Here is an 82,797-nt window from a genome sequence, read left to right as displayed (position 1 = left end):
ACCACGATGGCGTCGATGAACACGGCGGCGTAGATCTCATCCAGGGGCCGGTGGGACCAGTCGGTCATCTCCTCGATCACCTTGTCGGTGATCCGCGAGATCGTCTCCTTCGACACCGAAGCCCCGTAGATCTCCGCAAAGTGCGCCGAAATCTCGCCCGTGGTCAACCCCTTGGCATACAGCGACAACACGACCTCGTCGACTCCCGACAACCGGCGCTGCCGCTTACGCACGATCTGCGGCTCGAACGTGCCCGCCCGGTCCCGCGGCACGTCGATCTGCACCGGCCCGGACGCGTCGGTCAGGACCGTCTTCGACCGGGTCCCGTTGCGGATGTTGCCCGCCCCGGCGCCGGCCTGGTCGTGTTTCTCGTAGCCGAGGTGATCGGTCATCTCCTCGTTCAGCGCGGTCTCCAGGACCGTCTTGGTCAACTGCTTCAGCAGCCCGTCCGGGCCCGTCAACGACAGCCCTTGCTCCTTCGCGGCCCGGACAAGCTCAACGGCGGCCTTCGCCTCCGCCGACGGCTCGGGCCGCTTCCTACGTCCGGTCTGATCGTTCAGTGTCGCGGTCATCACGGCACCCTCCTCACCAGGCACAACGCCCGGCAGGTCAGGCCGGAAACACCTTTAGATCCACAGACCCCACCTCGGTTGCCGGTTCGCGCTCCCGCTGATTGGGCGCGCCGGGAGCCGGAGGTGGACGGGGACGTCGCGACAACGAGCCATGAAGACGGATTGGCTACGTCCGCCGGTGGTAGTGGTTGCGGCGGGGGATCTGCGTGGGGTCGAGCCAGGCCGGTGGGATGAAGTCCGGGTGGCCGTCGCCGCCGAGCCGCACGGTCCAGTCGCTGTGGTGAAGGTGTCGATGGTGGTGGCCGCAGAGCAGCACCGCATTGTCGAGGCTGGTCGGGCCGCCATCAGCCCAGTGCCGGATGTGGTGGGCGTCGCACCAACGCGGTGGCCGGTCGCAGCCGGGAAAAGCACATCCCCGATCCCGTAGGACCAGCGCGCGGCGCAGTGGGCCGGTGATGAGACGGCGCTGCCGACCGACATCCAATGGCTGACCGGCACCACCAAGCACGGCCGGCAGCACAGCCGCGTCACACGCGAGCCGACGCGCCGTGTCAGCGCTAACCCGCAGGCCAGTGTCCAGAACACCAGCGCCCAACTCCCGGGTCAGACTGTCGTAGCCGATGGTCACGACGACCTGCGCCGGATCACCGCCGCTCTCCGGCAACTCGCCGGAACGCAGGGCCAGGCGGCACACGTCAGCGAGCGCGTCATGCCGACGCTGCCCAGGACTACGGGTGTCATCAGGCCCGGCAGGTGCGGTGAGCGGGTCGATCGCGGCCCGCACCACCGCCGCCGCTTCGGTATCGAGGATCCCCGACAGCCGCAGCCGCCCATCAGCCTGCTCGCTGACGGTGACGTGCCGGTCCCGGGCAGCCCGCGCGTCCTGCGCCTGCAACGCCGCCTCGGCAGCAGCATCAGCCACCTCCGGAGCAACATGATCAAGAATCCGGGCACCCATCCTGCGCAACAGAAACGGATCGAACTGCCCCGCCCAGTCGAGCAACACACCAACGGCCTTGTCAGCCACCTCCACACCAGCGGCGGCCCGCACCGTCTCGACCGTCTCGGCGATAACCCGCGCCTGCTCGACCGTGACCGCCCCGCCGGCCACCGCATCACGCACCCCACACGGCACGGCATCAAGCGACGCGGCAAGACCCACCAACCGGCGAGCCGCACCGACGTCGAGCCGCAACCGCTCACGCAGCCACACCGCCGTCGACGACGCGCCCTGCGTGGTCGCGACGCCGCGACCGTCCACCTCACGCACCAGGGCCAACTTGACCGCCCCCACGCGTTGCTCAAGACGGTGCGCTACCTCCAACGCAGCGACCAGATCACCCTCAGACAGACCCCAAGCGGCCACGTCAAAGCACGCCGCCACCGCAGCCTCAGCCTGCTCCAACGCATCGATCACACAGAAAGACTAGGACATATGTACGACAACTTTCGGGGCAGTCAACCCGCCGCCCACGTCAATGAACACCTATGAACGCAACACACCCCCGGGCCACCAAACGGGCCGAGCCGACGAATCGACCGATCCCGCCAAGCTGGTGCGGGGTCCACGAACGTTGCCAGTGTCGCGGCGAGGTCCACGGCGATTCGGCACGCCTCCAACGCCGCCGGTCGTGGTCTGGAGTTGGCGCGACAAACATCCCTGGACACGGCATTAGCATTGATGCGGCGCGGGCGGGGCACTGCCCGACCGGAACGGGGGGCTAGTGGGCGCGGCGATACGGACATCGCTCCGGCGGTGGGCCGGCGTGCCCCGGTGGGTTCGGGTCGTCGTGATCGCCACCGTCTGCGTCTTTGCGTACGGCGGGATCGTCCACCTGGGCGACTTGCTCGGCGTCCGGCCGGGTGGTCCAGGCCCGTCCACCCCCACCTGGCTGATGCTGTACTTCACCTCGCTGACGGTGTTCGACCCGCTCGCGGCGCTGTTGCTAGCGGTGCGCCGGATCGAAGGGCTGCTGCTCGGCTGCGCCGTGCTCGGCAGCGACGCGGCGGCGAACGGGTACGCCAACTACGTGCTGGACACCGCGCCGGGGATCACGCCCGGCCGGATCGGGCAAGCGGTGATCACGGCACTCGCGATCGCCCTGATCGCGGCGGCGCCCAGAGTCGCGCCCTGGCTGCACCGGCCGTGACGTGCTGGCGAGTGCGCTATCCATGAACGTTCATCGGGTCTGATCGGTCAGGCGGCTTTGGTACCTCCTCGATGCGGTCCAGCTTGGCGTCGAAGTCCGGGTCGGTCGACTCCTTCCAGGTCCGGGTCCGTTGCCAGCTGACCTCGTGGCGCGCAGCAGTTGCCGGAGCCGTTCCCGGCCCACCACCACCTGTCGGTCACCGTTGGTAGCGAGGTAGTCGGCGAGTTTGCGCAGGCTCCAGCGGGTGAACGGGCGGCCGAGCTTGCTCGGACGCGTTGTGGCCGTCGCGACGATGAACGCCTCACTAGCGAGCAGCCAATCTGGGCTCGATGGGCCGACGGGCCCGACTGGGCCGACGGAGCCGGCGAACTGGGTCAGCGCGGCGGGGCCGACGGAACCAGCGAACTCGGCAGGCTCTGTGATTCGGCCGCTCCGTGGCTCGGCCATTTTGGGTGGGCCCGGCAGGCGAGGTCCAGCGGCGCGGCAGGCCAGCGGCGCGGCAGGCCAGCGGCGCGGCAGGCCAGCGGCGCGGCAGGCCAGCGGCGCGGCAGGCCGGCCGCACGGCCGCCTGTACGCGGCGCGGCAGCTCAGGCGGTGTCGTCGTCGGGGGTGCGTTTGGCGCGGCTGGGTTGGACCCGCTTGGGTTCGCCGGGCATCTTGGGGTGGTCCGGAGGGTACGGCAGGTCGCCCTGGCCGGCGGCGGCGTCCCGCTCGGCCCACTCCAGGAGCGGCGTGATGTCCCACGGTGCGTCGTCGATGCCGGCGTGTGGGTCACCCCGCTCGGCGAGTCGGGCGGGGACGCTGCGGAGGTCGAAGTCGTCGGGGTCGACGTCGGGTAGTTCGTCCCAGGTGACCGGGGTGGAGACAGTGGCTCGCGCGGTGGCCCGCAACGAGTAGGCGCAGGCGATCGTCCGGTCCCGTGCCATCTGGTTGTAGTCGACGAAGACGCGGCTGCCGCGCTCCTCCTTCCACCAGGCGGTGGTGACCAGGTCCGGCTGGCGGCGCTCCACCTCGCGGGCCAGCGCGATGGTGGCCCGGCGCACCTCCGTGAACGTCCACCGGGGTTGGATGCGCAGGTAGACATGCACGCCCCGCCCACCGGAGGTCTTCGGCCAACCGGTCACGCCCAGCTCGTCGAGGAGCGCGCGGACCTCCCCGGCGGCGCGGGCCGCGTCGGCGAAGTCGGTGCCGGGCTGCGGATCCAGGTCGATGCGCAGCTCGTCGGGGCGGTCCACGTCGGCGGCGCGCACCGGCCACGGGTGGAACACGATGGTGCCCATCTGCGCCGCCCAGGCCACGTGCGCCAGGTCGACCGGGCGGAGTTCCGCCGCGCTCCGGCCGCTCGGGAAGGTGATCTGCGCGGTCGTCACCCAGGGCGGGACGCCACGGGTCGGCACCCGCTTCTGGAAGAACGCCTCACCCTCGACGCCCTCGGGGAAACGTTGCAGCGTGGTGGGCCGGTCGCGCAGGGCACGCATGATGCCGTCGCCGACTGCTAGGTAGTAGTGGAAGACGTCCGCCTTGGTGAAGCCCCGCTGCGGGAAGATCACCCGGTCGGGACTGCTCAGCCGTACGCTGTGCCCGGCCACCTCGACCTCGGTGACCGCTGCCTTGGTGCCAGCCATCTCGCGACCTTATGTCACACCCCCGACGTTCGACGTACCGTTGACGGGTGAGTCTTGACGACAACGAGCTGCCCCAGACCGAGGACGAGTGGCGCGTCCGGTTGTCCCCCGAGGAGTTCCACGTCCTGCGGGAGGCCGGCACCGAGCGCCCGTGGACAGGCGAGTACGTGGACACGAAGACCCAGGGCGTCTACCACTGCCGCGCCTGCGGGTTGGAGCTCTTCTCCAGCGACACGAAGTTCGACTCGCACTGCGGGTGGCCGAGCTTCGACGACGCCATCCCCGGCCGGGTCAAGGAGATCGAGGACCGCAGCCTCGGCATGGCCCGCACCGAGATCCGTTGCGCTCGCTGCGACAGCCACCTCGGGCACGTCTTCCACGGCGAGGGCTTCACCCCGAAGGACACCCGACACTGCGTCAACTCGATCTCGGTCCGGTTGGAGCCGAGCTGATCTGAGCCGCGTACCCCTGGAGCATCTCGACCTCGGCGGTCCGGGACCGTTCGATCCGCCGGGCCAGGTCGCGGACCCGCTCGTCGCGGCCGACGTCGACCTGGGCTCGGGCCAGGTCGGCCGCCGCTCGCTGGTGGTCGGCGAGCACCTCGCGCAGCACTTGGTCGACGTCGGCGTCCGTCGCGGTCCGCAGCCGGTCGAGCGCGGCGTCGTCGCCGTGCCCGGCGTGGTCGTGCCCGGCGGCGCCGGCGCCCGGCCCGGCCGTGGGCAGCCAGCTACGCATGGTCGACAACTCGTCGGTCTCGGTCACCTCGATCGCGGCGGTCAGGGTGCGCAGCGCGTCGTCGCGCAGCCGGCCGCCCGCCAGCCGGACGATCTGCAGGGTGCGTTCGTTGTGCCCGACCATTGTGTTCAGGAAGACCACGTCGATGCCGCTCAGCGGGCCTTCGGCGGCCGCGCCGGCCGTCGGCGGCGCGCCTGCCGCCGACCTGGCCGGGGCCGCGGGAGCCGGCGCGGCCGGCGGGGTGGACGCGGACGGCCCGGCGCAGGCCGCGGCCAGCAGCAGCGCGGCGACCAGGGGCGCCAGCGGGGTCGCGCGAGGCATGGCGGGTGCTCCGATCACGCGTGGGCGGCGACACGGGCGCGGCCGGGACCGCGCCCGTGCGGTCAGACCTGAAGCCAGAGCGCGGGTACGTTCGGCGGCTCCCAGCCGGAGATCGCGGTGTGCGCCTGCCGGCAGCGGTACGTGAGACCGCCGTAGGTGACCTGGTCGCCGACCTGGTAGGCCCGGCCTGCCGTCCAACTGCCGCCGGGTGCGGGCGGAGTCGTCGGCGCGGCGGTCGGGGTTGGTCGCGGCGTGGGCGAGGGGGTCGGCGAAGGGGTGGGTGTGGACCCGCCGCCGCCGCCGATCTGCACGTCGATGCAGGAGTAGAACGCGTTTGCGGTGTCGGAGATGTTCCACACCGCGAGGATCTTCTGCCGTCCCGAGAATCCGCCGAGGTTGACGGTGTGCGAGACGGTGGCGCCCGGCTGCTGGCCGTTGCCGTTGACCACACCGACCCGGGTGTTGCCGATCCAGTACTCCCAGTTGCTCGTGGCGTGCCGGGCGGTGTTGACCCAGGTGAAGGTCAGCGAGCTGCCGACCGAGGTGGCCGGCCAGCCCCTGTTGTCGTCGTTGAGGACGGCGAACTGGGCGATCCCGGCGTTGCAGCTGCGCAGGCCCTTGGGCCCCTCCACGCTCTGCGGCTCGTACTTGATCTGCCCGCAGTCGGGCACCCGGCCCTGCGCGCAGAGTGCCTGCCGGCTCGGCGGGGCGGAGACGTAGCCGTGGGCCTGGGCGGGGGCGGCGACGGTGAGGGTGGCGGCGACAGCGCCCGCCGCCACAAGCGGGACGGTGATTCTTCGACGCATCGGGGCAGCTCCTTCTGTGACGCGCGGTGAGGTGCCCCTCAACGTAATTTAAACTTTGTTAACAGTAAAGAGCCTGGTCAATAAATCCATCGATGGCGGCGAGTTTCCTGTCAGAGTCGGAGCAGGCCGCCGTTGTCGTCGATCTGATCTGCCGACTCGTCGTCGAGCCAGACTCCGCCGCTGGCGAGGTAGCGGAACCGATACTCCCCCGGCGCGAGCTTCACGGTCACCGTCCGGGTGCCGTCGCGGCGGGCGACCAACTCGTGCCGACCGGGCTGCCAATCGTTGAAGCAGCCCACCACGCTCACCGGGCCGGGTGGGAGGTCCCGGGGCAGGCAGAAGGTCACCCGGGTCAGGCTGCCGAAGAGCTTGTTGCGCTTGATCATTGCGGTCCTCCGAGCGTCGCGGCGGGTCACGGCGGTCCCATCCGGCCTAACGGACGACGCGCCAGAGCCGACACGCCGCCCAGACCGGTCAAGCGGTGGCGTTTCACCACATGCCGCCGCATGTCGGGGCACGCTCATGACACATGTCCTGATACGGGGGGTTTCCATGGCAACGTGCGAGGTCTGCGGCAACGACTACTGGATGGCGTTCGAGGTGCGGACCGTCAGCGGCGACGTGCACACCTTCGACTCGTTCGAATGCGCGATCCACCGCATGGCACCCATCTGCGAGCACTGCGAAATCAAGATCGTCGGGCACGGTGTCGAGGTAAACGGTCGGTTCTTCTGCTGCGGGCACTGCGCCCGCTCGGTTGAACGCACGGAGGGCGCCGAGATCCGGGACGCCGTCGGCGCCCGCCCGGCCTGACAGGCCCGCACCCGCCCGCCTGACACGGCCCGCTGCGGTACGGTCGTCGTCATGCGGCCTTTCCTGGGCGTCCTTCCCCCGCCGCGCTCCTGATCGGAGCGCCGCGCCTCACGCCGACCGGGTGACCCACCCGCTCGGCCATCTCGCCGTACGCGCTCCGTCGACGTCGTCCCCGTCAACGGCTCACCCTTCGGAGCGCATCCGTGTCCACGTCCCGTACCGCGTCGCCGGCCACCCTCGCCCCGGCCGTCCGCAAGGCCCGCACCGGCCTGATCCAGATCACCGTCACCGGAGTGCTGTGGGGCACCACAGGCGTGGCGGTGCAACTCCTGCGCGACAGCACCGGGCTCAGCCCGGTGAGCATCGGCTTCCATCGCCTGGCCATCGCCGCGCTCGTCCTGCTGGCGTGCACCGCCGGCCGGCTCGGCGCGCTCCTTGGCGCCCTGCGTGCGGCGCCTCTGCCGTTGGTGATCACCGGCGTCGGCCTCGGCCTCTACCAGGCGCTCTACTTCGTCGCCGCGGCGCTGGCCGGGGTCAGCGTGGCCACAGTGGTCAGCCTGGGCCTCGCCCCGGTGCTCGCCGCGGCCTGGGAGTCGGCGCGCGCCCGCCGGATCCCCGGCCCGCTGCGCCTCGGCACGCTTGTCGCCGCCGTCGCCGGCCTTGCGCTGATCACCATGGCCACCGCGCAGCCCACGACTGCGGCGCCGGCCCCACTGCTCGGCCTGCTCGCGGCCGCCGGCTCCGGCCTCGGGTACGCGGTGACGACCCTGATCAGCCGGCAGGTGTCGCAGCGCACCGCACCGATGACGCTGACCACCATCTCCACCACAGTCGGCGCGCTGACCCTCGCGCCGTTCGCACTTGTCGCCGGTGTCGGCGTCCCGGTCCGCGTCGACACCGTGGCGCTGCTGCTGCACCTCGGTGTCGTCACCACCGCCGTGGCGTACGCGCTGTTCTACGCCGGGCTGCGCACCACCCCCGGCAGTGTGGCCGCCGTGCTGACCCTGCTCGAACCGTTGACCGCGGCGGCGCTTGCCGTGGCGCTGCTGCACGAGCCGCTGCCGCTTCCGGTGCTCGTCGGCGGCGTGCTGCTGCTCACCGCCGTGGCCGCCACCTACCTGCGCCCCGGCCACCCGGAGACACCCTGACGACCCCGGCACGGGCGGCGGCCTACCATCGGTGGGTGCCACAGCAGACCACCGAGCTTCGGACCGCCGCCTTCGCCGACCTGGACGCCCGCACCTTCCACGACCTGCTCAAGCTTCGCGTCGACGTGTTCGTGGTGGAGCAGAACTGTCCGTACCCCGAACTCGACGGGCGGGACGTGGAACCGGGCACCCGACACCTCTGGTTGACCGACGGCGGGGCACCCCTGGCGTACCTGCGGATTCTCGCCGACCCGGACGGCCTGGCGCGGATCGGTCGAGTGGTGGTGGCCCCGGCGGCCCGCGGCGGCGGACACGCCGGGCGGCTGATGGCCTCGGCGCTGGAGGTGGTGGGCAACCGACCGTCCGTGCTGGAGGCCCAGTCGCACCTGGTCGGGTTCTACGCCCGGCACGGCTTCGAGGTCAGCGGCCCGGAGTACGTCGAGGACGGCATCCCACACACCCCGATGCGGCGCGAACCCATTGACGGCTGACGATTTGCCTGGCATTGTGCCGGGTAGCGCCGTCGCAGGAGCCAGCGAATAGGCACGGGAGTGGGCACTCCCGGCAGTCCGGGTGTCGTCATCCGACCTCATCCCCCCGGGGGCTCCATGTCCACTCTCACCCGATCACGACGCGTGTTCTGGTTGTTCGCCATCGCGACAGCCGCCATGCTCCTGTTGACCGCCGCGCTGACCACCATCCAGGCGCAGCCCGCCTCGGCGCACGGCTCGGTCGTCGACCCGCCCTCGCGCAACTACAGCTGCTGGCAACGCTGGGGCGGCGACTTCCAGAACCCTCGGATGGCCACCGAGGACCCGATGTGCTGGCAGGCCTGGCAGGCCGAACCGGCGGCCATGTGGAACTGGAACGGCCTGTTCCGCGAGGGTGTGGCCGGGAACCACCAGGGCGCCATCCCCAACGGTCAACTGTGCAGCGGCGGACGCACCCAGAGCCCCCGCTACAACGCGCTGGACACCGTCGGCGCCTGGAAGACCACACCGGTGTCGAACAACTTCCGGCTCCGCTTCTTTGACCAGGCCAGCCACGGCGCCGACTACATACGGGTGTACGTGACCAAACAGGGCTTCAACTCCGCCACCCAGCCACTCGGCTGGAGTGACCTGGAGTTGGCCGGCCAGATCGGCAACACACCGGCCTCGCAGTGGAACCCGGACACCGGTGGCGTCTCCATCCAGATCCCGGTAAGCGCACCGGGGCGCAGCGGCCGGCACATCGTCTACACGATCTGGCAGGCCAGCCACCTGGACCAGTCGTACTACCTGTGCAGCGACGTCGACTTCGGCGGATCGTCGACCCCGCCCCCCACCACGCCGCCGCCGACCACCCCGCCGCCCACCACTCCCCCGCCGACCACTCCTCCGCCCACCACTCCCCCGCCCACGACGCCGCCGCCGGCCGGAGCCTGCACGGCGTCGTACCAGGTCACCGGCCAGTGGGCCGGCGGCTTCCAGGCTGAGGTGAAGGTGACCGCAGGCGGCTCGGCCGTCGGCGGCTGGTCGGTGAACTGGAACTACGGCAACGGCCAGCAGGTCGCGTCGTCGTGGAACGCCACAGTCACCACAAACGGCACGCAGGTCACCGCGCGCAACGTCAACTACAACGGCACCCTCGCCGCCGGAGCGAGCACCACCTTCGGGCTGCTCGGCTCCTGGAACGGCAGCAACCCGGCTCCGCTGGTCTCCTGCACGTCGACCAGCTGATCCCCGGCCGGCGCCGCACCCGGGCGGGGGTGCGGCGCCGGCCGGCGGGTTGCGCCGATCAGACCAGGCAGTTGACGATCTCCGCCACCGAGCGGCGGCGGCCCGTGTAGAACGGGACCTCCTCGCGGACGTGCCGGCGGGCGCTGGAGGCGCGCAGGTCACGCATCAGGTCGACGATTCGGTGCAGCTCGTCGGCCTCGAAGGCGAGCATCCACTCGTAGTCGCCAAGCGCGAACGACGCGACAGTGTTGGCCCGGACGTCCGGGTAGCCACGCGCCATCTTGCCGTGCTCGGCCAGCATCTCGCGCCGCTCCGCGTCGGGCAGCAGATACCACTCGTAGGAGCGGATGAACGGGTAGACGCAGATGTAGGGGCGGGCCTCCTCGCCGGCCAGGAACGCCGGGATGTGGCTCTTGTTGAACTCCGCCGGCCGGTGCAGCGCCATCTGCGACCAGACCGGGGTCAGCGCCCGACCCAGCGTGGTGCGGCGGAACCGCAGGTACGCGTCCTGCAACGCGTCGCTGGACGCCGAGTGCCACCAGATCATCACGTCCGCGTCGGCGCGCAGCCCGGCGACGTCGTACACGCCCCGGATCACCACGTCCTTGCCGGCCAGCTCGTCGAAGAGGGCCTCGACCTCACCTGTGACGTTGTCCCGCAGCGACGGCAGCGGGGCGCTGGCCCGAAACACCGACCACATGGTGTAGCGGATGCTGTCGTTGAGCTCCCGCAGGCGTGCTGCGTTGGTCTGCTCGCTCATCTCGCCGATCCTCCCAGTGCTGTGATGATCTCGTCGGCCGCCGTCTCGCCGGAGCGGACGCAGACCGGGATACCGACGCCGTCGTAGCCAGCGCCGGCGAGGACCAGAGTGGGGTGCGCGGCCCGCAGCGCCGTACGCGCGGCGGCGACCCGGTCGGCGTGCCCAGGGGTGTACTGCGGCAGCGCACCACCCCACCGCTGCACGTGCCCGTCGACAGGGGCGGGCAGCGGTTCGCCGAGCACCGCCGACAACTCACGGTGCACGGTGGCCGCCAGGTCCTCGTCGGGGCGTTGGAGTTGCTCCTCCTCGCCGTACCGGCCGACCGAGGCACGGACCAGCGCCAGCCCGTCCGGCCGGCGCAGGTGCCCCCACTTCGTGGTGAAGAACGTCGACGCCTTGATCAGCAGCCCTTCGGTGCTCGGCACCAGGAAGCCCGACAGCTCGGGCAGGCGCGGCTGCGGCAGCGCCAGCGTGACAAGCGCGACGCTCGCGTAGTCCAGCTCACCGACGGCCGTGGCGGCCGCCGGGGCCGGGCCGCTGAGCAGGCGGGCCGCCGGCCGGGCCGGCACCGCCAGCACCACGGCGTCCACGTCGACACGTTCCGGGGCACGGGTCGGGCCGACGGTGAGCCGCCAACCCGTGACTGTGGGCACCACCTCGCGGACCGCGGCGTCGCGGCGGACCGTCGCGCCACTTGCCGTCACCGCCGCCTCGACAAGTGTGCTCAGCCCGCCGGCCAGGGTGCCGAAGACCGGGGCGCCGGGGGCGCGCGGCGCGGCGGCCTGCGCCGCCCGGACCGCACCCACAAGCGTGTGTTCGACCCGCGCCGTGCGGGCCAGCGCCGGCATCGTGGTGACAAGGGAGAGATCGTCGGCGCGGCCCGCGTACACGCCGCCCAGCATCGGGTCGACGAGCCGGTCGACCACCTCGTCACCGAAGCGCGACCGGACCAGCGCGCCCACCGACACGTCCTCGTCGGGCGCGACAAGCGGCCGGCCGCCGTCGGTGTCGGCGTCCGCGGCCGGGCGCGCGACAGTCGTCACCCGATCCAGATCCCCGGGTACGCCGACAAGCGTGCCGCCCGGGATGGGGCGCAGCCCTCCGTCGACAACCAGTGCCGCCTGCCCGACGGTGGGGTGCACGATCTGCTCAGCCAGCCCGAGCCGGCGGGCCAACGTCACCGCCGCGCTCTCGGCCCCGGTCGGGTCGCGCATCAGGAACGACTCGGCCCCGAACTCCACAGGCTGACCGGCCAGCTCCCCGGTACGCAGCTTTCCGCCCAGCGCACCGGACTGCTCGTACACAGTGATCTCGGTGCCGGCCGGGGCGCGGTCGCGCAACCGGACGGCGGCGGCCAACCCGGCGATCCCGCCGCCGACCACCGCCACCCGCCAGGGCTGCCGCATTGCCGCCTCAGCCCTGGTCGGCCCGGCGGCTGGACAGCTCGTGCACGAGCGCGACCACCCGGGTCAACACCTCCGGGTCGGTCTCCGGCAGCACGCCGTGACCGAGGTTGAACACGTGCCCGGGGGCGGCCCGGCCCTGCTCCAGGATGCGGCGGACCTCGGCCTCCACCACCGGCCACGGCGCGAGCAGCACGCACGGGTCCAGGTTGCCCTGCACCGCCTTGTCCGGGCCGATGCGGCCGGTGGCCACGTCCAGCGGGGTACGCCAGTCGACGCCCACCACGTCCGCGCCGGCCTCGCCCATCGCGCCGAGCAACTCGGTGGTGCCCACCCCGAAGTGGATCCGCGGAACCCCGGCGTGCGACCGCTCCGGCTCGGCGCGTCTGTCGCCGCGCCCCGACCCGGAGCAGTCGTCGGCCAGCCCGCTCAACACCTCGGTCGAGTGCGGCAGCACATAGCGGCGGTAGTCGGCCTCGGAGAGGGTGCCCGCCCACGAGTCGAACAGCTGCACGGCGGACACGCCGGCCTCGATCTGCACCCGCAGGAAGGCAAGCGTCACCTCTGCCAGCCGGCCGCAGAGCGCGTGCCACAGCTCCGGATCGCCGTACATCAGCGCCTTGGTCTTCGCGTGGGTCCGCGACGGGCCACCCTCGACCAGGTAGCTGGCCAGGGTGAACGGCGCTCCGGCGAAACCGATGAGCGGGGTGTCACCCAGCTCGACCACCAACTGCCGGACGGCCTCGTCCACGTACGGGACGTCGTCGCGGGTGATCGGGCGAATGCGCTCGACATCAGCGGCGGTACGGATCGGCTCGGCGACCACCGGGCCCGTGCCCGGCACGATGTCCAGGTCGACCCCGGCCGCGGCGACCGGCACCACGATGTCGCTGAACAGGATGGCCGCGTCGACCCCGTGCCGGCGCACCGGCTGGAGGGTGATCTCGGTTACCAGGTCCGCGCGGCGGCAGGATTCCAACATCGGCACGCTCGCTCTGATCTCCCGGTATTCCGGTAGCGAGCGGCCAGCCTGGCGCATGAACCAGATCGGGGTGTGCGAGCCAGGGCGACGCCGGCAGGCCCGGATGAAGGGCGAGTCGGCGGGGCCGCCGGGGCGCGGGTCTCCGTCTCGGGCGGCAGTGCCCGTGGTTTCCGTGGTCATCGCCGCAATCGTGCCACGCCCACCACCCCCACCCCACCTGGGGTTAAAGGAAGGGCACCTTCTTGACGCCTCCGGTAGAGCAGGGACCCCTTGTTACCACCGGAGCCGTGCACGTCGCGCGGTACGGCGTCGGCGTCGGACTGGGCGTCGGCGCGCCGTCGAAGCAGGTGCGCCGACGGCGGCATAGGCTGCCGGCATGGCCCCCCCGATCGCGCTCCCGGAGACCTTCGTCCGCGCGGTCGCCGGGTTGCGGTCGCCGGCACCCCGGCCGGAGATCACGCTGGAGGAGGTCGGCGCCCCCCAGCGGCTGGCGCCGTACACGTTCGCGCTCTCCGCGGCGGTGCTGCGCGACGGCGACGAGGTGGCCACCGGCCGGCTGATCCTGCTGCACGACCCGGCCGGCCACGAGGCGTGGCAGGGCACGCTGCGGCTGGTCACCTACGTGACCGCCGAACTGGAGGCCGACCTCGCCGCCGACCCGCTGCTGCCCGGGGTCGGCTGGACGTGGCTGACCGACGCCCTGGACGCCGAGGACGCGGCTCACCGGGCGATCGGCGGAACGGTCACCCAGACCATGTCGACCCGGTTCGGTGACCTGGCCGGCCCGCCGACCGCCGGTGACATCGAGATCCGCGCCTCCTGGACGCCCGTCGACGACAACCTCGCACCCCACCTGCTCGGCTGGTGCGCGCTGCTCGCCTCCACGGCCGGCCTTCCGCCGCCCGGGGTCACCGCCCTCTCCGACCGCCGTCCCGCCGGCACCGCCTGACGCCGCCCCGCCCGAGTTCCGGGCGGGGGCGGACGTCCGTCGGGTTTACAGGTAGTTCTCCGCCTCGTCGCAGACCTTGTCGAGGCCCTTCATCGCCGCGTCGTACGCGCTCTTGTTACCGGCCGCCGCCGCGCCGAGCGCGGTGGTCAGCTTGTCCAGGCAACTGGCGATTACCTTCTTCTGCCGGGCCTGCTCGTCCCGGTCGTTGCGGGTGCCGGTCAGGTCCTGCTGGGTGTTGTCGAGCTTGGTCTGCATGGTCTGCAGGTCGGTCTTGAGTTTCGCGATCTCGGTGGTGTTGGCCGCGATGGTGCCGTCCCGCTCGCTCACCTGGTTGGTGAGGCGCTTCTCGGTGCGGTTCAGTTCGTTGTTCTTCGTCACGAACAGCCCGGTCATCACCCCGCTGAGGACGAAGAGCAGCCCGGCCACCAGGGCCAGCACCAGCACCGCCCGACCCCGACGGGCCGGCGGCGTGACGGGAGGCCCGTACGGCGGCGCACCGGGCGGGGCAGACATCGGCTGCCCGTACGCCGGACCGGAGACGGGCGGCACGGACATCGGCTGCCCGTACGCCGGACCGGAGACCGGCGGCGCGGACATCGGCTGCCCGTACGCCGGACCGGAGACGGGCGGCGCGGAGACCTGTCCGCCGTACGGCGGCGCGCTGGCCGGGTAGCCCGGCGACCCCTGCGGGGTGCCGTACTGCGGCGGCACGGGCTGGGCTGCCCCCTGCTGCGGAGCCGCCTGACCGGACGCGTACTGCTGCGGTGCCGCCTGGCCCGACGCGTACTGCTGCGGCGTGGCCTGGCCCGGGGCGTACTGCGGCGTGGCCTGACCCGGCGTGAACTGCTGCGGCGGGGTGGGCAAGCCGGCCGGTGGGCCGGCGGCGTACGGCACGGTCTGGTCGGCGGCGGACGGCGGTTGACCCGCGCTGGCCGGCGGCGTCGGGGTGGCCGACGGAGCGCCCTCCGGCCCGGTTGGGGGTTGAGACATGACGTTCCTCCAGGTGAGCAGGTCCTCCGCCGGTAGGCGTGACGGACCGGGTGCGGCGAGGTCAGCCGGGTCCGAGGACCCGGTCGGAACGGGATATGGCCGGGGTGGCGTGGGAGGCCGGGGACGCCCGCTCAGCAGATCTTGAAACCGTCGCAGGCGACCTTGATCGGTACGGCCAGTCCGATGCCCTCGGCGTCACGAGCCTTGGCGGTGGCGATGCCGACCACCTGCTTGCTGCCGTTGATCACTGGCCCGCCGGAGTTGCCGGGGTTGATCGGGGCGTCGAACTGGATTGTCGGCCCGGAGGACCCCTGGGCGGAGCGCAGCGCGCTCACCACACCTGTGGTCACGCTGTCCTCCAGGCCGAGTGGAGCGCCGACCACGATGATCTGCTGGCCGGATTTCACGGCGCTGGGTGCGGTGACCAGGCCGGTGAACTTGCCGCTTGTGCGCAGTTGCGCCACGTCGTTGGTCTTGTCGACCTTGACGATGGTGGCTGGGAAGCGCTGGTCGGTGCGTTCCAGGAAGACCTGGCGTCCCCCGCCCTCCCAGACCGACTCGATCACGTGGAAGTTGGTGAACAGGTTCGTCCCGCCGCCGTCCGCCGGCTTGCCCACCGCGAACGCGCTGCCGGTGAACTGACCGGCCCGGACCCGGAACACGCTGGGCAGCACGGCGCTGGCCACCGCCTCCGGGTTGAACGCGGCGCCGGCCTGCTTCTCGAGCTCGTCCGCGCGGGTTTCCAGGCCGTCGAGGCGGGTGCCGTCGCTCTCCTGGGCCTGCGCCAGCCGCCGGTCGGTGTCGGCGAGCCGGTCGCCCAGCCGGTCGAGTTGGAACGCCTGCACGCCGGCCACGGCGGCCAGCACGACGACCAGCAGCGTGGCGAGCATGACCGGCCAGCGACGCCGGCCGGGCCGCGCGGGTGGCGGCGGGGCCTGGCTCGGCCAGCCGGGCTGACCACCGCCGGGCTGGCCACCTGTGAACATCTGTGGCGCGCTGGCCAGGTCACCGGGCGACGGGTGGCCGCCGGCGCCGTAGGGGGTGGGGGCGCCCGGGCCGTACGGCGTCGTGCCGTACCCCATCGATGCGGCGCCCTGCGGCGCTGCCGTGCCGTACGTCGTCGGCGCGCTGCCGTGGGGTGCCTGAGCGCCGCCGTGGGGTCCGGACGTGCCGTGGGCTGCCGACGGCGCGGTGCCCGGAGGCGCCGCGTTCCACTGGCCGGCGTTGGGCGGGGCCGCCCAGCCGGAGCGGGGTGCCGGAACGCCCTGCGGCTGCTCGGTCCCGCCGGGCGGCATTCCGGGCCAGGCAGCGCCGGCGGAGGGCGGTTCGATGCGTGGTGGCAGTGGCCCCGGTCGCCCGGATGTGCCCCCAATCATGTCGTCAGGCTTGGCGCCCTCCGGTCGTCGGTCCTGCGCGCCGAAGCCAGCCGTCATGATCGCCTTGCCCTTCCCATGGTCTTCCTGTGCCGCACATCGACCCGGACGTCACCCAATCGGTCGTCGCGGCTCGATGGACCGTACCTGCGTCAACGGGCTTTGTCTCCCCCGATGTCCGGCATCCGAAATGACACCTTGTGGACAGCTGATCGACACACGCCGGACCGGCTGCACGCGCAATATCGGTGCGCGCACTAGGGTTGGCAGGTGACCGACGAACCACCCCTGCGCCGTCGGCCCACCGAAGAACTCCCGGGACACGAACCCCACCACCCGCCGCTGGCTCAGCCGCAGCCGGCCGGCGAGGGGCCCGACCCGACCGACGGTGGGCCCGTTCCGCTGATCGCCCCGCGTGACGGCACCCCGGATCCGGTGGCCGCCCCGGCGGAGCTTGCCGAGGTCGTGGCCCGCTTCGCCGCGGGCACCGGCCCGGTTGCGCTGGACGCCGAACGCGCCTCCGGATACCGCTACAGCCAGCGCGCCTATCTCGTGCAGCTCCGCCGCGCGGGTGCCGGCACGGCGCTTATCGATCCGCTGCCGCTGCCCGACCTCAGCGCGCTGGACGCGGTGATCGGCGAGGCCGAGTGGGTGTTGCACGCCGCGAGCCAGGATCTGCCCTGTTTGGCCGAGGTTGGGTTGCGTCCGCGCCGACTCTTCGACACAGAACTGGCCGCTCGGCTGGCTGGGTTCGAGCGAGTCGGTCTGGCCGCGCTGACCGAGCAGCTACTCGGGTTCACCCTTGAGAAGCACCACTCGGCGGCCGACTGGTCAAGTCGTCCGCTGCCCGAGTCGTGGCTTACCTACGCGGCCCTCGATGTGGAGCTGCTCACCGATCTGCGTGACGCGCTCGATGCCGAGCTGGCTCGGCAGGGCAAGTCGGCCTGGGCCGCGGAGGAGTTCGCGGCGCTGGTGCGTACCGGCGCCCGGCCGCCGCGGGTCCGCGCGGAGCCGTGGCGGCGCACGTCCGGCATCCACCGGGTGCGGGGAGCGCGGGCGCAGGCCCGGGTGCGTTCGTTGTGGTACGCCCGGGACCAGATCGCGTCGCGGCGGGACGCCGCGCCGGGGCGGGTGCTGCCCGACTCGGCGATCGTTGCCGCCGCCGAGCTGGACCCGCAGGACGAGAAGACGCTGTTGACGTTGCCGGGCTTCGGTGGCCGGTCGGTCCGCCGGTTGGCGCGCACCTGGCTGGCCGCGCTCGACGACGCCCGGCAACTGCCGGACGACGCGCTTCCGGTCACCCCGGCCGTGGAGGGTCCGCCTCCGCCGCACCGGTGGGCCGAGCGGGATCCGGTGGCGGCGGGTCGGCTGGCCCGCTGCCGGGAGGTGGTGGTCCGCATCGCCGGCGAGCACAACCTGCCTCCGGAGAATCTGATCACGCCGGATTCGATACGTCGGCTGGCCTGGAGCCCACCGGAGGAGCTCACCGAGGAGACGGTGGCGGAAACCCTGCGCGGCTTCGGCGCCCGCGAGTGGCAGATCGCCCTGCTCACTCCCCATCTGACCCCCGCTCTGTCGCTCCCGGCCTGATCCCGCGTGCCGCGCCGGGGCCGGGTGGTGTGGGGTGGGCCACAGCAGGCGGTGCGGACGGGTTGGTTACTGGCGAGTAGCATTCGGGGGAAACGTGCCCGTGTCGGCGACCCTCATTCGGTTCTGAGTGCCGCCCGCCTGCGCAAAGGCCGAATTGTGGTCGAATAGGAGGCTCAAGTGCCCCGTGAAGTTCGAGATGTCGTCTTTGTCGACGGCGTCCGTACCCCGTTCGGCAAGGCGGGTGGCATGTACGCCAACACCCGCGCCGACGACCTGGTGATCCGCTGCATCCGGGAACTGCTGCGCCGCAACCCGCAGCTGCCGCCGGAGCGGGTCGAGGAGGTCGCCATCGCGGCCACCACCCAGATCGGCGACCAGGGCCTCACCATCGGCCGCACCGCCGCACTGCTGTCCGGTCTGCCCAAGACCGTTCCCGGCTTCGCCATCGACCGGATGTGCGCAGGCGCGATGACCGCGGTGACCACCGTCGCCGGTGGCATCGCCATGGGCGCGTACGACATCGCCATCGCCGGCGGCGTCGAGCACATGGGCCGCCACCCGATGGGTGAGGGCGTCGACCCCAACCCGCGCATCGTCGCGGAGAAGCTTGTCGACCCGTCCGCCCTGGTCATGGGCGCCACCGCGGAGAACCTGCACGACCTGGTCCCGCACATCACCAAGGCCCGCACCGACGCGTTCGCGCTCGCCTCCCAGCAGAAGACCGCCAAGGCGTACGCCAACGGCAAGCTCCAGGACGACCTGGTGCCGGTTGCCACCCGCGACGCCGAGAACGGCTGGGGCCTGGCCACCGCCGACGAGGCTCCCCGGGACACGTCGCTGGAGAAGCTCGCCACCCTGAAGACCCCGTTCCGCCCGCACGGCAAGGTCACCGCGGGCAACGCGGCAGGCCTGAACGACGGCGCCACCGCGAGCCTGATCGCCGACGAGGCCACCGCCCGCGAGCTGGGCCTGCCGGTCGCCATGCGACTGGTGTCGTTCGGTTACGTCGGCGTGGAACCGGAGGTGATGGGCATCGGCCCGATCCCGTCGACGGAGAAGGCGCTGCGCATCGCCGGCCTGACCATCGACGACATCGGCCTGTTCGAGCTGAACGAGGCCTTCGCCGTGCAGGTGCTCGCCTTCCTCGACCACTTCGGCATCGCCGACGACGACCCCCGGGTCAACCCGTGGGGCGGCGCCATCGCCATCGGCCACCCGCTCGCCTCCTCCGGCGTACGGCTGATGACCCAGCTGGCCCGCCAGTTCGCCGAGCACCCCGAGGTCCGCTACGGCGTGACCGCCATGTGCATCGGCATCGGCATGGGCGGCACCGTGATCTGGGAGAACCCGCACTGGGAGGGCGACAAGTGAAGGCACCTAACGAGGTCGTCACCAAGGCGCTGCTGCGTCAGGTGACCGTACCGGGGCTGGACCGTCCGGCCGCCCTGATCACGCTCGACAACGGCTTCGACCACACCAAGCCGAACACGTTCGGTCCGGCCGGCCTGGCCAGCCTGGACGAGGCGATCACCGCCGCGCTGGCCGCCGACCCGGCGTTCATCGCGGTCACCGGCAAGCCGTACATCTTCTGCGTGGGCGCGGACATCGTCGGCCTGCCGCAGCTCGCCGACCGCGCGCAGGCCCTGGAGATCGGCCGGCTCGGCCACCGGGTCTTCGCCCGGCTCAAGGACAGCACCGTCCCCACCTTCGCGTTCGTCAACGGCGCGGCGATGGGCGGCGGCCTGGAGTTGGCGCTGCACTGCCACTACCGGACGCTCTCCGGCGGCGCTGCGGCCCTGGCCCTGCCCGAGGTCTCCCTCGGTCTGGTGCCCGGCTGGGGCGGCACCCAGCTGCTGCCGAACCTGATCGGCATCCCCGCCGCCACCCAGGTGATCATCCAGAACCCGCTGATGCAGAACAAGATGCTCAAGCCGAAGCAGGCCGCCGAGCTGGGCATCGCGGACGTGCTGCTGGAGCCTGCCGACTTCCTGGAGCGGTCCCTGGAATGGGCCGCCGACGTCGTCCGGGGCCAGGTCACCGTGACCCGGCCCGAGGTCGACAAGGACATGTGGGCGGGCGTGCTCTACTTCGCCCGGGAAACGCTCAACCAGCGGCTGCACGGCGCGGTTCCGGCCGCGTACAAGGCCCTCGATCTGTTGGAGACGGCGAAGGACGGCGACTTCGCCGCCGGCACCGCCGCCGAGGACGAGGCCCTCGCGGACCTGGTCTTCTCCGAGGAGCTGCGCAGCGGCCTGTACGCCTTCGACCTGGTGCAGCGGCGGGCCAAGCGGCCGGCCGGCGCACCGGACAAGGGCTTGGCCCGCACGATCACCAAGGTCGGCATCGTCGGCGCGGGCCTGATGGCCAGCCAGTTGGCGCTGCTGTTCGCCCGCCGCCTCCAGGTGCCTGTGGTGATGAGCGACCTGGACCAGTCCCGTGTGGACAAGGGCGTCGGCTACGTGCACACCCAGATCGAGAAGGCCGTCACCAAGGGCCGGATGGACAAGGGCACCGCCGCCAAGCTGTACGGCCTGGTCAGCGGCACCGTCGACAAGAGCGCCTTCGCCGACGCCGACTTCGTCATCGAGGCGGTCTTCGAGGACCTGGGCGTCAAGAAGCAGGTCTGGGCCGAGCTGGAGAAGATCGTCTCCCCGGAGGCGGTGCTCGCCACCAACACCAGCTCGCTGTCGATCACCGAGATGGCCGCGGAGTTGGAGCACCCGGAGCGGGTGGTCGGCTTCCACTTCTTCAACCCGGTGGCGGTGCTGCCGCTGCTGGAGATCGTTCGCGGTGAGCGGACCGACGACGCCACCCTGGCGACGGCGTTCGCGGTGAGCAAGCAGCTCAAGAAGTCCTCCGTGCTGGTCAAGGACGCCCCGGCGTTCGTGGTCAACCGGCTGCTGACCCGCTTCCTGGGCACCGTCTTCGCCGCTGTCGACCAGGGCACTCCGCTGGACGTCGCCAACAGCGCCCTGGACCCGCTGGGCCTGCCGATGCGCCCGCTCGCCCTGCTACAGCTCGTCGGGCCGGCAGTCGCGTACCACGTGGGCGGCACGCTGCACACGGCGTTCCCGGACCGGTTCGGTGTCAGCGAGAACCTCAAGCGGATCGCCGACTCGGGCCAGCCGATCGTGGTCGACGACCAGATCAACGACGAGGTCGCGAAGCTGCTCGTGGTCGGCGACGAGCCGCTCACCGAGGAGCAGGTACGCCAGAACGCGCTCGACGCGCTCGCGCAGGAGATCCGGCTGATGCTGGACGAGGGCGTGGTCGCCGAGGCGCAGGACATCGACCTGTGCATGATCCTTGGCGCCGGCTGGCCGTTCCACCTGGGCGGCGTGACACCGTACCTGGACCGGACCGGCACCTCCGAGCGGGTCACCGGCCAGCGGTTCCTGCCGCGCGGGGCGGCGAGCCTGCCCGCCTGATCCACACACATCGCACCCTGCGTTCGCGGTGGTTGCCCCGTCCAGCTTGGATGGAGGCAGCCACCGCGAATGTCGTTGTGCCCGGTTCCCGTCGGGTCGGGACAGTGGAACCCTGGGGTGGCTGGCCACGATCACCCGTTCGCCCCCTCGCCTGGAGCTGATCAATGTCCTCACCGCCGGTCGACCCCTGGTCCGGGCAGACGGAGCCCGACGCGCGCTACGACTTCCAGCCGCCGCGCGCCGACAGCTACCCGCAGCCGCCCGCCGAGGGTTGGGCGCCCCAGCCGGCCGGGCAGCCGCCGTACGACGGCCGCTGGCACGCCGGGCAGCAGCCCGCTCCGCCACCTGCGGCCCAGCAGCCGTACCCCGCACAGCCGTACCCCGCACAGCCATATCCCACACAGCCCTACTCCACGCCGCCGTACCCCACACAGCCGCACTCCGCGCCACCGCACTCCGCGCCACCGCACGGCGGATATCCCGGCACGCCGCAGGCCGGCTATCCGGCCGGCCAGTACGCCGGCTACCCGCCGCCCCATCCCGGCGGCGGCGGACAGGGACAGTCACGTCAGTTGATCCTGGTCCTGGGCATCGTCGGGCTGCTGGTGCTCTGCCTCGGCGGGGGCGCAGTCGCCTACGTGGCCTACGACCGGAATCAAGAGGCCGACCCGAAACCCACCCCGACCGCTGCCGCCACCGCCACGCCGAGCGCCACCACCTCCTCGGTGGCCACTCCGTCGCAGGGGCCCAGTCCCGCCGCCCAGATTCGGGTCGTCGCACCGGGGGCCCTCGCGGGGCGGGCGAAGAGCACCGACCCGACGCTGAAGAAGGCGTCGGAGGAGATGGTCCGGGGGTTGAGAACCTCGGTGAGCGGCGACGCCGACGTCGCCGGCGCCTTCTACGGCAGCGCCAACGAGCGGAACATGCTCATGGTGATCGCTGCCTCCACGTTCGTGCTCAATCCCGCGAAAGAGCTCGACGACGCGGTGCGGGGGTTGGCCAAGGGCATGGCCGTGACGGAGATGACCACCATCGCCCCAGGTCCATTGGGCGGGGTGGCCAAGTGCGGCGACGGCAAGTCCGCGGATGTGACGCTGGGTGTCTGCGCCTGGGCCGACCACGGCAGCGTCGGGATCATCGTGATGTTCTTCTCGTCCGCGGCCGCCGCAGCGGCGGAGTTCGTCGACATCCGGGGGCAAATCGAACAGCAGTACTGACCGACACGGCGACGAACTGGCCCGAAACGCGGCCCTGCGCCTGCGGCAGTCGAGTCGTCATTGGACGGACCGCGCTCGCCAACCGATCCTGGAGTGGACTGATGTCCCAGCCGCCGGCCAACCCCTACGGACCGCCGCAGCAGGGCGGATGGCCGCCGCCGCAGCAGGGTTTCGGGCCCGCGCAGCCCGGTCAGCCGTACGGCTACCCGTACCCGGTTGTCGGCCCGCCGCCGAAGAAGTCGAACGTCGGCACGATCGTGTTTGTCGCGCTGGCGGCGGTGCTGGTGCTCTGCCTCGGCGGAGGGGCCACCGATATCGTCGACAGGATCAGGCCCGCGGCGCTGAACGAGACAAGCGCGGTCGGTGCCTACTACGGCGACCCGGTCAAGAAGGAATTCCTCGTGGTCGCCGCCGTCTCCGGGCCGCTCTCTGACCCGCGGAAGGAACTGGACGCGGCGGTGAACCGGCTGTCCGACAAGCTGAACATGACAAACATGACGGCCGTCGAGCCCGGCCCGCTCGGCGGCGAGGCTCGCTGCGGCGACGGCAGGGGCGAGGGCGTGCCGCTCGCTGCGTGCTTCTGGGCAGACCGGGGCAGCATGGGTGTGGTGGTCATGTACTACAGGTCCGCCGAACAGGTGGCCGCCGAGTTCGTCGGCATGCGTGGTCAGATCGAGCAGCGTTCCTAAAGCGGTGGACGACCGCGGCCCGGCCACCGTCGGGTGGCCGGGCCGCGTGCCTCATGCCGTTCAGGCCACCGGGAAGTACGCGTTCAGCTTGCTGCGCAGGTGGGCCGCGTAGATGATGCCGAGCACCGGGTTGCCCCGGTACGCGCTTGCCGTGCCGGTGCTGACGTCCACCGCCACCGGTCGGGCCACCGCCGCGAACTTCACCTGCTGCCCCTGCGTGGCCCATGCCGAGGCCGCCGGGTCGATCTGGGTGCCGACCAGTGCGGGGAACAGCGCGACGCCGTTCTGGAAGCCGCGCAGTTGCCCCTTGCGGGCCAGTACGTAGTCCGTCGCCGTGGCGGTGAACGTCTGCAGGGCGGCGGCCGTGACCAGGGTCGCCGGCGCGGCGATGGTGAACAGGTGCAGCTTGGTCGCCATCCACCGCATCTTGAAGTCGCCCCGGTAGCCGATAAGCACCGGTACGCCGCCCCAGTCCTCGGTTCGCACCTCGCAGCCGTCGGCCCTAAGCCGCTCACCGGCCCCGGTGAGGTACGCCTGCACCGGCTCCGTCGCCGTCACGTCCATCTGCCACACATCCTTTATCTGACCGCTGTGGCCGCTCATCTAACACCACCGCGGCCGGCCCCGCCGCCCCTGCCGCCACCCGCTCGGCCGGGTTGCCGAGCCCGGAGGACGTCCGAGCCCTCGCCTCCGGCAGCGCGCCGACCGGTCACCGTCGTCACGGCCGGGCACTCCCGAGGGCCGCCAATACTTTGCCCTTGCGCTAAGTGTCAGCTCACGCAACACTTAGCCGTATGGCACAGCATTCGCCACAGCTCGACGGAGTGTTCGTCGCCCTCGCTGACCCGACCCGGCGCTGGGTCATCCGACGCCTTGGCCACGGTCCGACGAGCGTCGGCGATCTCGCCCGCGAGGTTCCGATGACCCTTCCCTCGTTCATGAAGCACGTGCGGACGCTCGAGTCGAACGGACTGATCCGCACGACCAAGTCCGGCCGGGTACGCACCTGCGTGCTCAACCGCGAGCGCCTCGCCGTCATCGACGACTGGCTCGCGGAGCAGCGCCGAATCTGGGAAGAGCGCACGGACCGCCTCGAACGCTTCGTCACCGATCAGCAGGAGAACCAGCAATGAATCCCGACCTGGACCTGACCTTGGCGCGGGTCATCCGCGCCCCTCGCGCTGCCGTGTGGAGCGCCTGGACCGACCCGTCTCGCTTCGAGAAGTGGTGGATCCCGGCGCCGACGCTGTGCCGCGTCGATCGCTTGGACGTCCGGCCCGGTGGCGCGCTCGTGACCCGACTGAGCGACGACGGGCTGGAGTTCGTCCCGCACCTCGATGCGTGCTTCCTCGTCGTCGACGATTTCGAGCGGATCGTGTTCACGAATGTGATTGACAGCGCCTGGCGGCCCGCGAACCCTACCCCGGTCCCCATGACCGCGGAGATCACCATGAAAGATCATCCGGACGGCACGGACTACCGGATCATCGTCCGCCACGGTGATCCCGCCGCTCGCGTCCGTCACGAGAATCTCGGCTTCGCGGAGGGCTGGGGCTCGGTCACCGAGCAACTCGCCGGGGTCGCCGAAAGCCAGGGTGCGCTATGAAGATCGCCCTTACCGGGTTCGTCACTCTCGACGGGGTCAGCCAGGGTCCCGGCTCGCCGACCGAGGATACGAGCGACGACTTCACCCGGGGCGGCTGGCTCGTGCCCTACCTGGACGAACTCTTCGTTCGGCGCACCTCTGACTGGCTGGGTCTCGCCGACGGTCTGCTGCTCGGGCGGCGAACCTACGAGGCGTTCGCTCGCGACTGGCCGCGGATCACCGACCCCAACGATCCGTTCACCGAACGGATGAACTCCCTACCAAAGTACGTCGTCACCAACACCCTGACGGAGGGTAGCTGGCACCCGACGTGGGTGCTCCACGGCGACCCGATCCACACCGTCGGGAAGCTCAAGGCGCAGCCAGGACGCGAGCTCCAGATCCATGGGAGCGCGCGACTTGGCAGGGCCCTGTTGTCGGCCGGTCTCGTCGACACACTCCGACTCGTCGTCGCCCCCACCGTGGCCGGTTCCGGGCGGCGGCTGCTCGACCACCCGAGCGCACCCGTCGGCCTCCGACCCGTTCACCACGAAGTGACGCCGAACGGCCTGCTCCTGCTCGAGTACGAGCATGTCGGCGCCGCCCCGGTCGCGGAATACGAGGGCGTCACCGCCTTCGTCTAGTCACCACGTCCACGGTGCGGCCCGGCTACGGCATCTCGGCGGCCATGGTCCCCGCCGCCGACGTGGCCGCCCGCTCCGCCGCGCTGCGCAGCACGCAGAACTCGTTGCCCTCCGGGTCGGCGAGCACCACCCAGCCGGTGCCGTCCGGCCGGGTTTGGTCGTCGACGAGCGTCGCGCCGATGCCGAGCAGCCGCTCGACCTCCTCGGCCCGGGTCCGGTCGGCGGGTTGCAGGTCCAGGTGCAGACGGTTCTTCACCGTCTTGCCCTCCGGCACCTCGATGAACAGCACCTCCGGACCACCCGGCGGCAGGAGCATCGCCTCCGGGTCACCGGGGAAGTCGTCCGGCTGCCGGGGGCAGTCGAAGACCTGCGACCAGAAGCCGGCCAGGGCGTACGTGTCGCGACAGTCGATGCTGATGTTGTGGATCGTCGAACTCACAGTGGTCCTCCACAGTGGCGAGGTGGTGCAGCGCCCGTTTCCGGGCGCGGCAGAGCACGCAGAAACCGGATCGCCCTCGGATGGGCGGTTCGCGCCCGACCCACGCGGGGCGCGGCGCCTGCGGGCCTCAGCCGACGCGGTCCCGGGGCGCGGAGTCAACATTGATGGACATCGACGCACCCCCTCCGCTTACGAGCTGACCGGGGCATCTTGCCACCGGCCGCGCGACGCACGCAACCCCGCTCAGCCGGCCGTGGGCACCGGGCCGGTCACCGCCGGGGCGTCCGCCGTCGGCAGGGTGACCGTCACCTCCAGGCCACCGCCGGGTTGGGCGACCACCCGCACGCTGCCGCCGTGCGCCTGGCAGACCGCCCGGACGATGGACAGCCCCAGGCCGGAGCCGCGCGCACCGGTGCGTTCCCGGCCGCCGCGCCGGAACGGCTCGAACAGGCCCGGCACGTCGGCCTGGTCCACCTCGAACCCGGTGTTGCCCACCACCAGCCAGGAGCGCACGCCATCGGTGCCGGTACGCACCCAGAGCCTGCCGTGCAGGTGGTTGTAGCGGACCGCGTTCTCGATCAGGTTGCCGGCCAGCCGGTCGAGCAGCCCCGGGTCCCCGATGACCGGCGCGGACTCCAACGACGTCTGCACGCGCAGGCCGATCCGATCCACCTCGCGGCGCATCGCCGACAACGCGTTGGCGGTGCCGGTGGCGAGATCGCATTCGGTGCGACGGCCGAGCCGCCGCCCCGCCTGGGCCTCGCTACGGGCCAGCACCAGCAGCGCGTCCACAAGGCCGTTTGCCCGCTCGGAGGCGTCGCGCACCACTGTCGCCATCCGGCGGTACTCGGCGGCGTCCGCGTCGTCGTCGCTGAGCGTCACGTCGATCTCGGTCCGCATCACCGCGAGCGGGGTACGCAGCTCGTGGGAGGCGTTCGCCACGAAACGCTTCTGGGCGTCGAACGCGGACGCTATCCGGTCGAGCATGGCGTCGAAGGTCTTGGCCAGCTCAGCCACCTCGTCGTCGGCGCCCGAGTAGCCGATCCGCTGGTCCAGCGTCGCCTCGCCGAGCCGCTGCGCGGTCGCGGTGACCTGGTGCAGTGGGCGCAGCGCCCGGCCGGCCACCCCGTACGCGCCAGCCACCCCGACCACGCTGATCGCCAGCAGCGCGACAAGACCCTTGGCCAGCAGCTCCCCCGAGGCGGCGTCGACGAGTTGACGCTGCCACTGCGCGGCGTCCATCGACCGGCCGTCGGAGAGCAGCACAGTCGTGCCGGGCAGCAACTCGTCGGTGGGTCGCAGCGCGTCACGGACCAGCAGCCAGGCCAGCAGCACCAGGATCGCGCCCGCGCCGACGAGCAGCACGCCGTTGAGCAGTGTCAGTCGCAACCGCAGGGTGGGCCGCAACCGGCGGCTCATCGTGCAGCCTCGGCCGTGCGGTAACCCGCGCCGACCACCGTCTCGATGAGCGGCGGATCGCCGAGCTTCTTGCGCAGCGTCATCACCGTCACCCGGACGATCGTGGTGAACGGATCGGTGTTGGCGTCCCACACCCGTTCCAGCAGCTCCTCGCTGGAGACCACCGCGCCGCGCGCCTTGAGCAACTCGCTGAGCACCCCGAACTCCTTGTTGGTCAGGTCGACCGGCACGCCGGCGCGGGTGGCGACCCGGCGGGCCGGGTCGAGCACCAGGTCGGCCAGTTCGAGCACCGGCGGTGCGGGCGGGGTGGCCCGCCGGCCCAGCGCCTGCACCCGGGCCACCAACTCGTCGAAGGCGAACGGTTTGGGCAGGTAGTCGTCCGCGCCGAGTTGCAACCCCTCCACCCGGTCGGCCACCGTGCCACTCGCGGTCAGCATCAGCACCCGGGTCAGCGCGCCGGACGCGGCGAGGTCGGCGCAGATCTGGTCGCCGTGCACTCCGGGCAGGTCGCGGTCGAGCACTACCACGTCGTACCGGGTGACGAACGCCGCCTCGTGGCCGGCGTCACCGTCGTAGGTCACGTCGACAGCCATGCCCCGCTTGCGCAACCCTCGCGCGATCGCGTCGGCGAGGTTGCGCTCGTCCTCCACCACCAGTACCCGCATCCCGGCCTCCTCGCTGCTGACCACCGCCAACCTAGTGCCGGTCGGCAAACCATCCTCCCTCGCCGCCTGTCCAGGCCAGTCGGTGCTCAGGTGGGCAACTGCCACAACCCGAAGGAGGCGTCCTGCCGCCGGCAGAGCAGCCGGCCGGTGTCGACCGCCTGACACTCCCGGGCCGCGTCCCGCAGGACGTCCAGCAGGCGCACCGTGCCCCCGCCGATGTCGAGTTCGGCGACGAGCAGACCGCCGTCGGGATGCGGGCGTACGCCGATCATCGGGCCGCCGAAGGGGAACTGGGCCAACTCCCACCGGCCCAGTTCGGCAAGCACCCGACCGGTCTGCGGTTCGAGCACGACGATCTGCTCCGCACCCGGCCCGGCGCTGCTCAACGTGGTGGCCACCAGCCGGCCGGCGTACGGCCACACCCACGCCCAGCGGTCGTTACCCCAGAGCAGTCGACCGGTCGCGGCGTCGACCACCCGCAGCCCACCGGAGCGGTTCTGCAGGCAGACGACGACGCCGCAGTCCGACGCGTACAGCGCCTCGTCGGCGGGCGTTCGCCAGCGCTGCTCCAGCCCGTCCAGCCCGTACGCGGTGATCATGGTCGGAGATCCGCCGAAGGTGAGCAGCATGTCTTCCACGATCTGCACACCCGTGTTGGGCCCACCGCCGGGCGGGGCCAGGTCGGCACGGACCAGCACGGCTCCGCTGACCGCGTCGAGGACCTCGACCGGCCCGTTGGCGTGGCTGAGCACCACCCGGTCCACTCCGTGCTCGCCCTCGCGGAAGCTGAACTCGCCACCCGGGACGACGGGCACCTGCCAGCGCACCGTGCCGCAGCACGGATCGACCGCGCGCAGGGTGCCCCCCTGGTCGTCGTCGACTGAGTGCAGCAGCAGGTTGCCGTCGCCGAGCCTGCTGGGGCTGCCGGGCTGCTGCCAGTGGTACGCGCCGGTCGCGCGGTCCAGCGCCACCGTGAGCGTGCCCTGCCGGTCCGGGCCGAGCTCGTGCCCGGTGGCCAGCAGCAGCTCGCCCTGCTGGGCGATCCCCCAGTATCGGCCCTCCGCCGGCAACGGCACCTGCCACGCCGGCTCGCCGCCGGGCAGGTGGAGGGCGGTCAGCCGTCGCTGCCCCGTCAGCCCGCTGAGCGGCTCGACGAGCACGAAGAGGTCGCCGGCGACAAGGGCGTCGGCACCGAGCCGACCCGGCAGCGTCACCGCCTCCCGCCGGGTCGGTGGCCCTGCGGCGGCCAGGCTGATCAGCACCAGCAGCAGGACCACTGCGCTGCGCAGGGGCCGCCCCTTGGCCAGCGGCGGGCGGGGCAGCGGGTCGGTGTCCGGCCCGTGCCGCAGCTCGCCGAGGTCGATCACCGGACCGCTCATCGCGGCAACCTCCACAGCGCCGTCGAGCCGTCGAGGCGACGACAGAGCAGGACGGGCGGCGCCGCCTGGCACCCACCGACCACCCCGGGAAGGACGTCCAGGATCCGCGCCCTACCGGCTGCCAGGTCCAGTTCGGCGACCACGAGCCGACCGCCGGCCGCCGGCCGTACGCCGATCAGGTCGTCGTCCCGCCGCAGCCGGCTCACCAGCCCCCACTGGCCCAGATCCGTCCGCTCCCGCCCGGTCTTCGCGTCGCGTACCGCGTACCGCTGGTCGGGTCCGGTCACCAGCAGCTTGTCCTGCCGGACGTCGGCCAGCGTGTCCGGGCCGGCGTCCGACCACCGAACGGCACCGGTGGCGGGGTCGATGGCCTGGATCTCGCCGGTCTGCTGGACCGTGCAGAGCAGGTCGGCGCACACGGTCACCCAGGCCACAAGCGGCACCGGGGCCGTCCACAGCGGATCCATCCCGGGCAGTCCGTAGGCGACCAGCCGCGTGCTGCCGGGCGGGACGAGCAGCACCAGGTCGCCGACGACCTGCACGCGCTGGAACGCCGACCGGTCCCCGGGCAGCGTGTCGACACTGCGCAGCAGGTCACCCGTGCCGGCGTCGTACACCTGCACCTCGCCTGTGGGCTGGACGAACACCACCTGGTCGACCCCACCGGCACGGTTGTGGTAATCGGGGCTGCCGGGTGGGATGGGCAACGACCAGAGCACCCGACCGGTGTCAGGTGCCACCCGGCGCACCGTGCCCGGCCCGTCGCCCGAGTCGTTCGCGAGGAGCAGGCCTCCGTCGGTCGTCCACTGGACGAGCCCCCGGTGCTGCCAGCGCCGCTGACCCGTCTCGGCGTCGAAGGCGGTGGTCTCCAACACCCCGTCGGCGGCGTTGGCCGCCGCGGCCAGCAGCAGACCACGCTCGGCCCACACCGCCAGGTAGTCGCCGCTTCGTGCCAACGGCACCTGCCACCGGCGCCGCACGCTCCGGTCGCCGGTCGACGCGGGCCGGGTGTACGAGGTCAGGTACCGGTCGCCGTCGGGCGTCGACGGGTCGACCACGACGATGCCGTCCTCGACGAGGTACGCCGAGGCCCCTGGCGCGGTCGGCACCGACGTGACCGTCCGCCGCGGCACCGGTGCCGCGGCGGTCAGCACGGCCAGGGTCAGCAGCAGCACGGCCGTGCTGCGCAGCGGCCGGCCGGCGGCGCGCGGCCGGCGGGGCGGCGGTGTCGACGCCGGCTCGTCCCGGACCTCACCCAACTCGATGATCGACAACGACCGTCCCTCCGTGGCGGGGTACGACCGACCGGGGATCTCCCCGGCAAACCGGCCGTGGCAGCACCGGCCCGGCAAATGCGACGCACGCCCGCCTGTACGATGGCGCGTCGTGGCTGTGCCGGTGGTAGACCCCTCGTTGAATCCCGTTACCGACGCCGACGCCGACGCGGCCGAGGTCGAGCCGACACGGCGACCTCGACGCCGTCCGGCCCGCACCGACCTGTTGGCCCTCGGAGCCTATGTGGTGCTGGGCGTGTTCGTGTGCCTCAACTACTGGGGTGACGTGACCGGCCGGGTCTCCTCGCACCTGCCGACCGACCACAGTTGGTTCGAGTGGCTGTTCGCGCACGGCGCGTACTCGGTGCGGCACCTGGAGAACCCGCTGTTCACGGCCCAGCAGAACGCCCCGGACGGGGTGAACATGATGGCCAACACCTCGCTGCTCGGGGTGACCCTGCCACTGTCGCCGCTGACCATGCTGCTCGGTCCGCAGGTCACGTACGCGCTCTACCTGGGTGGCGCGCTGGCGGCCACCGCCGGCACCGGGTACTGGATGCTCTCGCGGCACCTGGTGCGCTCCCGGGCGGCGGCGTTCGTCGGTGGCGCGTTCCTCGGCTTCGCGCCGGGGGTCATCCACCACGCCAACGGTCAGCCCAACTTCGTCTCCAACTTCCTGTTGCCGCTGATCGTGGTGCGGGTGCTGCGGCTGGCCGAGCCGGGCCGGTGGCTGCGCAACGGGCTCGTGCTCGGGGCGCTGGTGACGTACCAGATCTTCATCAACGAGGAGATGCTGCTGCTCACCGCGCTTGCCTGCCTGGTCATCGTGCTGGCGTACGCCGTGCAGCGGCCGGCGGCCACGCGGGCCGTCGCCCGCACGTTCCTGGCCGGGCTCGGCGTCGCCGGTGGGCTGGCCCTGCTGCTGGCGGCGTACCCGATCTGGTTCCAGTTCAACGGCCCGCAGTCCTACCGCGGCCTACAGGGCGGGGTCTTCCACAACTGGGGCGAGGACCTGGTCGCGTTCGTCACCTTCGCCCGGGACACCTGGGCCGGCGACCCGGCGGTGGAGAAGACGATCGGCGTGACCGAACAGAACACCTGGTTCGGCTGGCCGCTCGTGCTGCTCTCGCTTGTGGCGCTCGTGCTGCTGGTGCGCCGGTCGCTGACCGCCCGGATCCTCGCGGTGCTTGTCGTGGTCTTCACGGTGGCCTCGATCGGGCCGTGGGTGCGCTTCGACGGCGTGGAGACCGGGGTGCGCGGCCCGTGGTCGTACGTGTCGGACGATCTGCCGCTTGTCGAGATGATGATGCCGACCCGGATGGCCCTCGTGGTGGCCGCCGCGCTGGGCGTACTGCTGGCGCTGACCTGGGACGCCGCGCACCGGCAGGGGCGCCCGGCGGCCGACCGGCCGCGGGTGCCGGCCCAGCGCGGCGGCGAGCCGGCGGCGTCCGACGAGCCGTCCGTGCCGGCCGCGCCGCGCCGTCGGTGGCTGCGCCCGCTGGGGTACGCGGCTGTCGCGCTCGCCGTGCTTCCGCTCTTCCCCCGACCGCTGCCGGCACAGCAGGTGGAGCCGCCGCCGCACTTCATCACCGCCGGCGGTTGGCGCCCGTACGTGCCGGACGGCCGGACTCTCGTGCCGGTGCCGATCCCGAGCAACGTGCACGGCCTGCCGACACTGCGGTGGAGCGCTCTGACCGGGCAGGAGTTCCCCGTCCCGGGTGGCTACTTCATCGGCCCGAACGAGCTGGGCGAGGGCGTCTTCGGCGCGCCGAACCGGCCCACCAGCAGCCTCATCTACTCCACGATGGACGCCGGAGCGGTCCCGGCGCTCACCGACGAGAACCGCCGCCAGGCCGTCGAGGATCTGCGCTTCTGGCGGGCGTCGGTGGTGGTGCTCGGGGCGCACCCGCGCGAGGCGGTGCTGCGCGAGCTGGTCACCGGCCTCATCGGGCCGCCGCAGCGGGTCGACGACGTCTGGATCTGGGACGTCCGCGCGCTCGTGGACTGAGCGCCGCGGGGCTGAGCGACACGCGTGGGCTGAGCCCAGGCGAACCGGCGGTCAGCCGACCCGGTCGCGGACGTCCCACACCCACCCGCCGTCGACCTGGCGGCCGGGGCCGAGCAGGTCCTCGACGGTCCGGCGCACCGATTCGTCGTGCGTGAGCCGGCCGAGCACGACGAGCGCGGCCCGCCAGTGCCGCAGGTCCTCGACGGCCTGGCGGCGGTCGGCGTCGGTGAGCACCGGCACCACGCCGGTCTGCGCGACACGCCGCAGCAGCACGGCGGTGGGCCGGTCCGGGGCGCCCCAACGCGCCGTCGGGTCGTCCGGGCCACTCGGGCCGATGAAATACCCGCCCGGCGCGTCGAACGCCAGCCCCGTGCGGGCCGACCAGAGCATCACCGGGCTCAGCGCGGCGCCGGTGATCGGGGGCAGCGCCACCACTGTCCGGCCCGGGGGCACCAGCGGCCGCCACCGGCCGTCGGCGACGAACGCCGGCACCGGCGCGACCGGGATCGCCCGGATCGGCGTCGGCACGAGCGGGAGCAGCGCGGCGGCCACCGCACCTCCCCACAGGAGTCGTACCGGCAGCCCCGGCACTGTCGATGCCCGGCCGACCGTCCGGACCCGGTCCACCGACAGCGCCACAAGCACGCCCAGCACCGGCACGCAGACAAGCGCGAACCGGGCCGGCACCGCGAGGTCGAGCAGCGGCAGCCCGGCGACCAGCCGGTACGGCCCGGGAATGCCGGTGGCGGTGCCGTCCACCCGCAGTTCGGTGCCCAGTGAGAGCAGGGCGAAGACAACTCCGCAGCCGGCCAGCGCGCGGACCAGCGGCAGCCGCCACAGCCAGATCACGATGACCACGGCGAGCACCAGCAGCCCGGGCCCGAAGAACGAGTTCTCCTCGGTGGGGTTCGGTGACAGCAGTCCGGGCAGCCAGTCGTCGCCGAGCACTGTCTGCCGGGCCGACGCGGTGAACGACGCCGCGTCGAGCTGAAAGCCGTGCGCGGCGAAGGCCATCCCGGTGTAGTGCTGCGGGCCGTGGAACTGGAACCACAGCGGGTACGCCAGCGCCACCGCCGCCACCACTGCCGCCACCGCGAGCCGGCCGAGCAGGGCCGGCGCGTGTCGCCGGGCCGCCGCCCGGTCGGCGAGCGCGTAGCCGAGCGCGAACACTCCGGCGGCGAGGGCCAGGAAGGCCAGGACCTCCTCGCCGATGAACACCTGCCAGACGAGCAGCAGCCCCAGGCCGACACCGGGCCGCCACACGCTGCGCCGCCACACGCCGGGTTCCAGCTCCTGGCCGGCTCGTGGGCCCGGGCGGAAGACCAGTGCGAGGATCGCCGGGACCAGGAACTGGGCGGCCATGTGCAGGTGCGCCCCGCCCTGGGCGATCATGCCGGGGGCGAAGCCGCAGATCAGCCCGCCGACCGCCGCCGCGGACCGGGCGGTGACCAGCCGGCGGCGCAGCAGCGCGTACCAGGCCGTGGCCGTGCCGGCGAGGCAGCAGACCACCGCCACACAGAACGCCACCTGCGAGCCGAACAGCAGCGTCACCGGGGTCAACGGCACACCCAGGCCGAGCACCGACGTGTTCGCCATCAGGTTGACGCCGTCCGGAGCGTTGAGCGCCGTGCTGTAGAGCGGGTTCTCCCCCTCGACGACGGCGTGCGCCGCGCGGGCCAGCATCCACTCGAAGAGGACCTGGTCGCCGGCCTGGCGGAACAGCCGCCCGGGGTGGCCCCACTGACCGCTTGTCAGCACCAGCGCGAGGCCGACGTAGCCGGTGATCACCAACGCGTCCGGCAGCCACGAGGGCCGGCTCCGGCGCGCGGGCACTGGGCTGTCCGTCGCCGTCGTCACCGACGACGACGTTCTCGTGGTCATCAGACCGAACGGTCGGTAAGCGTCCGGACATCCCACACCCAGACGTCCAGTTCCTGCCGGCCCGGGCCGACCAACTCCTCGACGGTACGCCGCAGCGGCTCGACGTTCTGCTGGCGCGTCGGGAGCACCAGGATCGCCGCCCGCCAGTGCCGCAGCTCGTCAAGGAAGCGTCGGCGCTGCCGGTCGTCGAGCTTCGGTGTCCGGCCGGTGGTCGCCACCTCCTCCAGCAGTTGACCCACTCCGCTGGGCCGGCCGCCGAACCTCCCCGGATCACCTGTGTTGCCGTTGCGGGGGGCGAGGAAGTAGCCGCCCGGGATCTTGAAGTCGAGGTTGGTGGCCGCGGCCCAGCGCATGCCGTGCGTGTTGCCCATGCTCGGCACCGGGATCGGCACGAGGGTCTGGTCCGGGCCGACGTACGTCCGCCAGCGGTCGGCGGTGATGAAGTCCGGCACCGGCGGTCGGGACACCATCCGCAGCGGCATCGGGGCGATCGGCAGCAGCGCGAACGCCAGGCCGGCGGCGGTGAGCGTCCGCACCGTACGCCTGTCGGCCGGGCGCAGCACCCAGGCCCGATCGACTGCCAGCGCGAGCAGCAGGCCGATCGCCACAGTCGTGATCAGGCCGAACCGGGTCGGCACCACCGCGTCCAACAGGGGCAGGTGCACGAGCAACTGCCACGGCCCCGTGACCAGTTCCCGGTCCCACCAGGAGATCCGCTCGCCGAGGGAGAGCACGGCGAAGAGGCCGCCGGTCACCGCGAGCGCCCGGACGATCACCTCCCGGCGCAGCCAGACCACGACGGCGACGGCGAGCAGCGACAGGCTCCACCCGAAGAAGGCGTTCTCCTCGGAGTAGTTCGGTGCCAGGTTGATGTTGGCCCGTGGGTTGCCGCCGAGGGTGGTGGAGCCGGGGGCGAAGAACGCAGCGATGTCGTTGCCGTAGTCCTGGACCGCGTCGCTGAGACCGTGGTACGCCATCGGCCCGGCGAACTGCACATACAGGGGGTACGCCAGCAGCGCCCCGGCCAGCACCGTGCACGCCGCGACGCCGATGCCCAGCGGTCGCCACGCCGCAGACCAGCGGGCCGGCTCCTGGGCGAGCACCGCGAGCAGGAAGACCCCGCAGGCCATCGCTGTGAAGAGCAGGATCTCCTCGTTGATGAACGCCTGCGCGGTGACAAGCAGGGCGAGCAGCAACCCGTCCCGCACCGGCCGGCGGGACCGGGTGAGCACAAGCACCCGCCAGACGATGAACGGCAGCAGGAACTGGCTGATGATGTTCGGGTGCCAACTGGCGTGCGAGAGCATCGCCGGAGAGAAACCGCAGAACCAGCCGCCGGCCGCCGCCGCGAGCGGGGCACGCACGAAGTGGCGGGACAGCACGAGGTACCAGGCCATTGCCGTACCGGCGAGGCCGAGCGTCACCAGCACCACAAAGGACACCGCCGGCCCGAACAGCAGGGTCACCGGCACCATCGGGATACCCAGCGCCAGCACTGCCGTGTTGGCCATCAGGTTGACGCCGTCGGGGTAGTTGAACTGCTCGGTGAAGAACGGATACTCACCGTGCAGCACGACACGCACCGAGTGGGCGAGGAAGAACTGCACCTGGGCCGGGTCGCCGGTGTAGAGCGATGCCACCCGGCCGGCGGGGTCCAGCCAGATTCGGCTGGTCACCCAGAGCGCGGCGAGCAGGAACAGCCCGCCCACCGCCAGGTGCTGTCGTCGGCGGGTCCAGCCGGTCCACCACCGTCGGCGCGGGCCGGCCGGCGCCGAGACGGCATCGTCGTCGTCGGCGTCGACGACCAGTACGGCAGCCGAGGGCACGTCGACCGGCGCGGCCGTCACGGTCTCGACCGGCGCGACCGGCGCGGCTTCGGCCGGCACGGCCGTCACGGTCTCGACCGGCGCGACCGGCGCGGTCTCGACCGGCGCGGCCGTCACGGCTTCGGCTGGCGCGGCCGGCACGGTTTCGGCCGGCGCGGCCGGCGCCTTGTCGGCCGGGGCGGCGTCGGCCGGGGCGTCGACGGTGCTCGCGTGAGATCGGTCATCGACCGGAGTGGAAGCACCGGCCACACTGGCCGCGTTGGCCAGCGGTGCCGAGGCACGGCGAGTGTGGTGGCTCACAGTCTCGTCGGCGCCCACTGCCGCCTCCGGGCGAGGCGCGGACAGGGCGCGGGACTCGGCAGGCGTCACAGTCGGCGGAGTCTACCGGAGTGACGAAACGGCACTAAAAGCCCCGGTGCGTCCAATGTGGTGGGTGAGACGTCGGCCAACTGAGTCGCTGCGTCGGACATCTCGTACTATGGCGCTTTCCGGAAGCGACGGCGCGGCGATCGGGGGCGGACCAGGTGACTCCAGGCCGCCGGCACGGCACGATGCTCACCGTCCTGCTGACCGCGCTGTTGACCGCCACCGCCTGCGGCCCCGTGTCCGACCGCGCACCGCGCGACCTGCGGGTGGGGTACGACAGCGTCGACGGCACGCTTACGGTGTGGCCGCCGCGGGGCGACCTGGCCGGTGACGCCGCGGCGACGGCGAAGGTCACCGACGCGGTCCGCGACTGGCGTTCACCCGTCGACGACCGGGCGCACCTGCCCTCGTCCGGCATCCTGTTCTCCGGCCGGGTCGACGGCACCCCGGTAGCCCTGGTGGCGGCCGACGTGCCCGGCGAGAGCGCGTCCTGGCTGTTGCAGCTCAGCGGCGACGGCGACCGATACGCGGTGACCCGCGCCACCGAGTACACCGACCCCGGCTACCTGGTCTACTCCGACGTGCTGCCTGTGCACACGGCCGGCGGCAGGCGTTACCTGGTCTCCGCCCGGGTGGAGAAGCTTCTCGGGCCACAGGGCCGGGCGCTGACCCTGACCGATGGCCTCAGCGCCCCGGCCGACGTGCCAGCCTGCGCGGCCGTGGCGGTGACCGCGACCCTGCGGGCCACCGAGTCCCTGCCGCAGGGGCGAGCCGCCGACCGGCTGCTCGACCTGGGCACCGGCACGACCGACCCGCGCTATCCGCTGGTACGCGACGAGTCCGGCGCCGGCCGGCGGGCGCTGACCGGCCTGGACACCTGCGTGCTGGCCGGCGAGCGGGGCCCGTTCGGCAGCATCCCGCGTCGGATCGGCGACCGGGACGCGCCGCAGTCGGTGCCGACGTCCTGGCCGATGGCGAAGCTCACGGTCCGCTCGCTCGGTGAGGTCGCTCTCGGCGGCGGCGAGCCGGCCGAGTTGCAGCAGCTCAGTTGGGACACCGACGCCGGCGCGATGACCTCGGTCGTCTACCGTCCGGCGGACGGGAGCGCGCCGGTGGTCTCACCGGCCGACCGGGCCACCCCGTTGCAGACGTACCACCTGCCGGTGCCCGGCCAGCCTCTGGTGGTGCTCAGCTGGCGGCCCACCCGGGACAGCAGCCTCTCCGTGCCGCCCGGAACTCCCCTGCTGGCGGAACGCCCCGGCCTCGTGGTCGTCCCCGAGCCGCCCCGCACCCAGACCTACAGCCTCGCCAACACCGACAAAACCCACTACCGCTCAATAACCCCCCACCCCCGCTAACCCCAACCCCCACCCCACCCCACCCCACCCCACCCCGCGATCTTGCACTTTCTGCCCGGTCATATAGGGCAACCCACGCGTAACGGCGACCGAAAGTGCAAGATCGCGGGAGGAGCCGGGGGGCCGGGGGGCCGGGGGGCCGGGGGGCCGGGGGGCCGGGGGAACGGGGGGAACGGGGGGAACGGGGGAACGGGGGGAACGGGGGAACGGGGGAACGGGGGAACGGGGGAACGGGGGAACGGGGGAACGGGGGGAACGGGGGGAACGGGGGGAACGGGGGGAGACCGCGTAACGAACGGCGGGCACCCCCTCGCTGGGGTGCCCGCCGTTCGTTACGCGGTTTTAGTTTTGGGCTGAGGTTTCCGTGGGGGTTAGACGGACCGGGGTGTTGTCTAGGCCGGAGATCCAGCCGGTGACGTTGCGGGCCACGTCCTGCGCGGTCAGGCCGAGGTCGGCGAGGATCTGCGCGCGGGTGCCGTGCGGGTGCCAGTCGGCCGGTACGCCCAGGTCCTTGAGCGGCACCCGGACGTCGGCGTCGCGCATCGCCTGGCCGAGCGCGTCGCCCACCCCGCCGACCCGGACACCGTCCTCGACGCTGACCACGAGCCGGTGGCTGGCGGCCAGCTCGACCAGTTCGGCCGGCACCGGGCGGACCCAGCGGGGGTCGACGACTGTGACCCCGTAGCCCTGCTCGGCGACCCGGGCGGCGACCTCCATGCCGAGTTGGCCGAAGGAGCCGACGGCGACAAGCAGCACGTCGGTACGCGCCGACTCGGCAAGCACGTCGACCGGGCCGACCCGACGCAGGGCCGGTAGGTCGGCGGCGACGGTGCCGGTCGGGAAGCGCACGACTGTCGGGCCGTCGTCGACGGCCAGCGCCTCGCGCAGCTCCTCGCGCAGCGTGACGGCGTCGCGGGGAGCGGCGATCCGCAGCCCCGGCACCACACCGAAGACCGACATGTCCCAGATGCCGTAGTGGCTGGGGCCGTCCGGGCCGGTGATGCCCGCCCGGTCCAGCACGAAGGTCACCGGCAGCTTGTGCATCGCCACGTCCAGCAGGACCTGGTCGAAGGCGCGGTTGAGGAATGTGGCGTAGACCGCCACCACCGGGTGCAGCCCGCCGAGCGCCAGCCCGGCCGCCGAGGTGGCGGCGTGCTGCTCGGCGATGCCCACGTCGTACACCCGCTCGGGGTACTTGCGGGCCAGCTTGGCGATGCCTGTCGGCTCGGCCATCGCGGCGGTGATGCCCACCACGTCGGGCCGCTCGTCGGCGATGGCCAGCAGCTCGTCGGCGAAGACGTGCGTCCACTTCACCGCAGGGGCGGCCAGCAGCGCGCCGGTCTCCACGTCGAACGCGCCGCCGGGGCCGTGCAGGCAGTCGGCCTCGTCCTCCTCGGCGGGGCGGTAGCCGTAGCCCTTGCGGGTGACCGCGTGCACGATCACCGGGCCGCCGAAGTTCTTCGCCGCGCGTAGCGCCGACTCGACAGCCGCCACGTCGTGCCCATCGACCGGGCCGACGTACTTGATGCCGAGGTCCTCGAACATGGCCTGCGGGGCGACGGCGTCCTTGATGCCCTTCTTGACGGCGTGCAGCACCTCGTACATCGGCTTGCCGACGAGCGGGGTGGAGCCGAGGGCGTCCTTGACCGTGTCGAGGACCTTCTCGTAGCCCGGGTTGAGCCGCAGCGAGGAGAGGTGGTCGGCCAGCCCGCCGATGGTGGGCGAGTAGGACCGGCCGTTGTCGTTGACCACGATGACAAGCGAGTTGCCGGCGGTGGCGATGTTGTTGAGCGCCTCCCAGCACATGCCGCCGGTGAGCGCGCCGTCGCCGACCACTGCCACGACGCTGCGCGCCTCGCCCCGCAGGGCGTACGCCTTGGCCAGGCCGTCGGCGTAGGAGAGCGCGGTGGAGGCGTGCGAGTTCTCGATCAGGTCGTGCTCGCTCTCGGCCTGGCTGGGGTAGCCGGAGAGGCCACCGCGCTGGCGGAGCTTGTCGAAGCCAGCCTGGCGGCCGGTGAGGATCTTGTGCACGTACGCCTGGTGGCCGGTGTCGAACAGGAGCCGGTCACGGGGGGAGTCGAAGACGCGGTGCATGGCGAGCGTCAGCTCGACCACACCGAGGTTGGGCCCGACGTGCCCGCCGGTGCGGGAGACCTTGGCGATCAGGAAGTCGCGGATCTCCGCGGCGAGCACGCCCAGCTCCTCGCCCGACATCCGCTTGACGTCCTGCGGACCGCGAACCGTCCCCAGCAGCCGGCCGTGGTTAGCCGTGTCCTCTTCAACACTCATGACCGGAGAGTCTATCGGCCGGGCGGTACTTCGCAGCCCGGCCGGAGCCGCCCGTACCCTGCTCCGGTCGCCGGGTGAGGGCTGCGCCCCTGGTCAGGCGTCCGGCGGCCGGGCGCCCGGTGACCGGCCGCACGCCGGGTCAGGTCCGGATCCGCAGCCGGCGCGGTGGGCTGACCGGTGCGCCAGCGAACGCCGGCCCGGCCGGGGTCCACGAGCCGAGCACCGCACCCCGGGCGGCACCGGTCACCGACGGGATGGATCCGGGCAGGCCGTGCCAGGACAGCCAGCCGAGCAGGGCGAAGGCGTACGCCTCCTTGGCCTGCGCGGGCACGCCCAGCTCGTCGGTGCCGCGCAGCCGCCACCGACCGGCGCCCAGGTCGGCGAGCCGGCCCAGCAGGGTCAGATTGCGCACACCGCCCCCGGCGGCGATCACCTCGACCACGCCGTGCCTGTCGCACTCGGCCGCCACCACCCGCGCGGTCAGCTCGGTGAGCGTGGCCAGCAGGTCGTCGACCGGCACGGGCTCGCCGAGCGCGGTGAGGTGGCGGTCCAGGTAGCCGGCGTGGAACAGCTCCTTGCCCGTGGACTTGGGCGGCGACGCCGCGTAGTAGGGCTCGGCCAGCAGGTCGGCGAGCAGCCCCGGGTGGACCCGGCCGGCCGCCGCCCGCTCCCCGTCGATGTCGCACGGCTGGTCCAGGAAGCGCCGGGCCGCCGCGTCCAGCAGGGCGTTGGCCGGGCCGACGTCGTACCCGAGGACCGGGGCTCGCGGCGCGACCACCGTGAGGTTGGCGATGCCGCCCAGGTTGAGCGCCGCGCGCGGCCCGGCGGCGTCGTCGAGCAGCAGCGCGTCGAAGGCCGGCACCAGCGGCGCGCCCTGACCGCCCAGGGCGATGTCCGCCGAGCGCAGGTCACTGAGCACGGGTACGCCGACGCGGGCCGCCACCCGCGCCACGGCGCCCAGTTGCAGGGTGCCCCGGGCCACTCCCGCCTCCACCCAGTGGAAGACGGTCTGTCCCGGCGAGACCACGGCGTCGGCCGTGCCGCCGGCCAACTCCAGGCCGATGGCAGCCGCCTCGGCGAACACCTCACCGAGGCGGTTGTCGAGCTGGCAGACCGCCTCGATGGTGGTGGCAGCTGGCGGCAGCAGAGCGGCGATCTCGGCGCGCAGGGCCTCGTCGTAGCCCAACTCGCGGTGCCCCAGCGGCCGCAACCAGAGGGTGTCCCCCTCGACGGTGAACTCCGCCGCGACGACGTCCACCCCGTCGTACGACGTCCCCGACATCAACCCGACGATCTTCACGGCGTCAGGCTAGCGGCGGTGTCGTGCCCGCGCCCGCGCTCGCCCGAGCCGGAGCGAGGACGGCCTGCCGTCCTGCCGTAGCGTTGGGGGGTGACTGAGCCTGAACGGCTGAACGATCGTGAGCAGCGGGCCTGGTTCGGCTTCCTGACGATGCAGGAGGACGTCCGGCGGCACCTGAACCGCCAGTTGCTCCGCGACGCGGGGATCTCGCTCGCGGATTTCGCCGTTCTGAGCGGTCTGCGGCTACACCGGGACGGACCGATGCGGGTCTTCGAGCTGCGGGAGGTCCTGCGGTGGGAGAAAACGCGCCTCACCCACCAGCTATCCCGCATGATCCGCAGGGGCCTGCTGGAGCGCCGCAGCTCCGACGGTGATGCTCGGGGGACCTACATCGCGCTCACCGAGGAAGGGCGCACGGTGATCGACCGGGCGACTCCGTTGCACCTGCGGTACGTGCGGGAGGTCTTCCTCGACGTGCTGAGCCCTCGGCAGATCGACACCTTGGCCGTGATGTCCGAGGCGGTGCTGGACAACCTCAAGGACGACCCCTTCGAGGAATGAAAGCCGACGTCTCTGCGGTGACTCATCACCCCTGACGCCCTCCTGATTGGTGATGCATCGTCACCCCGGTTCAGTGCGGGAAAGTCGAGCTCCGACGCAAAAAGCTGCTCCACCTGGGTGATGTGTCACCTGTCACCAAGGGGTGACGAGTCACCCCCTGCTGGCTACCGTTGGCCCCACAGCCGCCGGCCGCATCGAGCGGCCCGGTTCCCAGCGAAAGGAACTCATCATGGGACGAGTAGCAGGAAAGACGGCAGTGGTCACCGGCGGCGCGATGGGGATGGGGGCGGCCACCGTACGCCGGCTCGTCGCCGAGGGCGCCAACGTGGTCATCGCCGACGTGAACGTCGCCGAGGCCGAGGCCCTCGCCGCCGAACTCGGGCCGACGGCAGTTGTCGAGAAGCTCGACGTCCGCATCGCAGAGCAGTGGACCGACCTCGTTCAGCGGACCGAGGAGCGGTTCGGCAGCGTCGACATCCTCGTCAACAACGCAGGCATCGCCGATCCCGCTCCCCTGGAGCAGTGGGACGTGGCGCGGCTACAGCACACCCTCGACGTGAACCTCATCGGCGTCTTCAACGGCATCCAGGCCGTGACCCCGGCGATGAAGCGAGCCGGCGGCGGCTCGATCGTCAACATGGGCTCCGTGGTGGCCTTTACCGGACTCCCCCGGATGCCCGCGTACGTCGTGTCCAAGTGGGCCGTACGCGGTCTCACGAAGACCGCCGCCCTGGAGTTGGGCGCGTACGGGATCCGAGTGAACGCGGTTCACCCCGGTCAGATCAACACCCCGATGACGAGGGGCGCCACATTCGACACCAGCAACGTCGCGCTGGGGCGTGTCGGGCAACCCGACGACATCGCAGGTGCGGTGCTCTTCCTCGCAAGCGACGACGCGCGGTTCGTCACCGGCAGCGACCTGACCGCCGACGGCGGGCAGACCGCCGGACAGGCCGACTACCAGGGCGTACCCAAGTAGGCAGCGCAGGCGGGCCACCCCGAGCAGCGGGAGGCCAGCGCTGAGCACACCGCCGACCCTGTCAGCTGATCGCCTCCGGCGCGGGGACCAGCAGCCCGACCATCTCGACGTGCTGGGTCATCGGGAACAGGTCGAATCCGCGCAGCGCCGCCAACCGCCAGCCCAGCCCGGCGAAGGTGCGCACGTCCCTGGCGAAGGCCGCCGGGTCGCAGGCCACGTACGCGATCGCGCGCGGGCCGGCGGCGGCCAGCGCGCGGACCACCGGGGCGCCGGCCCCGGAGCGCGGCGGGTCGAGCACCACGACGTCGACCGGGCCGGTGATCCGCCGGCGGGCCAGCGCGGTCTCCACCCGGGCCGACACGACTTCGACGCGGGGCAGGTCGGCCAGGTTCTGTCGGGCGGCGGCGACGCCCTGCGGCGCCGCCTCGACCACTGTCACCCGGCCGGTCGCGCCGACCCGGGTGGCCAGCCCGGCGGCGAAAAGCCCGGCGCCGCCGTAGAGGTCCCAGGCCACCTCGCCCGGTCGCGGGTCGAGCAACTCCAGGACGGCCGTGGACAGCGTGTCGGCTGCCGCCGGGTGCACCTGCCAGAAGGCGGACGCGGGAAGCGTCCAGTCCCGCCCGGCCGCCACCTCGCGGACCTCTGTCGGCCCGCTCACCGGCGTGGAGATCCCGTCGCTGACCTGGGCGACGGTCACGTCCCCGCCGGTGCTGGCGACGGTCTCCACGGCGTCGGCGGCCGGCCAGGACGCGCCGGTCGGGGTGAGCACCGGCAGCTGCTGGATGGCCGGGTGGGCGATTCGGCAGCGGTCGATCGGCACGACCTCGTGTGAGCGGTGCTTGAGCAGGCCGGCACGGTCGCCGGCGTCCACCGCGTAGCGGACCCGGGAGCGCCAGCCCAGCAGCCCGCCGGGCAGCGCCTCGACCTCGACGCCGAGCCGGTCCAGGTCGGCGTCGGTCAGCCCGCCCAGGCGGACCAACTGCTCGCGCACCACTGCGGCCTTCCAGGCCAACTGCGCCTCCGGGGCGACATGTTGCAGGTCGCAGCCGCCGCAGGCACCCGGCTTCGCGTACGGGCAGGGTGGCTCGACCCGGTCCGGCGAGGCGTCCAGCACGGTCACCGCGTCGGCCCGCACGAACCCCTTGTGCACCTCGGTCACCTCGGCGATCACCCGCTCGCCGGGCAGGGCGTGCCGGACGAAGACCACCTGCCCGTCCACCCGGGCCACGCAGTGGCCGCCGGGGGCGACCGCGTCGACGGTCAGCTCGACCCGCTCCGCCTCGGCCAGGCCACGCTCATATTCCACGGGTACGGCGGTCTGCTCAGTCACGGCTGTTCCCGACCGTTTCGTCGTCCGCCGGGCCGCCGTCGCCGGGTGGCGCGGCTACGACGGTCGACGGCACGCCGCCGCGTGGTCCGCGGGCCGGAGTCCGGGACAGGGTGGCGTCCAGCCGGTCCAGGTTCTTGTTCGCGGTCGAGGCGAGTTGCCACGGAACGCTCACCACCATCACCCCCGGTTCGAAGAGCAGCCGGCCCTTGAGGCGCAGCGCGCTCTGGTTGTGCAGCAGGTTCTCCCACCAGCGTCCCACCACGTACTCGGGGATGAAGACGGTGACCACGTCGCGCGGTGACTTGCGGCGGGCGGAGGCGACGAAGTCCAGGATCGGCCGGGTGATCTCCCGGTACGGCGAGTCGATCACGGTGAGTGGGATCGCCATGTCCCGGCGATCCCACTCGACCTGTAGGTCCCGGGTGTCCGCGTCGTCGACGTTCACAGTCACCGCGGTCAGCGTGTCCGGCCGGGTGGCCCGCGCGTACGCGATGGCCCGCAGCGTCGGCTGGTGCAACTTGCTGACAAGCACGATCGCGTGGTTACGGGCGGGCAGCACGGCCCGGCCCTCGTCCGGTGGGGTCAGCTCGGCGGCGACCCGGTCGTAGTGCCGGTGGATGGCCAGCATCAGCACGTAGATCAGCGCCATCGCGACGATCGCGATCCACGCACCGAGCAGGAACTTGGTGATCAGCACGATCACCAGCACGGCGCCGGTCAGGCCCATGCCGAACGTGTTGATGGCCCGGGACCGGTGCATCCGGCGGCGCGCTTCCGGATCCCGCTCGATCCGCAGGTGCCGGTTCCAGTGCCGGATCATGCCAGCCTGGGAGACGGTGAACGAGACGAAGACGCCGACGATGTAGAGCTGGATGAGCCGGGTCACCTCGGCCTGGAAGCCGACGATCAGCACGATCGCGAAGAGGGCGAGGAACACGATGCCGTTGGAGAACGCGAGCCGGTCGCCTCGGGTGTGGAACTGCCGGGGCAGGTAGCGGTCCTGGGCGAGGATCGAGGCGAGCACCGGGAAACCGTTGAACGCGGTGTTCGCGGCCAGGAACAGGATCAGGGCGGTCACCCCGGCCACCACGTAGAGCAGGATCGAGCCGGAGCCGAAGACCGTCTCGCCGAGCTGGGTGGTGACGGTCTTCTGCACGTACCCCTCAGGGCCGGAGACGATCTGTAGGCCCGGGTCCTCGACGAACTGCAGGTGGGTGAGCCGGGCCAGCCAGATGATCCCGACCAGCATGCTCACCGAGATGCCACCGAGCAGCAGCAGGGTCGTGGCGGCATTGCGGCTCTTCGGCGCCTTGAACGCCGGCACCCCGTTGGAGATCGCCTCGACTCCGGTGAGCGCGGCGGCGCCCGAGCTGAACGTCCGCAGCAGCAGGAAGATCAGCGCGAAACCGGTAACGCTGTGCTCGGCCTGGATCACCAGGTCGGCACTTGGCGCGCGGAGCTCGTCGCCGAGGATGAAGACCCGGACCAGGCCGGTGAGCAGCATCCCGCCCATCACGATCACGAAGCCGTAGGTGGGGATGGCGAACGCCGTGCCCGACTCGCGCAGCCCGCGCAGGTTCACCGCGGTCAGGAGGGTCACCGCGATCACCGCGATCAGGACCTTGTGGGTGGCCACGAACGGCACCACCGAGCCGAGGTTTGCCACGCCGGAGGAGACCGACACGGCCACCGTGAGCACGTAGTCGACGAGCAGGGCGCTGGCCACCCCGACCCCGAACTTCGGGCCCAGGTTGACAGTGGCCACCTCGTAGTCACCGCCCCCGGAGGGGTAGGCGTGCACGTTCTGCCGGTAGCTGGCCACCACCGTGAGCATCACGACGACGACGGCCAGCGCGATCCACGGGGAGAACACGTACGCGGAGGCACCGGCGATGGAGAGGGTCAGAAGGATCTCGTCGGGCGCGTACGCGACGCTTGACAGCGCGTCGGAGGCGAACACGGGGAGCGCGATGCGCTTCGGCAGGAGGGTGTGCTGCAGGCGGTCGGACCGGAACGGTCGACCGAGGAGCAGCCGCTTCAGCAGCGAGGTGGGACTGGCCACGAACGCCAAGGGTACGACCATCACGGCGAGAACGCGGGGGTGGGCGATCACGGCCGCCGAGCGCGACGGGGTACGGTCGGTCCCCGCTGCCGACTGGCACGTGGCAGGCTCGCAGTCGACGGCAACGGGCCGCGCGTGCGGAGAAGGCAAGCGGCAGCGGTACCCACCTTGGGAGGGACAGCGTGCACGTCGTGATCATGGGATGTGGCCGGGTCGGGTCGACCCTCGCCCACAGCCTGGAGTCCCGGGGGCACTCGGTGGCGGTGATCGACCAGGATGCCGACGCCTTCCGTCGGCTCGGCCCCGACTTCGCCGGGATCACGGTGACCGGGGCGGGCTTCGACGGTGACGTGCTGCGCCAGGCCGGCATCGAGCGGGCGGACGCCTTCGCGGCCGTCTCCAGCGGCGACAATTCCAACATCATCTCGGCCCGGCTGGCCCGTGAGACGTTCGGGGTGTCCCGGGTCGCGGCACGGGTCTACGACCAACGCCGGGCGCAGGTCTACGAACGGCTGGGCATCCCGACCGTGGCGACCGTGCGCTGGACGGCCGACCGGATGCTGCGGCACCTGGTGCCGGAGGGCAACGTGGAGATCTTCCGCGACCCCACGAGCACCGTGTCGATCGTCGAGGTCCCGGTGCACAAGGACTGGATCGGCCGTCCGGTGCGAAAGCTGGAGGCGGCGGCCGGGGCGCGGGTGGCCTACCTGATCCGCTTCGGCATCGGCACGCTACCTACCGCCTCCACAGTCCTCCAGGAGGGCGACCAGGCCTTCATGCTGGTCAGCGACGACATCGTGCAGACGGCCACGTCGGTGGCGGCGGCGCCGCCGGAAGGGGGGCACTGAGCCATGCGTATCGCCATCGCGGGTGCCGGTAACGTGGGCCGTTCGATAGCCCAGGAGCTGATCGACAACGGCCACCAGGTGATGCTGATCGAGCGTCAGCCCAAGATGCTGCGCCCCGAGCGGGTGCCGTCCGCCGAGTGGGTGCTCGCCGACGCGTGCGAGGTGGCAAGCCTGGAGGAGGCCAACGTCGCCGGATGCGACGTGGTGGTCGCCGCCACCGGCGACGACAAGACCAACCTGGTGCTGTCGCTGTTGGCCAAGACCGAGTTCGCCGTGCCGCGCGTGGTGGCCCGGGTCAACAGGGCCGAGAACGAGTGGCTCTTCACCGAGCAGTGGGGCGTGGACGTCGCGGTGAGCAAGCCGCGGGTCATGGCCGCGCTTGTCGAGGAGGCAGTCACCGTCGGCGACCTGGTCCGACTCATGACGTTCCGGCAGGGCGAGGCGAACCTCGTCGAGATCACCCTGCCGCCGACCGCGCCGTACGTCGGTCAGCCGATCCACGCCGTGCCGCTGCCCCGCGACGCCGCGCTTGTGGCGATCCTGCGCGGCAAGCGGGTCCTGGTGCCCAGCCCGGACGACCCCATCGAGGCCGGCGACGAGCTGGTGTTCGTCTGCACCGCCGAGGTGGAGGACGACGTCCGCGCGGTGATCCTCGGCCCAGACAGCGTCGAGCGGACCCGCAACTCGCGCTGAGCCGCAGGCGCGGGGTTGCCCGGCCCGGTCAGGCGCCGGGCAGCGGGGACGGTTGCGGCGCCCGGGTGACCCGGCGCACCGTCCAGACCGTGATGAGCAGCAGCAGCGCGTACGGCGGGTAGCCAAGCGCCAGCCGGGCCACGCCCAGCGCGGTGTCCTGGTGGGCCAGGTAGAGCCCGGCCTGCACACCCACCTTGGCCAGCCAGACCACGCCCCAGAGCACGGTCAGCTGGGTGAAGGTGCGCACCAGCTTCGGGTCGTCCCGCCACTCGGAGCGCCCCTTGGCCACCAGCACCGACCAGATCCAGCCGACGAGGGGCTGCCGGATGGCCGCCGAGATCAGCAGCGCGATGCCGTAGCCGATGCCGTAGAGGATGCCGGGGAGGTAGAAATCCCGCTCGTCGCCGGTGCGCCAGGCGATGGCGGCGCCGATGCCGACGCCGAACAGCCCGTTCATCGCGTGTCGGATCGGCCGGCGCTGAGCCAGCCGCAGCCCGGCGATCAACAGCGCGACGGCCACCGAGGCGATCACCGCGGGCCGCAGCTCACCGATGATGTTGGCGACGACGAAGACCACCACCGGGATGCTGGACTCCACAAGCCCCCGCCAGCCGCCAAGCTGGTCGGCCATCTGCTCGGCGACCGTCGGCAGTCGCTCGTCGTCCTGGGGCCCGGTCTCCGGCTGTGCCGCCCGGTCCTGTCCCGTCGTCATGGCCGGCCTTCCGTCCGCAGCGCCGTCACTTCGGCGAGTCCAGCTCGTAGTACGGGTTGTAGATGACCTTGCGGTCGTCGCGCATCGCCACACGGCCACGCGCGGTCAGGTGTCGCCCCGGCTCGATCCCGGAGATGTGCCGCCGGCCCAGCCAGACCAGGGTCACCACGTCGCTGCCGTCGTACAGGTCGGCCTCGAGGGTGGGCAGGTTGGTGCGCGGCGTGTAGACCACCGTGCGCAGCCGCCCTGCGATCGAGACCACCTGGCCCCGGGAGCACTGCTGGGCCAGGACGCCGCCGCACTCGGCGCTCTCCTGCCGCAGCTCCTGCGCGTCGATCTCGGCCTCGCTGGCGGTGAGCCGTTGCAGGATGCGCCGCAGCGACACCCTGCTCTCGTCGGTCATCATGACCTCCGCGTCACCCTCTCCACGCTCGCCGGCCCGCAGTGGGCACCGCCCCGGCACCGGCAACGCCGGAACCGTTCCGCCAGCGTACGCCGACGGGGCCGGTTCCGGCGCTCCGGTGCTCGGTGGTCAGACCTGGCGGGACTCGGAGGCGGCGGACGCGCTGCCAGCCTCGGCGTCGGCCTGGTCGGCCATCTCCCGGGGCAGGCGCAGCGGCAGCGGCTCGCGGACCGGCTTCGCCTCCTGCCCTCGGTCGACCACCAGGCCGTCCAGGCACTCGGCGAGCGGCCCGGCCTTGGCCGGGTCGACTGCCACCGGGCCCTGGAAAACGCCGCGGACCATCCAGCGCGGCCCGTCGACGCCGACGAACCGCAGGTGCGTGGGGCCGTCCGGGGTGCTCACCTGGGCGTGCAGCTCCGGGCCGTACTCGCCGTCGACCTCCTGGGCGGTGGCACCGTCGCGCAGCAGCGACTGGCGGATCTCCTCGCGCACCTCGTCCCAGATCCCCTCGGAGCGGGGCGCGGCGAAGACACCGAGCTGTAGCGCGTTGTCACCGTTGACGAGCACCACCTGCTGGATCACGCCCTGCGGGTCGGCCTGCACCCGCACCTCCACCTCGGCGACCGCCGGGATGCGCAGGCTGCCCAGGTCGAGGCGCTGCACCTCGTCGTCGATCTCGGAGATGTCGTACGGCCCGCGCACAAGCGCCGGCGTCGACTCGCCGGTGCCCTCGTCGAGGACCTCGGTGGTCCGCTCGTCACGGGAGTGCCGCCCGGCACCGGCCCGCTTTCGGGAGAAGATCACTGCGCCCGCCCTCCGCTGTTCGCACTCACCCTGCCACCTCTTCCGTCCGGCCACGGCCCGGCTCGTCGACCCGATCCCGCGCGACCCGATCTTGCCCGGCCGGAGCCGGCACCAGCCCGGCGTGCCCGCCGGTCGACCCGTGCCCGCCGGTCCCACGCTGGGACTCGGGCAGCTCGGCCACCGGCTCGAACCGCGCCCGTGCGACCCGCTGGATCACGAGTTGCGCGATCCGGTCACCGCGGGAGATCTTCGCTGGCGTGTCCCGATCATGGTTGATCAGGTTGACCAGGATCTCACCCCGGTAGCCGGCGTCGACCGTACCGGGCGCGTTGAGCACCGTCACGCCGAGCCTGGCTGCCAGACCGGATCGCGGATGGACCAGGCCCACGTACCCCTGCGGCAGGGCGATGGCCACCCCGGTGGGCACCAGGGCACGGCCCCCGGGCGGCAGCTCCACGTCCGTGGCGGCCACCAGGTCGGCCCCGGCGTCGCCCGGATGGGCGTACGCGGGTAGCGGCAACTCGGCATCGAGCAGCCGCACGGGCACGGGTACGACGTCGGTCACGGGACCCTCTTCCGTCCGGTTGTCGGGCTGACCCTGCCATCCTGCCGGTTACCCGGGCCGCCGTGCGCCGTACCCTCGCAGGAGTGAGCATGTCGCCCTCCCCGTCCTCCGGTCGGCCACCGGTCGCGGCCCGTCCGACCCACGCCGAACGGCTGGATCTGCCCTGGTGGCTCTGGCTGGTCGGGTTGCTGACCGCCGCGCTGTTGGCCGTCGAGCTCTGGATGGGCGGCACCGGCGCGCGTGCCTGGGTGCCGTTCGCGGTGTTGCTGCCGGTCACCGCGGCCGGGCTGTGGTGGCTGGGCCGGATCCGCGTCGCGGTCACCGACTCCGAGCTGCAGGTGGACGACGCCCGGCTGCCGGTGCGCTTCGTCGCCGACGTGGTCCCGTTGGACGCTGCCGGCCGCCGTGAGGTGCTCGGGGTCGGCGCGGACCCGCTCGCCTTCGTGGTGCAGCGGCCGTGGGTCAGCGGTGCCGTGCAGGTGGTGCTCGACGATCCGGACGACCCGACGCCGTTCTGGGTGGTGAGCAGCAGACATCCGGTAGAGCTGGCCGAGGCGCTGCTCGCCGCCCGGGACGCTCGGACGCCCGCCGACCGGAGTGCCGGCGGGCCGGGCTGACCCCCGACGGCGACCTGACGGCGGCGCACGGCGCAGGGCTCGGCTGAGGCCCGCGCGGCCCTACCGAGCCCACGTGTCCTGCTTCGCCGTGCGGCCCCGCTCAGGTGCCTGTCGGCGGGCCGGGTAGGGCTGCTGGCGGCGCCGGCCGGGCGATACCGCGACGGCGCAGGTCCACCTGGAGCTGCTCGGCCATCTGTCGGGTGGCCCGGCGGTTGAGGAAGCTGGCTACCGCCGCACCGGTGAGGAACGGCCCGAGTGTGGTGAGGTTGCGCCCGAAGCGCCGCAGCAGCGTGTCCCGCAGCTCCTTGCGGGCGGCGCTGCCGAGCACCGCGCCTATGCCGACGCCGGGCACCATGGGGTTGACTCCGCGCTGGGTGGCCCACGAGTGCACCAGGGCGACAGTCCGTTGGCTGCCGCTGTCGGCCAGCGGCACGCCGTAGACCTCGTGCAGCTCACCGACCAGCTTCAGCTCCACCGCCACCACGGCGACGGTCTCGGCGGCAAGCAGCACCGGCGCGGAGAGCAGGGTCGGTGCGACAGTCCACTCGACGGCGGCGACTCCCCCGCCGGCCGCGCCGATCCCGGCGGTCGTCCGGGCCGCGTTGCGGATCAACCGGTCGGCCAGGGCGGTGTCATCGAGGCCGGGGAAGTGCTGGCGCAGGGTGGCCAGGTCGCGCACCGGGAGGTGTGGGGCGATCTCGGTAACCGTGTCGACCATCCATCGCACGGCCGCACGGGGCTTGAACAGGTCGGAGATGCCTCGGCTGCGGGCCTGCCCGACCATCCGGGTGAGAAGTTGACGCCGCCGCGCCGGCTCGATGTCGTCGGCGGTCAGTGCCGCGACGGTGGCGCCGAGTTCGTCCGCGCCGCCGTCGGTGGTGTCAGGTCGATCGCTCATGGCTCGGACCTCCCGGTGCTGTGGCATCCGCTACGAGTCAAGCAGGTACCCACCGCGGTCGCATGCCCACACCGATAGCGGCGGCCCCGATCGGGGGGCCGCCGCTGGTGTCGTGCGTGTCAGACGCACTCGCGGCAGATCAGCTCGCCGTTCCGTTCGACCGCAAGCTGGCTGCGGTGGTGGACCAGGAAGCAGCGGGCGCACCGGAACTCGTCCTGCTGCATCGGTAGCACCTTGACGGTGAGCTCCTCGTCGGCCAGATCGGCACCGGGCAGCTCAAAACTCTCGGCGACCTCGGCCTCGTCGACGTCCACTGCGCCCGACTGTGAGTCGACGCGCCGTGCCTTGAGCTCTTCCAGGCTGTCCTCGCCGAGGTCGACCTCGTCGCGACGCGGGGCGTCGTAGTCGGTGGCCATCGGTTTCACTCTCCCATATCGATGTTGTCGCTTCCGGTTGTAACGCCGGACGACGCTGTTTCGGTTCCGCTGGTCGGCCACCACTTGTGTCGGGCTCCCGACCCGTGGACCGCACGAATCGAGATCACCGGGGCAACACCCCTGCGAGCGCGGAACCTTACCCCCCCGAGGGCGAGGCATGTATACCGCCCTTGTGGCTGTGATGTACGCCCCCGCACGCCAGGATGTTCCCAATGTGACTCAGGCGACACGAAGATAGGGGTAGTAGTACCCGGTTCGCGGTCGGCGCGCCGGCATGTCGGGCTGTTTCCACGCGACGGCCGGACAACCGTTAACCTCAGCGGCGTATTCGACGGCCGACGGTCTGTGCGATCGATGACGGCCGCCGCCGCCCCACCTGAGCTCCCGGGAGCGCCCAGATGAGTTTTGCGCGAGTGCGAGCACTCGTCGTGGTCGGCCTGCTGGGGGTCCTGGCCCTCGCCTTCGTGATCACCGCGGTCCTCCGCGACAGCCAGAGCGGTGCGGGCGTCAAGGGCTGCCCGGAGGGTTGGCCGCTTGCCGACGTCACGCTGCACGAGACCAAAGACGTCAAGATCAATGTGTTGAACGCGACCGACGAGCCGGGCCGGGCCGGCGCCGTCGCGGACGACTTCCGCAACCGCAAGTTCCAGGTCCAGAAGGTCGGCAACGCGCCGAAGGGCATCGACGAGGTGGCCGTGCTGCGGTACGGCCCCAAGGGCGTCGGCTCGGCGCACCTGCTGCGGGCGTACTTCCTGAACAACGCCGACTACCAGTACGACGACAAGCGTACGGACGACGTCGTCGACGTCGTCCTGGGCAACGGCTTCCAGCAGCTCGCCACGACCACCGAGGTGAACCAGTCCCTCGGTGACCTGGGCGCCCCGCAGGCGCCCCCGGGCTCCTGCCCGTCCCCCGCCGCCGACAAGTGACCCGGTAGCCGGCCGGGCCCACCATCCGCCGGACGTCCGGGGCGTCCCGGGCGCTCCGGCGTGGCAGCCGGTGGCGTCGGACGCGCCCCGGCCGGCGCCGGCTGCCGGTCAGGGGCCGCCGGAGGCGTCCAGGGCTGCCAGCCGGTCGTGTAGCGGCTGCAGGAGCGCGGGCGGCGCCGCGATCACCAGGTCGGGGCCGGGCGGGCGACCGGCCAGGCCGGTGACCCGCACGCCGGCCTCCGCGGCCACGAGTCCGCCGGCGGCCAGGTCCCAGGCCTCCAGGCCCTTCTCGAAGTACGCGTCCAGCCGCCCCTCCGCCACCAGGCAGAGGTCCAGCGCGGCGGCGCCCAGCCGGCGGATGTCCCGCACGTGCGCGATAAGCCCGGCCACCACCGACGCCTGGTGCGCCCGCCGCCCGGCGTCGTAGCCGAAGCCGGTGCCGACAAGCGCCTGCCCCAGGTCCGTCTCGCCGGAGCAGCGCAGCCGGACACCGTCGCGCCAGGCGCCACCGCCGGCCGTGGCGGTCCACTCCTCGCCGGTGCTCACGTTGCGCACTACGCCGGCGACCACCACCCCGTCCACCTCGGCGGCCAGCGACACCGCGCTGTACGGCAACCCGTAGAGGTAGTTCACCGTGCCGTCGATCGGGTCGATGATCCACCGCACGCCGCCCGGCTCGGCCGGACCGGTGCCCTCCGTGCCGTACTCCTCGCCCAGGACGGCGTCGCCCGGCCGCAGCCGGCGCAGCGCGTCGAGCACCTGCCGCTCGACGGCCCGGTCCGCGGCCGTGACCACGTCGGTGACCGTGCTCTTGGTCGCCGCGACCGAGACACCCTCGACCCGCATCCGGTGTGCGGTGGCCGCGGCGTCCCGTGCCACGTCGAGCGCGATCGCGAGCAGTTCCCGCGCTGACGGCGCCGAATCGTGCATCCCAAGGTCCCCTTCCCGTACGACCGGGGTGTTCCGGGCCGTCCGCGAGTATCATCCTTACAAAGTCCACATCTGCGCCGAATCGGCGGTCCCGCCGCTGTTACACCGTGCGGCGCAGGATGATCGCCGCAGACGGCGTTACAATTCACCCTGCCCACGCGCCGCGGACCGCCGACCACCGGCCGGCCCGGGACACGGGGGCCCCTCAACCACATCGTCTGGCTCGGTTGCCCCATGCTGTGTCGGACGACCCGGCCGTGCCCGCTCTTCGCCTCCGGAAGGTCATTCGTGACAGAACCCCGCCAACCCGGCGCAGACGTTCGCTCGCTCACCGACACGCTGATCGCGCACGCGCAGAGCGCCGGTGGTCAGCTCACGTCGGCTCAGCTCGCGCGCACCGTCGAGTCCGCCGAGGTGACTCCGGCCCAGGCCAAGAAGATCCTGCGGGCGCTCTCCGAGGCGGGAGTGACTGTGGTGGTGGACGGCTCGGCGAGCACCCGCCGCCGCGTCGCCGCCGCCCGCTCGACCACGCCGGCGTCTCGGGCCACCACCGCCAAGACCACCAAGAAGGCCGCAGCCCCCGCCCCGAAGCAGGCCCCCGCCTCCGACGAGTCGACGCCGACGGCGCCGGCCCCCCGGAAGGTGGCCGCGCGCAAGGCCACCGGCAGCACCGCCGAGGTCGGCGCCGCCGCGGCCACTCCGGCGAAGGCCACCAAGTCGACCCGGGCCACCAAGGCGACGGTGGCCGCGGCCGCCGGCGCCAAGCCGGTCAAGGCCGGCGGCAAGGCCAAGGGCGAGGGCGGCGAGGGTGAGATCGACCCCGAGGAGCTCGCCGCCGCCATCGAGGACGTCGTGGTGGAGGAGCCGGCCGAGCTGGCCCAGGCCGCCGAGACCGACGCCGCCGCGTCGGCCACCGACAACGACTTCGAGTGGGACGACGAGGAGTCCGAGGCGCTCAAGCAGGCACGGCGTGACGCCGAGCTCACCGCCTCCGCCGACTCCGTCCGGGCGTACCTGAAGCAGATCGGCAAGGTCCCGCTGCTCAACGCCGAGCAGGAGGTCGAGCTGGCCAAGCGGATCGAGGCGGGGCTCTACGCCGCCGAGCAGCTGCGCGCCGCCGACGAGGGCGAAGACAAGCTCCCCCGGGAGATGGTCCGCGACCTGGGCTGGATCTCCCGTGACGGCGAGCGCGCCAAGAACCACCTGCTGGAGGCGAACCTCCGTCTGGTGGTGTCGCTGGCCAAGCGGTACACGGGGCGCGGGATGGCCTTCCTCGACCTGATCCAGGAGGGCAACCTCGGCCTCATCCGCGCGGTCGAGAAGTTCGACTACACCAAGGGCTACAAGTTCTCCACGTACGCCACCTGGTGGATCCGGCAGGCGATCACCCGGGCGATGGCCGACCAGGCCCGCACCATCCGCATCCCGGTGCACATGGTCGAGGTCATCAACAAGCTCGGCCGCATACAGCGCGAGCTGCTCCAGGATCTGGGCCGTGAGCCCACGCCGGAGGAGCTGGCCAAGGAGATGGACATCACACCCGAGAAGGTGCTGGAGATCCAGCAGTACGCTCGGGAGCCCATCTCGTTGGATCAGACCATCGGTGACGAGGGCGACAGCCAGCTCGGTGACTTCATCGAGGATTCCGAGGCTGTTGTCGCGGTCGACGCGGTGTCGTTCTCGCTCCTGCAGGACCAGCTCCAGCAGGTGTTGCAGACGCTGTCCGAGCGTGAGGCGGGTGTCGTACGCCTCCGGTTCGGCCTGACCGACGGTCAGCCGCGGACGTTGGACGAGATCGGTCAGGTCTACGGGGTGACCCGGGAGCGGATCCGGCAGATCGAGTCCAAGACGATGTCGAAGTTGCGGCACCCGTCCCGGTCGCAGGTCCTTCGGGATTACCTGGACTGAGCCGATTTCGTCAACAGAACGTGTCGTTTTGACCACCTGGTGTGCAACACCAGATGGTGATCGTCCGGATGCGGGAATGTGATCGTTGACGTGGCACCCTGGGTGCACGGCACACTGTTGCCAGCCAGGTGTGACCTCGGTCCCCCGCGGGCACACAGGGAAGGCAAGGCCCGGCATGGGTGTTGCACGATAGGTGAGCAACGACCGAAGAGATTGTTCATCGGTGACGACCAGAGGAGGAAGGCGATGAACTCGACCCTCACGCCGCCGCCCGAGACGGTGGCGCCCCCAGCCGCCGATGAACGGTGCGACCGCTGCAACGCTGCCGGGAAACTCCGGATCACCCTGGCGGGTGGGAGCGAACTGGTGTTCTGCGGACACCACGCGAACAAGTACGCGGAGGATCTCGTGAAGATCACCGAGCGGTTCGCGACGGAGCCCGATTTCACCTGGCGTGGCGCCGATTTGATGGCGAACTAACCGCAAACGACATAGCCGGCCGGAGGCACCCCGAGGGTGCCTCCGGCCGGCTTTTCGCTATCCAACTCAAACCCACCCGCGCGCCGCCCCGCGCCGCCCCGCGCCGCCCCGCACCGCCCCGCACCGCCCCGCACCGCCCCGCACCGCCCCGCACCGCACCGCACCGCACCGCGCCGCACCGCACCGCGCCGCGCCGCGCCGCGCCAAGATCGTGCTCGATCCAGGATCGAGGGCGACCCTCGAAGCGGCCCCCGGGCCGCGCCGGTCCCCCAGGGCCGCGCGAGCCCCGGCATCTCTGCGAGGGTCGGGACAGGTCGCCTGGATTCGGGGCCGGATCCGCGAGTCCCGGCAGGTTCGGGCAGGTCCCGCAGGTCCGTGCCGGGTCGGGACAAAGCCGGCAGGCCCGGGCCAGACCACACAGTGGCTCGCGGCGCCGGAAGCGCCACCTGCCCGCGCGGCAATTGAGGCCGGCGCAACCCTCGCCGGGACTCCATCAGACAGCGACGGGCGCCCGTCGGATCGAGATCAACACGAGATCGGCGATATCGGGGTATCCCGCCCACCAGAACACCCCGATATCAGCGATCTCGTGTTGATCACCGCTGTGGTCCCGACACGCGAGAGGCCCGACCGGATGTTGGGAAGCCGACCAGCCCGGCAACCCGGCAATACCGGCATACCCGATCAGGTCGGGCGGACAGCCGTCCGTCAGGACACCGTCCGTCAGGACACCGCCCGTCAGGACACCGCCCGTCAGGACAGCCGGTCAGGCGGCATCGTTGAGCGGTGAACGGGCCCCGGCCAGCGGCAGGTCTGGGCCAGACCCAGCAGGTCTGCGTGGTCGTCCCGGGTGGTCAGGGCAGGTCTGAGCCAAACCCAGCCGGTCCGCATGATCGTCCCGGGTGGGTCAGGGCAGGTCTGAGCCAAACCCAGCAGGTCCGCATGATCTGTCCCGGGTGGTCAGGGCAGGTCTGGGCCAGACCCAGCAGGTCCGCATGATCGGTCCCGGGTGGTTAGGGCAGGTCTGGGCCAAACCCAGCAGGTCCGCATGGTCAAGGCAGGTCCGCATGGTCAGGGGCGGGGTCCGGATAGTCAAGGCGGGGTCCGGATGGTCAAGGCAGGTCCGCGCTGTTCGGGCCGGTCTCGGCGGCCGCCCGGATCCCCGCCAGACCCGGGCGCTTACGCACGCTGGGGCACGCATGCCCGGACGGGCTCTGCGGGCGGAGTGTCGCCGGTGGTGCCCAGGTGGGCGGGTTAGAGGGTTTGCACGGTAGCGATGCGTTCCTCTAGCTGCTCGATTGTGGCTTGGGCGCTCGGCGGGCCGCCGCAGAGCCGCCGCAACTCAGCGTGGATCTTGCCGTGGGGCTGGCCGGTGCGGTGGTGGCGAGCGGCCACCAGAGCGTTCAGTTGGCGCCGGAGGGCCACGCGACGCTGGGCGGCGCTCATGGGTGCTGGCGGGGCCGTGGAGGGCGCAGCGGCCGGCTGAGCGGCCCCGTCGGCCGTACGGCGGCGCTGGGCGGCGAGTTGTGAGGCCTGCCGCTTGGTCAGCAGCAGGGAGACCTGGTCGGCGGTGAGCAGACCGGGCAGGCCGAGGTATTCCTCTTCCTCGGGGGTTCCGGCCTGGGCGGCGGTGCCGAAGGACGCCCCATCGAAGATCACCTGATCCAGCTCGGCGGTTGCCGAGAGCGCGGCGAACCGCTTCTCCAGCTCCCCGCTGGCCTGCTCGTCGCGCTGTGCCCGCTCCAGCAGGTCGTCGTCGAGGCCGTCGCCTTCCTTGGGTTTGCCGAGCACGTGGTCGCGCTCGGTCTCCATCTCGCTTGCCAGCCCGAGCAGGTGGGGCACGCTGGGCAGGAAGACCGACGCGGTCTCCCCCGGGCGGCGGGCCCGGACGAACCGGCCGATCGCCTGGGCGAAGTAGAGCGGGGTGCTGGCGCTTGTGGCGTAGACACCGACCGCGAGCCGGGGGATGTCGACCCCCTCGGACACCATCCGCACCGCGACGAGCCACCGCTGCTCTGACGCCGCGAACGTCGCGATCCGCGCGGACGCGCCCTGGTCGTCGGAGAGCACCACGGCGGCCTTCTCGCCGGTCACCTGCTCGATCAGCTTGGCGTACGAGCGGGCGGTCTGCTGGTCGGTGGCGATGATCAGGCCGCCGGCGTCGGGCATGCCGGCGTTGCGCAGCACGGTGAGTCGGGCGTCGGCGGCGCGCAGCACCTGCGGCATCCAGTCGCCGGCTGGGTCCAGCGCGGTACGCCACGCCTGCGCCACCAGGTCCTGCGTCATCGGCTCACCGAGGCGGGCGGCCAACTCCTCCCCCGCGTTGGTGCGCCAACGGGTCTCCCCGGAGTACGCCAGGAAGAGCACCGGCCGGACCACGCCGTCGCGCAGTGCGTCGGAGTAGCCGTACACCGAGTCGGCACGGGAGCGCAGCAGCCCGTCGCCGCCCCGCTCGTAGCTGACGAACGGGATGGGGTTGTCGTCGGACCGGAACGGCGTGCCGGTGAGCATCAGCCGGCGTACGGCGGGCTCGAAGGCGTTCTTCACCCCGTCGCCCCAGGATCGGGAGTCGCCGGCGTGGTGGATCTCGTCGAGGATGACCAGGGTGCGCCGGGTCATGGTGCGCCGCCGGTGCACCTGCGGGGCCATCCCCACCTGGGCGTAGGTGACCACCGCGCCGTGGAAGTCGGCCGCGGAGTGCACGTCGGCGTTGCGGAACGCGGCGTCGAGTTGGATGCCCACCCGGGCGGCGGCGTCCGCCCACTGGTTCTTCAGGTGCTCGGTCGGCGCGACAACGGTGACCGCCTCGACGGTGCCGTCACCGAGCAGTTCGGCGGCGATCCGCAGGGCGAAGGTGGTCTTGCCGGCGCCGGGCGTGGCGACGGCTGTGAAGTCCTCGGTCCGCCGGCGCAGGTACTCCACCAGGGCCTTGCGCTGCCAGGCGCGTAGCGCCGGGAACGTCTCGAGCACCGGCGTCCGGGCTGCCACGCGAAGCTCCTCTCCGACCGCACGACGGCGGACCCCGGGCGAGGGCCACGAGTTCCGCCGCCCATGAAAACGCCTCCGCGCAGAAGCTGCCGCGAAGGCCGACTCAGCATAACCAGCGCGGGCCCCGGGGCCCAGGCGACGCCACGCTGGTCACATCTGCCACCCCGATCCGGGTGGCCTCACCACTCCCGGTCGGTGCGCGGATCGGCGGCACCGCTGCGGGGTGCCCGCAGTGTCGCCACCGGGGCGGACCAGCGTCGGCGCAGCGCGACCAGGCGCAGGCCGAAGACGAGCACGGCGGCCGCGGTGAGCGGCGCGGGCCCGGTCTGCCCGGTGACGTAGAGCAGCACCACCGCCACCGATCCGGCAAGGGCGGCGAGCGCGTAGATCTCCCGGCGCAGCACCACGGGGATCTCGGCGGTGAGCAGGTCCCGGGCGAGCCCGCCGCCGATCGCGGTGAGCATGCCGATCAGGCAGGCGCCGACCGCCGGCACCTGGGCGTCGAGCGCCTTGAGTGTGCCGGTCACGGTGAACAGCGCGAGGCCCGCCGCGTCCAGCACCAGCACTGTGGTGCGCAGTCGGGCGAGCTGGGGGTGCAGCCAGAAGACGGCGAGGGCGGTGACTGCGGCGGTGGCCGCGTACCGCCAGTCGGCGAAGGCCAGCGGCGGGACCTCGTCGATGACCAGGTCGCGGAGGATTCCGCCGCCGAGGGCGGCCACGAAGCCGACGAAAGCGACACCAAACAGGTCGAGTCGCTTGGCGACCGCCGCCGACGCCCCGGAGGCCGCGAACACGGCCACCCCGGTCAGGTCGGCAAGGAGCAGGGCGGTGGAGGTGGTCACCGCCGCAGGCTACGTCGCCGGCCAGGACACCGGCCCGGGTTCACTCGCGGTACGAGTCGTAGATCTCCTTGCACTTGGGGCAGACCGGCGAGCCGGGCTTTGCCGCCTTGGTGACCGGGAAGGTCTCTCCGCAGAGCGCGACCACGTAGGTGCCCATGACGGCACTCTCGGCGATCTTCTCCTTGCGGACGTAGTGGAACATCTCAGGACCGGTGTCGGCGTCCTTCAGCTCCGGACGCTCGAGAACCTCTGTGCTCACGTCTGCACCTCCAACAGTCAAGTTTGGCAGGTCGTCACGGCCGGGTCCACTTGAGGCCTGCCGAAGCCCGACCCCGTACCGTGGCCCAACGTGACTGACTTTCGCATCAGCCTCGGCCCCGAGGTGGCCGAGGCCCAGCGCGACGGCCGTCCCGTCGTCGCCCTGGAAAGCACCATCGTGTCGCACGGCCTACCTCGGCCGGACAACCTGCGCGTGGCTCGGGAGATCGAGCAGGCGGTCCGGGACGCCGGGGCCGTCCCGGCGACGATCGGCATGATCGCCGGCGAGCTGGTGGTCGGCCTGAACGACGCACAGCTGACCCGGCTCGCCACCGTCGACGGAGTGACCAAGCTCTCCGTCCGTGACCTCGCGCTGGCCGCGGCGACCGGCGCGGACGGCGCGACCACCGTGGCCGCGACAAGCGCCGTGGCCGCCGCCGCCGGGATCGGCGTGTTCGCCACGGGCGGGCTGGGCGGGGTGCACCGGGAGGCCGCGCACACCTTCGACGAGTCGGCGGACCTGGTCACCCTGGCCCAGACCCCAATCGCGGTGGTCTGCGCCGGGGTCAAGTCGATCCTCGACGTGGGCGCGACCCTGGAGCGGCTGGAGACCCTCGGGGTCGCCGTGCTCGGTTACCGCACCCGCCGGTTCCCCGGCTTTTATCTCACCGACGCCGGCTTCGACCTGGACTGGTCGGTGGACTCGCCGGAGCAGGTCGCCGCCGTGCTCGCCGCCCGCGACGAGCACGCCGTGCACACGGGCGGGCTGCTGGTGGCCAACCCGCTGCCGGTGGACGAGCAGCTCGATCCGGAGCTGCACGACCGGACGCTCGCCGACGGTCTGGCCCTGCTGGAGCGCGACGGCATCACCGGCAAGGCCGTCACCCCGTACCTGCTTGCGCACTTCCACTCGGCCACCGAGGGCGCGAGCTTGGCGGTGAACGTCCGGATCATCCTGCGCAACGCCGACCTGGCCGCGCGGATCGCGGTCGCCATGGCGGCCCGCACCGCCGCAGCCCCGGCATGACCCGACCGGCCCGGGTGGTAGTCGTCGGTGACGTGATCACCGATGTGCTCGCGGTGCTGTCCGGACCGCTCGCGATCGGCTCGGACACCGGGGCCGAGATCAGCCTCGGCGGCGGCGGTCAGGCGGCCAACACCGCAGCCTGGATCGCCGCGCAACGGGTGGACGTCACGCTCATCAGCGCCGTCGGTGACGACGACGCGGGGCGGGTCCGGGTCGCCGAACTCGAACGGGCGGGTGTCGACTGCGCGGTCGAGCGGGTCGAGGGCGTACCGACCGGCACGGTGATCGTGCTCGCCGCCGACGGTGAGCGGACCATGGTCAGTCAGCGGGGCGCGAACCTGCGGCTGAGCGCCGCGCACGTCGAGCAGGCCCTCGCGGCGGTGCCCGACGCTGGGCACCTGCACCTGTCCGCGTACACCTTGCTGGACGCCTCGTCGCGCGGGGCGGGGCTGCGGGCGTTGGCCGCCGCCCGCGAGCGCGGGCTCACCACAAGCGTCGACGCGGCCTCCGCGGCGCCGCTGCGGCGGGTGGGCGCGCGGGCTTTTCTGGGTTGGGTACGCGATGTCGACCTGCTCCTGGTCAACGCGGACGAGGCGACGGTGCTGGCCGGCGGGCTGGACCCGGCGGCGCAGGGGCGGGCGCTGTCGGCGACGGCCCGGCGGGTGGTGGTCAAGGGTGGAGCGGCGGGCGCGGTCTGGGTCGACCGGGCGGCGACGGTGAGCGTGGCGACGGCCCGGCGGGTGACGGTGGTGGACGTCACCGGGGCCGGCGACGCCTTCGCGGCCGGCCTGCTCACCGCGTGGCTGAACGGTGCCACCTCGACCGCGGCCCTGGACCGCGCCACCGAGTTGGGCGCGCTTGCCGTCTCCAGCGTCGGCGCCCGACCTCGGTCGTGATCTCCCGGACCCTGGCCCGCGCGACGCGGGTCAGGGTTCGGCGTCGATGATCTTGTGCGGATGCTCCTCGGCGGTGAGAGTCATCGGCGGGATGTCGTCCCGCTGGCGGGGGCGGAACTTGTTGGCCAGCCGGTGTTCTTCCTTGGGCGGCCGGTCATTGGCAAGCAGCACCGCCAGCCACGGGATGATCACCATGCCGAGCGCGCACAGCGGCAGCCAGAGCCACAGCAGCGGGGCCTTCACGCCAACCAGGATCGCGCCGGCCACGATGCAAGCCACCCGGATGCCCATCATCAGGACATAGCGGCGCTGTCGGCTGGTGAGCTGATCGTTCTGGCTGCGCGAGGCGTCGGTGATCAGAATCGGCTGGTACGCCTGACGCTTCACCATGGACCTCCTCGAGGGGGTTACGCCTCATCCTGTCACTGCAGGCCCGTGATCAGCGAAATTTGCCGCATACCGTCCGTGTTACGTACGTGGTACGCTCCGCGTCGTGGGCAGCAAGTTCAGCTTCACCGACGAGGCGTTGGCCAACCTGAGGGTCTACGACGTCACACCCGGGGAAGTCTGGGAGGCGCTGCACAGCGCTCGACGGGTCATCCGCCACCTGGGCGACGACGTGATGGTGGTCTACGCCGCCGCCCGACGGGGTCGTCGACTGGCGGTGCTGCTCGCCGAGGCCGATGGCACCGACAACGACTGGGACATCCTCTCCGCCCGCGAACTGAGCGACGTCGAGGCCAAGCGCTACGACGAGGCCGTGCGGAGATCGCGCCGATGAGGAGGCCGTGACGATGCACCGTGACGACGCGACCAAGCAGTTCCACAGCGGCGACGACCGGATCGCCGAGTTGATCGACCAGAGCCCGGAGGTGGACCTGCCCACCCCCGACACCGACGTGCCGATGGTGAGCCGATCGGTCCGGCTGCCGCTGGAGACCTACGAGCGGGTGCGCGCCGTCGCCGACGCCCGGGGCATCGGCGTCACCACGCTGATGCGGCAGTGGATCGAGACCGGCCTGGCCGACCTGGACGACTCGGCCACCGTCTCGCTCGCCGACGTCCGACGCGCGCTGGCCTCCCTCGCGCACCCGACGGCCGCCTGAACGACAGGGGTCATCCGCCTGCGGTCTTCGCCTTCGCCGCCGCCTTCATCTGCTGCTTGTACTCCCGCACCCTGCGCAGCGAGTCGGCGTCGGTGACGTCGGCCACCGACCGGTACGCGCCCGGATCGCCGTACCCGCCGGCCGCCTCCCGCCAGTTCTGCGGGGTCACCCCGAACCGCTTGCCGAGCAGCGCCACGAAGATCTGCGCCTTCTGCTTGCCGAAGCCGGGCAGCTCGGCGACCCGACGGAACAGCTCCGGCCCGTCGGCGACGTCCGACCAGAGCAGGGCGGCGTCACCGTCGTAGCGGTCCACCAGGACCTGGCACACCTCCTGCACCCGCGCCGCCATCGCCTTCGGGAACCGGTGCAGGGCGGGTGGCTGGGCGAATATCGCGATCAGCGCGTCCGGGTCGTACCCGGCCAGCTCCGCCGCGTCCAGGTCGTGGCCGAGGCGCTGCGCCAGCACGTACGGCGAGGAGAACGCCTTCTCCATCGGCACTTGTTGATCAAGGACCATGCCGAGGAGCCTGGCCAGCGGGCTCTGCTCCAGCAGCCGGTTGGCCTCGGGATCAATGGGTAGCACGAGCGTCATGCACCCCATCCTGCCCGGCCGTTCAGCCCGACGGACACCGACGCTCCGGGCGGGATCCGGCGGGTGGTGCCGACCGGTGACACGGCGAGAGGCAGGATGACGGGCGTGGACGAACACGACATGCTGCTCTCCCCCGCCGGCATCGACGCGCTGCGGACCGCGCTGACCGGGGCCGGGTTCACCGGCAACGGCATCGCCGAACGGCTCGGCCCGCAGGCCACCGCTGCGGTCGCGCGCAACGACTACCGCGCCGCGCTGCGCGCCACCGAGGACCGCGACCCGCTCGCCACGCTGATCCGGGTGTTCATCTGCGACCAGACCGAGACGGAGTCGGCCGTGGCCGCCGCGCTCGCGCCGTTGAGCGTGGCCGAAGCGCTGGCGGGTGGGCTTGTCGAGCGGCACGGTGACGGCCTGCGTGCCGGCGTCGACCTGGAGCCGTACGGCGACGACTGGTGGGTGCTCGCCGACGTGCCGGGCAGCGCCCGGCCGGGGCAACCACTGCACGCCGAGCACGTGCTGGGCATCGGTGGGGCCACCCAGACGCTGATCGGGGCGACCCTGCGCCGACCCGTCAACACGGCCCTGGACCTGGGCACCGGCTCCGGCGTCCAGGCGCTGCACCTGGGCACCCACGCCCGCTCGGTGACCGCCACCGACCTCTCCGAGCGGGCGCTGCGCTTCGCCGCCACCAACGCCGCCCTCAACGGCCAGGACTGGGAGCTGCTGCGCGGTGACATGGTCGCCCCGGTGGCGGGCCGGCGCTTCGACCTGGTGGTGAGCAATCCGCCGTTCGTGGTCGGCCCGGGCACCACCACGCACGTCTACCGCGACTCCGGGCGGGTGGGCGACGCGATCTGCTCGGAGTTGGCCGCCGCAGCACCCGGCCTGCTCACCGACGGCGGCACCATGCAGTACCTGGCGAACTGGGTGCACGTCGCCGGTGAGGACTGGGGCGAGCGGGTCGCCGGCTGGTTCGCCGGGACGGGCCTGGACGCCTGGGTGATCCAGCGCGAGGTGGCCGACCCGATGGCTTACGTCGACCTGTGGCTCACCGACGTCGGCGAGAGCACCGATCCACAGCGGATGGCCGCCTGGCTCGACTGGTTCGACGCGCACAAGGTCGAGGGGATCGGCTTCGGCATCGTGTCGCTGCGCCAGGGCGGGCACGCCGACCCGATGGTCCGGGTGGAGGACCTGCGCCAGCGGGTCGAGCCACCGCTGGGCGACCAGGTGGGCGCCTGGTTCGACCGCCAGGACTTCCTCCGGGTACGACGCGACACCGACGCGCTGCTCGCCGAGCGCTACCGGGCCGCCGACGGCCTCCAGCTGCGGCAGGAGGCCACGATGGGTGACGAGGGCTGGGCGGTGGACCGGCAGGTCCTCGCGATGCCGCACGGTCTGCGCTGGACCGAGGAGATCGACCCGCTGGTGCTGGCGTTGGTCGGCGGCGCGGACGGCCGGCTGCCGTTGCGCGACCAGCTCGCCCTGCTCGCCGCCGCGCACGACGTGGAGCCCGACGAGATGGCCGAGGCCGCCGGGCCGATCGTGGCGCACCTGGTGGAGCGCGGCTTCATCGAGCCGGTGACCGCGTGAGGCGGGCGGCAGGCGCGGCCGGCACGACGGCGGGCCGCTGATGCGGGCTGTGGTGCAGACCGTCGGGCGGGCCAGCGTGACGGTGGACGGCGAGGTGGTCGGCGCGATCGGCGACGGCCTGCTGGTGCTGCTCGGGGTGACACACACCGACACTGCCGAGACCGCCCGGACGATGGCCCGCAAGGTGCACGAGCTGCGGATCCTGGACGACGAGCGGTCCGCCGCCGACACCGGCGCGCCGATCCTGGTGGTCAGTCAGTTCACGCTCTATGGCGACGCTCGCAAGGGTCGCCGTCCAACCTGGACCGCCGCCGCCCCGGCAGAGGTGGCCGAGCCCTTGGTAACGGCGGTCGTCGAGGCCCTGCGCGAGCGCGGCGCCACAGTCGAGACGGGTCGCTTCCGCGCCCACATGCTCGTCGAGAGCGTCAACATCGGCCCCCGCACCATCCTGCTGGACCTCTGACACCCACCCGGCCTTGACTGGTCCGGATTCCTGTCGGGTGCCCGATCGCCTCACTCCCGTTTCACGCCTCTCCCGCCAAGCTGTGTGTCACACCGGCACCACTGAGCCGGAAATACGGCACAGACGTGGACACGGGGAGAGACAGAGATGGTCCTGCAGATGACGGAATACCGGATGCGCCCGGCAGCCACCACCGACACCGACGCGGCCACCGAGGCCCTCGCCGACCTGGACGCCACCGATGAGCGCGGCATTTCCACAGACCTGGTCCGGGCGTACCTCAACGGGATCGGCCGGACGAAGCTGCTGACCGCGGCGCAGGAGGTCGACCTGGCCCGCCGGGTCGAGGCCGGCCTGTTCGCCGACGAGAAGCTGGCAACCTGCACCCCGGTCTCACCCGAGCTGCGGGCCGACCTGGAGCTGATCGTCGCCGAGGGGCGGGCGGCCAAGGACCACCTGCTGGAGGCGAACCTGCGGCTGGTGGTCAGCATCGCCAAGCGCTACACCGGCCGTGGGATGGCCTTCCTCGACCTGATCCAGGAGGGCAACCTCGGCCTCATCCGGGCGGTGGAGAAGTTCGACTACGCCAAGGGCTACAAGTTCTCCACGTACGCCACCTGGTGGATTCGGCAGGCGATCACCCGGGCGATGGCCGACCAGGCCCGCACGATCCGCATCCCCGTGCACATGGTCGAGCAGGTCAACCGGATGGTGCGGGCCCGCCGCGAGCTGGCGGTGACGCTGGGCCGCGAACCCACTGTCGCCGAGGTGGCCCGCGCACTGGAGATCCCCGAGATCCAGGTCATCGAGCTGATCTCGTACGACCGGGAGCCGGTCAGCCTGGACCAGGCCGTCGGCGACGACGGCGAGAGCGCGCTCGGCGACTTCGTGGCCTCGGTGGACCCGCGCAACGAGCCTGGTGACACCGCCGCCCAGGGCGAGCTGCGTAACGAGGTGAGCATCGTCCTGTCCACGCTGTCCCAGCGGGAGCAGGCGGTCATCCGGCTCCGGTTCGGCCTGGACGACGGCCGGCAGCGCACCCTGGACGAGGTCGGCCGCGAGTTCGGCCTGTCCCGGGAGCGGATCCGGCAGATCGAGAAGGTGACGCTGTTGAAGCTGCGCGCACCGGAGCGGGCGCAGCGCCTGGAGGCGTACGCCTGCTGACGCACCACCTCCACGGAAGGCCTCGGCGGTTCGCCGGGGCCTTCCGGCCGTCCCGGGCGTCGCTGGTCAGAGGCGGCGGGGGCCGGTGTCCGGGCGGGACACCGCGCCGCCCACCCGCACCTGGGCGTGCAGGACCGAGATGCCGTCCGGGCGGGCGAGCACCGGGTTGAGGGTCAGCGACCGCACCCGGGGCTGCTCGTCGGCGAGCTGCCCCACGCGCATCAGCAGGTCGGCCAGGGCGGCCCGGTCGACAGGCGCGGCGCCTCGGTGCCCCCGCAGCAGCGGCGCGGCCCGGGGTTCGTCGACGAGTTCGGCGGCGTCCCGGTCGGTAAGCGGCACTGCCCGCCAGGCCCGGTCGCCGAGCAACTCGGTGGCGACCCCGCCGAGGCCGAAGCCGACCACCGGCCCGAACGCCGGATCTTCCACCAGCTCCACCACACAGGCCACCCCAGGCGGGACCATCGGCTGCACCAGCACCTCCGCGCCGAAGCTGGCCGCCAACTCGGCGTACGCCCGGCGGACGGTCGCCTCGTCGGGCAGGTCGAGCCGGACCGCGCCGAGGTCGAGCCGGTGCCGCAGCCCGGGGGCGGCGGCCTTGAGCGCCACCGGGAAACCCACGCTCGCCGCCGCGTCCACTGCCGCTTCGAGCGAGTCGGCGGTCACCGACGCCACCGTTTCGATGCCGTACGCGGCCAGCAGCGCGTTCGGGTCGGGCGGATCGCGGAGCGCAGCCTGGGCGGCGGCACTGTCGACCCCTGGCAGCTCGGGTGCCACTCCGGGTGGGCGGCGCAGCCACTCGGCGTACCGATGCACGCGGGCCAGGGCGCGGACCGCCTCCTCCACGCCCCCGTACGCGGGCACACCCGCCGGCAGCCGACCCACCAGGAACGTCGCGACCGTCGGCTTGCCCAGCGCGAGCGCGGCCGGCAGCGCGGCGGTGACGTCGGCGTCCACATCGGTGCGTTGGCCGGGCAGTGGCGGGGCGAAGACCACCACCAGGGCGTCCACCCGGTCGTCGCCGGCCGTCTCGGCGAGGGCGTCGGCGAACTCGGCGGCGCCGGCGCTCGGCCCGACGTCGCGGGGGTAGCCGTCGACCACTGTGAGGCCCTGCCCGACGCAGGCGGTCGCGGCGAGGCCGGTAAGCGCCGAGGAGTTGCCGACCACACCGACCCGGCCGCCGGCGGGCAGCGGCTGGTTGGCCAGCAGCACCCCCACGTCGAGCAGTTCCGCGACGGTGTCCACGCGGATCACCCCGGACTGGGCGAACAGGGCGGCCACCGCCACCTCGTCCGGCCCGGTGGAGTCGCCCACCCCGGGCGGTCGGGCCGGCGAGGCGAGCGCGACCACCGGCTTGGTCCGGCCGATCCGTCGCGCCAGCCGGGCGAACTTGCGCGGGTTACCGAACGTCTCCAGATACAACATGATCACGTCGGTGCCGGGGTCGTCCTGCCAGTACTGGAGCAGGTCATTGCCGGAGACGTCGGCCCGGTTGCCCGCCGAGACGAAGCTGGACAGCCCGAGGCCACGCCTGTCGGCCTCGGCGAGCAGCGCCACCCCGAAGGCGCCGGACTGGCTGAAGATGCCGACCCGGCCGGGCGGCGGCAGCGCGGGGGCGAGGGTGGCGTTGAGGCGTACCGCCGGGTCGGTGTTGGCCACGCCGAGACAGTTCGGGCCGACCACGCGCATCCCGGCGGCGTGCGCCGCACGGACCAGCGCACGCTGTGTGGCCGCGCCCTCCGCGCCGGCCTCCGCGAAACCGGCCGAGATCACCACCAGGCCGTGCACGCCCGCGGCAGCGGCGTCGGCGACCACAGCGGTCGCCGCCGACGGCGGGACCGCCACCACCGCGAGATCTACCGGGACCCCGGCGTCGACAGCCGACGGGTACGCGGGGAGCCCTGCCACCGTCGACGCGCTCGGATGCACAGGCACCACCGCACCTGCGAAGCCGCCGTCGCGCAGATGCCCCAGCACTGCCGCGCCGACGCCCTGGCCTGTGGCGCTGGCGCCGTACACGGCGATGCCGCGCGGGGCGAGCAGCCGGGCGATCGACCGGGCCTCGGTGCGGTGCTCCCTGCCGAACTGCACCTCAAGCGTGGCCTCGGTGGGCGCGATCGGGAAGCTCAGGTGCACCACGCCGTCGGCGTACTCGCGCTGGACCTGGTAGCCGAAGTCGGAGAAAACCCGCAGCATCGTCCCGTTGGCCGGCAACACCTCGGCGACGAAGCTCAGGATGCCGTTGCGCCGGGCGGCGTCGGCCAGGTGTTCCATAAGCACCGAGCCGATGCCCCGGCCCTGGTAGGCGTCCTCCACCACGAAGGCCACTTCCGCCTCCGGGGCCTGCGGGCCGAGCCGCTCGTACCGGCCGACCGCGACGATCTGGTCGCCGGCCAGCACCACGAACGCCTCCCGGTCGCTGTGGTCGACAGTGACGAAGCGGACCAGATCCCGCTCGGGAATGCGCGGGTACGGCGAGAAGTACCGCAGGTAGCGGGTGCGCTCGGAGAACCGGCTGTGCATCGCCACGATGGCCGGCGCGTCGGCCGGGTTGATCGGTCGCAACTGGACTGTGGTGCCGTCACTGAGCAGCACGTCCACCGGCTGGGCCACGGTTGTCACCGTTGCCGCCCTCCCCCGGCCCGGCTCAGTCTCGCGGGTCGTGCGGGTCGAGCCCCAGCAGCGGGAAGACGGTCTTACGGGTCGCCGCGATCGCCCGGTCCACAGCGTTCGGCTCGCCTGTCGGCTGCCACGGCTCGTACGACGGGTCGACGTCGTCGGTCATCCGCAGCGGAATGTCCCGGCCCGGACGGCGGGCGGCGGCAAGCGCCCGCCAGCCCGGCGGGGTGAGCGTCGCCGGGTCGATCGGGTCGCCGGTGGCCACGGCCAGCAGGTGGCTCCAGGCTCGGGGCACCACCTCGACGAGCGCGTACCCGCCGCCGCCGGTGGCCACCCAGCGGCCGTCGCACAACTCGTCGGCGAGGGCCCGCAACGCCAGGTAGGTGGCGCGCTGACCGTCCACCGTCAGGCTCAGGTCGGCGAGCGGGTCCAGTCGGTGCCCGTCGGCGCCGCACTGGCTGACAAGCACCTGCGGCCGGAACGCGCGCAGCACCGACGGCACGATGGCGTGGAACGCCCGCTGCCAGCCGGTGTCGTCGACGCCGGGCGGCAGCGGCATGTTGACAGCCGTCCCCTGCGCACCTGGCCCGCCCGTCTCGTCCGGGAAGCCGGTGCCCGGAAAGAGCGCGAGCGGGGTCTCGTGCAGGCTGACCGTGAGCACCCGAGGGTCATCCCAGAAGATGTGCTGCACGCCGTCGCCGTGGTGCACGTCCACGTCGACGTACGCGATGCGCTCGGCACCCAGATCCAGCAGGCGGGCGATGGCCACGGCCGGGTCGTTGTAGACACAGAAGCCCGAAGCGCGGGCGGGCATCGCGTGGTGCAGGCCACCTGCCACGTTCACCGCCCGCCGCGCGTCGCCACGCCAGACCGCCTCGGCGGCGGCCACAGTGGCACCGGCGATCAGCGCGCTGGACTCGTGCATCCCGTCGAAGACCGGGTTGTCGGAGGTGCCCATCCCGTACCCGGCGAACAGCGGGTCACGCGGCGCGGCCCGCACCGCCGCCAGGTAGGCCGGGTGGTGCACGCGGGCGAGCAGGGCGTCGTCGGCGGGCTCCGGCTTCACCATGCGTACGCCCGGACGGTCCAGGATGCCCAACTCCCGGGCGAGCGCGAAGGTCAGCTCCACCCGCACCGGATCGAGCGGATGGTCACCCATGTCATAGGCGAGCAGCGACTCGTCCCACACCACCACCGTGTCGTCGGACATGAGCCCATCGTCGCACGAGGACCGTCGCCCGCCCACCGCACGCGCTGCTCAGCGGCCGGGTGTCGGCCCGGAGGCGACCGGACGGGCCGGATCGGCCACCCAGTTGCTCCACGATCCGACGTAGAGCGCCGCGTCCGTTCGGCCCGCCAGGTGCAGCGCCAGCACGGCCTGCGCGGCGGTCACCCCGGAGCCGCAGTACGCGCCGACGGCCCGCGCCCCGGCCACCCCGGCGGCGGCGAACCGTTCCCGCAGCACGTCGGCGGCCAGGAAACGCCCGTCCACGCCGATGTACTCGCTGGCCGGCAGGTTCGCCGCGCCCGGCACATGGCCGGCCACCGGGTCGATCGGCTCGACCTCACCCCGGTAGCGGGGCGCGGCCCGTACGTCGAGCAGCACGGCGTCGTCGGCGGCGGCAAGTGCGGCGGCCTGCCCGGCGTCGAGCACCGGAAGGTCCCCCGGGCGCACCTCGACGTCACCGGGGGCCGGTGCGGGCGCGTCGGTGGAGACCTGCCGACCGGCGGCGACCCAGGCCGGGTAGCCGCCGTGCAACACGCGCACCTGGCGGTGCCCGGCCCAGCGCAGCGTCCACCAGGCACGTGCGGCAGCCAGGCCGTCGCCGCCGTCGTACACCACAACGGGGTGACCGGCGCGGACGCCGGCGGCCCGCAGCGCCGCCTGCAACGCGGCCGGATCGGGCAGTGGATGCCGGCCGCCGAGACCGGGCGGGCCGCAGAGCGCGGCGTCCAGGTCGACGAAGACCGCGCCGGGCAGGTGGCCGGTCAGGTAGTCGTCGTGGCCGGGCGGGCCGGTGAGCCGCCAGCGGACGTCGAGCAGGGTGGGCGGATCGGCGTCGTCGAGCTCGGCGGCGAGCCGACCGATCTCGATCAGCGGCTCCTCAATTCCGGACATGGCGACCATCCAACACCATCCGGGTCGGCATCCGCTCGGCTCGGCGAAGGTCGCTGGCCCAACAGCGAGGTAGCATCGTGCATCGGAGGGCCGCTGACCTTATGAAGTCTCACGACCTGGTCGACACGACCGAAATGTATCTGCGCACCATCCTCGAGTTGGAGGAGGAGGGCGTTCCGCCGCTGCGCGCACGGATCGCCGAGCGGCTACGGCAGAGCGGCCCCACCGTGAGCCAGACCGTCGCCCGGATGGAGCGCGACGGCATGCTCACCGTCGAGGGCGACAGGCAACTGACCCTCACCGCGCTGGGCCGCGGCATGGCCGTCTCCGTGATGCGCAAGCACCGCCTCGCCGAGTTGCTGCTCGTCAACGTCATCGGGATGCCCTACGAGGAGGCCCACGAGGAGGCCTGCCGCTGGGAGCACGTGATGAGCGACGCAGTCGAGAAGCGGGTGTACGACCTGCTCAACCGGCCGACCCGCTCCCCGTATGGCAACCCGATCCCGGGTCTGGAGGCGTTGGGCTCACTGGAGACGACGCCCACCGAAGCCGGCGAGGGTGAGCGCAACCTGGCGTTCCCCGGGCTCACCGGGCCGGTGGTGGTTCGCCGGATCTGCGAGAGCGTGCAGACCGACTCCGACGTGTTGCGCCAGTTGCACGCCGCAGGTGTCGACCCGGGCGCCACGGTGACAGTGGCGCAGGAGCGCGACGGGGTGTCGATCGACCGGTCCGGCGACCGCGTCCGGCTGCCCCGCGAGGTCGCGTCCCGGGTCTTCGTCGCCGCTAACTGACTCGCCGCTGGGCGTCACAGCGCCCGGGTGTCCACCTTCTTGGCCAGCGAGATCAGCTCTGCGGTCAGCTTCTCGGCCGCCGTGCGGTCGGTGCCACGGGCGCCGGTCCAGGTCAGCGTCGCCAACCGGCCGTCGGTGGCCAGCCAACCGACCTCGGCGACCGGCCCGTGGCCACTCGCGGCGGCGGTGGTACGCCGGTACGCCTGCTGACCCAGGCCGGTGACCTTCGTCGCCTTGGTGGGCACCACGTCCGCGCCGAACGTGGTCTTGTCGATCGACGTCTCGGACACGCTGAGCGTCAGCTCCGGCAGCTCCGCATTCCCGGCCCGGACCACACAGGTGTGCGTGTCACCTCGTTCGCTTGACGCCGCCACGTCGAAGCGCGCCTTTACCAGTTGCTCGATGAGCGCGAAATCCAGCAGTCGGCAGGCGCCGCCCGAGGAGGCCGCCGCCACGTCCACCGCGATCGGCGCCGCCGGCGGCACCGCCACCGGCTCGGCGTCGGCGGCACAGCCGCTCACCAGCAGCCCCGCCAACCCGGCGATCACGATCCGCGTGCGCACACTCCACCCTCTCGCCGACCGACGGCGGTAGGCGCCCGCCCGATGTCCGTCGGAAACCGTACGGGGTGCGCGGGTTGGGCGGAAGTCCTCGTTTCGCGGTTATCCGCAGGGTGGATCGTCCACGTACGGGCAGTGCCGACAGCCTCGTCCGCAGCAGGTGCCTCGGCGGGCCAGGAAGGCGGCGCTGAGCACGAACAGTCCGCTCGCCGGGTCCAGGTAGCCGGACTCCCCGGCGGACAGCGCGGCGGTGTGCGCGGCGAGGATCCGGGGCCGGTCGGGATGCTCGGGCGGCAACCGGGACGGGTGCGGTTCGGTGAGCGGCCGATCGGCCAGGGGTCGTCGCTCTCCGCTCACGGCAGCAGTTTAGAGACGCCGCCCGGCCCAATGCTCACCTGCGCCGGGGCTGACCCGCCGCGAGGCGGACGGCGAGCGGCGGACGGCGAGCGGCGGACCGGACGGCGGGCGGGCCAGGTGCGTGGGTCCTTTGCTCTGCTTCAACGGACGCAACACTTTTCGTGCTGAGTGTTGCGCCCGTTGAAGCAGAGCAAAGGGCGCGGGGCAGGGCACCGCCGGAGTGTGGCCGGCGGTAGCCGCTGACGTTGGCGTGGGCCTCGCCACGATCCGGCGCGTGGCCCAACCGCGAGGCGCCGTCGACAGAGGCGGCCGCCCGACTCGCGGTATTAGGCGAACCAGGTCATCGCCTGGCCGTGGCCCCGGGTCCAGGCCAGCGGCGTGCCGTCCAACGCCAGCACGTTGTGCGGCCCTTCCCCCGGCGGCGTCGGCAGCCCGCCGTAGGGCAGCACCTCGGGCGCCTCGGTGGCGACCCAATGTCCGGGCAGGCCACGGACCAGCCGGACGAACGCCTCCCGGCGCGGCGCTGGCACCTGGTAGAGCACGGAGCTGTGGAAGACCACTAGCGTCGCGCCGGTCGGCGCCCGCGCGGCAAGCGCCGGCAGGTCGTCCACCAGATCGCCACGGACCAGCAGCGGCGGGTCGGCTGCGGCGACCGCCGCCGCGGCCCGTAGCCGCGACCGCCGGTGCTCGTGCTCCGGCCAGATCAGCGCGTCCAACCAGGACACGTCGTCGGGGTCGGTCACGTCGAGCGGGTTGAGGTCGAGGCCAGCCCGCCACACCACCTCCGGTACGCGTGCCGGCGGCACCAATCCGCTGGCCGCGCACTCCAGGACGGGCTCGCCGGTGCCGACCTGATGATCGCCGTAACGGTAGGCGTACCGGTCGGGATAGAGGCAGAGCCCGGCGGACGCGCCGACCTCCAGCAGGGCGAGCGGCTGCGGCAGCGCGGCGAGCACCGGCAGCAACACAGCGCACCGGCCGGCCTCGTTCGTCTGGGTGGCGCGTACGCGCATCTGCGCCTCGATGACCGGCCAGTTCGCCACCGCGTAGTCGTGGAACGCCGCCGGGTCGTCGACCGGGCCGCCGAGCCAGCGGACGACGCCGAACAGCAGGTTCGGTTGCCGCTTGGCCGGCGGTAGCCCGTCGAGCAGGGCGAGCAGTTCGGCGTCGCGGGACACTGCCAGGGACAGCCGCTCGTACGCGGGCGACACCCCGCGCACGTCGCGGCCGGCGAACCTGGCGTACGCCTCAGCGGTCGTCATGCCCCGATCGTCGCAGCCTCCGCCGGCAACCGGTGCCCCGCTTCCCCGCCGGGCGGTTTCGTGGCCCCGGCAGGTCGCCGCCACGGATGGCGACCCGGGCCAGGCTGTACCGCGCCTCCACCGGGTCTCCCCCTGCGCGTTCGGTCACCGTTACTCGAACACGGTCCAGGTCTCGACGAGACGGAAGCCCATCGACTCGTACAGGGACCGACCCATCTCGCTGGCTTGCAGGTACGCGGCGTCCGCGCCGGCGGCGATCGCGTCCAACAGCACGGCCTCGGTGATCGCCCGACCCAGGCCACGGCCCCGGGCGGCCGGGGCGACGGCGATGTTGAACACACCGACCGTGCCGGCGGTCCGCAGCCCGAGACCGGTGCCAGCGGGGTGGCCCGACTCCTCCGCCAGATAGCCGGCGATGGCGTCGACGTCGAGCACCCCACCGCCCATCAGTGAGCCGAAGGCAGCCGCGGGAGCTTCGAACCCCTCGGCGAGAGTCGCGGTGTAGAGGTCGCTCTCGGCCGCACCGACCCGGCGTACCAGCTTTCGCTGCGCCTCGTCGGCCCGGAACACGATGTCGCCCGCGGCGCACACCAGCATCGGCAGCTCACTGCGCTGCACCAGGCCGTGCCGGGCCGCCAGCTCGACGACATCGTCCCCCGCCTCGCCACGCACCTGGATCGACCAGCGTGGGACCAGCCCGCTGACCTCCGCCGCCAGCTCGTCGAACGCCTCGAGATCCGGCTCCAACGTCGTGTCGTAGATCGTGTTCAGCGTCGCGATGTCGGCGTACGACACGGCCGCGCGCGCTGTCCCCCGCTCGGCGTACCAGCCCTTCGGGGTGGCCGCGCAGAGGACCTTGAGGGCCTCGAACTGCGCAGCCGCCACCCGGTCAGCAATGTCGTTCACGTCCGCATCTCCCAGGTCTGCCGTGGTTCGCAGCAACCGAGGGTACCCGGCACACCCGATCTTTCCCCCTTGACGCGGCATGATGCCTCTAGTAGATATATCTGCCAGATACCTCAACTGAGGTGCGAGGAGAGCAGACGATGGCGCGATCGAGTCAGACCCACATGGCCGTGCTCGGCGCGCTGAGCATCGAGCCGATGACCGGTTACGCGCTGCGGGAGGCGATCCACGAGGTGCTCGGGCACTTCTGGAGTGAGAGCTTCGGGCAGATCTACCCGGCGCTAGCAGAGTTGGAGCGGCTCGGGTTCGTGCAGCGGAGCGGATCGACCAAGGCCGGCTCGTCGACGTTTGCCATCACCCCATCGGGCACCAGCCGGCTCCGTGAGCTGCTTGCCCAGCCGGTCCAGGCAGCGCCCGCCCGCAACGGCCTGCTGCTTCGCTTGTTCTTCGGCCGCACCCTGGGTGTCGAGGCGTGCCGTGCACTCGTCACCGCGGCCAAGGCCGACGCACAACAGCGACTGCTCCAGTTCGACGGCCTGGCCGCCCAGATCGCCAGCGAGCCACAGCACGCCGACGAAGCACCTTTCTGGCACCTCACGATCTCGGCGGGGCGCCACAGCGCCCAGGCGACTATCGCCTGGGCGCAGGAATGCCTCGCGGCACTCGACAACATCGATCCCGCACGACAGGAGAGCGCCTGATGGCAGCGATGACCACGGCCTGGGCTCCGGCACAGGTCGCGGCGGTGGCAGCCGCCGCCGGAATGGCCGGCATAGCGCTGTTCCAGTTGGGCATCGCGCTGGGAGCGCCACTGGGGCAAGCCGCCTGGGGTGGCGCCCACGCAGGCAAGCTGCCGACCGGGTTGCGAATCGCAAGCGGTGTGGCAGTCCTCGTCTGGACGTGCGCCGCGCTGGTGGTGCTCCGTCGGGGCGGGCTCGGACTGCACGCGACACCCGAGGCCGTAGCCCGCTGGGGCGTCTGGATCCTTTTTGGACTACTGCTTCTCGGTGCGTTGATGAATGCCGCTTCCTCAAGCGCCTGGGAGCGATACTTGTGGGCGCCATACGCGCTGATAGTCAGCGGCCTGTGCTTCCTGGCAGCCGTCGGCGACTGGACCTGATCGCGGCGTCGACGAACGCCCAGCGGCATGAGGTGCACCGCCCGGGCGCCGGAGCGGGAAGCCCTCTTGTGGAAATCGAGCTCATTCGCTTTTTGCCCGTGAGCTTTCACCGATTATCAAGCAAGCGTGATCGGATACTTTCCGATCACGGTCTCGATCTCGGGACAGCGGAGGGACTCACCCAGCCGCTAGCATCGCGCTGATTCCCGACCCTCTTTACGGAGACCGCCATGCGCAAACTTGCCGCCGCCGCCCTCATGGGCGTGCTCGTGGCCGTCCTCCCGGTAACGGGCGCCCTAGCGGCCGCCCCCAAGCCGGATATCGCGGTGACCACCGCCGCCGACAAGGGCAACTACGCAACGGGCGAGACCTTCACCGTCACGGTCACGGTGAAGAACAAGAGCTCTGTCAAAGCCAAGCACGTGCACTACACCGGCGGCGACAGCGAAGGCGTCGACGCTGTCGCCTACGGTGTGCTCTCGACCGGCTTCGACCTCGCCGCCGGCGCCACCAAGATTGTTAAGATCACCGGCAAGATCAACCCCATGGCTCGGAAGGCCGGCTACGGATTCATCGCCTTCTCGCTTGCCGCCGACAACGGCGAGGCCAACAACGCCGACAACATCACCAGCGTACGGCTGCTGGTGCCGGGTGCCTTCGGCGATCTCGGCGGCTACGTCTACCAGGGTGAGTCCTCTGGCGCCGAATGGACGCCCCAGACGCCCGGCGTCCCGAGTGTCAAGGTCGTCGCCACCAGCGCCGACGGCAAGACGAAGTACGCCGAGGCCATCACGGACGCCAAGGGCCTGTTCCGTTTCGCCCGCATCCCCGCCGGCGACGTCCTGCTGACCTTCACCGCCCCGGCGGGCTGGAAGATCCTGGCCGGCGACAACAATGAGGAGAACTACACTCTGACGCAGGTCAGGGGCGACGACAGCGACGAGCCGCGCGTCTTCGTGGTGGCAAAGAAGGTCGCCGTGAGCTCGCCGAGCGCCTCACCGTCGGCGTCGGCATCGCCGTCGGCATCGGCATCCCCGTCGGCAACGGCGTCGGCATCGCCGTCGGCATCGGCAACGGCGTCGGCACCGGCATCGCCGTCGGCATCGGTGAGCGCTGGCCCCGGCCTTCCTGTCACCGGCGACAACACCATGCTGCTCGCCGGCGCTGCTGCGGCCGCCGTCGCGGTCGGTGTCGCGCTGCTGCTCGTCGCACGCCGCCGCCGCATTCGTCTGCAGGCCTGATCGAGCGAGGCGCTCCAGCGGCCGAACACCACACCCGCAGGCTGTAGCGTCCCGGCCAGTCGAGCAAGGCGAAGGCGCCGAGGCCCCAGCACCCCGCTGGAGCCTCGGCGCCGCGACTGCGGCCGCGACAACGCCCTCAACGCGCGCTCCCCGCAGAGGACCTCGAGGGCGTTGAACTGCGCCGCCGTCACCCGGTCAGCAATCTCGTTCACGTCTGCATCTCTCATGTCTCCGGTGTTTCGCAGCGACCGAGAGCACCGGCATGGCGCTCCTTCCTCCGCTGAGAGATCTCCTCCAGGTGCTGTCGCAGGTGTTGGCGCACCATTTCGTCCCAGACCTCCTGGTCATAGTCGGGGTCAGGCGGAATCCACTTGTGCGAGTTGTCGCTGTAGTGGAACCGCTCGTCACCCCGCCGAATCAGGCTCACCGGACCCACCCCAGGAAGCGGCGGTGCAGCAGCCCGGCGGGTACCCAGGTCAGGTCCTCGGCCGCCCAGACCAGGTAGGACCCCATGTAAAGACTCAAAGACACGGGCGCGCCGTCGAACTCGGCGCGCAACTCCGTGCGGCGGGTCCGGCACGGCCAGGGCGCGGAACAGCCACCGCACGTCCACACCGGAAGGACCGGGCCGTGCGTCGTCACGACAGACCATCCAGGAAGCGCCGGGTGGCGACCCGGGCGTGCCAGCGAGTCGCCCATTCCGCCTGATAACAGGGGTACGGGGACAGCCGCGACCACCACCAGCGACAACCCGCACAGAGCCCGTCAACGCCGGGCAGGTGCACCGCCACAATTCGTGCGGCCTGATCGTCGGTCACTCCTGCTCCTCCCCTGGCCAGTGGCCTCGCCGAATCGGGATGCGGTGCCGGGCACGACAGGGCAGATCCGCGCCGCAGCGACAGATCCGACGCCACCGCCGCCACGACCAGACCGGCCGATGCCGCCGCGCCAGAGTCATCGCCACCGCCAGCAGGTAGTCGTCGTACGGCACACGCGATCCCATACGGCTCCAAAGTTGGACTCCTATTTTGGAAGTACAACAAGGCTAGAAGTTGGACTCCTAATTTGGGAACCTCTTCGCGGCGTGTCGCGATGACCGGCTACGTCCGGGCCATAATCAGCCGGTGGTGAACCCGACGATCCAGCGACGGCGCCTCGGCCTTGCTCTCAAACGGGCTCGTGAAGGCGCAGGCAAGACGCAGGACGAGGCGGCGGCCGTCATCGACGCGGCAGCAAGCAAAATCAGCAGGGTCGAGCTTGGACAGTCCGGGATCAAGCTCACCGATCTGAACCTGCTGCTCGATCTCTACGGGATCCGTGGTGATGAAGCCGAGCCGCTACGCGACCTCGCACGCGCAGGGCGACAGCGCGGTCGCTGGAGCACCTACCGCAACGCCGTGCCGGACTGGTTCCGCCAGTACCTGGACCTTGAGGGTGACGCTTCAGAGATCCGCTGGTACCAGCCGGAGGTCATCCCGGGTGTCCTTCAGATCGAGCCGTACATCCGTGCCATGAACGCGATCGCCCATCCACGGCCACCCGCCGATGAGGTGGACCGGCAGGTTGCCATTCGCATGGAGCGACAGTCCATCCTGCGGCAGGACGACGGACCCGACCTGAGCTTCATCCTCAGCGAGTCGGCGCTGCGGCGAAGCATCGGCGACGGGGCAACGATGCGCAGCCAGCTTCTGCACTTGGCGGAGGTCGGCGGGCAGCCCAACATCGCGCTCCAGGTCTTCCCGTTCGACGCGCAGACCTACGAGACAGCCTCGTTCAGCTTCATCATCCTGCGCTTCGGTGACGACTCGGCATCGGACGTGATCTACGTCGAAACCTTCACCGACGCCGACTACCTTGACCGGCCGGACGCGGTACGGGCCCACACTCGGCTGTGGGACCGACTCCGGGCAGCCGCTCTCGGGCCGGTAGAGTCGCGCAAGCTCATCCTGAGGATGGCGGACGACGTGGAGCGGCAACAGACCTGAGAGAGTGATCATGGAAACCACGGATCGCCTGGTCTGGCGTAAGTCGAGCTACAGCGACAACAACGGCGGTGCCTGCGTCGAGGTTGCCGAACTGGATACGAACATCGTGGTGCGCGACAGCAAGGATCCCAGTGGCTCGCACCTTCGCTTCACGAGAGGCGCATGGACGGGGTTCGTACGTAGCATCCGGTAGCTCCCGGTCGCAAATACCAAAGGGCAGCAGACGTGCCGTGCACTCGGGGCGGTGCAAGAGCCTCCAGCGGCAGCAACGGCGCCCACGTCGAGGTCAGATGCGTCCACCGACCTGACGAGGCCCATGACGACAGGACCCCGCCGGCCCAGTCCTACGGCGCGAAAGCCGCTCCCTGGAACACGTCCTCAGCTGAGGCTCGCGATGGTCGCTCTACTCGTTGCTGCTGCGGTTCCAGTGAGACCGGCCCCGGCGCAGCCCAACGCGCACCTACGATCAGGCTGTGAAGCGACCGCGCTTGTACGGGCCTGGCGAGTTGGCCGGCCTGTTCAACGTGTCGCGACAGCGGGTGCTGCAGATCACCCGCCGACCCGGCTTCCCTGAGCCGATAGCCCGCCTGATCGGGACGACCATCTGGGACGCGGACGAGGTGGACGAGTGGGCCAAGCACAATCGCCCACCTCGCCCGACCGAGGGCGTCGAAGACGGCTGATCCGGTGGCACCCCGGAGCTTCCACAGCACCTCGCAAGGTCTCGCGAGTCGCCGTTTAACCCGGATCGTCGATCTTCAGTAGGATGTTTAGCAGTATCTCCGGAATACGGACGACGGCGTCGTCGAGCAAATGCTCAACTGCAGTGGCGTGGGGGGACGAGTTAATGTCGATCATCTTTACCCAGTTTGCTGGTTCGTAGCGGGCCAGCGAAGACAGGGCGAGAAGTGTCGCCCACCATGCCAATACTGGGTGCAAAGGATGCCTCATGCTGCCTACGGCGGGAGTAATGAAAAGCCAACTACCGTCGCTGCTGCCATAGCGAGCGACCAATCGCGATCCAGGCTGTATCAGTGCGGGCCTCTCACCGTTTGCAAGGTCAAAGTGGATGTCTAGCGACACCGCGAAATCGTTCGGATTCCACGCTACATTGGGGGTCGCATTCCAGGAAAGTCCTTCGAGGGCGGGATAACGCGCGAAGTGACGCGCGAGACTCTCTTTATCTTGGCCGTAGAGTTTCGGAACAGCGTGCCGGATCCAGGCAAGGCTGGCGCCGTACAGATGATGATGCTGTGGCCAAGCGCCCGGGCTGAACATGATCGCCGACAGCGTCTCCTTCTTATCGAGCGGGGCCCGGGCCGACTCCGGTATGAGCGGCCACAGATCCCCGAGCCTGACGCGCTCCTCCTGCACGAGTGCCTGGAAGTCCAGCACCGTCGCCATGGCCTGGAAGAGTCCCTCGCCCTTTGCGTAGACCTCCACCTCGGGCAACTGCTGCGCCTCGGTCGATGCGCTCAATCCGTGGCCGTGAACACGCCAGCTTTGTCCGATTCTTGGCGAGGCCGCGACGACGGCACGACTTCCCTGCGATAGGGCATAGAAGAGTTGCAGCGGCCGGGTAGCGTAGTCGGCACTGGTAGCTGCCTTGGTGAACTGTTCGCACTGCTCAAGGGCGGCCTGGAAGGTGCTGCGACGTGCACCCCGGCCATTCGCGAATCCAGGAGGATCATGGCGCAGTGACCGAAGATTTCGCCATGTTGATGTGCTCACGGCCACCTCCAATACAGCCCACATCGAACCGGATCATGACACGGGAGCATAGGCCGCCGAGGAGCCAGAAGGAATCGGATAATCGGATGCCCGGCACAACGCCACCTCGTCTCATCATCGATTTAACTATCATGCCGTGAGCCGCGAGTTCCGGATCGCGGCAGCCGACGCTCCGCAGCAGCTGGATGCGCCGGGGAGAATGCGCCTGTGCGGTTCTCTGATTGGGATCATGATGCCCGGTCGTGCATGCGGGTTCGACGCTCGGCAGGAACAGGACCCGTTGCCCGGTACCACGTGCGTCATCGCACGCGCTGGTGCG

At 71.8% G+C, this 82,797-nt stretch carries 84 protein-coding genes and 1 pseudogene; 39 read left to right on the top strand and 46 right to left on the bottom strand.

Going from position 1 to position 82,797, the window contains the following annotated elements; translation table 11 throughout:
• A partial coding sequence (locus tag ACFY2Q_RS14860; protein ID WP_387130346.1) for a transposase occupies positions 1 to 572 on the bottom strand: 572 nt, incomplete at its 3' end.
• Between the two features lie 166 nt (positions 573 to 738).
• On the bottom strand, positions 739 to 1,989 hold the full coding sequence (locus tag ACFY2Q_RS14855; protein WP_387130343.1) for a DUF222 domain-containing protein: 1,251 nt from the start codon (positions 1,987 to 1,989) through the stop codon (positions 739 to 741).
• Positions 1,990 to 2,338: 349 nt separating this feature from the next.
• On the opposite strand from ACFY2Q_RS14855, the gene ACFY2Q_RS14850 reads away from it, so the two are divergent.
• Complete coding sequence (locus ACFY2Q_RS14850) at positions 2,339 to 2,722, top strand: hypothetical protein (RefSeq protein WP_387130340.1); 384 nt, start codon at positions 2,339 to 2,341, stop codon at positions 2,720 to 2,722.
• 61 nt (positions 2,723 to 2,783) lie between these two features.
• Here ACFY2Q_RS14850 and ACFY2Q_RS14845 read toward each other — a convergent pair.
• Both ACFY2Q_RS14845 and ligD read right to left on the bottom strand, forming a co-directional pair.
• A pseudogene (locus ACFY2Q_RS14845) lies at positions 2,784 to 3,025 on the bottom strand (IS630 family transposase); the annotation flags it as partial.
• A 284-nt stretch (positions 3,026 to 3,309) separates the two neighbouring features.
• Entirely contained in the window at positions 3,310 to 4,347 is a 1,038-nt protein-coding gene (gene ligD, locus ACFY2Q_RS14840) for a non-homologous end-joining DNA ligase (protein ID WP_387130338.1), read from the bottom strand.
• Between the two features lie 47 nt (positions 4,348 to 4,394).
• Between ligD and msrB the strand changes: the two genes are divergently transcribed.
• Entirely contained in the window at positions 4,395 to 4,799 is a 405-nt protein-coding gene (gene msrB / locus ACFY2Q_RS14835) for a peptide-methionine (R)-S-oxide reductase MsrB (protein WP_387130336.1), read from the top strand.
• On the opposite strand, the gene ACFY2Q_RS14830 is transcribed toward msrB, so the two are convergent.
• The 3 genes from ACFY2Q_RS14830 to ACFY2Q_RS14820 all read right to left on the bottom strand — a co-directional run bounded on the left by ACFY2Q_RS14830 (position 4,765) and on the right by ACFY2Q_RS14820 (position 6,595).
• On the bottom strand, positions 4,765 to 5,403 hold the full coding sequence (locus ACFY2Q_RS14830) for a DUF305 domain-containing protein (protein ID WP_387130333.1): 639 nt from the start codon (positions 5,401 to 5,403) through the stop codon (positions 4,765 to 4,767). The genes msrB and ACFY2Q_RS14830 overlap by 35 nt on opposite strands.
• A gap of 62 nt (positions 5,404 to 5,465) precedes the next feature.
• Positions 5,466 to 6,209, bottom strand: a complete 744-nt coding sequence (locus ACFY2Q_RS14825) for a lytic polysaccharide monooxygenase (RefSeq protein ID WP_387130331.1) — start codon at positions 6,207 to 6,209, stop codon at positions 5,466 to 5,468.
• Between the two features lie 110 nt (positions 6,210 to 6,319).
• The gene (locus ACFY2Q_RS14820) at positions 6,320 to 6,595 is read right to left on the bottom strand and encodes an isoamylase early set domain-containing protein (protein ID WP_387130329.1); all 276 of its coding nucleotides are present in this window, start codon (positions 6,593 to 6,595) and stop codon (positions 6,320 to 6,322) included.
• A 166-nt stretch (positions 6,596 to 6,761) separates the two neighbouring features.
• On the opposite strand from ACFY2Q_RS14820, the gene ACFY2Q_RS14815 reads away from it, so the two are divergent.
• The 4 genes from ACFY2Q_RS14815 (at position 6,762) to ACFY2Q_RS14800 (ending at position 9,891) form a co-directional block, all read left to right on the top strand.
• Positions 6,762 to 7,022: a hypothetical protein gene (locus ACFY2Q_RS14815; protein WP_053653495.1), complete on the top strand. Its 261-nt coding sequence runs from the start codon at positions 6,762 to 6,764 to the stop codon at positions 7,020 to 7,022.
• 203 nt (positions 7,023 to 7,225) lie between these two features.
• Positions 7,226 to 8,170: a DMT family transporter gene (locus ACFY2Q_RS14810; protein WP_387130327.1), complete on the top strand. Its 945-nt coding sequence runs from the start codon at positions 7,226 to 7,228 to the stop codon at positions 8,168 to 8,170.
• Between the two features lie 35 nt (positions 8,171 to 8,205).
• Positions 8,206 to 8,661, top strand: a complete 456-nt coding sequence (locus tag ACFY2Q_RS14805; RefSeq protein ID WP_387130324.1) for a GNAT family N-acetyltransferase — start codon at positions 8,206 to 8,208, stop codon at positions 8,659 to 8,661.
• Between the two features lie 177 nt (positions 8,662 to 8,838).
• Positions 8,839 to 9,891: a lytic polysaccharide monooxygenase gene (locus tag ACFY2Q_RS14800; protein ID WP_387130389.1), complete on the top strand. Its 1,053-nt coding sequence runs from the start codon at positions 8,839 to 8,841 to the stop codon at positions 9,889 to 9,891.
• 58 nt (positions 9,892 to 9,949) lie between these two features.
• Here the strand turns inward: ACFY2Q_RS14800 and hemQ are convergent, their stop codons facing one another.
• The 3 genes from hemQ to hemE are packed head-to-tail and all read right to left on the bottom strand — an operon-like array spanning position 9,950 to position 13,216.
• Complete coding sequence (gene hemQ, locus ACFY2Q_RS14795) at positions 9,950 to 10,651, bottom strand: hydrogen peroxide-dependent heme synthase (protein ID WP_387130321.1); 702 nt, start codon at positions 10,649 to 10,651, stop codon at positions 9,950 to 9,952.
• A complete protein-coding gene (gene hemG / locus ACFY2Q_RS14790; protein WP_387130319.1) occupies positions 10,648 to 12,057 on the bottom strand; it encodes a protoporphyrinogen oxidase in 1,410 nt (469 codons plus the stop codon). The genes hemQ and hemG overlap by 4 nt, the downstream gene beginning before the upstream one ends.
• A gap of 7 nt (positions 12,058 to 12,064) precedes the next feature.
• The gene (hemE, locus tag ACFY2Q_RS14785) at positions 12,065 to 13,216 is read right to left on the bottom strand and encodes a uroporphyrinogen decarboxylase (protein ID WP_387130317.1); all 1,152 of its coding nucleotides are present in this window, start codon (positions 13,214 to 13,216) and stop codon (positions 12,065 to 12,067) included.
• Positions 13,217 to 13,412: 196 nt separating this feature from the next.
• Here hemE and ACFY2Q_RS14780 point away from each other — a divergent pair, with 196 nt between their 5' ends.
• On the top strand, positions 13,413 to 13,985 hold the full coding sequence (locus ACFY2Q_RS14780; protein ID WP_387130315.1) for a DUF3000 domain-containing protein: 573 nt from the start codon (positions 13,413 to 13,415) through the stop codon (positions 13,983 to 13,985).
• Positions 13,986 to 14,030: 45 nt separating this feature from the next.
• On the opposite strand, the gene ACFY2Q_RS14775 is transcribed toward ACFY2Q_RS14780, so the two are convergent.
• Positions 14,031 to 14,975, bottom strand: a complete 945-nt coding sequence (locus tag ACFY2Q_RS14775) for a hypothetical protein (protein ID WP_387130313.1) — start codon at positions 14,973 to 14,975, stop codon at positions 14,031 to 14,033.
• A 131-nt stretch (positions 14,976 to 15,106) separates the two neighbouring features.
• Positions 15,107 to 16,351 (bottom strand): trypsin-like peptidase domain-containing protein, encoded by a 1,245-nt coding sequence (locus tag ACFY2Q_RS14770; protein WP_387130311.1) that lies wholly within the window; start codon positions 16,349 to 16,351, stop codon positions 15,107 to 15,109.
• A gap of 267 nt (positions 16,352 to 16,618) precedes the next feature.
• Between ACFY2Q_RS14770 and ACFY2Q_RS14765 the strand changes: the two genes are divergently transcribed.
• From ACFY2Q_RS14765 to ACFY2Q_RS14745, 5 genes are all read left to right on the top strand, one after another.
• Positions 16,619 to 17,938: a ribonuclease D gene (locus ACFY2Q_RS14765; RefSeq protein ID WP_387130309.1), complete on the top strand. Its 1,320-nt coding sequence runs from the start codon at positions 16,619 to 16,621 to the stop codon at positions 17,936 to 17,938.
• A gap of 177 nt (positions 17,939 to 18,115) precedes the next feature.
• Complete coding sequence (locus ACFY2Q_RS14760; protein ID WP_387130307.1) at positions 18,116 to 19,309, top strand: thiolase family protein; 1,194 nt, start codon at positions 18,116 to 18,118, stop codon at positions 19,307 to 19,309.
• Positions 19,306 to 21,366, top strand: a complete 2,061-nt coding sequence (locus tag ACFY2Q_RS14755; protein WP_387130305.1) for a 3-hydroxyacyl-CoA dehydrogenase NAD-binding domain-containing protein — start codon at positions 19,306 to 19,308, stop codon at positions 21,364 to 21,366. The genes ACFY2Q_RS14760 and ACFY2Q_RS14755 overlap by 4 nt, the downstream gene beginning before the upstream one ends.
• Positions 21,367 to 21,530: 164 nt before the next feature.
• Entirely contained in the window at positions 21,531 to 22,583 is a 1,053-nt protein-coding gene (locus ACFY2Q_RS14750) for a hypothetical protein (protein WP_387130303.1), read from the top strand.
• Positions 22,584 to 22,684: 101 nt separating this feature from the next.
• Entirely contained in the window at positions 22,685 to 23,272 is a 588-nt protein-coding gene (locus tag ACFY2Q_RS14745) for a hypothetical protein (protein WP_387130301.1), read from the top strand.
• Between the two features lie 60 nt (positions 23,273 to 23,332).
• Here ACFY2Q_RS14745 and ACFY2Q_RS14740 read toward each other — a convergent pair whose 3' ends face one another.
• Complete coding sequence (locus ACFY2Q_RS14740) at positions 23,333 to 23,836, bottom strand: levansucrase (RefSeq protein WP_387130299.1); 504 nt, start codon at positions 23,834 to 23,836, stop codon at positions 23,333 to 23,335.
• Positions 23,837 to 24,096: 260 nt separating this feature from the next.
• Between ACFY2Q_RS14740 and ACFY2Q_RS14735 the strand changes: the two genes are divergently transcribed.
• From ACFY2Q_RS14735 to ACFY2Q_RS14725, 3 genes are read left to right on the top strand one after another with little or no spacing between them, the layout of a single operon-like run.
• The gene (locus ACFY2Q_RS14735; RefSeq protein ID WP_387130297.1) at positions 24,097 to 24,405 is read left to right on the top strand and encodes an ArsR/SmtB family transcription factor; all 309 of its coding nucleotides are present in this window, start codon (positions 24,097 to 24,099) and stop codon (positions 24,403 to 24,405) included.
• Positions 24,402 to 24,878 (top strand): SRPBCC domain-containing protein, encoded by a 477-nt coding sequence (locus ACFY2Q_RS14730; protein ID WP_387130293.1) that lies wholly within the window; start codon positions 24,402 to 24,404, stop codon positions 24,876 to 24,878. The genes ACFY2Q_RS14735 and ACFY2Q_RS14730 overlap by 4 nt, the downstream gene beginning before the upstream one ends.
• A complete protein-coding gene (locus ACFY2Q_RS14725) occupies positions 24,875 to 25,501 on the top strand; it encodes a dihydrofolate reductase family protein (protein ID WP_387130291.1) in 627 nt (208 codons plus the stop codon). Before ACFY2Q_RS14730 ends, ACFY2Q_RS14725 begins: the two co-directional genes overlap by 4 nt.
• Positions 25,502 to 25,526: 25 nt before the next feature.
• Here the strand turns inward: ACFY2Q_RS14725 and ACFY2Q_RS14720 are convergent, their stop codons facing one another.
• The 5 genes from ACFY2Q_RS14720 to ACFY2Q_RS14700 form a co-directional block, all read right to left on the bottom strand.
• Positions 25,527 to 25,940, bottom strand: coding sequence for a VOC family protein (locus ACFY2Q_RS14720; protein ID WP_387130289.1), 414 nt, complete (start codon positions 25,938 to 25,940; stop codon positions 25,527 to 25,529).
• A 243-nt stretch (positions 25,941 to 26,183) separates the two neighbouring features.
• Positions 26,184 to 27,359, bottom strand: coding sequence for a sensor histidine kinase (locus ACFY2Q_RS14715; protein WP_387130287.1), 1,176 nt, complete (start codon positions 27,357 to 27,359; stop codon positions 26,184 to 26,186).
• Entirely contained in the window at positions 27,356 to 28,024 is a 669-nt protein-coding gene (locus tag ACFY2Q_RS14710) for a response regulator transcription factor (protein ID WP_387130286.1), read from the bottom strand. The genes ACFY2Q_RS14715 and ACFY2Q_RS14710 overlap by 4 nt, the downstream gene beginning before the upstream one ends.
• A gap of 86 nt (positions 28,025 to 28,110) precedes the next feature.
• On the bottom strand, positions 28,111 to 29,403 hold the full coding sequence (locus tag ACFY2Q_RS14705) for a PQQ-binding-like beta-propeller repeat protein (protein ID WP_387130284.1): 1,293 nt from the start codon (positions 29,401 to 29,403) through the stop codon (positions 28,111 to 28,113).
• Positions 29,400 to 30,677, bottom strand: coding sequence for a PQQ-binding-like beta-propeller repeat protein (locus ACFY2Q_RS14700; protein ID WP_387130282.1), 1,278 nt, complete (start codon positions 30,675 to 30,677; stop codon positions 29,400 to 29,402). Before ACFY2Q_RS14700 ends, ACFY2Q_RS14705 begins: the two co-directional genes overlap by 4 nt.
• Positions 30,678 to 30,816: 139 nt before the next feature.
• On the opposite strand from ACFY2Q_RS14700, the gene ACFY2Q_RS14695 reads away from it, so the two are divergent.
• On the top strand, positions 30,817 to 32,685 hold the full coding sequence (locus ACFY2Q_RS14695) for a hypothetical protein (RefSeq protein WP_387130387.1): 1,869 nt from the start codon (positions 30,817 to 30,819) through the stop codon (positions 32,683 to 32,685).
• 51 nt (positions 32,686 to 32,736) lie between these two features.
• Here ACFY2Q_RS14695 and ACFY2Q_RS14690 read toward each other — a convergent pair whose 3' ends face one another.
• Entirely contained in the window at positions 32,737 to 34,566 is a 1,830-nt protein-coding gene (locus ACFY2Q_RS14690; RefSeq protein ID WP_387130280.1) for a hypothetical protein, read from the bottom strand.
• Positions 34,566 to 36,461, bottom strand: a complete 1,896-nt coding sequence (locus ACFY2Q_RS14685) for a hypothetical protein (protein WP_387130385.1) — start codon at positions 36,459 to 36,461, stop codon at positions 34,566 to 34,568. Before ACFY2Q_RS14685 ends, ACFY2Q_RS14690 begins: the two co-directional genes overlap by 1 nt.
• 455 nt (positions 36,462 to 36,916) lie before the next feature.
• Here ACFY2Q_RS14685 and ACFY2Q_RS14680 point away from each other — a divergent pair, with 455 nt between their 5' ends.
• Positions 36,917 to 38,116, top strand: a complete 1,200-nt coding sequence (locus tag ACFY2Q_RS14680) for a hypothetical protein (RefSeq protein ID WP_387130279.1) — start codon at positions 36,917 to 36,919, stop codon at positions 38,114 to 38,116.
• A gap of 342 nt (positions 38,117 to 38,458) precedes the next feature.
• On the opposite strand, the gene dxs is transcribed toward ACFY2Q_RS14680, so the two are convergent.
• The gene (gene dxs, locus ACFY2Q_RS14675) at positions 38,459 to 40,405 is read right to left on the bottom strand and encodes a 1-deoxy-D-xylulose-5-phosphate synthase (protein ID WP_387130277.1); all 1,947 of its coding nucleotides are present in this window, start codon (positions 40,403 to 40,405) and stop codon (positions 38,459 to 38,461) included.
• 139 nt (positions 40,406 to 40,544) lie between these two features.
• A complete protein-coding gene (locus ACFY2Q_RS14670; RefSeq protein ID WP_387130276.1) occupies positions 40,545 to 41,705 on the bottom strand; it encodes an anhydro-N-acetylmuramic acid kinase in 1,161 nt (386 codons plus the stop codon).
• A 90-nt stretch (positions 41,706 to 41,795) separates the two neighbouring features.
• On the opposite strand from ACFY2Q_RS14670, the gene ACFY2Q_RS14665 reads away from it, so the two are divergent.
• Both ACFY2Q_RS14665 and ACFY2Q_RS14660 read left to right on the top strand, forming a co-directional pair.
• Positions 41,796 to 42,266 carry a MarR family winged helix-turn-helix transcriptional regulator gene (locus ACFY2Q_RS14665; RefSeq protein ID WP_387130275.1) on the top strand — a complete coding sequence of 157 codons (471 nt, stop codon included), beginning with the start codon at positions 41,796 to 41,798 and terminating at the stop codon, positions 42,264 to 42,266.
• A 229-nt stretch (positions 42,267 to 42,495) separates the two neighbouring features.
• A complete protein-coding gene (locus tag ACFY2Q_RS14660) occupies positions 42,496 to 43,245 on the top strand; it encodes an SDR family NAD(P)-dependent oxidoreductase (protein WP_387130274.1) in 750 nt (249 codons plus the stop codon).
• Positions 43,246 to 43,306: 61 nt separating this feature from the next.
• On the opposite strand, the gene ACFY2Q_RS14655 is transcribed toward ACFY2Q_RS14660, so the two are convergent.
• Both ACFY2Q_RS14655 and ACFY2Q_RS14650 read right to left on the bottom strand, forming a co-directional pair.
• Positions 43,307 to 44,575 (bottom strand): class I SAM-dependent RNA methyltransferase, encoded by a 1,269-nt coding sequence (locus tag ACFY2Q_RS14655; RefSeq protein WP_387130272.1) that lies wholly within the window; start codon positions 44,573 to 44,575, stop codon positions 43,307 to 43,309.
• The gene (locus ACFY2Q_RS14650; protein WP_387130270.1) at positions 44,568 to 46,637 is read right to left on the bottom strand and encodes an APC family permease; all 2,070 of its coding nucleotides are present in this window, start codon (positions 46,635 to 46,637) and stop codon (positions 44,568 to 44,570) included. The genes ACFY2Q_RS14655 and ACFY2Q_RS14650 overlap by 8 nt, the downstream gene beginning before the upstream one ends.
• 182 nt (positions 46,638 to 46,819) lie before the next feature.
• Between ACFY2Q_RS14650 and ACFY2Q_RS14645 the strand changes: the two genes are divergently transcribed.
• Together ACFY2Q_RS14645 and ACFY2Q_RS14640 are read left to right on the top strand one after the other, a co-directional pair.
• Complete coding sequence (locus ACFY2Q_RS14645) at positions 46,820 to 47,485, top strand: potassium channel family protein (protein ID WP_387130269.1); 666 nt, start codon at positions 46,820 to 46,822, stop codon at positions 47,483 to 47,485.
• Positions 47,486 to 47,488: 3 nt separating this feature from the next.
• Positions 47,489 to 48,178 carry a potassium channel family protein gene (locus ACFY2Q_RS14640; protein ID WP_387130267.1) on the top strand — a complete coding sequence of 230 codons (690 nt, stop codon included), beginning with the start codon at positions 47,489 to 47,491 and terminating at the stop codon, positions 48,176 to 48,178.
• A 28-nt stretch (positions 48,179 to 48,206) separates the two neighbouring features.
• Here ACFY2Q_RS14640 and ACFY2Q_RS14635 read toward each other — a convergent pair whose 3' ends face one another.
• From ACFY2Q_RS14635 to dut, 4 genes are all read right to left on the bottom strand, one after another.
• Entirely contained in the window at positions 48,207 to 48,890 is a 684-nt protein-coding gene (locus ACFY2Q_RS14635; protein WP_387130265.1) for a DUF3159 domain-containing protein, read from the bottom strand.
• 25 nt (positions 48,891 to 48,915) lie between these two features.
• Positions 48,916 to 49,296: an OB-fold nucleic acid binding domain-containing protein gene (locus tag ACFY2Q_RS14630; RefSeq protein ID WP_387130264.1), complete on the bottom strand. Its 381-nt coding sequence runs from the start codon at positions 49,294 to 49,296 to the stop codon at positions 48,916 to 48,918.
• 126 nt (positions 49,297 to 49,422) lie between these two features.
• A complete protein-coding gene (locus tag ACFY2Q_RS14625) occupies positions 49,423 to 50,097 on the bottom strand; it encodes a DUF3710 domain-containing protein (protein ID WP_387130262.1) in 675 nt (224 codons plus the stop codon).
• Between the two features lie 25 nt (positions 50,098 to 50,122).
• A complete protein-coding gene (gene dut, locus ACFY2Q_RS14620; RefSeq protein ID WP_387130261.1) occupies positions 50,123 to 50,662 on the bottom strand; it encodes a dUTP diphosphatase in 540 nt (179 codons plus the stop codon).
• An 83-nt stretch (positions 50,663 to 50,745) separates the two neighbouring features.
• On the opposite strand from dut, the gene ACFY2Q_RS14615 reads away from it, so the two are divergent.
• A complete protein-coding gene (locus ACFY2Q_RS14615; RefSeq protein ID WP_387130258.1) occupies positions 50,746 to 51,279 on the top strand; it encodes a DUF3093 domain-containing protein in 534 nt (177 codons plus the stop codon).
• Between the two features lie 100 nt (positions 51,280 to 51,379).
• Here the strand turns inward: ACFY2Q_RS14615 and ACFY2Q_RS14610 are convergent, their stop codons facing one another.
• Both ACFY2Q_RS14610 and ACFY2Q_RS14605 read right to left on the bottom strand, forming a co-directional pair.
• Positions 51,380 to 52,177 (bottom strand): hypothetical protein, encoded by a 798-nt coding sequence (locus tag ACFY2Q_RS14610; RefSeq protein WP_387130256.1) that lies wholly within the window; start codon positions 52,175 to 52,177, stop codon positions 51,380 to 51,382.
• A gap of 119 nt (positions 52,178 to 52,296) precedes the next feature.
• A complete protein-coding gene (locus ACFY2Q_RS14605) occupies positions 52,297 to 52,593 on the bottom strand; it encodes a DUF4193 domain-containing protein (protein ID WP_007075406.1) in 297 nt (98 codons plus the stop codon).
• Positions 52,594 to 53,027: 434 nt separating this feature from the next.
• Between ACFY2Q_RS14605 and ACFY2Q_RS14600 the strand changes: the two genes are divergently transcribed.
• Positions 53,028 to 53,543, top strand: coding sequence for a LytR C-terminal domain-containing protein (locus tag ACFY2Q_RS14600; RefSeq protein WP_387130383.1), 516 nt, complete (start codon positions 53,028 to 53,030; stop codon positions 53,541 to 53,543).
• A 108-nt stretch (positions 53,544 to 53,651) separates the two neighbouring features.
• Here the strand turns inward: ACFY2Q_RS14600 and ACFY2Q_RS14595 are convergent, their stop codons facing one another.
• Positions 53,652 to 54,473, bottom strand: coding sequence for an inositol monophosphatase family protein (locus tag ACFY2Q_RS14595; RefSeq protein WP_387130255.1), 822 nt, complete (start codon positions 54,471 to 54,473; stop codon positions 53,652 to 53,654).
• A 288-nt stretch (positions 54,474 to 54,761) separates the two neighbouring features.
• On the opposite strand from ACFY2Q_RS14595, the gene ACFY2Q_RS14590 reads away from it, so the two are divergent.
• Together ACFY2Q_RS14590 and ACFY2Q_RS14585 are read left to right on the top strand one after the other, a co-directional pair.
• On the top strand, positions 54,762 to 56,381 hold the full coding sequence (locus ACFY2Q_RS14590) for an RNA polymerase sigma factor (protein WP_387130253.1): 1,620 nt from the start codon (positions 54,762 to 54,764) through the stop codon (positions 56,379 to 56,381).
• 246 nt (positions 56,382 to 56,627) lie between these two features.
• On the top strand, positions 56,628 to 56,861 hold the full coding sequence (locus tag ACFY2Q_RS14585; RefSeq protein ID WP_053657441.1) for a hypothetical protein: 234 nt from the start codon (positions 56,628 to 56,630) through the stop codon (positions 56,859 to 56,861).
• A gap of 1,254 nt (positions 56,862 to 58,115) precedes the next feature.
• Here the strand turns inward: ACFY2Q_RS14585 and ACFY2Q_RS14580 are convergent.
• The 3 genes from ACFY2Q_RS14580 to ACFY2Q_RS14570 all read right to left on the bottom strand — a co-directional run bounded on the left by ACFY2Q_RS14580 (position 58,116) and on the right by ACFY2Q_RS14570 (position 60,950).
• Positions 58,116 to 59,849 carry a DEAD/DEAH box helicase gene (locus ACFY2Q_RS14580; protein ID WP_387130251.1) on the bottom strand — a complete coding sequence of 578 codons (1,734 nt, stop codon included), beginning with the start codon at positions 59,847 to 59,849 and terminating at the stop codon, positions 58,116 to 58,118.
• 179 nt (positions 59,850 to 60,028) lie between these two features.
• Complete coding sequence (locus tag ACFY2Q_RS14575) at positions 60,029 to 60,691, bottom strand: trimeric intracellular cation channel family protein (RefSeq protein ID WP_387130250.1); 663 nt, start codon at positions 60,689 to 60,691, stop codon at positions 60,029 to 60,031.
• Between the two features lie 40 nt (positions 60,692 to 60,731).
• Positions 60,732 to 60,950: a DUF3039 domain-containing protein gene (locus ACFY2Q_RS14570; protein ID WP_088946800.1), complete on the bottom strand. Its 219-nt coding sequence runs from the start codon at positions 60,948 to 60,950 to the stop codon at positions 60,732 to 60,734.
• 90 nt (positions 60,951 to 61,040) lie between these two features.
• On the opposite strand from ACFY2Q_RS14570, the gene ACFY2Q_RS14565 reads away from it, so the two are divergent.
• Positions 61,041 to 61,976 carry a pseudouridine-5'-phosphate glycosidase gene (locus ACFY2Q_RS14565; RefSeq protein ID WP_387130248.1) on the top strand — a complete coding sequence of 312 codons (936 nt, stop codon included), beginning with the start codon at positions 61,041 to 61,043 and terminating at the stop codon, positions 61,974 to 61,976.
• A complete protein-coding gene (locus tag ACFY2Q_RS14560; RefSeq protein WP_387130247.1) occupies positions 61,973 to 62,872 on the top strand; it encodes a carbohydrate kinase family protein in 900 nt (299 codons plus the stop codon). The genes ACFY2Q_RS14565 and ACFY2Q_RS14560 overlap by 4 nt, the downstream gene beginning before the upstream one ends.
• A gap of 30 nt (positions 62,873 to 62,902) precedes the next feature.
• On the opposite strand, the gene ACFY2Q_RS14555 is transcribed toward ACFY2Q_RS14560, so the two are convergent.
• Positions 62,903 to 63,262: a DUF3099 domain-containing protein gene (locus ACFY2Q_RS14555; protein ID WP_387130245.1), complete on the bottom strand. Its 360-nt coding sequence runs from the start codon at positions 63,260 to 63,262 to the stop codon at positions 62,903 to 62,905.
• A 103-nt stretch (positions 63,263 to 63,365) separates the two neighbouring features.
• On the opposite strand from ACFY2Q_RS14555, the gene ACFY2Q_RS14550 reads away from it, so the two are divergent.
• Positions 63,366 to 63,653, top strand: a complete 288-nt coding sequence (locus ACFY2Q_RS14550; protein ID WP_357012322.1) for a hypothetical protein — start codon at positions 63,366 to 63,368, stop codon at positions 63,651 to 63,653.
• Positions 63,654 to 63,666: 13 nt separating this feature from the next.
• Positions 63,667 to 63,978 carry a hypothetical protein gene (locus tag ACFY2Q_RS14545; RefSeq protein ID WP_357012427.1) on the top strand — a complete coding sequence of 104 codons (312 nt, stop codon included), beginning with the start codon at positions 63,667 to 63,669 and terminating at the stop codon, positions 63,976 to 63,978.
• Positions 63,979 to 63,988: 10 nt separating this feature from the next.
• Here ACFY2Q_RS14545 and ACFY2Q_RS14540 read toward each other — a convergent pair whose 3' ends face one another.
• Complete coding sequence (locus tag ACFY2Q_RS14540; protein WP_387130243.1) at positions 63,989 to 64,570, bottom strand: HhH-GPD-type base excision DNA repair protein; 582 nt, start codon at positions 64,568 to 64,570, stop codon at positions 63,989 to 63,991.
• A 105-nt stretch (positions 64,571 to 64,675) separates the two neighbouring features.
• On the opposite strand from ACFY2Q_RS14540, the gene ACFY2Q_RS14535 reads away from it, so the two are divergent.
• The 3 genes from ACFY2Q_RS14535 to sigB all read left to right on the top strand — a co-directional run bounded on the left by ACFY2Q_RS14535 (position 64,676) and on the right by sigB (position 67,790).
• Complete coding sequence (locus ACFY2Q_RS14535) at positions 64,676 to 66,163, top strand: methyltransferase (protein WP_387130242.1); 1,488 nt, start codon at positions 64,676 to 64,678, stop codon at positions 66,161 to 66,163.
• 40 nt (positions 66,164 to 66,203) lie between these two features.
• The gene (gene dtd, locus ACFY2Q_RS14530; protein WP_387130241.1) at positions 66,204 to 66,626 is read left to right on the top strand and encodes a D-aminoacyl-tRNA deacylase; all 423 of its coding nucleotides are present in this window, start codon (positions 66,204 to 66,206) and stop codon (positions 66,624 to 66,626) included.
• 159 nt (positions 66,627 to 66,785) lie between these two features.
• On the top strand, positions 66,786 to 67,790 hold the full coding sequence (sigB, locus tag ACFY2Q_RS14525) for an RNA polymerase sigma factor SigB (protein WP_387130381.1): 1,005 nt from the start codon (positions 66,786 to 66,788) through the stop codon (positions 67,788 to 67,790).
• 66 nt (positions 67,791 to 67,856) lie between these two features.
• On the opposite strand, the gene ACFY2Q_RS14520 is transcribed toward sigB, so the two are convergent.
• From ACFY2Q_RS14520 to ACFY2Q_RS14510, 3 genes are read right to left on the bottom strand one after another with little or no spacing between them, the layout of a single operon-like run.
• Positions 67,857 to 70,409, bottom strand: coding sequence for a GNAT family N-acetyltransferase (locus tag ACFY2Q_RS14520; RefSeq protein WP_387130240.1), 2,553 nt, complete (start codon positions 70,407 to 70,409; stop codon positions 67,857 to 67,859).
• Between the two features lie 25 nt (positions 70,410 to 70,434).
• Positions 70,435 to 71,616: an acetoin utilization protein AcuC gene (locus tag ACFY2Q_RS14515; RefSeq protein ID WP_387130238.1), complete on the bottom strand. Its 1,182-nt coding sequence runs from the start codon at positions 71,614 to 71,616 to the stop codon at positions 70,435 to 70,437.
• A 48-nt stretch (positions 71,617 to 71,664) separates the two neighbouring features.
• Positions 71,665 to 72,525, bottom strand: coding sequence for a sulfurtransferase (locus tag ACFY2Q_RS14510; RefSeq protein ID WP_387130237.1), 861 nt, complete (start codon positions 72,523 to 72,525; stop codon positions 71,665 to 71,667).
• A 101-nt stretch (positions 72,526 to 72,626) separates the two neighbouring features.
• On the opposite strand from ACFY2Q_RS14510, the gene ACFY2Q_RS14505 reads away from it, so the two are divergent.
• A complete protein-coding gene (locus ACFY2Q_RS14505; RefSeq protein WP_387130235.1) occupies positions 72,627 to 73,316 on the top strand; it encodes a metal-dependent transcriptional regulator in 690 nt (229 codons plus the stop codon).
• Between the two features lie 14 nt (positions 73,317 to 73,330).
• Here ACFY2Q_RS14505 and ACFY2Q_RS14500 read toward each other — a convergent pair whose 3' ends face one another.
• The 4 genes from ACFY2Q_RS14500 to ACFY2Q_RS14485 all read right to left on the bottom strand — a co-directional run bounded on the left by ACFY2Q_RS14500 (position 73,331) and on the right by ACFY2Q_RS14485 (position 76,401).
• On the bottom strand, positions 73,331 to 73,879 hold the full coding sequence (locus tag ACFY2Q_RS14500; protein ID WP_387130234.1) for a hypothetical protein: 549 nt from the start codon (positions 73,877 to 73,879) through the stop codon (positions 73,331 to 73,333).
• 99 nt (positions 73,880 to 73,978) lie between these two features.
• Positions 73,979 to 74,233, bottom strand: a complete 255-nt coding sequence (locus ACFY2Q_RS14495; protein WP_387130232.1) for a DUF5522 domain-containing protein — start codon at positions 74,231 to 74,233, stop codon at positions 73,979 to 73,981.
• A gap of 326 nt (positions 74,234 to 74,559) precedes the next feature.
• Entirely contained in the window at positions 74,560 to 75,495 is a 936-nt protein-coding gene (locus ACFY2Q_RS14490) for a DUF2332 domain-containing protein (RefSeq protein WP_387130231.1), read from the bottom strand.
• Positions 75,496 to 75,645: 150 nt separating this feature from the next.
• Positions 75,646 to 76,401: a GNAT family N-acetyltransferase gene (locus ACFY2Q_RS14485; RefSeq protein WP_387130229.1), complete on the bottom strand. Its 756-nt coding sequence runs from the start codon at positions 76,399 to 76,401 to the stop codon at positions 75,646 to 75,648.
• A 140-nt stretch (positions 76,402 to 76,541) separates the two neighbouring features.
• Here ACFY2Q_RS14485 and ACFY2Q_RS14480 point away from each other — a divergent pair, with 140 nt between their 5' ends.
• From ACFY2Q_RS14480 to ACFY2Q_RS14470, 3 genes are all read left to right on the top strand, one after another.
• On the top strand, positions 76,542 to 77,102 hold the full coding sequence (locus ACFY2Q_RS14480) for a PadR family transcriptional regulator (protein ID WP_387130227.1): 561 nt from the start codon (positions 76,542 to 76,544) through the stop codon (positions 77,100 to 77,102).
• The gene (locus ACFY2Q_RS14475; protein WP_387130225.1) at positions 77,102 to 77,521 is read left to right on the top strand and encodes a hypothetical protein; all 420 of its coding nucleotides are present in this window, start codon (positions 77,102 to 77,104) and stop codon (positions 77,519 to 77,521) included. The genes ACFY2Q_RS14480 and ACFY2Q_RS14475 overlap by 1 nt, the downstream gene beginning before the upstream one ends.
• A 230-nt stretch (positions 77,522 to 77,751) precedes the next feature.
• Entirely contained in the window at positions 77,752 to 78,762 is a 1,011-nt protein-coding gene (locus ACFY2Q_RS14470; RefSeq protein ID WP_387130223.1) for an LPXTG cell wall anchor domain-containing protein, read from the top strand.
• 223 nt (positions 78,763 to 78,985) lie between these two features.
• On the opposite strand, the gene ACFY2Q_RS14465 is transcribed toward ACFY2Q_RS14470, so the two are convergent.
• On the bottom strand, positions 78,986 to 79,189 hold the full coding sequence (locus ACFY2Q_RS14465; RefSeq protein ID WP_387130221.1) for a hypothetical protein: 204 nt from the start codon (positions 79,187 to 79,189) through the stop codon (positions 78,986 to 78,988).
• A gap of 211 nt (positions 79,190 to 79,400) precedes the next feature.
• Positions 79,401 to 79,580 (bottom strand): hypothetical protein, encoded by a 180-nt coding sequence (locus ACFY2Q_RS14460; protein ID WP_387130220.1) that lies wholly within the window; start codon positions 79,578 to 79,580, stop codon positions 79,401 to 79,403.
• 306 nt (positions 79,581 to 79,886) lie between these two features.
• Here ACFY2Q_RS14460 and ACFY2Q_RS14455 point away from each other — a divergent pair, with 306 nt between their 5' ends.
• From ACFY2Q_RS14455 to ACFY2Q_RS14445, 3 genes are all read left to right on the top strand, one after another.
• On the top strand, positions 79,887 to 80,747 hold the full coding sequence (locus ACFY2Q_RS14455) for a DUF5753 domain-containing protein (protein WP_387130219.1): 861 nt from the start codon (positions 79,887 to 79,889) through the stop codon (positions 80,745 to 80,747).
• A gap of 10 nt (positions 80,748 to 80,757) precedes the next feature.
• Entirely contained in the window at positions 80,758 to 80,940 is a 183-nt protein-coding gene (locus tag ACFY2Q_RS14450) for a DUF397 domain-containing protein (protein WP_387130218.1), read from the top strand.
• A 280-nt stretch (positions 80,941 to 81,220) separates the two neighbouring features.
• Entirely contained in the window at positions 81,221 to 81,430 is a 210-nt protein-coding gene (locus tag ACFY2Q_RS14445; protein WP_387130217.1) for a helix-turn-helix transcriptional regulator, read from the top strand.
• 55 nt (positions 81,431 to 81,485) lie between these two features.
• Here the strand turns inward: ACFY2Q_RS14445 and ACFY2Q_RS14440 are convergent, their stop codons facing one another.
• Positions 81,486 to 82,478 carry a YaaC family protein gene (locus ACFY2Q_RS14440; protein WP_387130216.1) on the bottom strand — a complete coding sequence of 331 codons (993 nt, stop codon included), beginning with the start codon at positions 82,476 to 82,478 and terminating at the stop codon, positions 81,486 to 81,488.
• Positions 82,479 to 82,797 lie beyond the last annotated feature (319 nt).

Origin of the sequence: Micromonospora sp. NPDC000316 (assembly GCF_042898885.1) — a bacterium.
In the GTDB taxonomy this organism is placed as follows: domain Bacteria; phylum Actinomycetota; class Actinomycetes; order Mycobacteriales; family Micromonosporaceae; genus Micromonospora.
The sequence above is the reverse complement of the archived record's forward strand: the minus strand, read 5'-3'. Positions and strand labels throughout refer to the sequence as shown.

Coding starts and splice junctions, on each gene's coding strand:
- ACFY2Q_RS14820 (WP_387130329.1), bottom strand. CDS start 6,595: ATGATCAAGCGCAACAAGCTCTTCGGCAGCCTGACCCGGGTGACCTTC.
- hemE (WP_387130317.1), bottom strand. CDS start 13,216: ATGACCACGGAAACCACGGGCACTGCCGCCCGAGACGGAGACCCGCGC.
- sigB (WP_387130381.1), top strand. CDS start 66,786: ATGACGGAATACCGGATGCGCCCGGCAGCCACCACCGACACCGACGCG.
- ACFY2Q_RS14605 (WP_007075406.1), bottom strand. CDS start 52,593: ATGGCCACCGACTACGACGCCCCGCGTCGCGACGAGGTCGACCTCGGC.
- ACFY2Q_RS14475 (WP_387130225.1), top strand. CDS start 77,102: ATGGCAGCGATGACCACGGCCTGGGCTCCGGCACAGGTCGCGGCGGTG.
- ACFY2Q_RS14780 (WP_387130315.1), top strand. CDS start 13,413: ATGGCCCCCCCGATCGCGCTCCCGGAGACCTTCGTCCGCGCGGTCGCC.
- hemG (WP_387130319.1), bottom strand. CDS start 12,057: ATGCGGCAGCCCTGGCGGGTGGCGGTGGTCGGCGGCGGGATCGCCGGG.
- ACFY2Q_RS14540 (WP_387130243.1), bottom strand. CDS start 64,570: ATGACGCTCGTGCTACCCATTGATCCCGAGGCCAACCGGCTGCTGGAG.
- ACFY2Q_RS14740 (WP_387130299.1), bottom strand. CDS start 23,836: ATGGACGTGACGGCGACGGAGCCGGTGCAGGCGTACCTCACCGGGGCC.
- ACFY2Q_RS14745 (WP_387130301.1), top strand. CDS start 22,685: ATGTCCCAGCCGCCGGCCAACCCCTACGGACCGCCGCAGCAGGGCGGA.
- ACFY2Q_RS14750 (WP_387130303.1), top strand. CDS start 21,531: ATGTCCTCACCGCCGGTCGACCCCTGGTCCGGGCAGACGGAGCCCGAC.
- ligD (WP_387130338.1), bottom strand. CDS start 4,347: ATGGCTGGCACCAAGGCAGCGGTCACCGAGGTCGAGGTGGCCGGGCAC.
- ACFY2Q_RS14610 (WP_387130256.1), bottom strand. CDS start 52,177: ATGAGCGATCGACCTGACACCACCGACGGCGGCGCGGACGAACTCGGC.
- ACFY2Q_RS14635 (WP_387130265.1), bottom strand. CDS start 48,890: ATGACGACGGGACAGGACCGGGCGGCACAGCCGGAGACCGGGCCCCAG.
- ACFY2Q_RS14555 (WP_387130245.1), bottom strand. CDS start 63,262: ATGGTGAAGCGTCAGGCGTACCAGCCGATTCTGATCACCGACGCCTCG.
- ACFY2Q_RS14705 (WP_387130284.1), bottom strand. CDS start 29,403: ATGAGCGGTCCGGTGATCGACCTCGGCGAGCTGCGGCACGGGCCGGAC.
- ACFY2Q_RS14585 (WP_053657441.1), top strand. CDS start 56,628: ATGAACTCGACCCTCACGCCGCCGCCCGAGACGGTGGCGCCCCCAGCC.
- dxs (WP_387130277.1), bottom strand. CDS start 40,405: ATGAGTGTTGAAGAGGACACGGCTAACCACGGCCGGCTGCTGGGGACG.
- ACFY2Q_RS14545 (WP_357012427.1), top strand. CDS start 63,667: ATGCACCGTGACGACGCGACCAAGCAGTTCCACAGCGGCGACGACCGG.
- ACFY2Q_RS14715 (WP_387130287.1), bottom strand. CDS start 27,359: ATGAGCCGCCGGTTGCGGCCCACCCTGCGGTTGCGACTGACACTGCTC.
- ACFY2Q_RS14560 (WP_387130247.1), top strand. CDS start 61,973: ATGACCCGACCGGCCCGGGTGGTAGTCGTCGGTGACGTGATCACCGAT.
- ACFY2Q_RS14815 (WP_053653495.1), top strand. CDS start 6,762: ATGGCAACGTGCGAGGTCTGCGGCAACGACTACTGGATGGCGTTCGAG.
- hemQ (WP_387130321.1), bottom strand. CDS start 10,651: ATGAGCGAGCAGACCAACGCAGCACGCCTGCGGGAGCTCAACGACAGC.
- ACFY2Q_RS14515 (WP_387130238.1), bottom strand. CDS start 71,616: ATGTCCGACGACACGGTGGTGGTGTGGGACGAGTCGCTGCTCGCCTAT.
- ACFY2Q_RS14450 (WP_387130218.1), top strand. CDS start 80,758: ATGGAAACCACGGATCGCCTGGTCTGGCGTAAGTCGAGCTACAGCGAC.
- ACFY2Q_RS14825 (WP_387130331.1), bottom strand. CDS start 6,209: ATGCGTCGAAGAATCACCGTCCCGCTTGTGGCGGCGGGCGCTGTCGCC.
- ACFY2Q_RS14490 (WP_387130231.1), bottom strand. CDS start 75,495: ATGACGACCGCTGAGGCGTACGCCAGGTTCGCCGGCCGCGACGTGCGC.
- ACFY2Q_RS14470 (WP_387130223.1), top strand. CDS start 77,752: ATGCGCAAACTTGCCGCCGCCGCCCTCATGGGCGTGCTCGTGGCCGTC.
- ACFY2Q_RS14595 (WP_387130255.1), bottom strand. CDS start 54,473: ATGCACGATTCGGCGCCGTCAGCGCGGGAACTGCTCGCGATCGCGCTC.
- ACFY2Q_RS14630 (WP_387130264.1), bottom strand. CDS start 49,296: ATGATGACCGACGAGAGCAGGGTGTCGCTGCGGCGCATCCTGCAACGG.
- ACFY2Q_RS14660 (WP_387130274.1), top strand. CDS start 42,496: ATGGGACGAGTAGCAGGAAAGACGGCAGTGGTCACCGGCGGCGCGATG.
- ACFY2Q_RS14690 (WP_387130280.1), bottom strand. CDS start 34,566: ATGACCACGAGAACGTCGTCGTCGGTGACGACGGCGACGGACAGCCCA.
- ACFY2Q_RS14730 (WP_387130293.1), top strand. CDS start 24,402: ATGAATCCCGACCTGGACCTGACCTTGGCGCGGGTCATCCGCGCCCCT.
- ACFY2Q_RS14830 (WP_387130333.1), bottom strand. CDS start 5,403: ATGCCTCGCGCGACCCCGCTGGCGCCCCTGGTCGCCGCGCTGCTGCTG.
- ACFY2Q_RS14710 (WP_387130286.1), bottom strand. CDS start 28,024: ATGCGGGTACTGGTGGTGGAGGACGAGCGCAACCTCGCCGACGCGATC.
- ACFY2Q_RS14770 (WP_387130311.1), bottom strand. CDS start 16,351: ATGATTGGGGGCACATCCGGGCGACCGGGGCCACTGCCACCACGCATC.
- ACFY2Q_RS14725 (WP_387130291.1), top strand. CDS start 24,875: ATGAAGATCGCCCTTACCGGGTTCGTCACTCTCGACGGGGTCAGCCAG.
- ACFY2Q_RS14505 (WP_387130235.1), top strand. CDS start 72,627: ATGAAGTCTCACGACCTGGTCGACACGACCGAAATGTATCTGCGCACC.
- dtd (WP_387130241.1), top strand. CDS start 66,204: ATGCGGGCTGTGGTGCAGACCGTCGGGCGGGCCAGCGTGACGGTGGAC.
- ACFY2Q_RS14480 (WP_387130227.1), top strand. CDS start 76,542: ATGGCGCGATCGAGTCAGACCCACATGGCCGTGCTCGGCGCGCTGAGC.
- ACFY2Q_RS14800 (WP_387130389.1), top strand. CDS start 8,839: ATGCTCCTGTTGACCGCCGCGCTGACCACCATCCAGGCGCAGCCCGCC.
- ACFY2Q_RS14510 (WP_387130237.1), bottom strand. CDS start 72,525: ATGTCCGGAATTGAGGAGCCGCTGATCGAGATCGGTCGGCTCGCCGCC.
- ACFY2Q_RS14640 (WP_387130267.1), top strand. CDS start 47,489: ATGCGTATCGCCATCGCGGGTGCCGGTAACGTGGGCCGTTCGATAGCC.
- ACFY2Q_RS14775 (WP_387130313.1), bottom strand. CDS start 14,975: ATGTCTCAACCCCCAACCGGGCCGGAGGGCGCTCCGTCGGCCACCCCG.